This window comes from Bradyrhizobium sp. 141 (assembly GCF_023074055.1).
GTDB lineage: Bacteria > Pseudomonadota > Alphaproteobacteria > Rhizobiales > Xanthobacteraceae > Bradyrhizobium.
Window position 1 is genome coordinate 1 of record NZ_JADPKR010000062.1, and the last position, 115,343, is coordinate 115,343.

General features: G+C 61.3%; 106 protein-coding genes, 1 tRNA gene and 2 pseudogenes (1 of these 109 running past the window's edge). 50 read left to right on the plus strand and 59 right to left on the minus strand.

Annotation, left to right across the window (positions count from 1 at the left end; translation table 11 throughout):
* Positions 1–409: 409 nt before the first annotated feature.
* Genes IVA81_RS17510 through IVA81_RS17520 form a run of 3 tightly spaced genes read right to left on the minus strand, consistent with a single transcriptional unit; the run spans position 410 to position 3,344 of the window.
* The gene (locus tag IVA81_RS17510) at positions 410–1,255 is read right to left on the minus strand and encodes a hypothetical protein (RefSeq protein WP_247320240.1); all 846 of its coding nucleotides are present in this window, start codon (positions 1,253–1,255) and stop codon (positions 410–412) included.
* 11 nt (positions 1,256–1,266) lie between these two features.
* A complete protein-coding gene (locus IVA81_RS17515; protein WP_247320242.1) occupies positions 1,267–2,682 on the minus strand; it encodes an ATP-binding protein in 1,416 nt (471 codons plus the stop codon).
* Positions 2,679–3,344, minus strand: coding sequence for a response regulator (locus IVA81_RS17520; RefSeq protein ID WP_247320244.1), 666 nt, complete (start codon positions 3,342–3,344; stop codon positions 2,679–2,681). The genes IVA81_RS17515 and IVA81_RS17520 overlap by 4 nt, the downstream gene beginning before the upstream one ends.
* 103 nt (positions 3,345–3,447) lie before the next feature.
* On the opposite strand from IVA81_RS17520, the gene dsbD reads away from it, so the two are divergent.
* From dsbD to IVA81_RS17555, 7 genes are all read left to right on the plus strand, one after another.
* Complete coding sequence (dsbD, locus tag IVA81_RS17525; RefSeq protein ID WP_247320246.1) at positions 3,448–5,283, plus strand: protein-disulfide reductase DsbD; 1,836 nt, start codon at positions 3,448–3,450, stop codon at positions 5,281–5,283.
* 25 nt (positions 5,284–5,308) lie between these two features.
* Positions 5,309–5,956 carry a DsbA family protein gene (locus IVA81_RS17530; RefSeq protein ID WP_247320248.1) on the plus strand — a complete coding sequence of 216 codons (648 nt, stop codon included), beginning with the start codon at positions 5,309–5,311 and terminating at the stop codon, positions 5,954–5,956.
* 219 nt (positions 5,957–6,175) lie between these two features.
* Complete coding sequence (locus IVA81_RS17535) at positions 6,176–6,655, plus strand: L,D-transpeptidase (protein ID WP_346015873.1); 480 nt, start codon at positions 6,176–6,178, stop codon at positions 6,653–6,655.
* Positions 6,656–6,851: 196 nt separating this feature from the next.
* Positions 6,852–7,364 carry a DoxX family protein gene (locus IVA81_RS17540; RefSeq protein WP_247320250.1) on the plus strand — a complete coding sequence of 171 codons (513 nt, stop codon included), beginning with the start codon at positions 6,852–6,854 and terminating at the stop codon, positions 7,362–7,364.
* A 104-nt stretch (positions 7,365–7,468) separates the two neighbouring features.
* Positions 7,469–8,104, plus strand: coding sequence for an NrsF family protein (locus IVA81_RS17545; protein ID WP_247320252.1), 636 nt, complete (start codon positions 7,469–7,471; stop codon positions 8,102–8,104).
* 166 nt (positions 8,105–8,270) lie between these two features.
* On the plus strand, positions 8,271–8,426 hold the full coding sequence (locus IVA81_RS17550) for a hypothetical protein (RefSeq protein ID WP_247320253.1): 156 nt from the start codon (positions 8,271–8,273) through the stop codon (positions 8,424–8,426).
* A gap of 688 nt (positions 8,427–9,114) precedes the next feature.
* Positions 9,115–9,660, plus strand: a complete 546-nt coding sequence (locus IVA81_RS17555) for a DoxX family protein (protein WP_247320255.1) — start codon at positions 9,115–9,117, stop codon at positions 9,658–9,660.
* Positions 9,661–9,764: 104 nt separating this feature from the next.
* Here IVA81_RS17555 and IVA81_RS17560 read toward each other — a convergent pair whose 3' ends face one another.
* The 9 genes from IVA81_RS17560 to IVA81_RS17600 form a co-directional block, all read right to left on the minus strand.
* Positions 9,765–10,238 carry a protein-disulfide reductase DsbD domain-containing protein gene (locus IVA81_RS17560; RefSeq protein WP_247320257.1) on the minus strand — a complete coding sequence of 158 codons (474 nt, stop codon included), beginning with the start codon at positions 10,236–10,238 and terminating at the stop codon, positions 9,765–9,767.
* Between the two features lie 348 nt (positions 10,239–10,586).
* Positions 10,587–11,354 (minus strand): PHB depolymerase family esterase, encoded by a 768-nt coding sequence (locus IVA81_RS17565; RefSeq protein ID WP_346659397.1) that lies wholly within the window; start codon positions 11,352–11,354, stop codon positions 10,587–10,589.
* An 86-nt stretch (positions 11,355–11,440) separates the two neighbouring features.
* Positions 11,441–12,034 carry a DoxX family protein gene (locus tag IVA81_RS17570; RefSeq protein ID WP_247320261.1) on the minus strand — a complete coding sequence of 198 codons (594 nt, stop codon included), beginning with the start codon at positions 12,032–12,034 and terminating at the stop codon, positions 11,441–11,443.
* Between the two features lie 145 nt (positions 12,035–12,179).
* Complete coding sequence (locus tag IVA81_RS17575) at positions 12,180–13,568, minus strand: tetratricopeptide repeat protein (protein ID WP_247320264.1); 1,389 nt, start codon at positions 13,566–13,568, stop codon at positions 12,180–12,182.
* Between the two features lie 40 nt (positions 13,569–13,608).
* The gene (locus IVA81_RS17580) at positions 13,609–14,838 is read right to left on the minus strand and encodes an OpgC domain-containing protein (RefSeq protein WP_247320266.1); all 1,230 of its coding nucleotides are present in this window, start codon (positions 14,836–14,838) and stop codon (positions 13,609–13,611) included.
* A 695-nt stretch (positions 14,839–15,533) separates the two neighbouring features.
* A complete protein-coding gene (locus IVA81_RS17585; RefSeq protein WP_247320267.1) occupies positions 15,534–16,145 on the minus strand; it encodes a transglutaminase-like cysteine peptidase in 612 nt (203 codons plus the stop codon).
* Between the two features lie 60 nt (positions 16,146–16,205).
* Positions 16,206–17,432, minus strand: a complete 1,227-nt coding sequence (locus tag IVA81_RS17590) for a DsbA family protein (protein ID WP_247320269.1) — start codon at positions 17,430–17,432, stop codon at positions 16,206–16,208.
* 242 nt (positions 17,433–17,674) lie between these two features.
* On the minus strand, positions 17,675–18,238 hold the full coding sequence (locus IVA81_RS17595) for a sigma-70 family RNA polymerase sigma factor (protein ID WP_247320271.1): 564 nt from the start codon (positions 18,236–18,238) through the stop codon (positions 17,675–17,677).
* Positions 18,239–18,550: 312 nt separating this feature from the next.
* A complete protein-coding gene (locus IVA81_RS17600; protein WP_247320273.1) occupies positions 18,551–19,165 on the minus strand; it encodes a TetR/AcrR family transcriptional regulator in 615 nt (204 codons plus the stop codon).
* Positions 19,166–19,229: 64 nt separating this feature from the next.
* On the opposite strand from IVA81_RS17600, the gene IVA81_RS17605 reads away from it, so the two are divergent.
* From IVA81_RS17605 to IVA81_RS17630, 6 genes are all read left to right on the plus strand, one after another.
* On the plus strand, positions 19,230–20,303 hold the full coding sequence (locus tag IVA81_RS17605; RefSeq protein WP_247320275.1) for an alpha/beta fold hydrolase: 1,074 nt from the start codon (positions 19,230–19,232) through the stop codon (positions 20,301–20,303).
* Entirely contained in the window at positions 20,300–20,701 is a 402-nt protein-coding gene (locus tag IVA81_RS17610; RefSeq protein WP_247320277.1) for a hypothetical protein, read from the plus strand. Before IVA81_RS17605 ends, IVA81_RS17610 begins: the two co-directional genes overlap by 4 nt.
* A 259-nt stretch (positions 20,702–20,960) precedes the next feature.
* The gene (locus tag IVA81_RS17615) at positions 20,961–21,959 is read left to right on the plus strand and encodes a DMT family transporter (protein ID WP_247320279.1); all 999 of its coding nucleotides are present in this window, start codon (positions 20,961–20,963) and stop codon (positions 21,957–21,959) included.
* Entirely contained in the window at positions 21,901–22,617 is a 717-nt protein-coding gene (locus IVA81_RS17620; protein ID WP_247320282.1) for a glutathione S-transferase C-terminal domain-containing protein, read from the plus strand. The genes IVA81_RS17615 and IVA81_RS17620 overlap by 59 nt, the downstream gene beginning before the upstream one ends.
* A 20-nt stretch (positions 22,618–22,637) precedes the next feature.
* On the plus strand, positions 22,638–23,441 hold the full coding sequence (locus tag IVA81_RS17625) for an SDR family oxidoreductase (RefSeq protein ID WP_247320284.1): 804 nt from the start codon (positions 22,638–22,640) through the stop codon (positions 23,439–23,441).
* Between the two features lie 54 nt (positions 23,442–23,495).
* Positions 23,496–24,116: a glutathione S-transferase gene (locus tag IVA81_RS17630; RefSeq protein ID WP_247320286.1), complete on the plus strand. Its 621-nt coding sequence runs from the start codon at positions 23,496–23,498 to the stop codon at positions 24,114–24,116.
* A gap of 14 nt (positions 24,117–24,130) precedes the next feature.
* Here the strand turns inward: IVA81_RS17630 and IVA81_RS17635 are convergent, their stop codons facing one another.
* From IVA81_RS17635 to IVA81_RS17665, 7 genes are all read right to left on the minus strand, one after another.
* Positions 24,131–24,883 (minus strand): fumarylacetoacetate hydrolase family protein, encoded by a 753-nt coding sequence (locus IVA81_RS17635; RefSeq protein ID WP_247320288.1) that lies wholly within the window; start codon positions 24,881–24,883, stop codon positions 24,131–24,133.
* A 19-nt stretch (positions 24,884–24,902) separates the two neighbouring features.
* The gene (locus tag IVA81_RS17640) at positions 24,903–25,940 is read right to left on the minus strand and encodes an enolase C-terminal domain-like protein (RefSeq protein ID WP_256469347.1); all 1,038 of its coding nucleotides are present in this window, start codon (positions 25,938–25,940) and stop codon (positions 24,903–24,905) included.
* Between the two features lie 227 nt (positions 25,941–26,167).
* Positions 26,168–26,431, minus strand: coding sequence for a pentapeptide MXKDX repeat protein (locus IVA81_RS17645; RefSeq protein WP_247320293.1), 264 nt, complete (start codon positions 26,429–26,431; stop codon positions 26,168–26,170).
* A gap of 107 nt (positions 26,432–26,538) precedes the next feature.
* Positions 26,539–27,237 carry a DUF1223 domain-containing protein gene (locus tag IVA81_RS17650; protein WP_247320295.1) on the minus strand — a complete coding sequence of 233 codons (699 nt, stop codon included), beginning with the start codon at positions 27,235–27,237 and terminating at the stop codon, positions 26,539–26,541.
* Positions 27,238–27,516: 279 nt separating this feature from the next.
* On the minus strand, positions 27,517–28,248 hold the full coding sequence (locus IVA81_RS17655) for a haloacid dehalogenase type II (protein ID WP_247320297.1): 732 nt from the start codon (positions 28,246–28,248) through the stop codon (positions 27,517–27,519).
* A 23-nt stretch (positions 28,249–28,271) separates the two neighbouring features.
* On the minus strand, positions 28,272–29,795 hold the full coding sequence (locus IVA81_RS17660; protein ID WP_247320299.1) for a cation acetate symporter: 1,524 nt from the start codon (positions 29,793–29,795) through the stop codon (positions 28,272–28,274).
* Positions 29,792–30,103 carry a DUF485 domain-containing protein gene (locus IVA81_RS17665; protein WP_247320301.1) on the minus strand — a complete coding sequence of 104 codons (312 nt, stop codon included), beginning with the start codon at positions 30,101–30,103 and terminating at the stop codon, positions 29,792–29,794. Before IVA81_RS17665 ends, IVA81_RS17660 begins: the two co-directional genes overlap by 4 nt.
* A gap of 158 nt (positions 30,104–30,261) precedes the next feature.
* Between IVA81_RS17665 and IVA81_RS17670 the strand changes: the two genes are divergently transcribed.
* A complete protein-coding gene (locus IVA81_RS17670; RefSeq protein WP_247320303.1) occupies positions 30,262–31,143 on the plus strand; it encodes a LysR substrate-binding domain-containing protein in 882 nt (293 codons plus the stop codon).
* A gap of 48 nt (positions 31,144–31,191) precedes the next feature.
* On the opposite strand, the gene IVA81_RS17675 is transcribed toward IVA81_RS17670, so the two are convergent.
* Positions 31,192–32,103 (minus strand): LysR family transcriptional regulator, encoded by a 912-nt coding sequence (locus IVA81_RS17675; RefSeq protein ID WP_247320305.1) that lies wholly within the window; start codon positions 32,101–32,103, stop codon positions 31,192–31,194.
* Between the two features lie 91 nt (positions 32,104–32,194).
* Here IVA81_RS17675 and IVA81_RS17680 point away from each other — a divergent pair, with 91 nt between their 5' ends.
* The 9 genes from IVA81_RS17680 to IVA81_RS17720 all read left to right on the plus strand — a co-directional run bounded on the left by IVA81_RS17680 (position 32,195) and on the right by IVA81_RS17720 (position 40,295).
* Positions 32,195–32,878: a glutathione S-transferase family protein gene (locus tag IVA81_RS17680; RefSeq protein ID WP_247320307.1), complete on the plus strand. Its 684-nt coding sequence runs from the start codon at positions 32,195–32,197 to the stop codon at positions 32,876–32,878.
* Positions 32,879–32,918: 40 nt separating this feature from the next.
* Positions 32,919–34,112 carry an aminotransferase class V-fold PLP-dependent enzyme gene (locus IVA81_RS17685; RefSeq protein WP_247320309.1) on the plus strand — a complete coding sequence of 398 codons (1,194 nt, stop codon included), beginning with the start codon at positions 32,919–32,921 and terminating at the stop codon, positions 34,110–34,112.
* A gap of 61 nt (positions 34,113–34,173) precedes the next feature.
* The gene (locus IVA81_RS17690) at positions 34,174–35,520 is read left to right on the plus strand and encodes an MFS transporter (RefSeq protein WP_247320311.1); all 1,347 of its coding nucleotides are present in this window, start codon (positions 34,174–34,176) and stop codon (positions 35,518–35,520) included.
* Positions 35,521–35,540: 20 nt separating this feature from the next.
* On the plus strand, positions 35,541–36,611 hold the full coding sequence (locus IVA81_RS17695) for a hypothetical protein (RefSeq protein WP_247320313.1): 1,071 nt from the start codon (positions 35,541–35,543) through the stop codon (positions 36,609–36,611).
* 19 nt (positions 36,612–36,630) lie between these two features.
* Positions 36,631–36,870 carry a DUF2798 domain-containing protein gene (locus IVA81_RS17700; RefSeq protein ID WP_247320478.1) on the plus strand — a complete coding sequence of 80 codons (240 nt, stop codon included), beginning with the start codon at positions 36,631–36,633 and terminating at the stop codon, positions 36,868–36,870.
* 457 nt (positions 36,871–37,327) lie between these two features.
* Positions 37,328–37,705: a hypothetical protein gene (locus IVA81_RS17705; RefSeq protein WP_247320315.1), complete on the plus strand. Its 378-nt coding sequence runs from the start codon at positions 37,328–37,330 to the stop codon at positions 37,703–37,705.
* Positions 37,705–38,898: an acyltransferase family protein gene (locus IVA81_RS17710; protein ID WP_247320317.1), complete on the plus strand. Its 1,194-nt coding sequence runs from the start codon at positions 37,705–37,707 to the stop codon at positions 38,896–38,898. The genes IVA81_RS17705 and IVA81_RS17710 overlap by 1 nt, the downstream gene beginning before the upstream one ends.
* Positions 38,899–39,078: 180 nt before the next feature.
* The gene (locus tag IVA81_RS17715; RefSeq protein ID WP_247320318.1) at positions 39,079–39,792 is read left to right on the plus strand and encodes a L,D-transpeptidase; all 714 of its coding nucleotides are present in this window, start codon (positions 39,079–39,081) and stop codon (positions 39,790–39,792) included.
* Positions 39,792–40,295 carry a thioredoxin family protein gene (locus IVA81_RS17720; RefSeq protein WP_247320319.1) on the plus strand — a complete coding sequence of 168 codons (504 nt, stop codon included), beginning with the start codon at positions 39,792–39,794 and terminating at the stop codon, positions 40,293–40,295. Before IVA81_RS17715 ends, IVA81_RS17720 begins: the two co-directional genes overlap by 1 nt.
* A 101-nt stretch (positions 40,296–40,396) precedes the next feature.
* Here IVA81_RS17720 and IVA81_RS17725 read toward each other — a convergent pair whose 3' ends face one another.
* Complete coding sequence (locus tag IVA81_RS17725) at positions 40,397–41,191, minus strand: TlpA disulfide reductase family protein (protein WP_247320320.1); 795 nt, start codon at positions 41,189–41,191, stop codon at positions 40,397–40,399.
* Positions 41,192–41,322: 131 nt separating this feature from the next.
* Positions 41,323–42,012 (minus strand): alpha/beta hydrolase, encoded by a 690-nt coding sequence (locus IVA81_RS17730; protein WP_247320321.1) that lies wholly within the window; start codon positions 42,010–42,012, stop codon positions 41,323–41,325.
* A 373-nt stretch (positions 42,013–42,385) separates the two neighbouring features.
* Between IVA81_RS17730 and msrP the strand changes: the two genes are divergently transcribed.
* Both msrP and msrQ read left to right on the plus strand, forming a co-directional pair.
* Positions 42,386–43,330: a protein-methionine-sulfoxide reductase catalytic subunit MsrP gene (gene msrP / locus IVA81_RS17735; protein ID WP_247320322.1), complete on the plus strand. Its 945-nt coding sequence runs from the start codon at positions 42,386–42,388 to the stop codon at positions 43,328–43,330.
* Positions 43,327–43,965, plus strand: a complete 639-nt coding sequence (msrQ, locus tag IVA81_RS17740) for a protein-methionine-sulfoxide reductase heme-binding subunit MsrQ (protein ID WP_247320323.1) — start codon at positions 43,327–43,329, stop codon at positions 43,963–43,965. Before msrP ends, msrQ begins: the two co-directional genes overlap by 4 nt.
* A gap of 652 nt (positions 43,966–44,617) precedes the next feature.
* On the opposite strand, the gene IVA81_RS17745 is transcribed toward msrQ, so the two are convergent.
* From IVA81_RS17745 to IVA81_RS17755, 3 genes are all read right to left on the minus strand, one after another.
* Positions 44,618–44,962 (minus strand): hypothetical protein, encoded by a 345-nt coding sequence (locus IVA81_RS17745; protein WP_247320324.1) that lies wholly within the window; start codon positions 44,960–44,962, stop codon positions 44,618–44,620.
* A gap of 210 nt (positions 44,963–45,172) precedes the next feature.
* On the minus strand, positions 45,173–46,201 hold the full coding sequence (locus IVA81_RS17750) for a zinc-binding alcohol dehydrogenase family protein (RefSeq protein WP_247320326.1): 1,029 nt from the start codon (positions 46,199–46,201) through the stop codon (positions 45,173–45,175).
* 4 nt (positions 46,202–46,205) lie between these two features.
* Complete coding sequence (locus IVA81_RS17755) at positions 46,206–47,066, minus strand: alpha/beta hydrolase (protein ID WP_247320328.1); 861 nt, start codon at positions 47,064–47,066, stop codon at positions 46,206–46,208.
* Positions 47,067–47,734: 668 nt separating this feature from the next.
* Here IVA81_RS17755 and IVA81_RS17760 point away from each other — a divergent pair.
* The 3 genes from IVA81_RS17760 to IVA81_RS17770 are packed head-to-tail and all read left to right on the plus strand — an operon-like array spanning position 47,735 to position 50,868.
* Entirely contained in the window at positions 47,735–48,574 is an 840-nt protein-coding gene (locus IVA81_RS17760; RefSeq protein WP_346015877.1) for a DUF427 domain-containing protein, read from the plus strand.
* A 31-nt stretch (positions 48,575–48,605) separates the two neighbouring features.
* On the plus strand, positions 48,606–50,366 hold the full coding sequence (locus IVA81_RS17765; protein WP_247320332.1) for an MOSC and FAD-binding oxidoreductase domain-containing protein: 1,761 nt from the start codon (positions 48,606–48,608) through the stop codon (positions 50,364–50,366).
* A gap of 46 nt (positions 50,367–50,412) precedes the next feature.
* Positions 50,413–50,868, plus strand: coding sequence for a VOC family protein (locus tag IVA81_RS17770; protein ID WP_247320334.1), 456 nt, complete (start codon positions 50,413–50,415; stop codon positions 50,866–50,868).
* A gap of 253 nt (positions 50,869–51,121) precedes the next feature.
* Here the strand turns inward: IVA81_RS17770 and IVA81_RS17775 are convergent, their stop codons facing one another.
* The 7 genes from IVA81_RS17775 to IVA81_RS17805 all read right to left on the minus strand — a co-directional run bounded on the left by IVA81_RS17775 (position 51,122) and on the right by IVA81_RS17805 (position 57,483).
* Positions 51,122–51,775, minus strand: coding sequence for a TMEM175 family protein (locus IVA81_RS17775; RefSeq protein ID WP_247320341.1), 654 nt, complete (start codon positions 51,773–51,775; stop codon positions 51,122–51,124).
* Positions 51,776–52,140: 365 nt separating this feature from the next.
* Complete coding sequence (egtD, locus tag IVA81_RS17780) at positions 52,141–53,121, minus strand: L-histidine N(alpha)-methyltransferase (RefSeq protein ID WP_247320343.1); 981 nt, start codon at positions 53,119–53,121, stop codon at positions 52,141–52,143.
* A gap of 8 nt (positions 53,122–53,129) precedes the next feature.
* A complete protein-coding gene (locus tag IVA81_RS17785; RefSeq protein WP_247320344.1) occupies positions 53,130–53,699 on the minus strand; it encodes a sigma-70 family RNA polymerase sigma factor in 570 nt (189 codons plus the stop codon).
* Between the two features lie 173 nt (positions 53,700–53,872).
* Positions 53,873–54,238: a response regulator gene (locus tag IVA81_RS17790; protein ID WP_346015876.1), complete on the minus strand. Its 366-nt coding sequence runs from the start codon at positions 54,236–54,238 to the stop codon at positions 53,873–53,875.
* A gap of 145 nt (positions 54,239–54,383) precedes the next feature.
* Positions 54,384–55,013, minus strand: coding sequence for a response regulator (locus IVA81_RS17795; protein WP_247320347.1), 630 nt, complete (start codon positions 55,011–55,013; stop codon positions 54,384–54,386).
* Between the two features lie 8 nt (positions 55,014–55,021).
* Positions 55,022–56,665 carry an ATP-binding protein gene (locus IVA81_RS17800; RefSeq protein ID WP_247320349.1) on the minus strand — a complete coding sequence of 548 codons (1,644 nt, stop codon included), beginning with the start codon at positions 56,663–56,665 and terminating at the stop codon, positions 55,022–55,024.
* A 62-nt stretch (positions 56,666–56,727) separates the two neighbouring features.
* Positions 56,728–57,483 carry a GntR family transcriptional regulator gene (locus IVA81_RS17805; RefSeq protein WP_247320351.1) on the minus strand — a complete coding sequence of 252 codons (756 nt, stop codon included), beginning with the start codon at positions 57,481–57,483 and terminating at the stop codon, positions 56,728–56,730.
* A gap of 366 nt (positions 57,484–57,849) precedes the next feature.
* Here IVA81_RS17805 and IVA81_RS17810 point away from each other — a divergent pair, with 366 nt between their 5' ends.
* Both IVA81_RS17810 and IVA81_RS17815 read left to right on the plus strand, forming a co-directional pair.
* The gene (locus IVA81_RS17810) at positions 57,850–58,038 is read left to right on the plus strand and encodes a hypothetical protein (RefSeq protein WP_247320353.1); all 189 of its coding nucleotides are present in this window, start codon (positions 57,850–57,852) and stop codon (positions 58,036–58,038) included.
* A gap of 267 nt (positions 58,039–58,305) precedes the next feature.
* Positions 58,306–60,003, plus strand: a complete 1,698-nt coding sequence (locus tag IVA81_RS17815) for a recombinase family protein (protein ID WP_247320481.1) — start codon at positions 58,306–58,308, stop codon at positions 60,001–60,003.
* Here IVA81_RS17815 and IVA81_RS17820 read toward each other — a convergent pair.
* Positions 59,960–60,036 (minus strand) — tRNA-Met (locus tag IVA81_RS17820). The genes IVA81_RS17815 and IVA81_RS17820 overlap by 44 nt on opposite strands.
* 312 nt (positions 60,037–60,348) lie before the next feature.
* Between IVA81_RS17820 and IVA81_RS17825 the strand changes: the two genes are divergently transcribed.
* Together IVA81_RS17825 and IVA81_RS17830 are read left to right on the plus strand one after the other, a co-directional pair.
* Positions 60,349–61,782, plus strand: a complete 1,434-nt coding sequence (locus tag IVA81_RS17825) for a coniferyl aldehyde dehydrogenase (protein WP_247320356.1) — start codon at positions 60,349–60,351, stop codon at positions 61,780–61,782.
* Positions 61,783–61,900: 118 nt separating this feature from the next.
* Positions 61,901–63,491: pseudogene (locus IVA81_RS17830) on the plus strand (GMC family oxidoreductase N-terminal domain-containing protein).
* A 127-nt stretch (positions 63,492–63,618) separates the two neighbouring features.
* Here IVA81_RS17830 and IVA81_RS17835 read toward each other — a convergent pair.
* A pseudogene (locus IVA81_RS17835) lies at positions 63,619–63,705 on the minus strand (2-deoxy-D-gluconate 3-dehydrogenase); the annotation flags it as partial.
* 190 nt (positions 63,706–63,895) lie between these two features.
* Between IVA81_RS17835 and IVA81_RS17840 the strand changes: the two are divergent.
* Positions 63,896–64,408: a CvpA family protein gene (locus IVA81_RS17840; protein WP_247320358.1), complete on the plus strand. Its 513-nt coding sequence runs from the start codon at positions 63,896–63,898 to the stop codon at positions 64,406–64,408.
* Between the two features lie 247 nt (positions 64,409–64,655).
* Positions 64,656–65,438, plus strand: coding sequence for an SDR family oxidoreductase (locus tag IVA81_RS17845; protein ID WP_247320360.1), 783 nt, complete (start codon positions 64,656–64,658; stop codon positions 65,436–65,438).
* A gap of 167 nt (positions 65,439–65,605) precedes the next feature.
* Here the strand turns inward: IVA81_RS17845 and IVA81_RS17850 are convergent, their stop codons facing one another.
* Positions 65,606–66,082 carry a DUF3775 domain-containing protein gene (locus IVA81_RS17850; RefSeq protein WP_247320362.1) on the minus strand — a complete coding sequence of 159 codons (477 nt, stop codon included), beginning with the start codon at positions 66,080–66,082 and terminating at the stop codon, positions 65,606–65,608.
* Between the two features lie 112 nt (positions 66,083–66,194).
* On the opposite strand from IVA81_RS17850, the gene IVA81_RS17855 reads away from it, so the two are divergent.
* The 8 genes from IVA81_RS17855 (at position 66,195) to IVA81_RS17890 (ending at position 74,317) form a co-directional block, all read left to right on the plus strand.
* Positions 66,195–67,043 (plus strand): MBL fold metallo-hydrolase, encoded by an 849-nt coding sequence (locus IVA81_RS17855; RefSeq protein WP_247320364.1) that lies wholly within the window; start codon positions 66,195–66,197, stop codon positions 67,041–67,043.
* Between the two features lie 246 nt (positions 67,044–67,289).
* Positions 67,290–68,132 carry a fumarylacetoacetate hydrolase family protein gene (locus tag IVA81_RS17860; RefSeq protein ID WP_247320366.1) on the plus strand — a complete coding sequence of 281 codons (843 nt, stop codon included), beginning with the start codon at positions 67,290–67,292 and terminating at the stop codon, positions 68,130–68,132.
* Positions 68,133–68,290: 158 nt separating this feature from the next.
* On the plus strand, positions 68,291–68,902 hold the full coding sequence (locus IVA81_RS17865; protein ID WP_247320368.1) for a glutathione S-transferase family protein: 612 nt from the start codon (positions 68,291–68,293) through the stop codon (positions 68,900–68,902).
* Between the two features lie 12 nt (positions 68,903–68,914).
* The gene (locus IVA81_RS17870; protein ID WP_247320370.1) at positions 68,915–69,784 is read left to right on the plus strand and encodes an MBL fold metallo-hydrolase; all 870 of its coding nucleotides are present in this window, start codon (positions 68,915–68,917) and stop codon (positions 69,782–69,784) included.
* Positions 69,785–70,006: 222 nt separating this feature from the next.
* A complete protein-coding gene (locus IVA81_RS17875; protein WP_247320372.1) occupies positions 70,007–71,185 on the plus strand; it encodes an alpha/beta hydrolase in 1,179 nt (392 codons plus the stop codon).
* Between the two features lie 36 nt (positions 71,186–71,221).
* Positions 71,222–72,193, plus strand: coding sequence for an iron exporter MbfA (mbfA, locus tag IVA81_RS17880; RefSeq protein ID WP_246923252.1), 972 nt, complete (start codon positions 71,222–71,224; stop codon positions 72,191–72,193).
* A 99-nt stretch (positions 72,194–72,292) separates the two neighbouring features.
* Positions 72,293–73,765 (plus strand): amidase, encoded by a 1,473-nt coding sequence (locus IVA81_RS17885; RefSeq protein ID WP_247320374.1) that lies wholly within the window; start codon positions 72,293–72,295, stop codon positions 73,763–73,765.
* 198 nt (positions 73,766–73,963) lie between these two features.
* Complete coding sequence (locus IVA81_RS17890) at positions 73,964–74,317, plus strand: nuclear transport factor 2 family protein (protein WP_247320376.1); 354 nt, start codon at positions 73,964–73,966, stop codon at positions 74,315–74,317.
* Between the two features lie 227 nt (positions 74,318–74,544).
* Here the strand turns inward: IVA81_RS17890 and IVA81_RS17895 are convergent, their stop codons facing one another.
* Positions 74,545–75,633: a Zn-dependent alcohol dehydrogenase gene (locus IVA81_RS17895; protein WP_247320378.1), complete on the minus strand. Its 1,089-nt coding sequence runs from the start codon at positions 75,631–75,633 to the stop codon at positions 74,545–74,547.
* Positions 75,634–75,676: 43 nt separating this feature from the next.
* Positions 75,677–77,461 carry an acyl-CoA dehydrogenase family protein gene (locus IVA81_RS17900; protein ID WP_247320380.1) on the minus strand — a complete coding sequence of 595 codons (1,785 nt, stop codon included), beginning with the start codon at positions 77,459–77,461 and terminating at the stop codon, positions 75,677–75,679.
* A 229-nt stretch (positions 77,462–77,690) separates the two neighbouring features.
* Here IVA81_RS17900 and IVA81_RS17905 point away from each other — a divergent pair, with 229 nt between their 5' ends.
* A complete protein-coding gene (locus IVA81_RS17905; RefSeq protein ID WP_247320381.1) occupies positions 77,691–78,392 on the plus strand; it encodes an SDR family oxidoreductase in 702 nt (233 codons plus the stop codon).
* Positions 78,393–78,500: 108 nt separating this feature from the next.
* Complete coding sequence (locus IVA81_RS17910) at positions 78,501–79,331, plus strand: enoyl-CoA hydratase (protein ID WP_247320383.1); 831 nt, start codon at positions 78,501–78,503, stop codon at positions 79,329–79,331.
* Positions 79,332–79,564: 233 nt separating this feature from the next.
* Here the strand turns inward: IVA81_RS17910 and IVA81_RS17915 are convergent, their stop codons facing one another.
* Together IVA81_RS17915 and IVA81_RS17920 are read right to left on the minus strand one after the other, a co-directional pair.
* Positions 79,565–80,188 carry a GNAT family N-acetyltransferase gene (locus IVA81_RS17915; RefSeq protein ID WP_247320389.1) on the minus strand — a complete coding sequence of 208 codons (624 nt, stop codon included), beginning with the start codon at positions 80,186–80,188 and terminating at the stop codon, positions 79,565–79,567.
* Positions 80,189–80,255: 67 nt separating this feature from the next.
* The gene (locus tag IVA81_RS17920) at positions 80,256–80,459 is read right to left on the minus strand and encodes a DUF1127 domain-containing protein (RefSeq protein WP_247320390.1); all 204 of its coding nucleotides are present in this window, start codon (positions 80,457–80,459) and stop codon (positions 80,256–80,258) included.
* A gap of 110 nt (positions 80,460–80,569) precedes the next feature.
* Here IVA81_RS17920 and IVA81_RS17925 point away from each other — a divergent pair, with 110 nt between their 5' ends.
* Together IVA81_RS17925 and IVA81_RS17930 are read left to right on the plus strand one after the other, a co-directional pair.
* On the plus strand, positions 80,570–81,469 hold the full coding sequence (locus IVA81_RS17925; RefSeq protein WP_247320391.1) for a transcriptional regulator GcvA: 900 nt from the start codon (positions 80,570–80,572) through the stop codon (positions 81,467–81,469).
* Positions 81,470–81,612: 143 nt separating this feature from the next.
* The gene (locus IVA81_RS17930; protein WP_247320393.1) at positions 81,613–82,944 is read left to right on the plus strand and encodes an MFS transporter; all 1,332 of its coding nucleotides are present in this window, start codon (positions 81,613–81,615) and stop codon (positions 82,942–82,944) included.
* Between the two features lie 136 nt (positions 82,945–83,080).
* On the opposite strand, the gene IVA81_RS17935 is transcribed toward IVA81_RS17930, so the two are convergent.
* From IVA81_RS17935 to IVA81_RS17945, 3 genes are read right to left on the minus strand one after another with little or no spacing between them, the layout of a single operon-like run.
* Complete coding sequence (locus IVA81_RS17935) at positions 83,081–83,494, minus strand: Rieske (2Fe-2S) protein (RefSeq protein WP_091955851.1); 414 nt, start codon at positions 83,492–83,494, stop codon at positions 83,081–83,083.
* Entirely contained in the window at positions 83,494–84,603 is a 1,110-nt protein-coding gene (locus IVA81_RS17940) for an amidohydrolase family protein (RefSeq protein WP_247320395.1), read from the minus strand. Before IVA81_RS17940 ends, IVA81_RS17935 begins: the two co-directional genes overlap by 1 nt.
* A 24-nt stretch (positions 84,604–84,627) precedes the next feature.
* Entirely contained in the window at positions 84,628–85,686 is a 1,059-nt protein-coding gene (locus tag IVA81_RS17945) for an amidohydrolase family protein (RefSeq protein ID WP_247320397.1), read from the minus strand.
* Between the two features lie 143 nt (positions 85,687–85,829).
* Between IVA81_RS17945 and IVA81_RS17950 the strand changes: the two genes are divergently transcribed.
* On the plus strand, positions 85,830–86,312 hold the full coding sequence (locus IVA81_RS17950; protein ID WP_247320399.1) for a CinA family protein: 483 nt from the start codon (positions 85,830–85,832) through the stop codon (positions 86,310–86,312).
* Between the two features lie 203 nt (positions 86,313–86,515).
* Here IVA81_RS17950 and IVA81_RS17955 read toward each other — a convergent pair whose 3' ends face one another.
* From IVA81_RS17955 to IVA81_RS18015, 13 genes are all read right to left on the minus strand, one after another.
* Positions 86,516–86,791 carry a DUF1488 family protein gene (locus tag IVA81_RS17955; protein WP_247320401.1) on the minus strand — a complete coding sequence of 92 codons (276 nt, stop codon included), beginning with the start codon at positions 86,789–86,791 and terminating at the stop codon, positions 86,516–86,518.
* Between the two features lie 135 nt (positions 86,792–86,926).
* Positions 86,927–87,538, minus strand: a complete 612-nt coding sequence (locus IVA81_RS17960) for a tetratricopeptide repeat protein (RefSeq protein ID WP_247320403.1) — start codon at positions 87,536–87,538, stop codon at positions 86,927–86,929.
* A 119-nt stretch (positions 87,539–87,657) separates the two neighbouring features.
* Complete coding sequence (locus tag IVA81_RS17965; protein WP_247320405.1) at positions 87,658–89,127, minus strand: AMP nucleosidase; 1,470 nt, start codon at positions 89,125–89,127, stop codon at positions 87,658–87,660.
* 215 nt (positions 89,128–89,342) lie between these two features.
* A complete protein-coding gene (locus tag IVA81_RS17970) occupies positions 89,343–90,677 on the minus strand; it encodes an HlyD family type I secretion periplasmic adaptor subunit (RefSeq protein WP_247320407.1) in 1,335 nt (444 codons plus the stop codon).
* Positions 90,674–92,422: a type I secretion system permease/ATPase gene (locus tag IVA81_RS17975; protein ID WP_247320409.1), complete on the minus strand. Its 1,749-nt coding sequence runs from the start codon at positions 92,420–92,422 to the stop codon at positions 90,674–90,676. The genes IVA81_RS17970 and IVA81_RS17975 overlap by 4 nt, the downstream gene beginning before the upstream one ends.
* Before the next feature lie 256 nt (positions 92,423–92,678).
* A complete protein-coding gene (locus IVA81_RS17980) occupies positions 92,679–92,948 on the minus strand; it encodes a GlsB/YeaQ/YmgE family stress response membrane protein (RefSeq protein WP_018321362.1) in 270 nt (89 codons plus the stop codon).
* 167 nt (positions 92,949–93,115) lie between these two features.
* Positions 93,116–94,093 carry an ABC transporter ATP-binding protein gene (locus tag IVA81_RS17985; RefSeq protein ID WP_247320410.1) on the minus strand — a complete coding sequence of 326 codons (978 nt, stop codon included), beginning with the start codon at positions 94,091–94,093 and terminating at the stop codon, positions 93,116–93,118.
* The gene (locus IVA81_RS17990) at positions 94,090–95,505 is read right to left on the minus strand and encodes an amidase (RefSeq protein WP_247320412.1); all 1,416 of its coding nucleotides are present in this window, start codon (positions 95,503–95,505) and stop codon (positions 94,090–94,092) included. Before IVA81_RS17990 ends, IVA81_RS17985 begins: the two co-directional genes overlap by 4 nt.
* On the minus strand, positions 95,502–95,699 hold the full coding sequence (locus IVA81_RS17995) for a hypothetical protein (RefSeq protein ID WP_247320414.1): 198 nt from the start codon (positions 95,697–95,699) through the stop codon (positions 95,502–95,504). The genes IVA81_RS17990 and IVA81_RS17995 overlap by 4 nt, the downstream gene beginning before the upstream one ends.
* A complete protein-coding gene (locus IVA81_RS18000; protein WP_247320416.1) occupies positions 95,696–96,757 on the minus strand; it encodes an oligopeptide/dipeptide ABC transporter ATP-binding protein in 1,062 nt (353 codons plus the stop codon). Before IVA81_RS18000 ends, IVA81_RS17995 begins: the two co-directional genes overlap by 4 nt.
* A gap of 3 nt (positions 96,758–96,760) precedes the next feature.
* A complete protein-coding gene (locus IVA81_RS18005; RefSeq protein ID WP_247320418.1) occupies positions 96,761–97,663 on the minus strand; it encodes an ABC transporter permease in 903 nt (300 codons plus the stop codon).
* A gap of 4 nt (positions 97,664–97,667) precedes the next feature.
* Positions 97,668–98,621, minus strand: a complete 954-nt coding sequence (locus IVA81_RS18010; protein WP_247320420.1) for an ABC transporter permease — start codon at positions 98,619–98,621, stop codon at positions 97,668–97,670.
* A gap of 194 nt (positions 98,622–98,815) precedes the next feature.
* Positions 98,816–100,474 (minus strand): ABC transporter substrate-binding protein, encoded by a 1,659-nt coding sequence (locus IVA81_RS18015; RefSeq protein WP_247320422.1) that lies wholly within the window; start codon positions 100,472–100,474, stop codon positions 98,816–98,818.
* Positions 100,475–100,674: 200 nt separating this feature from the next.
* On the opposite strand from IVA81_RS18015, the gene IVA81_RS18020 reads away from it, so the two are divergent.
* Positions 100,675–102,270 carry an ABC transporter substrate-binding protein gene (locus IVA81_RS18020; RefSeq protein WP_247320424.1) on the plus strand — a complete coding sequence of 532 codons (1,596 nt, stop codon included), beginning with the start codon at positions 100,675–100,677 and terminating at the stop codon, positions 102,268–102,270.
* A gap of 155 nt (positions 102,271–102,425) precedes the next feature.
* Here the strand turns inward: IVA81_RS18020 and IVA81_RS18025 are convergent, their stop codons facing one another.
* Both IVA81_RS18025 and IVA81_RS18030 read right to left on the minus strand, forming a co-directional pair.
* Entirely contained in the window at positions 102,426–104,657 is a 2,232-nt protein-coding gene (locus tag IVA81_RS18025) for an adenylate/guanylate cyclase domain-containing protein (protein ID WP_247320426.1), read from the minus strand.
* 77 nt (positions 104,658–104,734) lie between these two features.
* Positions 104,735–110,800, minus strand: coding sequence for a VCBS domain-containing protein (locus tag IVA81_RS18030; RefSeq protein WP_247320429.1), 6,066 nt, complete (start codon positions 110,798–110,800; stop codon positions 104,735–104,737).
* Positions 110,801–111,531: 731 nt separating this feature from the next.
* Here IVA81_RS18030 and IVA81_RS18035 point away from each other — a divergent pair.
* Both IVA81_RS18035 and IVA81_RS18040 read left to right on the plus strand, forming a co-directional pair.
* Complete coding sequence (locus IVA81_RS18035) at positions 111,532–112,263, plus strand: transglutaminase-like cysteine peptidase (RefSeq protein ID WP_247320431.1); 732 nt, start codon at positions 111,532–111,534, stop codon at positions 112,261–112,263.
* A 169-nt stretch (positions 112,264–112,432) separates the two neighbouring features.
* Positions 112,433–113,557, plus strand: coding sequence for a lysozyme inhibitor LprI family protein (locus tag IVA81_RS18040; RefSeq protein ID WP_247320433.1), 1,125 nt, complete (start codon positions 112,433–112,435; stop codon positions 113,555–113,557).
* A 212-nt stretch (positions 113,558–113,769) separates the two neighbouring features.
* On the opposite strand, the gene IVA81_RS18045 is transcribed toward IVA81_RS18040, so the two are convergent.
* On the minus strand, positions 113,770–114,969 hold the full coding sequence (locus IVA81_RS18045; RefSeq protein ID WP_247320435.1) for an ABC transporter substrate-binding protein: 1,200 nt from the start codon (positions 114,967–114,969) through the stop codon (positions 113,770–113,772).
* A 141-nt stretch (positions 114,970–115,110) separates the two neighbouring features.
* Positions 115,111–115,343, minus strand: the 3' end of a protein-coding gene (locus tag IVA81_RS18050; protein WP_247320437.1) for an AMP-dependent synthetase/ligase. It continues 1,606 nt past the right edge of the window; 233 of the gene's 1,839 nt are visible here — the last part of the coding sequence; its start codon lies beyond the right edge, outside the window; its stop codon occupies positions 115,111–115,113.

Consider the following 115,343-nt stretch of genomic DNA (forward strand, 5'->3'; position numbering starts at 1 on the left):
TTGTTACGAAGCAGGCAGCGCAACAGACCAATCTGTAGGGGGTCAATTTTGGACGCCGATCCCCCGGCTCAGGGGGTCAATATTGCAGGCCGAATGACAGTCAATTCCGCCAGCGCCTCCGAGGGCGCGATATCGCGGGGCATCACATCGCCGGTAACCGGGTCCTCGGCGTCTTCCGCAATGATTTTGCCCGTCGCCTGCTAGCCGCCAGCGTCCCGGCGAGCATCGAAGCTCCGATCCGGCCCTATTTGACGGAGAACGCCGAAGGCGCCGCAACGCTGTCGTATCGTACGCCTACCTCGATCTTCGCACCATACAAGGCGGGGGCCGGCGCCGCTCTCCTGACGCTCGCAACCGAGCTGGACGCTGTGTTCAAGCCATCGCGCGGGACGCGGCCGGGTCAGGCTAGCTAGGTCGGCGTTGCGTGGCGAATAAGCGAACAAATGCCGGTCATGCGAGCGATGGGATGACGGACAAAGCGCCGAACAGCTGTCAGAGCCGGCTCGATCGGTTGCCGTGACATCAACGTTGGAATTGCGCCTGCCGCCTGCGCGCCGGCTTGGTCTCCCAGCCGCCGCGTGGCGGCTACAAGGGATGCAAGTTCACCGGATTCATGGAGCGGAGCGAGAATTGTCCTGACCATCACAAGATAGGCTGGCCAGTGCGCAAGATGCCGATACATACTGGCGGTGAGAGCTGGATCTTTATCTTCGCCAAATCCGTTTAATTCATGAACAAGACTAGCGAGCGCGCCAGGCATCTCGGCCAAGGGAATGAGCTGTGGTAGCGCGGCGCGCCCCGGAGCCATGTATGCGCTCACGCTTTCAGTCAGTCGCTCGCCCGTCTCCAGCGGTGGCATAGCCCGATCGAACCGCGCCAGAAAAGCTGAAAGGCAAACGAGCGCCAGCGCGTTGGTGTGTTGATAGCTGTCCAAGACCTCGCCGATCGCCGTAAGGGCCCCGTTGTCGATACCGGCCGCGCGCAGCGCGTCGCGCGAAATGGCAGGAACGGGGGGAAGAGGGAGGTGCGTGCGAATGTACGCCGCAGGGCCGACGGCGGCGCCCTGGTAGAGCGGTTTTAGCGATGTCCAGACCCACTCAAGTCCGCCGGGTATCGTCGCGAGGTGGCGCCAGATCAGGTTCACGACCTCAACGTCGAGCGTCTGACGGATATCTTCAAAGATTTCCGCGATCTTCCCTGTCGCAGAGTGTTCGGTGGCAGCGGCGACCGGGTCGCTATGAAACGAATAAGCCATCGCGCGTTGCCTCAGGCCGGCAAAGGATTGGAGGCGGAAAGCGGAGTATAGGCATGCGACCCCTCCCCTCCAGTAGATGCAGAAGGGCGTGACCGCGACGGCCAAAGGATTTCCGCGCGCAGGCCAGGTCCATCGGAGCGGTTCTTTAAGCGGAGCTGCGCGCCCCCTGCCCGCAGCGCCAGTGTGACAATGGAGAGGCCAAGACCGCTGCCAAGCGCCGTCTTATTGCGCCCGCGGAAGAAGCGGTTGGTGACCAGCCCAAGCTCGTCTTCCGCGATCCCGGGACCGGTGTCCTCGACATAGAGCACCGTGCCGTCGGCGGTGCGTTCCGATGACCAGCGGATGGTCCCGCGTTGTGGCATATGTCGAACGGCGTTTTCATGCAAGTTGCGGACCGCCAGAAGGAGAGCGTCACGGCTTGTCGTGGCGACGGTCAATTGCAATTCCGGATCGATTACGACGTCCGCCTCTCGGTCCGCGGCCGGCAGCGCCGCCAGCATTTCGTCCAGGACATCGCCGAGGCGCACGGGCGTGAGAGGTACACCACGCTCAGAATCGAGCCTGGCGATCGTGAGCAGCTGGCGGACCAGCCGTGTCGTCCGGTCAACGGAGAACATGATTTGACGAAGGGCCGCATCACGGACGCCCGGTTCAGTGGCAGACATCGCGATCTGGGTTTGCGTGCGCAAACCCGCAAGCGGGGTACGGAGTTCGTGCGCCGCAAACGCCGTGATATCACGTTCGTGACGTAGCGCGTCGTCTACGCGCCCAAACAGATTGTTGAGTGAGGTGACCATCGGCTGAATTTCGGTCGGAACGCCGGGCGTCCGGAGTGGGGTCATGTCATCGGCGTCACGTCTCTTGAGGTCCTCTGCCAAAATTTGTAGCGGCCTGAGACCCCGATTGAGACTCACCCAGATCAGCAACGCCAGAAGGGGAATGGTCAGCAGCATGGGCGCCGCCAGACCTTTGATAATGTCGGTTACAAACGCCTCTCGCAAACCCAGTCGATCACCGACCAGAACCCGCACATTTTTGGCGGGATCTTCAGCTGTGAAGACGCGCCACGTCTCGCCCTTGATTGTGCGCTCGGAGAACCCTGTCCGCGTGTCACTCAGCTTTTCACTGGGTGTACCGCTGGACCGTGCCACGAGACGGCCATCGAGCGACCAGATCTGGCATGAGAGCTGGCGCTCATAGCTGAGAAGATCGCCAGCATGGCTGGCATCGGCATCCTTCTGAAATGAGCCGGCGCCATTGGTTGATGCCAGAGAGAGGACCATTCGGGCCGCTTCCTGCAGACGGGAGTCGAGCACATTTTCAACCTCCCGTGTCGTTCCGATATAGACCCAGCACGTGGCGGCGAGCCAGATGAGGCCGGTTGCGGTAACTAGGATGAAAAACAGCCTGCGCCTGAGTGAGTTCATGCTGCGTCCGACCTCATGCGATATCCGATGCCGCGAATAGTTTCGATCCGGGACCGCCCGATCTTTGCACGCAGCTTGTGGACGTGCACTTCAACGGTGTTGCTCTCGATCTCCTCTTGCCAGCCGTAGAGCCTGGCCTCGAGATCGCTCTTGGAAAAAACCACGCCCGGGCGATCCATGAGCGCCGAAAGGATCGCAAACTCGCGACGCGACAAGGCGATGTCTGCCCCATCCACCGACGCCGTCAAGCGCGCGAGGTCGAGCGTTAGGCCATTGTGCGATACCGAGGAGACTGCCCGTCCTTCCTGGCGGCGGCTGATTGCCCGGACCCGCGCGGCAAGCTCATTCAGATCAAAGGGCTTACCCAAATAGTCGTCGGCGCCCGAATCCAATCCCTTGATGCGGTCCGAGACTTCATCAAGTGCCGTCAGGAGAAGAACGGGGATTCGATCGCCCTTGGCACGTAAAGACGCCAGGAGGTCAAGTCCTGATCCATCTGGGAGCATGACATCGAGAACCACCGCATCAAACGTATCGACGGCAAGGGCGGCCTGTCCATCGGCACAGCTCGAAACGACGTCGAGGGTAGCGCCCTGCAGGCCGAGACCGACCTTTAGACCATTGGCGAGAACCATGTCGTCCTCGACCACGAGAATCCGCATCTGCGCCCGCTCCTGTCGTTGCAGCTCCTCTCGGCGGCCAACCTTAAGGCTGGCTTAAGGTAGCCGCGTCACGGGACCCTCCGTTCGTCACGGAAGGGTCTTCATGGCATACGTCCGCAATCTCGGATTTGTTACACTGGTCCTCGGCTTTATCGCGGGTATCCTGCCTGCTGCCGCTGGGGGAATTACGCCGCCGGATCAGGCCTTCCGGTTCCACGCGGAAGCGACGGACAATGGGGACGTGCGTGTAGACTGGTCGATCCTACCCGGGCACTACCTTTATCGGGACCGGATCCAAGCCTCGGTAGACGGGCAGCCGGTTGCGATTGACACCGCTCCAGGGGAGCCCAAGGACGACCCCAATTTTGGCCCGACCGAAGTCTATCACGGGTCAACGACGGCAACGGTGCCTGCTGGCGTCCTGAACAAGAAAACCACGCTTACGGTGACCTATCAGGGATGCGCCGAGAACGTCATCTGTTACCCGCCCATCTCCAAGGCAATTGATCTTCCAACGCTGTTGGTCAGCGATGCGGCGGATGCACCGGCAGCGGTCGCCCAGGGCGATCAGAGCGCGGATCAGGCGCAAGCCGTCGGGACGGCGGAGGCGGTAAGCGGAGCGGAGGACGAAACAGCGGCGCTCCGCGGCCGCAGCCTGATCTCGACGATGTTTGCTTTTCTTGGCTTCGGCATATTGCTGTCGTTGACGCCTTGCGTGTTTCCGATGATCCCGATCATGTCGGGCATGCTGGCACGCACGGAAGGCCAGCTGTCGCTCGGGCGAAGCTTTGTGCTTTCGTCGGCCTATGTCCTGGCGATGGCCGCGGCCTACGGCACCCTTGGCATCTTTGCGGCATGGTCAGGAGAAAACCTACAGGCCGTCTTGCAGACGCCTGCAGCGATCTTCGTAATGAGCCTCGTATTTGTGGCGCTCGCGTTGTCCATGTTTGGCCTGTTCGAGCTCCAACTTCCGCAATCATGGACGGCAAGGCTGGCGCAATCTGCCGGAAACAAGGGCTCGGTCGGGGGTGCAGCTGCGCTCGGTTTTGGCTCCGCGCTGATCGTCGGCCCCTGTGTCACGCCGCCGCTCGCAGCCGCTTTGATCTATGTGGGGCAGACCGGACAAGTGCTGCATGGATCGCTTGCCCTGTTCGCGCTCGGTCTTGGCATGGGCCTTCCGCTCGTCGCATTCGGCGTCCTTGGCGCCAAGGTGCTTCCTCGTTCCGGTGCCTGGTTGATGCGCACCAAGCACATCTTCGGCTTCGTATTCCTGGCGCTCGCCGTTTGGATGTTGTCGCGCGTCCTGCCGGTCCGCCTGATGGCGGCGGTGTGGGGTGCGTTGTTTCTCGCCATCGGAGGCTACTTCCTCGCCGCTTGGATACGCGCAAGGCCGCGCAACAACGTCCATGTTGCGGCAGCCGTGGTTGGCGCGCTGAGTCTTGCTTATGGCTGCGCGCTCGCTGGGGGCGCGGGGATGGCGATCTACGAACCACTCCAGCCGTTAGCTGCAGCCGGCCTCGTCACGGCTCCTGCAAATGCGACGGGGGCCTCCGACGGACTGCATCTGGCGACCAATAACTTTCGAACCGTTACGAACGTGGCGGATCTCGACGATGCCGTCGAACTTGCCCGGAAGCAGGGACGGACGATTATGGTCGATTTCTCTGCAGAGTGGTGCACCGAGTGCAAGCTCATGGAGCGCAACGTCTTCTCGCAGGAGCCCGTGAGGCAAGCATTTCGCAACTTCCTGCTGGTGCGGGCTGACCTCACGCATTTCGATCGCGACAGCAAGGACCTGATGAAGCGGTTCGGGGTGGTTGGCCCGCCGACCATCGTCTTTATCAGTCCGGAAGGCCGCGAGATCCAAGAAGCAAGGATCGTCGGCGACGTCGGCATCTCGGCATTTCTAAGCAAGCTGGCGAAAGCCGTTCGGGCCTAACCGCTCGTCTCAAAGGAGGTTTTCCTTGACCAACATCGTTTCGCGCTCACAATTTCTGCGGCTCGCGGCTCTTTCATCGAGCATTCTCGTCATGCCGTCGGCGGCTCTTGCTGATGAGAACGAAATCACGCGGGACATGATCTTCAACGATCCGGAAACGCCGACGGGCGGCAATCCAAATGGTGACCTGACGATCGTCGACTTTTTTGACTACAATTGTCCCTATTGCAAAGGGGCGGCGAAGCCACTCGAGAAGGTCGTCAAGGCCGACGGCAATATTCGGTTGGTATACAAGGATTGGCCGATCCTGCACCCGACATCCATCATCGGCGCACGTCTCGCCCTGGGAGCGAAGTATCAAGGGAAGTACCTCCCCGTTCATCATGCCCTCATGAACATTGATGGATACGGGGTCGAGCAGGAAAAGATGATTGAGGCGACCCACAACGCGGGGGTCGACGTCGCGCAGCTCGATTCCGACATGGCTACACATGCAGACGATATTGCACGCCTGGTTAAGCGCAATCTGAACATTGCCGAAGCGATCGGCCTCCAAGGAACGCCTGGATTTCTCGTGGGTCCCTTCAAAGTGAACCAGGCCTTGAATGAACAGGGGTTCGTGCGGGTGGTGGCCGACGCCCGCGCGCGCCAAAAAAGCCAAAAAACGAAGTAACCACTCACATTGTTTGAAAGCATCACATTTATGCAGAGGTTTTCCGTTTGTCGTCGCATGCGTCTGGTCGTATCCGCGTGCGCGTTGTCTGCTGTGCTGGCTGGCTGCTCGGTGACCGGAGGGCCGGTTGCGAGCTCATCGTTCCTGCCAACGGCGTCCGGAGCGTCTGCCCAGTACGCGAGCCTCCGATCGGAAACATTTCCAGTCGATGAGATCGACGTGTCCCACATCGATCCTCAGTTTCTGAGACAGACGGTTGCCTATCGTTCACCTTATCCGGCTGGTACAATTGTCGTCGACCCGCACAAGCGCTTTCTCTATCTTGTCCAGAAAGATGGTCAGGCGACGCGCTACGGCGTAGGCGTTGGACGTGAGGGACTGGCGTTCTCCGGCACGGGGATCGTGCAAGATAAGCGCGAATGGCCCCATTGGACGCCAACCAGCGCCATGATCGCGCGCCAGCCCGAACGGTACGCGAAGTGGGCGAAAGGGATGGAGGGCGGCGCGGGTAATCCACTTGGCGCGCGGGCCCTCTATCTCTTCAAAGACGGCAAGGACACGCGTTACCGAATTCATGGCACGACCGAGCCGGACAGCATCGGCAAGGCCGTATCCTCGGGCTGCATCCGCATGATGAATCAGGATGTTATCGACCTCTATTCGCGCATACCGCTCGGGACGAAAGTGGTCGTGCTATAGCCAACGGGGCTAGCCGAGGTCCTTGTAGGCGCTTGCAGCTCGCTGGACTGGCCGGCTCAAGGTCGTTGCGCCGTTGCCTGGGGCGACCTCGGCATCACAAGCTCGTTCACGAAAGCGACCCGTAGGGGCTTCTTCAGCTGCGCTTAAGGTGCCTCGTCCCTCTGGAGAGATCGCAACCTTCGTTAGGATCCCCCTCATGCGCTCTCTGACGCAATTCACGGAACCGCTTCGCGACTGGGCGCCTCTGCCCATCCGCTTGATCGTCGGCTACGGCTTCATGGCTCACGGCTTTGCCAAACTAACGCGCGGACCGGACACATTTGCCGTCGTCCTGCATACCCTGGGCGTTCCCATGCCAGAAGTCGCGGCGTGGGTCACAACGGCTGTCGAGATATTAGGTGGCGCATCGGTCTTCGCAGGCCTCCTGATCCCAATTGCCAGCATTCCTTTGGCCGTCGTGCTGCTAACGGCTCTCTTCACCATCCATCTCCCTTACGGGTTCTTCTCGGTGAAGCTGGTGCAAGTGACGGAATCCGGCACGAAATTCGGGCCAGTCGGTTACGAGATTCTTCTACTGTATCTCGGTGGCTTGGCCACCCTGACCTTCGGCGGTGCCGGGCGGCTGTCGCTTGATCGCTGGATCGAGAAAGCGCGCTTGCGAGCAATGCAGCTTTCTCCTGGGAGCGGGGTAAGCCCCCGCACCTTGTAACAATGCTCCTCATGTTGCGAATAGCAAGGTGAGGCCTTCGCGTTCAGACGAATGAGCACGAAGCGGAGCAGAACTCGCACCGCCAAACAAGGGAAAACCCTGCCGTGACGACCGAGGAGCTCATTAGGGGACTGGCTGCCGATCGTATGATCGGGCCCCGCGCCGGCTGGCTTCTGGCGGCCGCTTTGCTCCTCGGTACGTCACTTGTGGCTCTGATATTCTTTTCGGCTATCGGATTTCGCCAGGACATCGCATGGGCTTTGGGCACCGTGCGCTTTGTCTTGAAGTTCGTGATTGTCGTTCCAGTCGCAGTTCTTGCCGTAGGAGGGACTTTCCGGAATACAACGCCATTATCGTCACCAGCACGGTGGGGACGGCTGCTCCTTGCGCCCGCGCTACTGTTGGTCTTAAGCGCCCTAGTCGAACTCGTCGTCGTGCCGAGCTCTGAGTGGCTGACAAAGGCCATCGGATCGAATTCAGTCAACTGCATGACCATCATCCCGACCCTCGGCTCCGTGCCTTTGGTCCTGTTTATCCGCGCCTTGCGGCGGGGCGCACCGGCTAATCCAGGGCTTAGTGGTGCACTCGCGGGCCTTGCCGCCAGCGGAATTGCAGCGACCTTCTATGCCACCAATTGCTTTGATGACAGCCCGCTCTTTGTGATCACCTGGTATCCCCTCGCAACAGGAATTCTGGTTCTGTCGGGTTACCTCGCCGGCTTGCGTTATCTTCGGTGGTAGATGCTGAGCCAAATCGCGCGCAGCATGACGGCACTTACGATCGTTTCGATGCTGCGGGATCGCGCACGCTGGCCACTGCACTACGAAAACCGTCGTAAGAAAGACTATTGTAGACAATATCACTATTTTAAAAGGTGGGCGTTCCCTCGAACAGGAGCAGGCACGTTTGAAGAACGGCCGCCAGCATCTGTTCTCTGATGCTTTCACCGCCGGGAGTTGCCATCATCGCGCTATGTACCGCGACGTATCGGCCTTGATACTTTGCGGCGAGAGCGAGCCGCGCGCCATCGACGCCAAGCTCAGGATTGGTCAATCCTTGTAGACCAACCGGATGTTTCCATCGTCCTTGACGAGCTTATCGAGATTGCGTTTGTTCACTTTGTAGAAAGGACAATGGTAATCGGAGAAGGCCGCAATTGTGACATCGCCTTGGGGATTGCCTGCATTCGGCAGGTCCGGTCGCGGGCGATGGCATCCATCTCCGTCCCCTTTGGAACGGCCCAGCCTGATTGGATCGAAACGAAGCGGGGCAACAGCGCCATACCGGGGGCGAGTGCCAAGAAGACCCTACGCTTCATACAAAAACCTCTCCCGGCAAGGACGCGCCCGTTTGGCGGTGATGAGCTTAGCTTAAGCCAAGCTTGAGGCGCGATGGTCAGATCTCCCCGGTGCAATCGCCGCCGCGCGCGTCAACGTCGGTGCGGCGCAACAGAAATCGGCGGCTCGCCGTTGAATTGGAGGGTCGCGTTGGCCACTGTTGAACTCACGGTTGATGGCAGCATGCTTGTGCTTTCTCGCTGCTCTCGCAACGACCAAAATCCCTATACTGGCCATTCAAGAAATGCCTGAGGATCATATCGAACGCCTCACCCGGTTTTGAAAGCATGCAAGACGCTCGAATCACACTCTCGACGTTTGTGTCGAATAGCGTGCCGTTGATCGCGCAGACTCTCTCTTATAGACGCAGAAATCGAGTCGGCGATCTACCTTCATTACAAAGTGAGCCATACATGCCCAGGTCGAACGCCCCCTATCCCAATCACAGCATTCTCGAGATGATCGCCAAAGGACAGACTTTCATCTCGTTATCGGTTGCGCGTTGGGCTCCCGTACCTCTTCGTCTTATCGTCGGATACGGCTTTGCGGAACACGGCTTTGCCAAGCTCTTACGAGGTCCCGACAATTTCACGGGAATTCTGCATGCGATGGGCTTACCTGCTGCCAAGACGCTCGCGTTGCTCACGATCTGGACGGAAATAATCGGAGGTGCTTGTGTTGCGATCGGCGCACTCGTGCCGCTCGTCAGCATTCCGATGGCCATTGTGCTGCTGGTCGCGATCTTCACCGTGCACCTTCAATACGGCTTTTCTTCCATAAAGCTGCAAGCAATCGAAGCGACGGGGGCGCGCTTTGGCCAACCCGGCTATGAAACGGATCTGCTCTACCTTGCCTGCCTCATGGCGCTCGTCGTGGGCGGGAGCGGACCGCTCTCAGTCGATCGGTGGCTGGCGCGCCGAGTGAAGCGGCGTGTCCAACATGATGGTCGCGACGATTAAATCAACAAAGGAGGTCATCGCTGCCTCCGCGGTAGGGACGCGGAGGCAGCGCATCGGGCCGATTGGCATGCGCGAAGCAAAGAAACAGCGCCTGGAGGGTCTTTCTATTCCTGTAGGCGGCGCGAAGCGTCATCCACGGAGCCGGCGGCATCAGCAAGACTTTCGCTTTGCGGCGGAACGATCGACAGTGTTGATAAGTCGATTGCCTTACGAATCGGCGGATAGCAGAACGTGTCCTGGCCGCAGCCCTTGTACGTGACAATCAACACTCCCCTCTCTGGCAGTTGTTCACCCACCGTGTCAGCCAATGCGAGGCCTCGATACACCTCGCGTATTCCTGAAATGCGGTATGGACCGAAACCTTCGAATTGTCCTTTCGAAGTCGCCAGCTTGATCATGCGTCCGTCGAGCGTGGCGCTAATCTCGTCGCGATACAGATAATAACCCGGGGCAATCGTCCATGTGAGTTCGAGCCCGACTTCTTCCTCATCCCGCTGGACGTTCATTACGAAAGCCTCGTCCGGCTGGCGCGGCAGGAAGGCGGCGCCGGCCCCCACCGCGATCGGTGATGCTGCCAAGACAACCGCGAACAAAGCCCTTCTATGGGACATCGAAACTCCCTCAAGTTTCCTGGGGCGGTGTGTGGTTGCTTCGGCTTAAGGCAGCCTTAAGCGCTATCGGCTTGTAGCTAAGGCCGCGGCGTGGAGCGGCGGCGCCTGGCGAGCATAGGGAACACGCCCTCTCGGCGATCGACCGAGGCATCTATTCTCGACGACGCTCCCCTCAATTCGGGATCGCGCGCCAGGCGTGTTCGACCCATCCGGCAATCGGAAAATGACCGCCGGCATGCAGGCAGAGCTCCAAGACGCCACCGTCGGCTCGCCGAGCCGAGCGTTGGCATACCAAATGAAGGTCTTCGCTTCCGGTTAGGTGTGCTGGCTCTGCAGCATGGAGGACTGCAGTCTTTCCCAGGATAGAGAAGCTGTCGCGCACACTATCTTGCCGAATGCCTGGCTCCACTTCTCGTCCCTCGACCGGAACAGTCTTGTCGGCCAGTCCATGCAGATGGAGAAGAACCGGGAGAGGTGCCGCACATTGATTTGGCGCAGGCGCCAGAAGGCACCGGACATCGGCGCGAATGCCGCAAACAGGCGAGGTTCCCGGCAGGCCAAATACCACATCATGGACGCGCCCTGCGAAAATCCTGCGCCAAGCAGACGCTTCCGGTCGATTGGAAAGTGCTCGACGAGGTCGTCAACAACGGCGTGGACGTACTCAAAATCGTCGCGGTGATGCGTTGGCGACGAAGGAAACGACCATGTCTTCTGTTCACCGTTGAGCGCCACGAGAGCGATTCCGAGACGCTCCGCCGTGGCCGCCAGGGACGCATCGCTCATGACGTCTTCGGCGGCCTGTTGCCATCCGTGAAAGTAGATAACGGCTCCAAGCTGGCGGCCAGACGCGTTCGTCGGGAGCCGAATCCGATAGCTGCCCTCGGTTACGAGGCAATCGCTTGTAGCGCCGCATCCGAAGCTCGCTCTCCATGGAAGTGACGCGAGCAGGACGATCAATCCTGCACAGAGCCGTCTCATCGTGCCTGCCGCCCGCCGGGCAACGCGGGCACTGTCTACGCCCGCGTTCCGGGGTCGATGATGTTCCGTGCCCTCGCCAAAGCGGCGCCTTCCCATACTCATCCTCGCGAAGGTGAGGAGATCGACGAGCGAGAGATAAACCGAGTCACGTTCTGGCTCTCAGCAATGAACGAGCCACTCAGTCCTGTTCAGGCCGAAAGCGGAATTCCAATGGATCGCGCCAACGCGGCGATCTGCCGCCATTGCCAGCAGACGATAATCGCGGCGCACGTCCAGACCGAGCATGCTTGCTTGAACAAGACGCCGCCATCGCCGTAGGGATCAACTCCCAGCGGGGTCGCGAGATGGAAGAAAATCGCGCCTGTCATAAGCAGCAACGCCCCGACCGCTCCCAATCCTTGAAGCGCCGGCGTTAAGATGAGTATTGAAGCCAGGATCTCGCAAAGACCGACACCGATGCGCATCACGCTTTCATGGCCCTTAAAACCAAGCCAGTCGGTCAGGGTTATGAAGAGCTGCACACTGCCTTCGTCTCCAAAAAGCTTGTATTGCTCATACCACAGAAAGATGAAGGCGACGTAAGCTGCTCCGATCCAGCGAATTCCAACGGTCAAGGGCAGCGTGCGCGATTTGGAAGACAAAACGGCCACAAGCAGGACGAGAGGTAACACGATTCCCGCTATGCCAAACTGTGTAATGGCCGGGTTGCCGGTTGCGACAGCTGCGCCAATGAGAAACGTTCCCAAGATGTCTCGGTCGTTGCTTGAGCCGGCGATCATCATATTCCCCTAGTACAACCGCAATTTCTATCCGTTGAAGGACGCAGGACGTGAGCTGTCGAGCTTAAGGCAGTCTAAAGAGGAGCAGCCTCCAGTGGGCTGCCCCATGTTTTGCTGCGCTTTGCTGGCAGTATTCAACCTTCCTGCTTCAGTGGAGAGTTGATTTTGTTGATGCCGCTGTGAGCGCCGCAAGTGCGCCCAGCCGTACCGAGGTTTGCTGCAGCCGATTCAGCCGGCTGACGGCAAACCGGTTCTTCCCCATCCGCGCTGCCAGCCGATGCGTGAGAAGGGTTGCGGCTTGTTCTTCGTCACCACTGCGAAGGAGACTCTCGATATAGACTTGCTCGAATAGATCGCGTTGAGCATTGCTGCCACCGATATCGGTCATGGTCGAACGGGCGGACGAGAGCCATTTCGCAGCTGCGATATAATCTCCATCCTGGAAGGAGAGGAGGCCACACGCGACCGTGCCACCACACCTGGCGGCGACCCGTCGCTCGTCGCTTGAGTTGGCAAAGGAGTCGTCTACGACACGGCGTGCGAGTTCGTCGGCGCTCTTCACCCGACCAGCACCGAGCAATGCCAAAACATAGTGCACGTCAGCGAATACGAGGCGCCCGTCGAATGCGCGCCTTTCGGCTCGGTCGGCTATAGCGTCCCAACGGTTTCCGACGTCGATTCCCTCATATTCGAGCCGGGCGAGTAGCGATGCACAGCTCGCGATATCGCGATAGTCGTCCGAGCAGTTGCCCGCCATGCTTTCATCGTAAAGAGCCGTCGCCTCGGCGAACTGACCAGCCTCCAGTTTGAACAAGGCGTGATGCCACGTTAGATGGAGACTGAAATTGTTCGCATGCGACCATTTCCCCCGATCCGACAACCATGCCATGCCTTCGTCAGCTCGCCCGGTCATTTCGAGGACATGTGCCACCGCATGTCGTCCCCAGACGTCTCGCGGCGCGAGATCGACAGCTAGCCGCCCGGCATGCTCCGCCTCGGTGTACAGATGCCGCTCCTCGAGCGCGAAGGCCAGGCATCCTTGCGCATATCCGGAGTAGGGATGATGCCGCCCGAATGCGGGCACCACCCGCTGCAAGATGGCCAGCATCTGTGCCTGATCGCCCAGCGCAAAACGCAGCATATGCGCGAGTTTGATTGCCAATATGTCACAAGGATATTCCGTAAGGACGCGCTCCAGAATGGTTGCGGACTTCCGAGGCGCGTCAAGAATCCACTGCTCAAGGGCCTGCAAAAACAGGCCCTCGCGCGTGTTGATGCCCCGGTTCGATTGCGCGCGCCAAGCCTCATCCATGCAAACCACCGCGGCGGGAACGAGATCGGCTCGAGCCAAGGACAGAAGCATCAATCCGTTTACGGCGTGCGCAAGCGCAAAGTCCGGGTCCAGAACGAGAATCCGCGCGATCCGGTCGGCTGCCGACGCATCATGAGACAAGATCGCTTCGACGGTCTCATTCCATGCTTCCCGTACTTCGTCACGTGTGACCGAAACAGCGTATCCAGATAGATCATTATACATCGGGCGTCATCCAGCAGAGAGTAGGAGAATAACATCGGCTTTAATTGGCATTGCGCATGAGCATGCATCCCGGGCAATCGAGGGCAGACGCTTGCGTTGGCGCTCTCCAAGGCGATTGCTTGAACCATCGGACCAGCCGAGCCACTGCATAGAGCGCCGCGAATGCGATAAAATTGATTGCAGCCACGGCGAACTCCGAGCCTCCCGCAAGTTCTGCGAGGGTCGCGCCGAAGCGGGCCAGTACAACGCTGGCAAGAAAAGTGGCGAGGGATTGCTGGCCGATCAGAGTGACCATCCGGCCCACTCCCTTGCCGAGCTTTGTCCGCCAAGGGTCAATAAGGCTAACCACAACATACGCTAGTGCCAAGAAGTGTAAGATGCGGAGAGGATGAAGATCCGTCTTCTCTTGAGAGTTAAGCAAGAGATCGCGCACATTGTCCAACTCGGGCCACCGTTCGAGAATGACCCAAAAAGACAAGGGAACGGATGCGGCGACAAAGATCGCGCATGCAAGGAAGAGCTTTGGTTCTGCAAGGCGCGGTACCGCAAGCCACTCCATCTTAATGGCGAAGCCGATAAAAAAGATCGCTTGCCACGCGAACGGATTGAGGAACCATCCGCTCCCGGTCCAAGGGTTACCCGGGAGGTTCAGCCCCGTTGACCACACAGCCGCATACAACAAGAAGCTAATGGCAAATGGCAGCAGCGGATGGATGCGGCGTGCCCCGATCATGACCGGCACCATTGCTAGGATCGCGATATACATCGGCAGGATGTCGAGAAGATCAGGTTGCCAGGTCAGCGTTACGATGCCAAGGAGCGCCCGTCCCGGCTCCGTCAAAAGCGGACCGAATTGGGCGCGCAGAATGTCGAGACCGAAGATCGCATCGGAGGCCGCCGCGAGCGTAATCAACGCAAGGACGAGGCATAGCTCGGCCCAATAGACTTGCCAAATGCGATGGATGATGCGCGCTGTGCCGATTGACATGCCGCTCCGCATAAACGTTCCACCGAACGCAATCGCGCTAGCAAAGCCTGAACAGAACACGAATAGCTCGGCGCCCGACGAAAAACCGAAACGGGCTGGAATGAAGCCGTTCCAGCTGTTGCCCGGCATATGAGCGAGGAAGATGATGAACATCGTGATGCCACGGAAGAAATCGAGCCGCTCATCCCTTGAGCGCGTCTGCAGCACGCGCAGCTTGCTGTCATCCACCGCTGGCGGTGAAGCGACTGGCGTGGCGGTAAACTGGACTCTTCTGTCAGACATCTCACGCTCCCTCTGGGTGAGGGGCGTTTGCGAGCGTCAGCTTAAGGCAGGCTTAAGGCCAGTTCCCGAAGTCGTTGAACCGTGGCGAGTACGGAGACGTGGAGCTGCGCGACGGGCGTTCAGGACGTTATCGGCTTAGAGAATCGCCGTGCGGGCGAAAGCTCCTTGCAATCCCTTTACGAAGGCACCAGGGGATGTTCAAGGCAGTTAAAGGCGATCGCCTATGGAGATCTCAGTGAATGACGGGCGGAGCTACTGGTAGGAGCACGGCGCACGAAACGTTACCGAGCTCCGAGCAACTTTCCCATATGCGCGCCGAACAGGCGAACGGGGTCGACCGCGGCAGGACGTATTTAATCATGAAGGCAGCAAACGTGTTTGCTGCCTCCGGGACTACGAGACCCTTCCGGCCGAGGCATCGAGGCCGATTCGGGCAACTTCTTCGGTATTCATCTGGCGGACACTCGATAAATTATAGCCCGCATTCTGTGATCCTTCGATCTTCATGCCACCAGGAGCCAGAACGATCACATCTTACGCCCGCGGGTTTCAATTCGGCATGCAAGACCGTGCCCAGCGATGTGACGCATTTCCTTCCATCGTTGACTTGAAACGGCGTGCAGAAAGTCGCTTGTGGCCTTTCATCTCTCATCTGGGGCCGCAAATTCACGACATCTGGCTCGCCGCGGGGCTGATCATCGTGCTGTCGCGGTCGCAGCCGGGGAAGCCGGCACACCGATGGCCACCCACTTATTCAAATCCGTTTGGGATTGCCGCTTGATATAGCGGTAACCAGTCTCGTACCAGGGAACGACAGCCGTGATTTCATTGTCGAGCACGAACTCGCCTTTGTCCGTTGTCACCGTCAAGACGGCGTGTCCCTCATCGTTCTTGTCGCGGACCACGGTGACGAGCAGAGACTCTTGCGGCCACCCCGCATCGATCAGAATCTTCCGCTTCTGAAGAACATAGTCCTCGCAGTCGCCATAGCCGTCTGATGGATAGGACCACTTTTCGATGGCGCCCCAATGGTCGCTATCGGTGATTGGCTTGACCGTGTCGTTGACGTATTTGTTTACGCGTCCGAGGTCTGCCCACACCTTTTGCGTCATGACGATGTCGCGCGCCGACGTTGTCTTCGGCGCGCAATCGGACGGGTTATCCGCACAAAACTGCACCCAACCCATCGGGGACGAAACGACAGAGCCAATCGCGACGCGACGGCTCGCCTCATCGGCATTGGCGGCTACGATCAGGAAAAGGAATGCGATGCTCGTGATCAGGATATTGGCGGTCTTGTAGACCATGATGCTCTCCTCGGCGTCTTGAGAGCATGAATGGCACAGAGGCTTTGAGAGGCTGATACGTTATTGCCTCAAATTTGAGCTATTGCCGGCGACGGCCGAGAGTGCGGCCTGCATTCGGTCTACGCCCACCGCGCCGACAATGACCTGGTCGCCGATTACAAACGCAGGTGTTCCGTTCACCCCGAGGGCTTCAGCCGTTACGAAGTTCTCGCGCAAAATGGCGTCAATGTCGGGATCCTTCAAATCGTGCCTGAGCTTCGTGGTGTCGATGCCCATGCCCGCTGCGGCTGAAAGCGCTAGATCGCCAGTCATTGATCCTTTGGCTTTCATTAAGGATGCGTAGTAGCGGCCTCGCAGCGCGAGGTCGTTGGTTTCGCGGGCCACAGCGAGCGCCAACCGGCTGGTATCGGTCGAGTCTTTCCCCAGAATTGGGAATTCACGAAGAACTACGCGCAGGTCAGGATTGGTGTCGACCAACCTCTGGATGTCGCCGACCGAATTGCGACAGAACGGGCAGTTGTAATCGAAGAAGGCAACCAGACTTACCTTTCCGTTTGGATTGCCGATGATTGTGCTCCCCCGTGAGGACAGCAGCTGCTCCCTGTACTTCGCAAGCACTCTTGCTTGATCGGCTTTCTGAAGCTGTTCGGATCGTCTCTCCAGCTCCAAACTAGCATCCCGCAGGACTTCCGGGTTTTGAAGCAGATACTCTTTGACGACTTCGCCGACGGCCTGTCGTTGCTCGGGACTTAAGGGCAAAGTCAGCTGTTCCGAATGGGCAGACGCACTCAGAAGCGCCAACGTGGCAAATAACATGATCGAAAGCGCTGTCCGCGGAATGATCGCCCGCACCTTGAGCCCAGGTTCTGTCGCTCGACTATTCATGTCACTCCATGTCCTTGCGGATGGGCTTGCAGGCGGCTCATACCGCAACCGGCGAATGAGCGCACGAAGCCGGGCCACCATTTCATGGAAATCGAAGGGCTTTACGAGGCAAGCGTCTACGCCCGCCTCGAACCAGCGAACCCGTTCCTCGGCGCCATCGACCGTGGTCAAGAGGAGAATCGGAATGCGATCGCCGGCTGCCCTGCAGTCAGCAAGAAATCCTGCGCCTGATGCATCGAAGCGCATCCAATCCAGGACGATTGCATCGTAGTTCGAGGTGATGAGATACGTCTTTGGATCCAGACCGATCTGAACCTCGTCGACCTTAAACCCCAGACGGCTCAATCCGGACGTGAGGCCCGCGCGCGACGAAGGGCCGTCTCCTACAAGGAGGATACGCATGAGAAAGGCTCCTGTTCTCCCTTCCCTCAATTGCGAAGCTTAACGCAAACTTAAGCCAGTAACTTTCTCAGGTCTCACGACTGACCGCCCGTCCCACACGAGAAGTGTTGGAGATCGCCGAGGATTTCGGTTGCATGGCGCCAATCGTGGGGCGGCTCTCAGATCAGTTGTTCAACGCTTTTTTAACATAGTTCGTTAGGCGCAGCCGCCCCTGCGGCAACCGGAGTAGGCCAGCCGATCGATCAATCCTCGTAAGCGCCTGCGCGATAAAGCGCAGCAAGCGCTTTCAGGGCCCGATGAAGGCTTACCCGTACCGCTCCTTCCGACATACGTAAACGAGCGGCCGTATCACGAATGCTTTGGCCATTGATCGAGATCGACTGAACGATCTCGCTTTGCGACGTCTTAAGCTGCCCGATCATTACTTCGATTGCACGAGTCGAGATATCGTTTTTTGGCTCTTCGGTCCTCAACACATTTGTGACCTCCTCGATCGGCACGTTCAAGCGTCCGCCGCGGCGTCGGAACGCATCGATGATCTTGTTTCGGATTATGGCGTGGATCCAAGGCCCGATCGATCGTGACGGATCCCAGGTACCGCGTTTGAGGTGAATGGCCAGCAACACTTCCTGCACGATATCCTCGGCTTCTTCGTCGGCGGCAGCCATGCCGGTGTTGCGCTTGCGGGCCACGGCGCGGATATAGGGCGTCACCGAAAGGAGGAGTTGGCGGTAAGCGTCAGCGTCGCCTGCCAATGCCGCGCGCATCAACTTCGTCCATTCGGCATCCCGGGACGATGCGGTCATTCAACCTCTCTAAGTTGGCGCTTCTCGCTGCTCGGCCTCGCCGTACGATGCTCGAGACATTTCGTCCCCCGCGGGACATTCCGGCACGGTGAGAACCGAAAGCGCTCGATTCTAGAGCACTTGCTATATAAATGTGATTGGCCGAGCTTCGCAATGCATGCCCCAATTGGGCCGCCGGCTCTTGGGGGCGCTTCGCACCGCCGATGAGCTTGTGGCCCGCGGTCGAGGCCGCAAGGACAGGATCGGTGAAGTCGCGAGCTCAGTTGGGTTCAGTTCAACGGGCGATCCGGACGCTCAGACCCAAAAAGTTCGTCATCGAGAAAGGGAACCACGCGGACCTCTTGCGTCATCGAGCATGGCCAAAACAGGGCGCAAGAGGCCTTCGAGCAAGGCACGTTCGGGGCGAACGCGCGCCAGCACGCGGATGCCGAGTAGGATACCGAGCAGCGACTTCGAAAGATCTGACGCGGAATGAGCGCGCGTGACGACACCATCTTTTTGGCCCTTGCTCACACAACGCAAGAAGAAGGCTTCGACCTCATCCAAAAAGATCGCAACGATACTGAGGAAACCTGGATCAAAGGGGGCGCTTTCGATGGCTGAGTTCACCAACATGCACCCGCGACGTTGCTTATCGCTGAGCGAACGCTTGATGATTTCCTTGAAAAAGACCTCGATGGCTTCTCGCGGGGGCATAGCCGGCTCGATGCGGCGGATGCGCTCTCGAAACGTCTGATCCAGATATCGATTCAGCGCCTTTGCGTACAAACCACGCTTGTCGCCAAAGGCGTTGTAGAGGCTTGCTCCCGCGATTTGCATTTCATCGGCCAGATCGCGAACGGATGTAGCCTCGTAGCCGCGCAACCAGAAGCGTTCGATCGCTGCATCAAGAACGGCACCCTCATCAAATTCCCGCGGCCGTGCCATCTACCGTCCGTTCTCCTCGTCAAGATTGCCGATCCGGTGGACGTCATCCCTTACCATCGGATGCATGACATTGACAATCATGCCGGCTGTCTGGCGTCAGTATTTTGTTTACCTGCTGGCCAATCTAGATCGATCGTTCTATAACAACCGCCCTCAGCCGAGGCAAAAAGGGCCTCCCACGTCTGCTCAAAAGGAGCATTTTGTGACCCTCTTCGCTCGAAATCCGCTACCAGACGCCGCTCGCGCGCAATGGCCGTATACCCCGCGCTTCACATCCGTAAATGGCTGGCGCATGCATTATGTGGATGAAGGACAAGGGGATCCGATAGTCCTTTTACATGGCAATCCGACATGGGGCTTTCTCTATCGCGACATGATCAGACCGTTGGTGCGTTCGGGGCGGCGCGTCATCGTCCCCGACATGATTGGCTTTGGCTTGTCCGAAAAGCCGACTACGGAGCACGCGCATTCGCTTGACGGACATGCCGCCAATCTGACCGCATTGATGCGGCAGCTCGACCTTACCAGGATCGCACTTGTATGCCACGATTGGGGAGGTCCGACCGGGCTATCGTTCGCGATGAGCAATCCAGGCCGGGTCCGGGCTCTGACCATCATGAGCACATGGGCCTGGCCGCTCCCTCCCGCCGAATTTCACACGCGTATCTTTCCGTGGCGCATGATGCATGCGCCCCTTGTTGGCCCCTACCTCTTGGGCAAGCATCGAGCGTTGGCGGGGCGAGGCGTCTATCTTTCCGTCGTGGACCGCGAGAAGTTCGCACGCACTGCGCAGGCCGCCTATGAAGAGGCCCTACCCGATTCAATGTCGCGCCTTCTAACCTGGGTATGGCCGCGTTGGATTCCATTGGACGAAACTGCTCGGGCGCTGGAGCGCTTTCAATGGCTCGAGCGCGAATTGTCACAGTCCAAGCTGCCGACCCTGATCATCTGGGGACGCGAGGACGAAGTTTTCGACGCAGCCACTTTTTCCAAGCGATTCAAGCAACTACTCCCGCACGCTGAAGGCCCACTTCTGGTCACGGGGCGTCACTTTCTGCAGGAGGATTCTGGTCCAGAAATCGCTGACCTGATCAAACACTTCCTTAATCGTCTCGATACGAAGGAAAACTCGCAGTGACTGATGTCAACGTTGTCGAGAAGCCGGATCTGCGCGGGAAACGCCTGTCATTTGCGCTGGCCGAAGATCGCGTGGGGCACTATCCGGAGTTTCGCGAGTTCTTCGCCCGGACATTCGATCTGGATCGCCGGGGCCTGACGGAGCCAGGATTTCTTCGCGCTCCCTCCGGGCTTACCTACGCCCTGATCTTCATTGGACGCAGTGGCGAGGCCTTTCCTTCCGGTGTCGAGCTGCATGCGATCGTGGATGCGCTCGAGCCCATCGCGGAGGAAACCCTGGATCGCGACCTATGGGCGATCCTTCGCTGGATGATTGGGGGCGTCGGCAATCCTTGGACGGTCGAGGACTTCGATCGCACCGGGCGCCTGTACCGCTTACCGGGGGCGCCCGCCGCCTGAGGCAGTCAGGAGGGCCCAAGAGGGCCGAGATAATCGCTCTTTCCTACATCCACGCCGTTGTGGCGCAATGTCGTGCGCGGTCGTGAAATGGAGGGCCTCGCCGTGAAGTGCAACGAACCCGCATTCTAATGAAGATCTGGCTGAAGTGGTAGCTCGCCGTTCTGAATGACGTCTATCTCGCATTCTCATAGGTGCCGGCCCGAACCAGCGTCGCATCTCGGCTTGATTGATTTTAGATCATGTGATCTAAAATCAATCCATGAGTTCGCATCCCTTGTTTGAGCAGGCGGCCGTACAGGCGGACAAACGCCGGATCGCGCGCGGAGTGATGTGGGCGGGGCTCGCGGTCGCGATCTTGTCGGGATGGTTTGTCGTAACGCGCCTCGGCTTGCGCCACGAAATGCGGATTTGGGACGTTGTCGCGCTGCGTTTTGGCGAGGGAGCGCTGTTCCTCACACCGGTTTTGCTCGTCGGACCCACGCGCTTGCCACCCCGTGCCTGGCTGCAAGGAGCTCTGCTCGCCCTGCTTTGGGGCGCCCCATTCATTCTGTTGGTCGCTATTGGCCTTCAGTTAACAACCGCTTCGCTGACGTCAACGGTGACGCCAACGTTGATGCCGGTATTTGCCGGCTTGATCGGCTGGGCGCTGATTGGAGAGACGCCGTCGGTACGGGGGCTGGCGGGCTACGCCTTGATCGTATGCGGCCTGTTTGCGCTCGTTTATGGCCACGCGGTTCGCATTGGCCCGATTGACGCCGGCGGGACCACCGCGCTCGTCGGCGCGGCCTTCTTGTGGGCACTCTATACGCTGCGCCTACGCCAAACATCGCTTAAGCCGCTCCAAGCAGCAGCGTTGATTTGCTTTTGGTCGGCGGCCATCTACCTCCCCGTCTACGCTGGCCTCGACCTTTCGAACCTCGCGAAAGCGTCCGCCGCCGAGTTGGCGTTCCAATCGCTTTATCAAGGCATCTTCATGAGCGTGGTTGCCATCTATGCTTTCAACCGCGCCGTAGCCTCACTCGGAACTCGTGCGGCCTCCGCCATCATTGCGCTTGTACCCGTTACGTCGACCGCATTGGCCATTCCCGTTCTTGGCGAATGGCCTCCGCTGATATCCGCCGGCGCCATCTGTGTGATCGCGCTTGGCGTGATCTTCGCCGCCGGCGTCGGCGCTTCCACCTCGCTGAAAGGAGAAAACTATGATCCGCTTCTATTACCACCCCACGCCAAACCCGGCCAAAATTGCACTGATGCTTGAGGAAACCGGGCTGGCTTATGAGTTTTGCCCGATCGATACCAGCAAGGGCGAGCAGCATACGGCCGCATTCCGTACCATCAATCCGAACGGCAAGGTGCCTGCAATTGTCGATACCGATGGGGCCAGCGGCAAGGAAACGAGGGTCTTCGATTCCAGCGCCATACTGCTGTATCTCGCGGAAAAGACGGGGCAGCTGCTCGGCGCACCGGAGGATAGGGGCGAACTGTTGTCGTGGCTCTTCTTTATCGCCACCGGCGTCGGGCCGTTCTCCGGCCAAGCGGTTCATTTTCAACACGCCGCTCCCGAAAAGCTGGACTACGCCATTAACCGCTATCGCCGCGAAGTCGAGCGACACTACGAAGTGCTCGACACGCATCTGAAGGACCGCGAATTCATCGTCGGCAACAGCTTCTCCATAGCGGATATTTCCGCTTGGGGATGGCTGGACCGGGCACCCCGAATTTTGCCAGGAGATGACGCGCCGCTGGCACCTTTCCCAAACCTCTCGCGCTGGTTCAAAGCCATTGACGCTCGGCCGGCTGTTGCGAACGCGCGCGCCATCGGTAGAGGGCATGCCTTCAAAAAGGAAATGGATGAAGAGACGCGCCGCGCGTTGTTTCCGTCCAATTACCCAAAAGCGGCTCGTAAGCAGGCATAACACAAACCGTGGGAGAGAACATGGATCTGCAAGGAAAACGGGTGCTCGTCACCGGAGGCTCCAGCGGCATTGGCTACGCCATTGCTGAAGCGATGCTCAAACGGGGCGCGCGCGTCGTCATCACGGGCCGCCGGCCGGGTGCTCTTCACGAAGCCGCCGGAAAACTTCGGGAGTTTGGTGCTGTAGAGACCGTGGCGGCGGATGTCGGCACGGAAGAGGGACGCAAGGTCACGCTGGCATCTGCGCTCAAGGCGCTGGGCGGTCTCGACATCCTCGTCAACAACGCAGGCGGGGTACGAGCCGGCCGCCTTGAGGACACGAGCGAAGCGGAAATACGCGCCATGATCGAAGTCGATCTTGTCGCGCCGATCCTGTTGACCCGGGCTGCCCTTCCGGCCCTCCGCTTGGGCGGAGATAGCCTTGTCGTCAACATTACGTCTGGTATCGCCCTGGTTGCAGCCCCTTTCTACGCCACTTATGCCGGGGTGAAAGCAGGGCTCGCCAAATTTGGTGAATCCCTCCGTCGAGAGCTGAAAGGCGAAGGCGTGCATGTTATGACGGTTTATCCTGGCGCAACTGACACCCCAATGATGCGATCGTCGCGGGCGGGTCCTGAGCTTGGGTTCGTCAGGGAGCCACCAGGTGCTGTGTCGGATGCGGTCATGGATGGCGTCGATAAGCTCGCCTTCGAAGTCGTTCGTGGCGGTGAAGCGCGCGCCAAAATGATTGCGTTGAACCGAGAGGACCCGGCTGCTCTCGACAAACGTTTCCTCGACCTCAAACCAGCTTTGGCGGAAGCGGTGCGGGACCATTCCGCGCTTTAGCTTACCGAAGTACGAAATGCGCGGACCTCAGTGACGGCAGGGTGAGAGCAACACATGCTGAAGATCTGGGGCCGCACCAATTCGATGAATGTCCAAAAAGTGCTCCGGTGCTGCGGAGAACTTGACCTCGAGTACGACAGGAATGACGCGGGTAACGAATTTGGCGTGACGGGGAGCCCGAGCTATCGGGCCCTCAATCCCCACGGGCTTGTCTCCACGATCGAGGAGGGCGACTTTTATTTTTGGGAATCCAACGTGGTTGTCCGCTACCTCGCCCACAAAGACGAGAAAGGACGCCTCTGTCCGTTTGATATCCATGCGCGGTTCGATGCAGAAAGGTGGATGGATTGGCAGGCGACGGTGTTCTGGCCCGCGCTCCGCCCATTGTTCATCCAGCTTATTCGGACGCCCCTCGAACACCGCGACACAGCCGTAATTGCTCGGGCCGAGCAACTTTCCTTTGCAGCCGTCCAGATTCTCGATACGCATCTGGCAGGCCGTCGGTTTTTAACGGGCGGCGACTTTACCGTGGGCAACATACCCGCCGCTGTCGCGGTCCATCGATGGTATGAGCTGGAAACGCACCATCCCGAGCTGCCGAACGTACGGCGATGGTATGAGATTCTGCGTCAGCGGAGACCGTTCCGGCAGGCAGTCATGATCCCACTCAGCTGATGGAGCCAATTCTCCTAGGTTATGAAGCAATCGACATGGGCCTCACCGTCAACTTTCACGACGACATGATCATCAGGTTTGACCGGATATAGGCCCAGTGGCGTACCGGTCAGCACGAGATCGCCGGATGCAAGGGCCCGATCTTGAAGGCTCAGACTACTTCTCAGCCACGCGACGGATTCTTCCGGCCCCCCGGGGAAAGGCCACAAAGCGCCGGAATCTACAGTACGTCCATTGATATCCACCGACAGCTTACGAGCATCAACCCAGCGTGAGTTCGGTGTCTCGGTAAGATGATGCGGGACAACGACCCCGGCATTTATACCGTTGTTCGCGACAAGCTCGGCAAGCGTCTTCCGGGCGGCCCGGAAGACGAAATTGTGTAATTCGATGACAGGAAACGCTGCAGCAACCGCACCGCCGGCGCCGATGCGAATGGCCATCTCACCCTCGATCGCAAGGTTGACATGGTCTTCATACCGGATCTCGGCTCCCGACGCCCGGAGCTCACTCCTGAACAGCAAGGCGCGGATCGGTCCGGCCATGCCAAACTGCTCGACGACACCAGCGCCGATACAGCCGACCTTATAGCCTGCGATAGCATCTCCTGCTGCGCAACGAAGGCGTGCCACTTCCGCTTGAACGCCATAAGCTTCCGAAAGCGTTAGGGCTAATCCTGGCTCGGCAAAGGCAATGCCCGGTCGGCCGCTTCGGTAGTCGCGCCACTGTCGTTCGGCAAGCGACTTAAGCCGCGAATCTGCATCCATTCTACGTTCCGGGTGCCGCTCAGGTAAGCCGATATCTCGCGACGGCTTCCCTATCCCAAGCCAAACCGTTGCCAGGACGGTCCGGAACCACAGCCATGCCGTCCTTGATCAGAAGCGGTTCCTGCAAAATTGGGTTCGCCCAGTCGACATATTCAAGCCAATGATAGCTTGGCGTCGCCGCCATCAGGTGCACGCTAACCTCTGGGAAGAGATGCGAGGAGACTGACCGATTATAGGCAGCTGCGAGACCTACCGCGCGCTGCCAGCCTGTCACGCCACCAATGCGATCAAGATCCAGCATGACGTAATCGGAAGCACCCGCCTCCAATGCAGCCGCCATAGGTGGGAGGCCGGTGAAGTTTTCTCCAATCTGGATTGGAGTAACCGCCGCTTGGGCGATTTGCGCCATGCGACGGTAATCGTCATGCCTCGTCGGCTCCTCGATCCAATAAATGCCCTCTTGATCCAGAGCCAGCGCGTAATGCATAGCATCAGAGAAGGTCAGCGCTTGATTGAAATCCACCATAAGACGAACCCCATCTGGCAACCTCTTTCGAACGGCGCGAACGGTCGCAAGGTCGTGCGCGAAGTGGCTGCGGCCTAGGCGCAGCTTTACGCCTTTAAAGCCACCTTCAAGGAGTGCTTCCGCTTCATCGGCCGCCGCCTCGGGCGACATCAGGCCGAGCCCGTTGCTGTTGTAAGCGGGTACTGAGGCGGGTGCGGCGCCGAGATAGGCGGCAAGCGGCATGTTTGCCGCCTTTGCCAAAGCATCCCAAACAGCCGCGTCGATCGACGAAGCGACCATCGTGATAGGACCGGCGACGCCTGGAAGGCGGAAATATCGACCAATTGTTCGGGTCATGTCTATAGGGTGCAGAGGCTGCCCCGCGAGCTGTTCGTTGAGTTCTGCGATGATCGGCACCAAAGACCGCGCGATCGACGGCTGATAGCAGAACGCATAGGCGTGGCCGGCAATGCCGTCATGGGTAGTGACATCGACGAGCAGCAAGTTGGCCTCGTCAATGCTCTTGGCACTGGTCCCAAGAGGCCGCCGCATGGGCAACCTGACCGCGGTCGCTGACAACGAGCGAAGCCGTTGCGGTTCAAATGCAGTCAACGGCCCTCTCCGACGTCACGGGAATATTTTTAACCATTCGTTCTATAATGCTTCAACGGCGCCTGAGGTCAATATGAACGGCCCGCGGGTGAGTAAGATAATTGCACGAGGACACGCCGTGACCCGGGGCTGGTCACGGCGTGAAGGAGGCAGACCGACCGAAGGGATCAGTGCTTCTTCATCCCGTCGTCTTTCTTCATGCCATCCTTCGCCATGCTGTCTTTGGACATAGAGTCCTTCGACATCGTGTCCTTCGACATCGTGTCCTTCGACATCGAGTCCTTCTTCATGCTGTCTTTGGACATGGAATCCTTCTTCATGCCGTCATCTTTGCCCATTTTGTCCTGGGCAAGGGCGGCCGGCGCAAAGGCGAGGCTCAGAGAGACAGCGGCAGCGGAAATGCTGAAAGCGAGGCGAGAGCGAATGGTCATCGAGCGTCATCCTTAGTGAGCGTGAACTGAAGCGGCGGATGCCGCTCAATTTCCATACGCGCGCTTTTCGCCATTGTTACGCGTCCAGATGCGATTTTCGGTACGCCTCAGGTCAAACCGCCCGTCAGACGGGCAGCACCGACAATTGTGCCGTCCGGTGCTTCGATTACGACTGCGACATCATCGCCCAGCGGAAAGCGTTCGGTAATCGATGTTGCCTCGCCGGACCACTCTGCAACGGAGCGGATCGACCGAACGACGTTGGCTTCGGTCAGGGTCCGCCCCCCGTTCTCGCCGCGGCCGATCTGGGTTGTATGCTCATGATCAAAGCCGATAAGCAGGACTCTTCCGCTTCCCCGGCCGGAGCCTACGTGGATCCTGACGTTTCCGTTTTCTTTACTGACGCGAACGGCGGCTACCGTTTGTTGACCGCGTTTGGCGTGGTCGATCGCGGCGTTGACTTCGTCACGACGCGAACCCACGAGCCCGACCCCTCCGTCGACGACCATCTCCGGCGTGTAAGAGCCGTCACCGAAGCGGCGCCCATAGCGATCCTGACGAGAAGTGGCGGCCTCCAGGGAGAATGGGTCCTTCCAGCCGAGGCGATCCCAGTAGGTAACGTGAAAGGCAAGCGGCAGGATATCCGAACGGCCTTTCGTCATTTCATTGAGAAAGGCGTTGGCTGGGGGACAGGATGAGCATCCTTGCGATGTGAAGAGTTCAACGACGACAGGTCGCTCCTCAGCAGCTGCCATGGCTGGCAGGCAAAGGATCGAACCGGCTAGCAAAAATGCGCGTAGTGTCATGGCATCCTCCGGGTTGGTGCTCCCCGAATTCGCTTCCCCGAACGCTTCGTTACAGCGTCATGACACACACAACTTAGTGATTATTGCCGATATGATCAGGACGCCTGATGGGCGTCCGACGAATACCATCGATGGCGACCGGCTTGATCAAGATGCAGGTCGGCCGCCTGGGGCGGTACGAGCGCCTGAACGCTAGCAAAGCACTCCTTTCATGAGTTCTCCCGGCGACACCAAACGCTTGAACAGGATCACGAGCGATTGATGCTTACTCGAAGACACTCAGGCGATCTGGTTGAGCCCTGAAAGACCGTTGATTGTATAGTCTGGCGCGAGGTCCAGCTCATCCATCTGCATGCGGAGAGCTTTGAACATGGTCACAGGTGCAACCAAATCGGCCCTGGAGCAAGCTTGCGCCATGGCTTGAAGCGTTACGCGTTCGATCCAGGCTACTTTCAGACCCGCGGCTTTCGCGCCAATAGCGTCCCATGGATTAGACGATACGAACAGCACCTCGGCCCGACTCACGTTCAAACGCGGCTCGATCAAGGAATATGCCTCCGGGCTCGGCTTGAAAATTCGCTTGGTGTCAATGCTGATCGTGGCATCCAGGACGCTGTCGAGGCCGGTGTTTCGGACCAGAGTCGTCAGCATCTCTGAACTACCGTTCGATAGGATCGCGAGTTTGTGCTTCTTCAGCGACTGCAGCGTCGCTCTCGCATCGGGGTAGAGGTCGAGATGGACATACTTATCCATGATCTGCTCAAAAAGACTTTCGTCATAGTTCAGCCCCAGTATTCTCAAGGTGTATGACAGGGAATTCCTGGTGACGACAGAGAAATCTTCATAGCGGCGCATCAACGTCCGCAACCAAGTATATTCCAGCTGCTTGATACGCCAGATCTGAGTGATGAGATCGCCATACCCCGGAAAGGCTCGATCGGTGATCGCGGCCACTGATTGAATGTCGTAGAGCGTTCCGTACGCGTCGAACACAATTGCTTTAACCGTCACGAGATGGCTTCCTTTACCTTCTTTTATTCAGGCGCACGGCCTGTGTGCACTTGCAGCAGAAACGCGTCGAATCTCTTTTCGTTTTCGAGATCGCGTGCTGCGATGAGCGAACCGAGCGCGGCGCCAAGAAACCCGATCGGCAGAGACACGATGGTTGGATTAACCAGCGGCCAGAGCGCGTCGCTGCCGCGCATCGCCGGTCCAATCATGGCAAGCGCGACAGAGCTTACGAGGCCCGCGGTCATGCCACCGATGACGCCGCCGGTATTGAAGCGACGCCAGAACAGCGACAGGACGAGCACGGGAAAGTTTGCGCTCGCAGCAACGCAGATGGCGAGAATAACGAGGACCGCGACGTTAACGCCTTGGGCAAGGATTCCAAGCGCGATGGCGAGAACGCCGATGATGACGGCCGCCAGACGTGCGATCCAGACCTCCTGTCGCCCCTCGACTTGCCCGCCTTTCAACCAGTTGACGTAGAAGTCATGAGCGATGCTGCTGGAGGTCGACAACGTCAGCGCCGAAACCACAGCCAGGATGGTTGCCACCGCGACCGCGGCAACGAACCCAAGCATAAGTTCTCCCCCGACGCTGCCTTTCCCTCCGCCGAGATGTTGAGCGAGCAAGGGCAGCGCCAGATTACCCCCTTTATCAGCGGCTCGGATTGCGTCTTGCCCGACGAAATCAGCAGCGGCCAATCCGAACAAGGTTGTCCCGGCGAAGAACGCGCCCGCCAAGAACATGACCCAGACCACCGATCGGCGCGCCGTTTTGGCGTCGGGAACTGTATAAAATCGGGTCATGACGTGAGGCAGACCCGCTAGGCCAAGAACATACCCCAATCCCAGTGAAATCTGATCGAAGGGGTTCTTTAGGTAGTTGCCCGGCAGGAGATAGCCTGCACCGTATTTTGCTTCGGTGTCCGCGAAAAGAGTCAGCGGATTAAAGTGCACAAGCGAAAGCGCCATAACCAAAACAATCGCGCCCGCGCCAAGCATCAAGACAGCTTTCACAATTTGCACCCAGGTGGTCGCCAACATGCCGCCGAACGCGACGTAGACGATCATGCTGACGCCAACAAAGATCACGGCCCAATCGTACGAGATCCCCGTCAGAAGACGAACGAGCACGCCGGCGCCGGCCATCTGGGGCATCAGATAGGCGAAATTCACGACGATCGTACCGGCAATCGCCGCAAGCAGGGACGAGCGCGTCTGCATCCGGCTGCGGATGACGTCGCCAAGTGTATATTTGCCTGAGTTGCGAAGCGGCTCCGCGATCAGGAACAGGACGGTACAGAAGGCTACGAGGGGGCCGAGCGCGTAGAACGCGCCATCCATGCCGTAAAGCGCCGTCAACCCGCTGAAGCCCAGAAATGCAGCTGCGCTGCACCAATCGCCTGCAAGCGCGAAGCCGTTTTGGGCGGCCGTCAACTGGCTGTCGGCCGCATAAAAGTCGCTGGCGGTCTTTGTGCGCTGTGCAGCCCAATAGGTGATTCCAAGCGTGACAATGAGGATAAGAAGGAAAATGAGAAGAGTTATGCTCACCGAACGGCTCCCCGGACTGACTCTGCTGCAGCGGCCGAAAGCGGATCAAAAACGCGATTGGCGACACGTTCGTAAATAAGGGCCAGAGCCCATGACAGAAGGTAATTCAGCGCAATGAGCGCAAAGCCAATGTTGAGCGGGCCAACGATCTTGATGGCCATCACGTCCTTGGCAAAGCCAGCGACGACCGTCAGCCCGACATAACCGACGATATAAATGATCGTCATCGGCAAAAGGAATCGGATTTTTGCCGCTACCAATGCACGCACGGCCGCGTGCGCCGCCTCGACGCGCCTGTCACCCCGCACCTTGTATCCTCCCGTTATCCCGCCTTTGTGCGGGTTCGCCTCGGGCCTCTCCAGCCGGAGTTACCGTAGCGGCCTTTGGTCTTTACGAGGATGAGCGCAAGTGACAAAATGAATAATCGTGATCGTCATCATCGGGTTTTGCGATTTGGGAGGCGAACGTGAATCTCGACATCGACTGCCTGCGGTCGTTCTTGGTTGTGGCGGACGCCATGAGCTTCTCCCGCGCGGCGGAGACGGTTGGTCGTTCGCAGTCGACGATCAGTCAGCAGATTGCAAAGCTGGAGACGCAGACCGGCCGGCCGCTACTGTCGCGTCGGAAGGGACGCGTGCTGCAGCTGACGTCGGAAGGAGAACGCCTGATGCAGTATGCCCGGCGGATCCTGCAACTCAACGACGAGGCTTGCGCGTCCATGTCGGACGACCTCCTGACCGGTTTCGTGCGTCTCGGCGTCCCCCTCGATTTTTTTGGTCGCGATTTCACGGTTTGGCTTGCTCGATTCAAGGCCACGCATCCCATGGTCGGCCTCGAGGTGGAGGCCAACCAATCCGAGAACCTGCAAAAGCGGAGTGCGCGCGGGGATTTCGACTTGACGTTCTTCAAACAGGAGTCGGGTGCGAGACTGGGCACAGTGGCGCAGCGTGAGCAGCTGGTCTGGGTCAGCGGACCAAAATTGGCTGCTGAAGATCTGGACTCAACGCCTCTCGTGCTATTTCCGGAGGGATGTACGTATCGAAGCTGCGCAATTAGGTCCCTGAAGGAACAGCGACGTCCGTGGCACGTGAGCTTTGTCAGCCCGAGCTTTGAATGCTTGAAGACGGCGACGGTCGAAGGGATGGGGATCACGGTCCTTGCGCGCGCGCTGGTCTCACCGCCCTTGAGGATCATACGGCACGGCAAACACCTGCCGCAACTTCCCGCGGTTGAGCTCGCGTATTCGAGCGGGCGGCGTGGCAACTCTCGGGTCGTAAGCGAACTGGCCAACTATTTGGCGGACCACCTGGCAATGGCGGGATCACACCAGACGGCAGCCATGGCCTGACCGACAATATCGGCCGCGGCATCCTTCAAGCCGTTCAAGGGCCTCGTCTCACGCCTTAAGGCGGCGCTCCGCCGAACCAAATAGCTCAAGCAGCGCAGTCCAAACCGCCGATGCAGCTGGCGAAAGCGACCGGTCGCGCCGTCGAACCAAAAAGATGGTACGGCTGACCGATGGCCTTATGAGCCTCCGGGTGGTCAGTTCTGGGTGACTTTTGATCGGGGCCACCAGGGTCGGGATCACAGCAATGCCGAGCCCGGCTTCGACCATGGCAAGAACCGAACTGGGTTGCGCTAGCTCGAGCGCAATTTGCACCCGCACGCCCGCATTGGCGAGTGTATTGAGGATCTGCGGCCGGCTTCCGGACGTGTTGTTCAACATCACCAAACGATGGTCGGATAGTTTTGCCCAAGCGACGGCTTTCGACCTCGCTAATGCGTTATCGCGGCGGCATGCCAAAACAAACGGGTCTTGGGTCAGGCTCTCAATGTGCAGTTCGGTCGCTTCGATTTCTCCTCCCGAAAGACCGAACTCGACATCGCCCCGTGTCACCCGCGCAACGACCTCCTTTGCCGCAATATCCTCGATTGAAAATGAGATCTCGGGCCATTTTTTCGTGCAATGCGCAACGCATGCCGGCATTAATCCCCGAGCCACCGACGGCACGCAAGCCAATGTAACCTTGCCTCGGCGTCTTTCCCCGGTGTCCTTGAGTTCCCGCAGCAGCGCGTCCAACTCTCCAAGCAGCCGCGTACCGCTCGCCGCTAGGACCTCGCCAACAGCCGTCAGCCGAACTTGACGAGTTGTGCGGTCGAGCAAGCGCAGCTCCAGCTCTCTTTCCAGTTGCTGCACTGAAAAACTCACGGCGCTTTGCGAGACGGAAACCTCCTTCGCCGCACGGCTAAAACTCCCGTGCTTGGCGACCGCGAGAAAGGCTCTGAGCTGGCGGAGACCGACATTCATTTGATTGTCTCATGAATGTATCGAATATTTGAATTTTACTTCCAAATCGCGCGCCTGTTCAATCCTCGAAATCTTTAGGGAGAGAACATCAATGACGGACGTGTTGGCGCAGGCGCGAGATGCCGCAGCAAAGCCTCCGGATCTTCTTCGGATTCTAGGACGAGCGAACTCGTTCAATGTGCGGAAAGTACTCTGGGTCTGCGACGAAATCGGGATCGCTTATACGCGCGAGGATTTTGGCCGAGGCTTCACACCGACAGATACACCTGAGTTTCTGCGGCTGAACCCAACCGGCCAAGTACCCGTCGTGGTCATTGGCAACCGCGTCATGCGCGAATCCAACACCATCGTGCGATATCTCGCAGCCAAGCACGGGGCAACGGACCTCTACCCGGAGGACGCAGAAGGGCGACAGGCCATCGAGCAATGGATGGACTGGGTCGCCTACGACATTACGCACGCGCTGCGCGGCGCTTTTCTCGGCGGGCAGCTGAAGGAAGCGCCGTACGACCACCCTTGGTACGTAGCGCAGGGCCAGAATGAGCTCATCCATGTCATGGGCTTGCTCAACAAGCACCTCGCGGAGTCCGGTCCGTACGTTATGGGGGACCGGTTTACGATTGCTGACATTCCGGTCGGCCTCGTCGTCAATCGTTGGTTCAGCCTGACCCATCCCGGCCTTGTCCGGCCGAACTACACTGCTCTGTCGGATTACTATGAGCTGATGACAGAACGCCCCGCTTTCAGGCGGCATGGCCGGAACGGCCTGCCGTAGTCCCAATCGTTGAACCTAAAAAGCTCACGCGAGGAGCCCAATGAATAGCTCGACAGGTCGTCACTTTCTTCAAATTCCCGGTCCGACGAATAGTCCGCTGCCTGTCCTGGCAGCAATTGCAATACCGACCATCGATCACCGAAGCGCTGAGTTCAGCGCGCTGGGTCTAAACGTCCTCAAGCGCATCCGCTCGGCATTTTCCACCAAAGAGCCAGTCGTCATTTATCCGACCTCAGGCACTGGTGCTTGGGAAGCCGCTCTTGTCAACACGCTGTCACCCGGCGATCACGTACTCATGTTTGAGACCGGGTGGTTTGCGACGTTGTGGAGCAAGATGGCCGCGGCGCTCGATCTGAAGCCCGAGATTATCGCGGGAGACTGGCGATCCGGCGTGAATGCCGAGCGGCTTGCCGAAAAGCTTCGTGCGGACAAAATGCACAAATACAAGGCCGTCGCCGTTGTTCATAACGAAACATCGACCGGTGTGACGTCGAACGTCGCCGCCGTCAGGCGGGCGATCGATGAAGCGGGGCACCCGGCACTGTTGCTCGTCGACACTATTTCCTCACTTGGATCGATCGACTATCGTCATGATGCGTGGGGAGTTGACGTCACAGTTGGAGGCTCGCAGAAGGGGCTGATGCTGCCTCCCGGGCTCGGCTTCAACGCTGTATCCTCCAAAGCGATCGAAGTGTCGAAAGAGGCTCGCATGCCGCGCAGCTTTCTTCGCTGGGAGGAGATGCTTACGGCGAACGAACACGGCTTTTTCCCCTACACGCCGTCGACAAACCTGCTGCAGGGGCTGAAAGTCGCGCTTGACCTCATCGAGGCCGAGGGGCTGGCCAACGTCTTCGCACGCCATGACCGCGCAGCCCTCGCGACACGGCGGGCTGTCGAAACTTGGGGACTGGAGATCCAGTGCCGCAACGGGTCAGAATATTCGTCGTCACTGACTGCGGTTCGGCTTCCCGACGGACACTCGGCCGATGCCCTGCGGCGGCAGATTCTGGACGACGCAAACATGTCACTCGGCAACGGTCTCGGCCCGCTCGCCGACCGCGTATTCCGGATTGGCCATCTCGGCGACTTCAACAATGCGTCGGTGCTTGGAACACTGGCCGCGGTCGAAATGGGGCTGAAGGCGCGCGGGATCCCGTTCGGGTGGGGAGCGATCGAAGCGGCAGCCGACGCCTTGTCCAAAGACCACTCAGTTCGAAAACAGGCCGCCGAGTGAAAATGTGCAGCAGTCCGCCGAAAGAGCGACGCTGACGCTTAAACATACCAGGGAGAGAAACGTGGCCCTCGCGCAGGAAGCGGACGAGATCTCGTCCAAGCCAGCCCCCGTACGCCGTTTCCTTGATGCGCACAGCATGGTAACGACGCTGTTGTGCGTCCTGTTCGCAATCATGTACCTCGACCGCGTCAATATCTCTGCAGCAGCGGCGTCGTTAAAGACGAGCTTCGCGCTGACAAATACCGAGATGGGTTTGATATTCAGCGCGTTCTCTTGGGCCTATCTCGGCTCGGTTATTTTTGGCGGATGGGGTGCAAGGAAATACGGCTCGAAACTCACGCTAATCGTCTGCGTGATGATTGTCGGCATGGGCACGATCGCCACCGGGCTGGCTGGCGGATTGGTCTCTCTATTTGTCGCCCGCCTTGCCGTCGGCATGGGAGAAGGGCCGGCCTTTCCGGCTGCCACGCAGGCGATGCGCAATTGGTATCCGCCGCACCGGTTTGGATACATCCAGGGCATCACGCACAGTGCGTCTCGATTGGGAGCAGCCCTGACGCCTCCCATCGTTGCGGCCGTCGTTCTTTGGTCCGGCTGGCGCTCTGCATTCATTGTCTGCGGCGCTGCGGCGCTGTTGTGGTGCATAGCGTGGTGGTTTTCTTTTAGAGACGACCCCCGCGAGCATCCAGGCGTCACCGCCGGCAAGATCGCAGACTTGAGCGTCTCCATGCCCGACCGGCGTGCACGGATTCCCTTTTGGTTGATTACACGACGTATGGCTTCCGTGACTGTCGTGATGTTCGCGTACGGCTGGACATATTGGGTCTTCGTGTCGTGGTTGCCGCTCTATTTCGTCAATCAACACCACACGGATCTGAAGAGTTCGGCGCTACTCACGAGTGCGTTGTTTTTTGCCGGGCTGGTGGGCAACACCGTTGGTGGGGCCGTGTCGGACCGAATCCTCAAATCAACGGGCCGCAACCGGAAAGCGCGCTGTAGCGTCATTCTTGTGTCCTTGCTCGGAGCCGCAAGCCTGATTACGCCGACCATGCTCTTCGACGATCTGCGACTTGTCGTGCCCCTCCTTGCGGGTGCCATGTTCTTCTTGGAGCTTACGATCGCGCCGATGTACGCGATCCCTATGGACATCTCGAAAGAGTACGCTGGTATCGGGAGCGCTTACGTCATCATGGGCGTTGGCTTGTCTGGCATTGTCTCGCCCGTTGTCTTTGGTTGGCTCATTGACCTGACCGGCAACTGGAATGTGCCGTTTGCCACGGGTGTTGGCATTCTGCTCGCGGGCGCCGCGGCAATCCCCTGGCTTCGCCCTGACGTACCGTTGTCCATTCCGGCTGACCAATCCGCGATCGCCACGACGACGCGACAGACGACAACTGGCACACGCTAACCGCCATTGGAGCTAACAACATGCAAAAGTACAATATTCTGATCCTCGGGGCGTCCTACGGCTCATTGCTGGCGTCGAAGATCATGTTTGGCGGCCACACGGTGAAGCTGGTATGCCTCCCGGAAGAGGCAAACCTTATCAATGCGGAAGGCTTTCGTGTTCGCATGCGGGTCCGCGGGCAACGCGAGCCGGTCGAGATCGATTCACGCAGTCTGCCAGGCAGGGTGACCGCGTCTTCAGCGGCTGATGTCAATCCCCGGGAATACGATCTCATCGGCTTGGCTATGCAGGAGCCGCAATATGGCTCGGCGGGCGTAAGGGAGCTGCTGCAAGCGATCGCAGCGTCTGGGCTCCCCTGCATGTCGATCATGAACATGCCGCCCTTGGCGTATATGCGGAGGATACCCACGCTCGACGCCACAACGCTGAAACCGGCCTACACCGCTCCTGAAGTCTGGGAGCGTTTCGATACCAACGCGATTACGCTTTGTAGCCCGGACCCGCAGGCGATACGCCCCCCCGGCGAGAAGCCAAACGTGCTGCAAGTAACTTTGCCGACGAACTTCAAAGTAGCTCGATTTGGCCAGGAACGCGGCAACGAGATCGTACGTACGCTTGAACAACAGATCGACGCCGCGCGCTGGAAGTCCTCCGACCGCGATCTGGAGCTCCCCGTCAAACTGCGTTTTCACGATTCGGTGTTCGTGCCGCTGGCGAAGTGGGCGATGCTCATGGCTGGGAACTATCGGTGCATCACCGAAGACGGAATGCGCACGGCGCAGGAAGCTGTCCATTCCGACCTAGCCGCCTCGCAATCAATCTATGATTTTGTCGTGGAGGTGTGCGTCCAGATCGGGGCATCACGCGATGATCTAGTCCCATTTCAAAAGTATGCAGCTGCCGCCAAAGACCTGTCACGGCCAGCCTCCGCCGCTCGGGCACTTAACAACGGCGCACTCAACATCGAGAGGGCCGACAAGCTGGTGCAACTCGTCGCGCGCCAGCGCGATATGAAACACCCCTTGCTCGATCAAATCGTCGCTCTTGTTGACCACAGGCTTGACGTTAATCGAAAAGCAAAAAGCGCGTAATTCTGGCGAACCTGCTCCCATGCTGCCGCAGCGATACGCGCACTTCCTGTTTGCACTGATACAGTCCGGGCTAACCACGGCCATTGCCGCCGCCATAACGATCTGGCGAATGGGTGCCGACGGTGCACTGCTAAATTGGGTCAGCTCCTGGCTCACCGCTTGGGTAACAATGGTGCCCGTCGTCATTTTGGCCGCGCCGGCAATAAGGTGGTTGAGTCACTATCTTACGACGGGTAAATCCGGCCATCGCGCGCCCTAGAGTGGGCGATCTTTGCGGCCAGGGGCGGCAGACCCTGAAAACACGACAACGTCGCCTTGCCGGCGGAGGCTGCGGCACCTTGGGCACCATGGGGCTTACGACGCAACATTTTCATCACGCGTCTCGTCGCCAAGTACCGATTAATTGACGCCGCCGTGTTCAGCCGATTAACCATCTATTATCCGCGCTCTGCGGCGGCGTGAGGAGCGCCCCTGGATTACCCGGGCCTTAAGCCTGGCTTAAGGCTCGCTGTCCCTGTCGGGGCATGAAACACGCCACTCCCCCCCGACCTGAAGACACGCTCTCTGCGTGGTATGGGCAGGTTCTCGGATCAACCGGGCCAGACGCTCTACCGTTGGCTCGAAAGCGAAGCCGTGCAATTCAAGATCTTCTGCTGGCCGGTTGCACGGCCTTCGGCGTCTGGACCATATGGGCTAACGGACCAACCGGCCTTGTTGTGAGCAATCCACTCGAGCAAGCTCAACTCATCCGCCAGCTGTTTGCCTACATTTTTGATGCCGATGTTTCATCCGTCCAGGCGAATGCCCTTCACTGCGTCATCGGCACAATCATGTACCCGCTCGGCTATTGGCTCCTGCTGGGAAGCGGATGGTATCGGCCCCCATTTGATGGATGGCTCTGGGGACTGGCCGCGTTTGTGATCCCGATGGGAGCCTTTGCGTTGATATCTGAGCGGCCGTTCCTGCTCGTTGGCGATAACGCGCGGCTCAGCCTGATGATCTTGATAGGACACGTCCTCTACGGGGTCGTCCTATCGCGCACCTATCATGCGCTGCGAGCCTCACGCGGGAGCACAACGGTCCGGAACCAGTGATGTCTCCTCAATACACTCCCACCAACAGCGCAATGCATCAATCGAATGCTGTTCACCGAACAGAAGGTACGCAGATTATGCCAACTACCATAGGCCTCGAAACGCCGCGTGTCGCTTGGGTCGATTATGCGAAGGGCCTGTGCATCATCATGGTGGTCATGATGCATTCGACCCTCGGCGTCGAACTCGCCGCGGAGCGGCAAGGTTTCATGCATTACGTCGTCGAGTTTGCCCGGCCGTTTAGAATGCCGGACTTCTTTCTCATCTCAGGACTGTTTGTATCGCTGGTTATCGACCGGCCGTGGCGCCTTTACCTCGACCGGAAGGTTGCGCACTTCGCCTATTTCTACGTTTTATGGACCGCGATCCAATTTGTGTTCAAGGCTCCCGGGATCGCGAGCGAACATGGTTGGCCGTATGTTGGCTTCATGTACCTTCAATCGTTTATCGAGCCCTTTGGCACTCTTTGGTTTATCTACCTGCTTCCCATCTTCTTCCTCGTGACCCGGATCACGCGCCAGGTGCCGTCGACGCTGATCTGGATAATTGCAGCAGCGCTCGAGATGTCACACATTTCGACCGGCTGGACCGTGATCGACGAATTCGCCTCCCGTTTCTACTTTTTTCTACGCGGGCTTCCGGTGCGCGTCCACTATCTTCGCGGTCGCCGCAAACGCCGAAGCCCATCCCCGATTGGCTGCCGCCGGCCTGATCGTCTGGGCTGTGGTCAACGGCACGGTCGTGGCATCTGGCGCCGCGGAGATGCCGGGCATTTCCCTCGGCCTAGGCCTTGCGGGCGCACTCGCCATTGTGGTGTCCGGTGTGTTGTTGGCGCGAAAGAGCCGGCTCCGCGCTTTGCGTTTCGCGGGGCAGCAATCGATCATTGTCTACTTGGCATTCTTCCTTCCCATGGCATTCACGCGCACCGTCCTCATCAAGAGTGGGTTAATCGCCTCCGTGGGGGCGATGTCAATCATCGTGACCGCGATGGGAGTTCTCGTTCCCTTTGCGATGTGGCAAGTGGCGATCCGGACGGGGATGCATTTTCTGTTCGAGCGTCCCAAGCAATTCTGGCTTTCGTCACCGCCTCGCATGACTGCGCCGCGCGCCGCAGCCTGATCAATTCGCAGAAAATGAATGGGTGGCTGCGCCTCCCGCGTCTTAAGGCTGACTTAAGGTCGCTACGTTCTTGAGACCTCATGATTATCATGGGGTGGCAAATGCGGTTTCTCCGGTTGCTAAAGCTGATTGATGTTGCGGCACCAGGTGATGAGTGCCGACTAAACGTCGCGCTCGCTAACAGGATTGGACGGCGCGCGGTTTTGGGGTTGGGGGCGATAACCCTTTCCGGGTGCGTTACCGAGAGAAGCTCCATGGCGCCATTGATTCAGAGCAGCGACATGGACAGTGAACCAGCAAGCCCGGCAATGTATCGTGGATTGTCCGACGGCGGATTTCAAATTCCGGAGGTTGATCTCGACCAGCTTGACGCGCGCTTCTGGCGACGGGACGTAGATTATAAGTCGGACGAGAAGATCGGAACGCTGATCGTCGACACCCCCGCCAAGTATCTCTATCACGTGATTTCGCCCAATAGGGCGACGCGGTACGGAATAGGTGTCGGTCGGGAAGGCTTCGAATGGTCCGGTCGCGCGAAGGTCGCGTATTCGCGACGTTGGCCGCGATGGGTGCCACCTGACTCGATGATTGCAAGACAGCCCGAGCTTGGGAAGTACAGCGCCGCGGCTGGGGGCATGGCGCCCGGGCTCGCCAATCCGCTGGGAGCACGCGCGTTGTACATTTTTGAGAATGGGCGTGACACGCTGTACCGGCTTCACGGCACGAACGAGCCGGATTCGATCGGCAAGGCGGTTTCATCCGGCTGCATAAGGCTGTTGAATCAGGACATCATTCACCTCTTTGATCACGCGAAGCCGGGCAGCCAAATCGTCGTCATTCCTGACGCGCGGATGGTGAACGAACCTGACGGTAAGCACGTGTCTACAACGGCACAGTCCAACGGACCACGCCGCCTGGCTGGTGATTCAACCGCCGTGTTCCCTCGAGGTCATTCTCGGATGGAATAATGATGCAGATCTCGCGAGCGCCGCATAGCGCGTACTCTCGACGCGACGTTTTAAGGGGCGGCAGTGCGCTGCTCGCGTCTTGGCTCGACGCACCGGGCGCAGCAGCACGTATCCGCGCCGCCGTGACGAAGATCGGTCCGGTTCGGTCAATCGACGAGTTCGTCCGAGCTCGGCAACAGGCATCGCTCAGTCACCGCGTGACGGTCGTCGACGTTGGCGCCGATTGGTGTGAGTTCTGCGAAACGCTCGATCGGACGATTTTTCCGGATCCTACCGTCAGTCGGTTGATGAATTCATTGGCGCTTATCAAGGTCGATGTGACGGCGATGGACGACGCCAACCGGGAGCTCTTGGGATATCTGTCCGTTGATGGCCCACCGACCGTCTTTGTCATGGACATCGAGAGTGGCCGGGAGATGCCCGCGACGCGTTCAGTCGGAGCGTTTGAGGCGGCCGATTTGGCCCGGCGGTTGCAGCCCTTTTCCAGCGTGTCCGCCCCTTGATCGAACATCGCCTTGTCCAGCGACCGAACCACAGCGGGCTCCGAATGCCCGCCCGCGCAAGATCGTTTAGTCGCCATAAGCGGACAAACGTCGGTGGGCGGTCAATTCAGTTCGGCCACTGCGTTGCTTAGGTTTTCCTTCGATAGCTCTCCAATATTGACGGATTTGACGTTGCCATCCGTATTGATGAAGAGTGTCGTTGGCAATCCGCGGATTTGATAGTTCTGTGCCATCGACCCGTATTTATCGAGCAGGACGGTATCGAGGACAATCCCGCGCGCCTGAAGAAAGGATTGAATTGCGCTTATATCTTCACCTTGATTGGCAAACAGGAATTCCGCCGAGTGATCGGCATGCGCAAATTCGGCCATCATTGGAAGCTCATTGCGGCACGGTGGACACCAACTCGCCCATAGATTGATGACCAGCTTGCGTCCCTTGAGGGATTGCGGCACGACGACGCGACCATCAGCTGTCTCGAAGGCATCACCAGGCAGAGGAGCGGACGGAAGCCCTGCCAGGAGATAGACGGTCATTGCGGCAGCAGCCGCGGCGCTGCCGAGCGGGATCGCCGACCAAGCGATCGCCCGCGGATGCCGCAGGACCACGACATTCACGATGATGGCAGCAGCAACGCCGACCGGCCAATAAAAACCGCCCTGCCAGAACGCAAAGACGCGGCTGAGCTCGGCGGCAAAAGAGGGCCAGTGCGCGACGACATGCCCCAGGCGCGCGCCGAGCACAAATGCGCAGATGACACGAACCGGCATGGGATGAAGGCGCGCATCAACCTTTTCAGCCAGGTACCACCCCAGGGATAGGACAAGGACGGCCGCCAGGATGGCCGCAAAATACTCGACTGGAAAGACAAACGGACCAAACGCGACGGCGCCCATGAGAGAACCTCAACCGGCCTCAAGCTCGCACGTCAATCACCTGCGGCTTCGCCGAGAAGGCACCCTGTTGGCAGCTACCTTAAACCAAGCTTAAGCCAGCGGCCCGGCCCCGGCGTCGACGCCAAGCTGGGCTAGCTTGGAGGTAGAGGCAGTGCATCAAGAAATAAGAGGACGTGGGCCCAGTTTTCCGCGGCTCCCTTGGGATTGCGGGTTTCGATCAGCGTGGACGAGCCATGCACGCCATATTTCGGCACGAACTGGGTTTTTATGCGTGCTGATGAGGCGGAAAGAATTGTCCGCGCAGCTCCGACTTCGTCGGCGCTGGACGATGACGTGACATAGATGGGGACGTGGACTTGCGCCGCCGCCCGAGCGACCTCGCTCGAGGTCCCGAGATACTCACCAGGAGAGAAGGCGAGCAAGGCGCTGACTTGAGCCTCATGGTCTGCCGCGACCTCGAAGATCAGGGCCGCCGAGTAGCTGCTTCCCCACAGAATGATGGGAAGATGCCGCTTCGCAGCCCAGTCCAGGGCCGCGATAAGATCGGCCTTTGCTTCGGCATAAGAGGCCGACTTCGAAAGGCGCGCAACGGTATCATTGGGTCCGAATAATGTCCCACCGGAACGTTGATCAATCGCCAGGGACGTATAAGCGGAGCTGGCAAGTTTTGGCGCGATCGTCGTGTACTCCGCCTTGCTGGAGCCCGCCTGGTGAAAGAGCAGGATGATGGCCTTTGGTTTTGTAGCTTCATAGGCCACCGCAGAGATGGATACGTCGTCAGCCGTCTGCAGCTTTACTGCTTCAGCATCGGCGTTCGCCATCGCTCGCAGTCCGAACACCAGGGCAACCGCGATTATCGTTCTCGTCAGCGATTTTCGAGGCACACTTGATCTCCTTGCATTCGAGCCCGATGGCTGCACCGATTGTGTGTTCGAAGCTGGCCATCAGTTGTTACACGGGGACCTCGTCAATTTCTCTTGTCGCGATGCGCTCTCGGAAGTACTGGCGCCGCTATCGATCTCCTCTAATATTAGCGTGTCGGATGTGCTCGTCTCGCAAGGCGCAAGACTGGCGACTGGAGCCGCCAGGTGTTCATGCCACACGTGATCGTGCTTGTGCGACCAGGGTTCTCATCCCTTATATTTTCGCAGTCCGATTTCGCGCCTTTCGCAGACGCCAGGCCAGGAGCTTCGTATGACCTTTAAGCCGCCCAAGATTTCGTCCTCGGAGATAACGCCGGTTCGAGACTGGCTGCGGCGAAGAGAATTCCTGACAATGAGCGCGGCGTTCGCCTTCGCCGCGGGCCTCCCGCGCGAGGGGCACACAGCACCGCTGGCAGCGTCGAGCAGCGACTATACGGTTCCGGACAAGTTAACGCCGAAGAAGGACGTCACGAGTTACAACAATTTTTACGAGTTTGGATTGAGCAAGGACGATCCCGCAAACAAGTCCGATGACTTCAAACCTGCGCCCTGGAGCATCAGGGTCGATGGCATGGTCGCCAAGCCGACCACATTCGCCGTTGAGAACCTATTGAAGCTATTTCCTCCTCAGGAGCGGGTCTATCGGATGCGGTGTGTCGAAGCATGGTCGATGGTCATTCCCTGGGATGGCTTCCCGCTCACGGCGATCCTGGACCGGGTCGAGCCGCTCGGCAGCGCCAAATACGTTGCCTTTGAGAGCGTCGTTCGGCCCGATGAGATGCCCGGTCAGCGCGGCGTGTTTCAGTCGTTGTCTTGGCCATACGTCGAGGCCTTGCGGCTCGACGAAGCGCGCCATCCTCTGACCCTGCTTGCTGTCGGCGTGTACGGTGAGACGCTTCCCAGTCAGAATGGAGCCCCGATCCGGCTGATCGTGCCGTGGAAGTATGGGTTCAAGGGCCTTAAGTCCATCGTTCGCATCACCCTAACCGCCAAGCAACCCAAGAATACCTGGAGCGTGGCCGCGCCAAGCGAGTACGGCTTCTATGCCAACGTTAACCCCAGCGTCCCTCATCCGCGCTGGAGCCAAGCGACCGAACGCCGCATCGGCGCCGGCGGCCTTTTCGGCTCGAGCCGTGTGCCAACCTTGATGTTTAATGGCTACAGCGATCAGGTTGCAGGCCTGTATAGCGGAATGGATTTGCAGACGAGTTTTTGATGAAGAGCGCGATGACAGTCGGCCGGGCCTGGAAGAATGCCAGCATCTGGCTGCTCTATTTTGTCGCGCTGCTTCCTGCCGGCTGGGAATTCTATCTCGGTGCGACCGACAACCTTGGCGCCGATCCCGTCAAAACATTCGAACGCTTCCTCGGTCTCTGGGCCGTCCGATTGTTGATTTTGACGCTGGCAATCTCGCCAGTTCGAGATGTCGTCAGGGTCAATCTCATCCGTTACCGTCGGGCGCTCGGACTGACATGTTTCTACTATGCCCTGATGCATTTTTCCGCTTACGTTTTTCTCGACCAGGAGCTGGAGGTACACGCGATCATCGCAGATTTCGTGAAACGTCCCTTTATCATGCTGGGTATGACTGGCCTCGTCTTGCTTATTCCACTCGCTGTCACGTCAAACGCGATTTCGATACGACGGCTGGGCAAGAACTGGCTTCAGTTGCATCGACTGATTTACGCCATTGCCATTTGCGGGGCGATTCACCTTTCTCTCGCAACTAAGATCATATCGATTGAACACTGGCTTTACTTAGCCTTACTAACGATGTTGATCCTGTACAGGTGCGGTCGCCCGCTTCTCAAGCGTCAACGCACAGTGGATATTCTTCCCGCGAAAGGATAATGGCGCTGCAGTTCAAGTCTGGGAATGGCGCGGCGCGTGAGCCACAATTGACACGGCGCTAGTGTCAAAAAGTCCGTCGCTCGCCCGACGCTGCCGCTCGTGGCGGCGGGAGGCCCCGAAGCTATGCGGGATCGTCTGCCCTAAGTGTCCTACGCGGTGCACGCGCGCACTCCTTGTATTCAAGCAAGTGAGGCAAGTTAGCTTTAAGACCTTAAGGCCGTGGACAATGTCCCATCGGCAAAACGCGTCTTTCATTTGCGGATCACCGAATCCGAAAGCGGTTGCGAGGCAACCGGACTAGGCCCGCGACAATGAGAGGGGATTGGCAGTCAAGGCCGCCGCTTGCGGCACTCGTCTTGGCCTTGACGGCCGGAGGCCGCAGGCCCGGTCTAAGCGTACACTTTTCACGGCGCTACTAGGTGTTCGTGTGCTACCCTTAGGGACCTTTCGATCAGCTACGACTGACCAACTGGCGGCCTGTTTTCTCAACAGCCGCGTTCCGCAAATAGCGAGCACGCTGCTAAACAGCCCAACGCAGGAAGCGCGCCCAGACTTTTGGCGAACAGCGCTCGCACGCATCCGTCGCGCGGATCGGGAAAGTCCGCACTTTCGGAACGCGGATCATTGTCGACCAACGATCGTTCTCGACTTGTCATGGCAGGCGCGGCGCGCCACCCGCTGGCTTGCTAACTGCCTCCAAAGGCAGAGGGAAGTCATCGATGGCTGACACGCAATGAAGTCGCGCGATTGCTTGGCGCAGCCATTTTGGCAAAGCGATTTCGTAGTGGGAGACAAGGTCGCTACTGAAGCTGTCCCCTGCCACATACATACGGCCGGAAAGCTGCGCATCCAGCATCCGCACGGCCGCCAATGACAGTTCCTCGGCTCGCGCGATGACCGAGGGAGATGTGCGGGCAAGCTGCGTGAACAGTGGGCGCAAGGCTGGCCAGAACACGGTTGCCTGCCAGTCCATCCACTGTTCTGCGTCAAAACGCATTTGCACATCGGACGGGCAAGACGCGCATCCGGATCCTTGTGCGCAAGATAGCGCACGGATTGGTCGCGTAGCAGATGGCATTCTCCGCGCAGCCCTGATAGGTGACAACCAACGTGCCTTTGTCCGGCAATTGGTCGGCGGCTGCGGTCGTGCCGATGCCGAAGCCTGAGTGCTCTCGATTGAGACTTCCTTCGGTGCGAAGTTCCCACCCTAGGTGTGAACAACCACCATCTTCCCCCTGGCCTCGTTCGCCTCCATGACGCGATGCGCCTCACGAATCTCCTCGAAACGGAAGACTCGCATTGGCTTCACGTCGAGCCGTCCCGCGGCGGCGTCGGCGGCAATCTGCCGAAGCGGCACGTCCGAGAGCGGAAAGCCCGGAGTGCCGAACACGAAGCTACCGAAGAAGGTCAGATAGACGCCGCTGGCCATTTGCAAAAGCGGGTTGAAATCGGGGATGGGATCAAGACCGCCGAGCCAGCCGGCCAAACAGGAGCGGCCTCCGCGCCGAAGCATGGCGAGGGAATCGAGCATGACCGTGTTGCCCACGAGGTCAAGCACGGCGTCGATCTGCTTGGCCTCGGGTATGAGCTTCGACAAATCACGGCGCTCAAGTTCGCAACGCTCGGCGCCGAGTTTTTCAAGCATGGCAAAGCGATCGCGGTTGCGAGTTGTCGCGATTACACGGGCTCCGACGTTGACAGCCATCTTGAGCGCGGCCTGACCGAACGAGGAGGTCGCACCACGAATGAGGAGCAATTGTCCCTTCTCGATTTCGAGATTGCGGAACAGGCAGGTCCATGCCGTAGCATAGGTTTCTGGGATCGCCGCGAGCTCGGCCCAAGGTAGATCCGATTCGATCAGCGCAACATTCGACACGGGTGCGCGAGTATATTCGGCGTAGCTGCCATTGATCGTACGCCCGAGCCCACCCATCAGCGCAGCTACCTTGGCACCGATCGGAAACTCCCCACCGGGACAAGATTTTACGAGGCCGACGCACTCGATGCCGCTGACCGGAGCGGCTTCTGCCCATTCGCCCCGGCGCATATGCATCTCGGCATGATTGATGCCGAACGCCTTTATCTGGATAACGACATATCCTGCTTTCGGTTCAGGCTCCGGGATCTCCTTGATCACCAGGCTGTCGAGGCCTCCAAATTTTTCGAGAACGATTGCACGCATCAGACCACTCGCTGGAAGGGATGACTTGAAATCAGCAAACTTGCGATCCTCCATTGATTCACTTTAGTCGCAAAAGAAACTCGCGTATCGCCGCTGCGATTTCGTCGCAATGCGTCTCAAGTGCAAAATGACCAGTATCGAAGAAACGGACTTCCGCATTCGGAATGTCACGCTTGAACGCCTTCGCGCCCATTGGCAGAAAGAAGGGATCGTTCTTGCCCCAAACTGCCAGAAAGGGAGGCTTGTGCTTGCGGAAATATTGTTGAAAGATCGGGTAAAGCGCAACGTTGCTCTTGTAATCGCCAAACAGGTCCAGCTGTACCTCGTCTGCTCCGGACCGGGCCAAATAGAAGTTGTCGAGTGAGTAGCCGTCTGGAGACACACGGGCCGTCTCGGGCACACCGTGAGTGTATTGCCAAATTGTCGTCTTGGGCGCGAGGAAGGATCGGAGCGAGTTCCGATTGGCCTCAGAGGGTCGCTCCCAATAGGCACGAATCGGATTCCATCCATCGCTGAGCCCCTCCTCATAAGCATTGCCGTTCTGCGAAATGATTGCGGTGATGCGCTCGGGGTGTCGAGCAGCTAGTCGAAAGCCGATCGGTGCACCGTAGTCGAAGACGTAGAGCGCAAAGTGAGCGAGTCCGATGATTTCGGTGAAGCGTCCGATGACTTCCGCCAGTTGATCGAAGGTGTAGGAAAACTTGTCGCGAGATGGCATTTCGGACTGACCGAACCCAGGTAGGTCTGGTGCTACGACACGAAACTGATCCGCCAATGCTGGAATGAGCTCACGGAACATGTGGCCCGCAGACGGAAATCCGTGTAGTAGCAGCAGAGCAGGCGCATCGGCCCGCCCTGCCTCGCGGTAGAACACCTCGAGTCCGTTCACATCAGCGTTCCGGTAATGAACTTTGGTCATGAGCGGCGCTCCTCAGGGCCAGTCGAAAACACATCAAAGATGTGACCTGACTATTTTCGTGGGCCAACTCGATCTGGTTACAGGCTCGCAAAAAAGTTATTCACTTGCAGCAACGTGTGCGGACGTGCCAAAAGCGCCGGCCGAAACGGCTTGCGCAAGTTCCTCAGCACTTGAATCTTAGATCGGGTCCGGGGCTAATTGGATCGCGTCCGGAGCCTGGAGAGTGCACTTCCCCAAGGAAACTGAGCCCTGACTACATCCTGGCGCCAAGTATTTGCACAGATAAGACCCGAAGGCGCCATCCGGGTCTCTCGAAAATGATCTTTCCGGCTGCTGGCCAGCACGAAGTTTACCTGAGCCAAACTCTCGACGACGCCATTGCCTCTCCACCCTTGGGCCGTCTCAGCGTTAGTATCGAAGTCTCTCTCGCAGCACTCACGGAGTCCTAATTTCTTCGAGAACCAGGCTGCGCCCCTGTAACCAAACCTGGAGGATCCACGAATATAATCATGTCGGATTGCGCAAGCGAAGCTACACGCAGACCGATGGGATCCGGGGGCGCCGAACTCGGAGATCGCCGATCTCGATTATCGAGTTTATAGGAGAGAGCAGTGGGATTATCCTGGCAACAAGGTCCGCTCTCAGCGGGAGCAATCGGCCGGTTCCTCGTGCCCGAGCCGCTGCCCAAAAGGTTGTTGTACGTGGAACGGTTGCGCCGGCGCATGCGCGTACGCTTCGGTGGAATATGGATCGCCGATAGCGAGCATACCATGCTTCTGTTCGAACCGGGTCGTTATCCGGTAGCCTATTTCCCGGAGAGCGACGTGTCTCCACACGTCCTGGAACCCTCCGAGCATGTGACGCAACATCCCGATTTCGGACTAACGTCTTGGTACGCGGTCCGGGCAGGCGAGCAACATGTCGTGCCGCGAGGCGCGTGGCAGCACACGAACCTGCCAGCCCACGCAACCGACCTGCAGGCACGAGTCGCCTTTGCCTGGCGGGCCATGGATGCCTTCTACGAAGAGGATGAACGAGTCCTGGGTCATGCCGCCGACCCCTACCACCGCATTGACATTCGCCAGGCCTCCCGCCACCTCGTGGTCCGTCATCGCGAGCGGATCATCGCCGACACCAAGCGGCCGGTGGTCCTCTATGAGTCCGGCTTCGCGCCGCGCTGGTACGTCGCACGGGCGGACATCGACGAGTCTGCACTCACGCCCGTGAAACTACAAACCTTCTGCCCCTATAAGGGGCTCTGCAGCTATTACTCTATCGATGACGCACGCCAGGCGGCATGGTCGTATCCTGAGGCCTATCCCGAGGTTCGTCGCATCTCCAACCTGGTCTCGTTCGAGCCGGATATCGTCACCGTGCATCTCGATGGCACCCAGCTCCATCTCGAGCCGGGCCAGACGGTGGTCCCGCACGGCCCCGATCGCAACCTCGATGTCGCCGAGCTGGAGCGAGCACCGAGTGGCGGGCCGGAAGCGGCCGCCAGCGGCTAGAGCTCCCGGCTCTCATCAAAGCGGAGGGGACATGGCGCGACTGCTATCGGTGAATGTCGGACTTCCGCGCGATGTCGAGTGGAGGGGTCACACTGTGCACACCGGGATCTGGAAAAATCCCGTGCTTGGCCGCTGTCGAGTCGGTCGGCTGAACCTGGACGGAGACGGCCAAGGCGACCTCGCCGGTCACGGCGGTGAGCAGCGAGCCGCCTTCGTCTATCAGATCGAATCATATCGCTACTGGCAGGAGCAGTTGAAGCGGACCAACTTCGTCTTCGGACAGTTCGGCGAGAACTTCACGATCGAAGGATTGCCCGACGATGCCGTTTGCATTGGCGACCGTTATCAAATCGGCGGCGGACTGTTTGAGGTCACTCAACCTCGCGTGACCTGCTATCGCGTTGGCATTCGAACGAACGAGCCGCGGATGCCGGCATTGCTCACGTCGAGCGGACGTCCGGGCTTCTACTTCCGCGTCCTGCAGGAAGGCGAGGTGGGCGCCGGTGACGAAATCGTGAAGGTGGGAGAGGCGAACGAGCAAATGACTGTCGCGGAGATCAACGCGCTTCTCTATTCGCCCGATCATGCACGCGATCGATTGGAGCGCGCCTTGCGGATCGAGGCGCTTTCGTCCGGGTGGCGCGCATCGTTTGAGGCGTTATTGCAAAGCCAAACGACTGTCGCGGGAGGCGGCAATGCGGGGCTCGCGCCGGCAGCGGCCGCGCACCCAGCTGCACCGGGATTTCAGCCGCTGGCGGTGGCTGCAATTGATCAGGAGTCCGAGGATGTCCTCTCGCTGTTGATGCGGCATCCGGACGATCTTCCGCTGGCCCCGGCTCTGCCCGGTCAATACGTCGTCTTGCGTCTTCCACAGAACGGTGGCCCACCGCTCTTTCGCAGTTACTCGCTTTCGGGTCCCGTCTCGACAGAACGTTATCGGATCAGCGTAAAGCTCGAGCCGAACGGAGTTGCCGGAACTTATCTGCGGGACCATGTCCGAGTGGGCGACGTTCTCGACGTCAGCTTGCCGCGAGGAAGCTTCATCCTGCAATCGGGGCAGCGGCCTGTGGTGCTGCTCAGCGCGGGAATCGGAGCCACACCTGTTTTGTCAATGTTGCACGTACTGGCGGCGGCCCGCTCGACACGGCAGGTCTTGTGGCTGCACGCGGCTCGCGACGGACAGCATCATCCGTTTGCCACCGAAGTCCACCGCCTCATGCCCGCGCTCCCCCACGGCCGCAGCTATGTTTGCTACAGCAGGCCGGGCTCGCACGACAGGGTGGGCGAAGATTTCGACGCGACCGGTCATCTGTCGCAATCCGTATTCGAGGAGGTCGATTTCCCGCGAGAGGCGGATGTCTATCTCTGCGGCCCGACCAGATTCATGGCGGACATGAAAGCGGCGCTCGGGGCCTTTGGCGTGCCGCCAGAGCAGATTCGTGTCGAACTCTTTAACGGCAGTGAGTCCTTAACTCCCGGTGTCGTTGGCGCAGCGATGCGCGCTCCGCACCTTCCCGAGCACGACCCCAACACTGGTCCACTGGTATCGTTCGCACGAAGTGGTATCGCCGCCCACTGGAACGCGTCAGCCTACCGAAGTATCTTGGAGCTGGCTGAGGCGTGCGATGTCCCGGTCCGTTGGTCATGCCGGACCGGTGTTTGTCACAACTGTGAGAGTGGTTTGGTCTCGGGTGCGGTTGTTTATGGCCCTGAGCCACTCGAGAAGCCTGCCGACGGCAACCTTCTCATTTGCTGCTCACAACCAGCTCTCGACGTCGTCATCGATTTGTGAATCCCGAGGGCGGCGCATTTCAAGCGGAAGATGGAGGCGCGGCGCAATGAACACAAGCAGCACAACGGTCGTGACTCTTTCACTTGAGGTGATCACGTTGCCGGTGAGCGATGTCGATCGGGCGCTTCGGTTCTATGCCCATCAGGTTGGCTTCACGCTCGACGTCGACTATTCGCCGAACGACGCGTTCCGCGTCGTGCAGCTCACTCCGCCGGGCTCCAAATGCTCGATCCAGATCGGTCGCGGACTCATCGATTCGCCGACGGGACCGCTTCGCAACGTCTATCTTGTTGTCACCGACCTTCAGGATACGCGGAGCCGCTTGCTCGAGCGTGGCGTTGAAGTCAGTGAGATCCGGTACAAGATACCCGTTGATGCTTGGGACGGAGGCTTCGCACCTGGGCTCGATCCCGCGCGCAGGGACTACGCCAGCTTCGCCGAATTCTCGGACCCGGATGGTAACAGCTGGGTGCTACAGGAGCGGGGTTACCGCAAACACTGATGTATTTTCGAGCTCAGTATCAAGCATCGTTGCGCTGCTCACGATTTTGCTCGCGGTGTCTTTTCGCTCAATGGATGGATCGTCGTCGCCTCTTTGGAGCGCGTGGCTAAGTAGCGCCTCCTCTGTAAGAGCGTCGCACCGGCAGTTCTAGCATGGCTATGCCCCAAGCGGGGCGAGCAGTTCGTTGGGGTAAGCATTTGCCGCCGCCGAGTGCGCCTTCGGTTCGGAGTCAGGATCGAGGAACGGTAGGCTGCTAAGCGATTGGCGGTCCGATAACATCTGCCGGCGATCGATCGCCTCGGTCTACATCCGAATGATCACGGCTTGATATGACGGTGCGTACCTCTGGACGAAGATAGACGATCAGGCAGACACAAATCAGGACCATGCCGCCGACCGGATATTCAAGTGCTACAATGCCAGCCGACGCAAAGAGCCCGAGGGTTATAAATGAGCGCACCCGCATCGTCCTACGGGCATCGGCCGGCACTTCCTCCTTTTGAGGCCGGTCGATGGCTTCCATGCACAAGAGGATGTACGTCGCGTTCACGAAGACGAGAACGCCTGCGTAAAATGAAACAGGAATTGCAGCAAGCTCGGTTTGCGCGATCCAGGCAGTTGAGAACGGCATAAGCGAGACCGAGAATAAATGGGCGAAATTTACCCAAATCAGGCGACCTGTCGCGATCTGCGCGTAACGCAACAGATGGTGATGATTGACCCAAACGATCGCGATGAAGAAATAGCTCACTGCGTAACTCACCGCGCTTGGCCACAATGAGACAAGAGCTTTCAGTGTCCAATCGTGAGGCGCTCTCAATTCGAGCACAAGAATCGTAATAATGACCGCAAACACTGCGTCTGAAAACGCGTTCAGCCGGTCCGGCTTCGGCTCTCGCGCGATCATCTCTTGCTCCTCGGTATAGTCTCATTCTCGGGCTTCGGATCTAACGAGCTCCAGGACCCGATTAGTCCATAGACAGGCGATAGTCGCCCCTTCCGGTCAATGGGAAGGAGCATGGAAAGTACGGCCCAAGCGGGACTAGCGATGGCAGCGCCATCACAGCGCGGCACCAGTTCCGCAGTCTCGTATTTCACGGCAACAAGAGCGTCATTGAAAATCGGCGTCAATTTGCTCGCCCCATCGCAAGTCGCGAGAGCCACCCGTTCGAGACAATCTCTACCATAAAATCGATCAGCACGCTTCCCGATGTTCACCTGAGACGAGGTTGCGATCTCTCTCTGGTCCGCGATTTCTCTCGTAGATCGCCTTCACGGTGCCGACAATGCGGGCTCTTGCTTCGCCAGAATCAGAGAGAAGAATTCATCCTGATCGGCCCACTCTGCGATCGGGGTCCAGCCGCCGGCCCGCAGCAGCACGAACGCATCTCTCAAACCGTATTTGAGGCTATTCTCGGTATGGATTGTCTCGCCCTTAGCAATAGAGAACGCCCACCCATCGATTTCAAATTGGACGTCTTGACGGGCTTCGAGATGCATTTCGATGCGCGCCTCGGCATCATTCCACCGCACTAGATGACGAAAGTCCTCCACAGGCAACGAACCTCCAAGCTCTCGGTTGATTCGATGCAAGAGATTGAGATTGAATGCCGCGGTTACACCATTTGGATCGTTGTAAGCAGGCAGGAGAATCTCTTGTTCTTTGACGCGGTCGATGCCTATCAGCAGCATCGATCCGGCACCCAAGCTCGTTGATATCAGCCGAAGCAAGTCCACTGCAGCAGGCACCACCAGGTTTCCGATTGTCGATCCTGGGAAGAAGCCGAGCCGCGGCGCACCATTAATGGCATCGGGCAGAGCAAATCCGCGCGTGAAGTCGGCTATCACCGGATAAATTGGCAACTTGGGGAATTTGTCCGATAGGACCGCCGCCGAATCTCTGAGAAACTCTCCGGAAATATCTATCGGAACATAGGCAACGGGGCTTACCTGGGACAGCAAGATCGGAGTCTTGGCGGAGGAGCCCGATCCAAACTCTATAACTGCACGATTTGGCCCAGTTAGCGCAGCGATCTCGCCTATGGCAGAGCTTAGGATCGAGCGCTCGATGCGGGTTGGATAGTACTCAGGTAGCGCAGTAATCGCTTCGAAGAGCTCAGAGCCACGCGCATCGTAGAGCCATCGGGCGGGTACTGCCCGTGGTTCAGCACTAAGCCCTTGGAGCACGTCGTCCCTAAACGCTGGGTCGACATCCTGAAGGTGTAACTGTCTGTTATTCTGGCAGCGAAGCATTACTCGTCTCAAAACTTTTCTGTTTGGTTGATTGTTGGTGTCGAGCGACGCTTTTCCAGCACATTGATGGGGGTTCTTGCCGCAACGACTTCGCAGGAGGCCAATGCAGCCAGTTTCTTTAACCCTCGATGGAGGTTGATCTTGACAAGCGCTGCGGACTGGCCGGTTGCACCAGATGCGCTTGCGATACTCAGACCCTTCAGCTTCACAAGACGAATTACGCTGGCCTGTGCGGGCTTCAGTCGGCCAAGCAGATCATCCACCGCGGCGGCGCTGATCGCGCTTGCACCGTGATCCGCGATCGGTATTTCGTCGTCGAGCGGTACTGCGGCAAATCGAGACGCATCGCGAATGCGATCAATCCACTTATAACGTGCAATCGCCATGACCCACGCACCGAACGATCTTGACGGTGCGTATGTATGTCGACTGGCATGGATTGCGAGAAGAGCATCTTGCGTCGCATCTTCGGCTGCGGGGTGGGGAAGTCGCCGCGCGTAATAGCGACGCAGCCAGACGTCTAACTCTCTGAGCAGATGCTCGTAGGCTTGGCAATCACCACCTTGCGCAGCTGCCATTAATCCGGTCCATCGCCTGAAGCACTCACCAGAGTTTTCAGTCTGCGAAGCTGCTTTCGCCCTTTTCGGCGGCTCAACTTGGAAACCAGGTGACAAGGAACCTTGTGCGGCTCTGCGAAGGCATTGCGGCGGGGAGGTTTTCGAGGAAACGATTATCCTGCCGGGTAGGGCGTTCATTTGGATAGGCTCCTCTCGACGCATTCAAGAAGGGCATTGGCATCGAATGGCTTTCTGAAAAGACGTTGGGCGCCGACTGAGATGGCTTCGTCGTCCAAATGCTTTTCAGAGAGCGCCGTGATGAGAATCACCGGCGTCAGAATGTTTTGTTCGCGGAGCTTTCGGGTGAGCATAAGTCCACTCATTCCGAGCATATTAATGTCAGCGACGATACAGTCTGAGCTCGACGATGTGGGTGATCTCAGGAATGACTCTGCTGACGCGAACGGTTCGGCGCGATAGCCGATCGAGCGTATCAGATCCACGAGGGATGAGCAGAGCGCTTCGTCATCGTCTATGATCGCGACGAGAGGGCTTGGCACCGAGAGCAGCCTTTCTTGCTGAATAGCAGCAGGGACCTCAGCATGCGTTTACGCATCCGCCGTCACAATCTCTCGGTTGTGATGGATAAGTACATACCTTGGTATGGGTCAGTACAGCGGCAGTCAGCCCTGCAATGGCAGCGAGTCAACGCGCTGCTCGACTACTCCACGTCTGGATCTCGAGGGCGCCGGCCATCCTAGCGAGCATCGCCACAGATTTGCAGCCCATCTTTCGCATTACGCTCCCGCGATGCATCTTGACGGTGGCTTCACTGATTGAAAGTTCGTTCGCAATGTGCTTGTTCATCAGGCCAGACGCCACGAGTGCCATGACCTCCCGCTCTCGAGCCGTCAGAAGCGCAAACCGTTCCCGCAGTTGATCATTCTTCGAGCTTTCTCTGCGTCGCTCTTGGTCCAGTCGAACCGCTGCACCGACGGCATCAATCAAATCCTGATCTCTAATCGGTTTGGTGAGGAAGTCGATCGCGCCTGCCTTCATGCCTTTGACGGACATCGGAACGTCGCCAAAGCCCGTCATCAAAATCATGGGCACCCGGATATTGGCGCGTGTGAGATACTCCTGTAGCTCCAAGCCGCTGGTGCCGGGTAACCGTACGTCCACCAGCAAGCATGCAGGCGCATCAGGCAACTCGGCGCCGAGAAACTCCGAGGCAGATCCGTGGAGGGTTACCTGGTAACCAATGGACCGGAGGAGATCCCCAATTGATTCCCGAACGGCCTTGTCGTCGTCAACGATGTGAACGAAACCCGACAATGACGCGCTCAGTGGTTTGCTGATATCGAACCCGATTGATGAAGCGGGAGAGTGAACGTGAACGTCGCTCCATTCGGTGTGTTTTCCTCCACCCATAGTCGTCCTCCGTGGACAGCGATGATTTTGCGGCATATAGACAGGCCAAGACCCAGGCCATCACGCTTCGTCGTGTAGAGCGCATCGAAAAGCCGATCCCTGCTCGCGGGCGCAATACCGATACCCGTATCCGCGATAACAACAGCGACACCTGCACCGCCAACCTTGGTGGAGAGGCTTAGAACGCGCCGCTTTCCGGTCACGCTGGCCATTGCGTCAATGGCGTTGCGTACAAGATTGAGGACGACTTGCTGAAGCTGTACTCGATCGCCTTCGATTGTTGGTATCGACTTGTCGAGAGCCGTGTTGAGGGTAACGCCGGCGCGCTCCAGATCCCTCTTCAAGAGAAGAAGAATCTCTTCGATGGCGTCGTTGATCTGAACATCGGCGAACCGGAGCTGCGCGCCACGTACCAAAGTTCTCAGGCCAGCGACGACATCGCCCGCCCGACGTCCCTGCTCGATGACGCGCAGCGCGGATCTGCGGGCTTCAGCGGGTTCAATAGGGCTTCGCTCGAGCCACCGGAGGCAAGCTTCCGCGCTCATAATGATTCCGGTCAACGGCTGATTGATTTCATGAATAATGGAGCCTGCAAGCTCACCCAGTGATGCCAGGCGTATGGCACGCGCAAGCTCTGTTCGCGCGTCCGTGAGTGCTTGTTCCGCAGCCTTTCGGTCGGTGATATCGGAAATAATTCCTTCCAACTCGACATCCCCGGTCGGACCGACATCGAATTGCCCTACAGCAGCCACGTGCAGCGTCGTGCCGTCTCGGTGGACGACCCGGTACTCGTGACTAAACGGAGACTTGGTACCCACAGCCTCCGCAAGCGCTTCCTCCAGAGCAGGAATGTCATCAGGGTGGACGCGGCTCTTGAATACCTCGAACGGCACAGGATTGACGTCAAAATCAATATCGAACAAGCGGTAGCATTCGCGTGACGCTCGCGAGAGCAGAGTTCGCGTATTCCATCGGTAGCTGCCCATGCGACCGATTTGCTGACCTTTGACCATCCACAGGTTGGTCTCACGAAGCGCCTCGAACAACTGCACCGATTCAAACGAAACAGCAGCCTGCGAGGCTAGCATCGAAACTACAGACACATATCTTGGCCCAAACGTCTCCTTACGTTCTGATTCGAGGTACAGGACACCGACTGTTTGATCTCGATGAATCAGAGGTAAGCATAGCTGCACTATCGGTCCTCGACGGCACCGGGCGGAATCAATCAGTGCGGACCCTTCCCAGCCATCGTCCCTAAGAACGATTTCTCGGCGTGTAAGCACCCTTTCACTGAGGTCTACTGGCAGCCGAAATTCGCTGGCCGGAGGTTGCGAGGCAAGAAACTTAGGCCTCTCGCGAGGAAAGCTCGCATCGGCTCTGGTAAGTAGCTCGCCGCTTTCGCTCAGCAACACAGCGCCTCGGCCGGCATCCGAGTAATCGAGCGCGGCTTTGAGAAGAGCCTTAGCCAAGCCTTCGTAGCTGGTCTCTTTCGAGATTGCCTGAAATGCTTTGCCGATCCGCTCCAATTCTGATGTTTCTACCTCAAGCCTCATCGCGCGACGCTCTTACTGACGGCAGCGACAAAAACTTACCTGGTAGTCGCTATTTCCAAACTCTATCGCTCCACTACACTCGTGCCCCGGGAACGCCGAGACAGCCGAGTAACGAACTTGATCAGGTCCCCACGGTAATGGAGCTTCTCGTAATCGATCGGTCTGAGCCCTTCGGTATACGAAGTGCGCTCGATGAGGAAGATGGCACTGCCGACCGGTGTGCCCAGCGCGCTCGCGACCTGCTCCTCAGCGGTTACAGCCTCCAGCTGGTATTCGGCGTTAATCAAAGGGATACCGTACTTGCCCTCGAGCAAGGCAAAGATTGGTTCGGCTTCCAAGTCGTTCTTGACGATCTTTTTTCCGATCTCCAGCGGCAAATACGTTTCATCAAATGACATGGCCACGCCGTCGGCGATCCGAACGCGCTTGATCCGATAAACTTTAGTACCTGGCGCAAGGCCGAGGTGCTGAGCGACCGTATTGTCAGCAGCGACAGGCCGCTGGTCGAGTAGACGAGCTGTCGGCTTGCGGCCGAGTGCGACCATATCCTCCACGAAGCCGCTCAGCTCTGTAAGCTCTTGTCTAATTTTGGGGTCGCTGACGAACGTACCAATGCCACGTCGGATTTCGACCAGCCCACGAGCCATAAGGTGCTCCACGGCTTTCCGCACTGTCGCCCGGCTGACGCCGAACCGATCAATCAGCCCCTCCTCCGAGGGAAGCTGTGTGCCAGCCGTCAAGGAGCCGCCAGCGATGTCGGAGGCGAGCGCCGAAGCGACTTGCGCATAGAGAGGCATACTGTCCATGCCGAAGGTCATGCGGACATCATGATGTCCGGACGTCCAGGGTGTCAAGGTCGTAGCGAGTTCCGCGGGTTGTGGGTCGAAAAATTTGTTTAAATTCAGCTACTTATTCGATTAGACGATTGCGGGCCAGGGAGGCGCACGCGCACAGACATTAAGTCACCTATCATCCGGCTGATTAAGTTGCCCAGTTTCAATCCTTGGCAACCTCGTGAGATCGTCTGCGCATGACTGCTGGCCTCCGGAGGCAATGGTCGCCGTCGGCTCCGATAGGATCAAGCGGCCCACTTATACGAAGATGTATCCGAAAACCGCCTCGACGTCCTTGCGCACTTTCAAGTCCACGGAAGCTTTGTTTTGACTGTGCCCAGCGGAGGCACAGTGTTGAAAATCAAGAGAATCGAAAATTCAAGAATTTCAACCAAAGCGGAAGCAGTCAATCAGGCGAAGCCTTCCGAGCAGTCAATCCTTCGCCTCGCCCGCCTTATCGGACGACAAATGGCCCGTGACGATATCAAGGATCGTCGATCTGCTTGTGCCTCGCCCGATAAAGAAACCACCCCAATCTAGCCGCGGCTTAGTCGACGCTCATCGCAATCGCCATTGTGTAGATGGAGCTCTCGAGTACGCAGCAAATGGGATATGAGCAAAGGCGGACACAGCGCCGCAGCGTCGTCTAGTTCACTCCAGAGCTCTTCTTGATGTTGATAGGCGATAGCCTTTCCTTGCATCAAACGCATATCCGGGTGTGCACGGCATATAAATGCCGCGTTCATTCGATAGTTTTTGCTTCACGGCGCCATGTGCCGGCGCAAGCGGAATGCAAGGGACAAGTCAATGACGCGAGTTGCGCTATATGCCCGATACTCGTCTGACAACCAACGTGACGCCTCGATCGAAGACCAATTTCGTATTTGCAAAGAGCGCGCAATGCGCGAAAAGTGGACGATCGTCGATTCTTACAAGGATGCCGGAATTTCTGGTGCGAGCATGATCCTTCGTCCGGGCATCCAAGCATTGTTGCAGGATGCTCAAAACCGTGCGTTCGATATCGTGCTCGCTGAGGCGCTCGATCGCATCAGCCGCGACCAAGCGGACGTGGCAACCCTGTTCAAGCAACTGCGCTTTGCCGGCGTTCCGATCGTCACCTTGGCCGAAGGGGAAATCACCGAGCTTCACGTCGGTCTAAAGGGGACTATGAACGCTCTATTTCTGAAAGACCTCGCTGCGAAGACGCACCGTGGCTTGCGAGGTCGGGTAGAGGGTGGAAAGTCCGGTGGCGGGCTTTGCTACGGATACCGCGTTATCAAACGACTGGACGAGCGCGGAGATCGCATCCGAGGAGACCGAGAGATCGATCCGGCCCAGGCCGGCGTAATCCGGCGCATCTTTCGGGACTTCGCCGCTGGCATCAGCCCGCGAGCGATCGCCGTGAAGCTCAACGCCGAAGGCATAGCGGGCCCTGAGACCAAGCTGTGGAACGACACGACGATCCGAGGCCATATCAAGCGCGGCACCGGGATCATCAATAACGAGCTTTACGTGGGGCGCCTCGTTTGGAATCGGCTGCATTACATTAAGAATCCTTCGACGGGGAAACGCATCTCGCGTCTCAATCCTGAGTCCGAATGGATCGTCACCGAAGTGCCAGAGCTTCGCATCATCGAGGACGAACTCTGGGATCTGGTGAAAGCCAAGCAAAGTGAGATCGCCGAGAAATTTATCAATGTGACAGTAGCTGTCCGCGAGCACCATTCGAACAAACGACTGAACAGTGCTCGCCGCCCAAAGTCGTTGTTCTCGGGACTTGTGCTCTGCGGCTTATGCGATGGCCCCTGTTCGCTCCGCGGCGCCGATCGCTTCGTCTGCTCGGCACATGTCAGCAACGGGTCCTGTTCGAACGGCCGTACCTTGGCGCGGAGCGAACTCGAACAACGCGTGTTGGGCGGGCTGAAGGACCGGTTGCTGGCGCCAGACGTCATCGCAGAAGCAATGCGCGCCTATGCCGAGGAGATGAACCGGCTGAACCGCGAGCGGCGAGCCCGCGACGATGCCTGGCGCGCTGAACTGGTGAAAGTAGAAAAGCAAATCCACGGAATGGTCGAAGCGATCAAGGAGGGCATGTTCCAGCAGTCGATGATCGCGGCGATGGACGCGCTGGAGGCTCGCAAAGCCGAGCTTTCTGCCCTGCTCGCCGAAGCCCCTGCGGATACCCCAGACATTCTCCCGAGCGCCTCGCAACTCTACGCCAAGAAGGTCGCCCACCTCACCGAGGCTTTGAACCGTCCGGAAGACCGGGCCGAGGCCGCCCAGGCTCTTCGTGGCCTGATCGAACGCATCGTTCTCCGCCCGGGTGCCAAGCGCGGCCAAATCGACGCCACCCTCCATGGTGATTTGGGCACAATCCTGAGCTGGACTGCTACGCGTAACGCGGAAAAGGCAGCACAAACGAAAACTCCCGCAGCCTCGGCTACGGGAGTGTCGGTATCAGTGGTTGCGGGGATAGGATTTGAACCTATGACCTTCAGGTTATGAGCCTGACGAGCTACCGGGCTGCTCCACCCCGCGTTAACACTTGCACGCCTTCAGTTAGATCCTGGGGACGGTCGGTTGAGGCCGGCGCTGTTCGCGTGGCTTTCCTCTTCCGTCCCAAAGGCTTCCTTGGAAGGCAACCCCGGGGCAAAGCCCGTCGGGTGCGGGGCGTATGTACCAACCCAAGCTGCCTTTGGAAAGGGCTGCGGGAACGTTTTTTTCGACTTTATGACAGGCGGATGGACCGATTTTGGCGGCGTTCCGCGCGCTCTTGCCAGAAGTTCCACAAAGGGCCAGCTTGCGGCAACAAGATTAAGGCCGGAACGCGCCCTTGAGGGAGGAACGCCCGTGGACAAATCCCTGTCGAGCGCCCCGCTGCGGGCGTTGGAGGAGGCCTTCCACGCCATGGTCGCGCGATCGCGGGACGAGCCGGCGCGTGGCCTTGCCGAGCGGCTCGACCGGCTGGCGCGGCTGCGCAGTGTGGTCGCCGACAATGAAGAGCGTTTCCGGCAGGCGATCTCGGCCGATTTCGGCCACCGCTCGGCAGTCGAGACCACCATCGCCGAGACGATGCTGCTGTTCTCCGAGATCCGGCATGCCACCAAGCACCTCAAGAGCTGGATGGCGCCGCAGCGGGTCGCCACCGCGCTGCAATTCCTCCCCGCGCGCAACCGGCTGATGCCGCAGCCGCTCGGCGTCGTCGGCATCATCGCGCCCTGGAATTATCCGCTCCAGCTCACCCTCGCGCCCGCGATCGGTGCGCTCGCCGCCGGCAACCGTGTCCTCATCAAGCCGAGCGAGCTCACGCCGCACTTCGCAGGCCTGCTGAAGGAGACGGTCGCCGCAAGGTTCGATGCCACGGACGTGCTGGTCACCGGTGTCGAAGAGGAGATCGCGCAGGCCTTTGCGCGGCTGCCGTTCGATCACCTCGTGTTCACCGGCTCGACCCGGGTCGGGCGACTGGTCGCGGAGGCCGCGGGGCGCAATCTGACGCCCGTCACGCTCGAGCTCGGCGGCAAGTCCCCGGCGATCATCGACGCCTCGGCCGATCTCGAGGAAGCGGCCGAGCGCATTGCCTACGGCAAGCTGCTCAATGCCGGGCAGACCTGCATTGCGCCTGATTACGTGCTGGTGCCGGAGCGCTCGCTGCAGGCCTTCGCCGAAAAAGTGCGAGCCCAGATGCGGCGGATGTTCGGCACCGATCCCGCCAACAAGGACTACACCTCGATCGTCTCGGACCGGCACTATGCGCGGCTCGAAGGCCTCGTCGCGGATGCGGTGCAGCGCGGCGCAAAGATCCTGCAACCGGCGAAGGCCGACGATCCCAACTGGAAGGCGCACCGCAAATTCCCGCCGACGCTGATCGTCGGCGCCACCGAAGCGATGGCGGCGATGCAGGAGGAGATCTTTGGCCCGGTGCTGCCGCTGCTCGGCGTTCGCGATCCGCCCGAGGCCATCGCCTTCATCAACCACCGCGATCGGCCGCTGGCGCTGTACTGGTTCGGCAAGGACGGCGCCGCGCGCGACGAGGTGCTGGCGCGCACCATCTCCGGCGGCGTCACAATCAACGACTGCCTGTTTCACTTCACGCAAATCAACCAGCCGATGGGCGGCGTCGGCGCATCCGGCACCGGCGCCTATCACGGCGAATGGGGCTTTCGCACCTTCAGCAAGCTGAAGCCGGTGTTCTATCGCTCCAAGTTCAATCGCCTCGCCGACCTCTATCCGCCCTATGGCGGCAAGATCGCGCGGCTGGAGAAGTTGATGCGGTTCATGTCGTAGATCGTCGAACACCGTCATTGCGAGCGCAGCGAAGCAATCCAGACTGTCACCGCGGACGGATTCTGGATTGCTTCGCTGCGCTCGCAATGACGAAAAGAAAATGCAGGGGGAAACACCATTGACTGACACATTCGATTTCGTCGTGGTAGGCGCAGGCTCCGGCGGCTGCACCGTCGCGGGACGGTTATCGGAGGATGCGGCGACGTCGGTCGCGCTGCTCGATGCGGGCGGACGGAACGACAGTTGGCGGATCACCACGCCGTTCGGGCTCGCTCTACCATACAGCGCGGCCAACTGGGGCTTCGATACGGTGCCGCAGAAGGGATTGAACGGCCGCATCGGCTATCAGCCGCGCGGCAAGGGTCTCGGCGGCTCCTCCGCGATCAACGCCATGGTCTACATCCGCGGCAACAAATGGGACTACGATCACTGGGCTGCGCTCGGCAACACCGGCTGGTCGTATGCGGACGTGCTGCCCTATTTCAAGGCTTCCGAGAACAACACCGATTTCGACGGCCCGCATCATGGCAAGGGCGGCCCCCTGCATGTCAACAAGCTGCGCTCGGACAATCCGATCCATGACGTCTTCCATCAGGCCGCGCGCGAGGCGCAGTTCCGCATCCGCGAGGACTTCAACGAGGAGGACCACGAAGGCCTCGGCAGCTACCAGGTGACGCAGCACAATGGCGAGCGCTGGAGCGCGGCGCGCGCCTATGTGCATCCCCACTTGAACAAGCGTCCCAATCTGCGCGTCGAGACGGAAGCACAGGCCACGAAGATCCTGTTCGAAGCCGGCCGCGCGGTCGGCATCGAATATGTGCAGGGGAAGCAGACAAAGCAGCTGCGCGCCAGAGGCGAGGTGATCCTCGCCGCCGGCGCCTTCCAGTCACCGCAACTGCTGATGCTGTCGGGCATAGGCGAAGGCGATGCGCTTCGTTCGCACGGCATTGGCGTCATGCATCACCTGCCGGGCGTCGGGCACAATCTGCAGGATCATCCTGATTTCGTTTTCGTCTACGCCTCCGACTATCCCCACTTGGTGCACTCGTCGATCCGTCGGCTGCCGTCCCTGCTCCGCGCCATGCAGCGGTACCGCCGCGAGCGTCGCGGCCTGATGACTCAATTTCGCCGAATGTGGCGGCTTCCTGAAGACGCAGGCCGACCTCGATGTGCCCGATATCCAGTTGCACTTCGTCATCGCGATGCTCGACGACCATGGCCGCAAGAAGCACAAGGAGGCAGGGTTCTCATGCCATGTCTGCCTGCTCCGACCGAAGAGCCGCGGCAGCGTCTGGCTGAAAAGCGCCGATCCGCTCGCAGCGCCGATGATCGATCCGAACTTTCTGGGCGAGGAGGAGGATCTGGAGACCCTGGTCGCGGGCTTCAAGACCACGCGCCGGCTGATGGAGACGCCTGCGCTACGCGCGTTGCAAAAGAAGGACATGTTCACGGCCAACGTGAAAACCGACGACGACATCCGCGCCATCCTGCGCAGTCGCGTCGACACCGTCTATCACCCGGTCGGCACCTGCAAGATGGGGACGGATGCGATGGCCGTGGTCGATCCCGCACTGAAGGTGTACGGGGTCGAGGGCCTGCGCGTCGTCGATGCCTCGATCATGCCCACCCTGATCGGCGGCAACACCAATGCGCCGACCATCATGATCGGGGAGAAGGCGGCGGATATCATCAGGGCGGAGATGCGGTAGGGTCGCGCTGCCCCGTCATTCTCGCTGTCGTCCCCGCGAACGCGGGGCCCCATAACCACAGGAATGCGCTGCGCTTGTCCGGGACGACAGCGGAGTGGAGTTCACTTGCCGAGCAATACGGCGGCGCTCAATTCAGCAGGAAGCCACCATCGACGGTGATGACGCTCGTCGTCGTGTAACGCGACGCCTTCGAGGCCAGCAGCAGGATCGCGCCGGTGGCGAGGATGGATGGTTTCTTTACTGACGTCGAATAGGTCTGACATCACGGTTTCCTTGACGATTTCCTTCGCGATTCCTGGGCGCAACCCTGAGCTTTTGGAGGCACCGATACAGACGATTTTATCGATCTGAAACCGAATGATCGGTCCGGCGTTCATTCGTTCCATCGAGGCAGGGCTTTGCTGATGAACAGTTTCGATCTCGCCGTCTATGCCGCGCTCGCCATCGCGGTCGGCTTCGGTTTCAGGACCGGTCTGCTGCGCAGCGCCATGACCATCCTCGCCTATCTTCTCGCCGCACCGATCGCGGTTGCGCTGATGCCGCTGATTGCGCCGCAAATTGCAGGCAACCCGAATTCACCGCAGCTGCAAAACTGGATCTGGTTCTTCGGCATCTTCGTCGTGGTCGGCATGCTGTTCGGGCATATCGGCCGCATCGCGCTGAACGACACTATCGGCGAGGCCGGCATCGGCGACCGGCTCGGCGGCGCCGCGCTCGGCGCCATCAGGGTCGGGCTCGTCGCCACCACGCTGGTGCTGGTCTTCGACCAGATCGTGCCGAACAATCGCCAGCCTCCGTTTCTCGCCGGCTCGCATCTGCGCCCGCTGTTCTCGACGGCAGGGCAAATGGGTTTCAAGTCGCTGCCGCCGGAAGCGGCCTCCGCGATCGACCGCCTCAAGCAGGAACGGCGGATCTGAAGCGCGATAAGGTCGCGCCGTTTTGTTTGGGCATGATCTCCGCGCAAACGCGTTCCGCGTTTGTCGCGAGGGAAAACCGCCGCACACTTTTCGCTAACGCGCCCTTCGGGTCCGGATCATGCCTGCGCATTTGCATCGCTAGCGCCCGGCGCATGCATTTTGGTGCGAGCCCGTCCCTTATCAGCGGCGCCACGATTGGCTAGAGTGCCGCTGTCCAAAACCTGCCTGACATTACGGGAGTGAAACTGTGGATCTTGGGATCAAAGGTCGCCGCGCCATCGTCTGCGCATCCAGCAAGGGCCTCGGCCGTGCCTGCGCCATCTCGCTTGCTGACGCCGGCGTCCACGTCACGCTGACCGCGCGCGGCGCTGAAGCGCTGAAGAAGACGGCCGACGAGATCCGGAAAACCTATCCCGGCGTGACGGTCACCGAGATCGTCGGTGACATCACGACGCCGGCGGGCCGCGAAGCCGTGCTGAAGGCATGTCCCGAGCCCGACATCCTGATCAACAATGCCGGCGGCCCGCCGCCCGGCGATTTCCGCAACTGGACCCGCGACGACTGGATCAAGGCGATCGACGCCAACATGCTCACCCCGATCGAGCTGATCAAGGCGACCGTGGACGGCATGATGGCGCGCAAGTTCGGCCGCATCGTCAACATCACGTCGGCCGCGGTGAAGGCGCCGATCGACATCCTCGGCCTCTCCAACGGCGCGCGGGCCGGCCTCACCGGTTTCATCGCCGGCCTGTCGCGCAAGACAGTGATCAACAACGTCACCATCAACGGCCTGCTGCCGGGTCCGTTCGAGACCGATCGTCTCACCGGCACCGCCAAGGCCGAGGCCGACAAGCGCGGCGTCTCAGCGGAGCAGATCCTGACTGAACGCGCCAAGCTCAACCCCGCCGGCCGTTTCGGCCAGCCCGACGAGTTCGGCTATGCCTGCGCCTTCCTGTGCGGCGCCAAGGCCGGCTTCATCACCGGGCAGAACATTCTGCTCGATGGCGGTGCGTTCCCGGGCACGCTGTAGTCGCAGTTGCGGGGCGCCCAATCTTCCGCATCGTCATGGCCGGGCTTGTCCCGGCCATCCACGACTTGCCGCGGCGCACGAAGAACTTGGATGCCCGGGACAGGCCCGGGCATGACGACCTTTGGCAGACAGCTTGTTCGCTCGTACTGCGCGCAACGCGTTGAAGATCACCGCTGCTTCGTCGGCTCGTCTTCGTCCTGCTGGCTCGGAGCGGAGGAATCGGCCGTCGTGCGCTCGTCGGTCCAGTCGATGCCGAATTCGTCGAGCCCATCCGCGAGCAGATCGCCCAGCATCGGCTCGCCGAGCAGGTAGTGCACCGTTTCGCGGCGCGGGCTGCGATACTCGGTGCGCGCCTCGGCCGCACGCGCGCGCAAATCGTCCCAATCATCGATCGTGCCGTCGCCGCGACCGAGCCAGGTCAGCGTGACGAGATCGATCTGCTCGTCCTCGTTCAGGGCGATCATGAAGCTTCCGAGCTCGTTGACGACAGGATCGGAGCCGTCATCGGCGAGGACGTCAATCGCATCGTCATCGGACGGGTTCGAGCCGGAATCCGGATCGGAAGCCGCCTCCTTGACGTCGAATTCGCGCGCCTTCTCGATGATGAAGGCAACCTTTTCAGCGGAAATCGTAAGCTCTGGCATGGCTCTCTCCAGGGTTCCCGCGATAACGCCGCATCGCGCCAGATGATCCATTGCGCTTGACGGCGGAAAACCGCATGTTTCGGCACGAAAAAAGAAAATGGGAAGGTGCCTGATGCAGTGGAAGGTGGGCAGGGTCAAAATCACCAAAGTGGTGGAATTGGAGACGGTCGGCTCGACCCGTTTCATCCTGCCGCTCGCGAACAATGATGAAATTCGCAAGCTGCCCTGGCTGATCCCGCATTTCGCCACCGAGGAGGGCCGACTGAAAATGTCGATCCATTCGCTGGTGGTAGAGTCGCCCTCGCAACGCATCGTGGTCGACACCGGCCTTGGCAACGACAAGCAGGGCCGCAACGTTCCGACCTGGAACAACCGCACCACACCGTTCCTGGCGACGATGATGGCGGCAGGCTTTGCGCCCGACAGCATCGACACGGTGCTGTGCACGCATCTTCATGTCGACCATGTCGGCTGGAATACGAAGCTGGTCGACGGCCAATGGGTGCCGACATTTCCCAAGGCACGCTACGTCTTCGGCAGGACCGAATACGAGCACTGGCTGGAGCATTCGACCGAGCCGGACAAGCGGGCCGTGTTTGACGATTCCGTCAAGCCGACCGTCGATGCCGGCAGGGCCGATCTGATCCCGAGCGACCACCGGCTCTGCGAGGAGATCAGCATGATCCCGACCCCGGGCCACAGTCCGGGCCATATGAGCATTCTCATCAAGTCTGACGGCGAACAGGGCCTGCTCACCGGAGACGTCGCCCATCACCCCTGCCAGATGGCGCATCTCGACTGGTCCTCGACGGCGGATTCCGACCAAGCCCAGTCGGCCGCAACGCGGGCAGCGCTGTTCGGCCGCTTTGCCGACACTCCGACGCTGGTGATCGGCGGGCATTTCTCAGCCGGGCATATCAGGCGGGATGGGAACGCATTCAGGTTCGTGGCGCTGGGGTGATCCCGTGTCCCGGACGCGGTGCAGCGTGTAACGCTGCTCCGCGGAGCCGGGACCCAGAATGCCGCGGCATGGGCCCCGGCTCAGCGGCGCACCGCTTCGCGCTGCGCAGCGTCCCGGGCACGAGACCGCCGTTCCCATCGAATTCGGAGGCCTGCATTGCACCCCTCTTTGAGCGGTTGAATTTCCTGCCGCCCTGTTCCATGAAGCTATTCAACCGATCGGTCCATTCTCAGGGAGAAACGAAAAATGAAGCTTGTTCGCTATGGCGAGAAGGGTGCGGAAAAGCCCGGCCTGATCGACAAATCCGGCCAGTTGCGCGATCTGTCGGCGCATCTGAAGGACCTCACCGGCGAGGCCTATTCGCCTGAGAGCCTGAAGAAGCTGGCGGCACTCGATCCCGCCTCGCTGCCTGCGGTTTCCGGCAAGCCGCGGTTTGGCGCCCCCGTCACCGGCATCTCGAAATTCGTCGCGATCGGCCTCAACTACTCTGACCACGCCAAGGAGACCGGCGCCGATATCCCGAGCGAGCCGATCATTTTCATGAAGGCCAACACGTCGCTATCAGGGCCGAACGACGCGGTCGAAAAGCCGCGCGGCTCGACGAAGCTCGACTGGGAGGTCGAGATCGCCGCGATCATCGGAAGCCGTGCGAAATATGTTTCGGAAGCCGACGCGCTGAACCACGTCGCCGGCTACTGCGTCTGCAACGACGTCTCCGAGCGCGCCTTCCAGATCGAGCGTCTGGGACAGTGGACCAAGGGCAAGTCGCATGACACGTTCGGCCCGCTCGGGCCGTGGCTCGCCACCAAGGACGAGATCAAGGACGTGCAGAACCTGTCGATGTGGCTGGATGTCAACGGCCAGCGCCGCCAGACCGGTTCGACCAAGACCATGATCTTCTCCATGGCCAAGTGCATTTCCTATGTCTCTCAGTTCATGACGCTGCTGCCCGGCGACGTGATCACGACAGGCACCCCGCCCGGTGTCGGCCTTGGCATGAAACCGCCGACCTTCCTCAACGTCGGCGACGTCATCACGCTCGGCATCGAAGGTCTCGGCGAGCAGCGCCAGGAGATCGTGGCGGCGTAAGCTGCACGCGCATCATGCTCCATCGTCATGCCCGGGCTTGTCCCGGGCATCCACGTCTCACAGTCTGACCGCGTGGAAACACGTGGATGGCCGGGTCAAGCCCGGCCATGACGGAGGAGACACCGTTCGCACAAGATCGAATGCAGGGAATGGTCCCCATGAAACTCACCTTCTCTCCCGCCTCGCCCTTTGCCCGCAAGGTGCGCATCGCCGCGATCGAGCTCGGGCTGATCGACAAGATCGAGCTGACGCCGGCGACCGTCGCGCCGGGCACGGCCAATGAGGACTATTCGAAGATCACGCCGCTGAAGAAGCTGCCGGTGCTGATCACCAATGATGGCGACGTCATTTTGGACTCCTATGTCATCGTCGAATATCTGAACGAGATGGCCGGCGGCAGTCTGATCCCGGATTACGGCCCGCGGCGCTGGAAGGCCAAGACCAATCACTCCCTGATCAACGGCATGCTCGATTCCATGCTGCTCTGCCGCTACGAGAAGATGGTGCGGCCGCAGGGCCTGCAATGGCAGGCCTGGTCGGACGACCACTGGAATCGGGCCTGGACCGGCATGGCGCGCTTCGAGAACATGCCTGACGTCCTGAACGGCCCGTTCGACATCTCGCAGATCGGCCTCGTTTGCGTGCTCGGCTATGCCGACTTCCGCTTCGCCGATTGTGGATGGCGCAAGGCCTATCCGAAGCTCGACGCCTTCCATCAGAAGATGCTGGAGCGGCCCTCGGTCAAGATCTCGGTGCCGCCGGCCGCATAAGCGGGAGTTCTCATGAGCCTGAAATACGCAGTCGGCGATCTCACCATCCATCGCGTCATCGAGCAGGAAACCTCGTTCGTCCCGGCGCTGGAGATGCTGCCGGAATTGACCAACGAGGTGCTGGCCGAGAACCGCGCATGGATGCGCGAAGCGAAGGCGCTGGACGAGCAGGATGTGCTGCTGCTGTGCTTTCAGTCCTATGTGGTGAAGACGCCGCACCACACCATCTTGATTGACAGCTGCATCGGGAACGACAAGCCGCGGCCGCAGCGGCCGAAATGGAACATGAAGACGGACGACACCTATCTGCGTGCTCTCGGTGCCGCCGGTTTCTCGGTCAACGACATCGACGTCGTGATGTGCACGCATCTGCATGTCGACCACGTCGGCTGGAACACGCGGCTGGAGAACGGCCGCTGGGTGCCGACCTTCCCCAAGGCGCGCTACGTCTTCGCCCGGCAGGAATTCGACCATTGGTCGGAGCAGAATGCAAAGGCGGAGATTCCGCCCTTTGCCGACAGCGTGCTCCCGGTGGTCGAAGCAAAACGACACGAGCTCGTCGGCAATGATCATCAGATCGGCGACCACGTCCGCATCCTGCCGACGCCCGGCCACACGCCAGGCCATATCGCCATCACGATGGGCCGCGGCAAGGACGACGCGGTGTTCTCGGGCGACCTGATGCACTCGCCGTTGCAGACGCTCTATCCGGAGCTGTCGATCAAGTTCGACGTCGATCCAGCTGCGGCGGCGACGACGCGCCGCAGCTTCCTGGAGCGCTATTGCGACACCGACACGCTGTGCTGCACCGCGCATTTCCCCACGCCGTCAGTCGGAAAGATCAGGCGCAAGGGCAGCGGCTTTGTCTGCGCGATGGTGTAGCGAGATGCCGTAGGGTGGGCAAAGCGAGCGTGCCCACCATGCCAAGCACCTTGCGAAAGATGGTGGGCACGGCGCGCGAAGTGCGCGCCTTTGCCCACCCTACGATTTCCATCCCATTCGCGCCGTCATGCCCGGTCTTGTCCCGGGCATCCACGTTCTTACAATCAACAGTAACAAGAACGTGGATGGCCGGGACAAGCTCGGCCATGACGAGGAAACAACATGACCGATCTCCCCGACATTCCCCTGCCCACCGGAATCCGTTCGCGCTATGTCGACGGCATCAACGGCTTGCGCATGCATGTGCTCGAAGCCGGCTTCGAGACCAGGGGCCGTCCCTGCATTCTGCTGCTGCACGGCTTTCCCGAACTCGCCTTCTCCTGGCGCAAGGTGATGCCCACGCTCGCCGCGGCCGGTTACCACGTGATCGCACCGGATCAGCGCGGCTATGGCCGCACCACGGGATGGACCGCGGACTATGACGGCGATCTCGCGCCGTTCTCGCTCTTCAGCCTGGTGCGCGATGCGCTCACTTTGGTCTCGGCATTCGGTTACAGGCACGTCGACGTGATCGGGCATGATTTCGGCAGCCCGGTTGCGGCTTGGTGCGCCTTGATACGGCCTGACGTGTTTCGTTCGGTGACGATGATGAGCGCGCCGTTCGGCGGACCGCCGCCGCTGCCGTTTGGCACGGTCGACACGCCGGCAAAGCCCGCCGCCGAAGACCCCGTGCATCGCGAGCTCGCCGCGCTGCCGCGGCCGCGAAAACACTACCAATGGTACTACTCGACGCGTGCGGCGAATGCCGACATACACCGCGCGCCGCAGGGCGTGCATGATTTCCTGCGCGCCTATTATCATCACAAAAGCGCGGACTGGACCGACAACAAGCCCACTCCGCTGGCATCGTGGTCGGCGAATGAGCTGGCAAAGCTGCCGACCTACTATGTGATGGACCTGAATGAAACGATGGCGCAGACGGTCGCCAAGGAAATGCCGTCGCCGGCCGCGATCGCGGCCAACCAATGGCTGCCGGACCGCGAGCTCGCTTACTACAGCGCCGAATATGGCCGCACGGGATTCCAGGGCGGCCTGCAATGGTATCGCTGCGGCACGTCAGGCGCTTTCAACGCCGAACTGCAATTGTTCGCCGGCCGCAGCATCGACGTGCCCTCATGCTTCATCTCGGGCTTGCAGGATTGGGGCACTTATCAGCGCCCGGGCGTGTTCGAGACGATGCAGGAGCGCGCATGCCCGCAGATGCTCGGCCGCCATCTCATCGACGGCGCCGGCCATTGGGTCCAGCAGGAGCAACCCGCGGAGGTGAGCCGACGCCTGTTGGATTTCCTCGCCAAGACTCGCACGTCTGATTTGACCCGGGAACCTCGGCCCCTTATATAGTTTAGAATAGTTCTAAACTATCGAAATAGGGCCGCCGTGAAGAATTTTGCCGATCTGACCGAGCGCGAGGTGCTTGCGGTCGCGATCTCCTCCGAAGAGGAGGACAGCCGTATCTACATGACCTTCGCCGAGGACTTGAAGGAACGCTATCCGGACTCGGCCAAGCTGTTCGAGCAGATGGCCGAGGAGGAGCGCGGCCACCGGCACATGTTGCTGGAATTGTATGAGCAGCGCTTCGGCCCGCATCTGCCGCCGATCCGCCGCGAGGACGTCAAGGGATTCCTGCGCCGCCGCCCCGTCTGGCTCACCAAGAACCTGTCGCTCGATGCCATCCGCAGGGAAGTCGAGACCATGGAGATGCAGGCGGAGCGCTTCTACGTGAAGGCCGCCGAACAGGCCGAGGACGTCGGCGTGCGCCGCCTGCTCGGCGATCTCGCCGAAGCCGAGAAAGGTCACGAAGAGACCGCCGCAAAGCTGACGGGCGAGATCCTGAATTCCGACGTCCGCGCCGAGGAGGATCGCACCAACCGCCGCATGTTCGTGCTGCAATATGTGCAGCCGGGCCTCGCAGGCCTGATGGACGGCTCGGTCTCGACGCTGGCGCCGCTGTTTGCGGCGGCCTTCGCCACCCACCAGAACTGGCAGACGTTCCTCGTCGGCCTTGCCGCCTCGATCGGCGCCGGCATCAGCATGGGCTTTGCGGAAGCTCTGTCCGACGACGGTTCGCTCACCGGACGCGGCTCGCCCTGGCTGCGCGGCGTCACCTGCGGCGCGATGACAACGCTCGGCGGGCTCGGCCACACCGCGCCCTATCTCGTGCCGGATAGCTGGGCCAATGCGTTCTGGATCGCAACGGCCATCGCCTGCGTCGTGGTGTTCTTCGAATTGTGGGCGATCGCCTTCATCCGCTCGCGCTACATGGACACGCCGTTCCTCCAGGCGGTGTTCCAGATCGTGCTCGGCGGCGCGATCGTGCTCGCGGTGGGCGTATTGATCGGGGCGGCGTAGGAGCTTCGCCCTCGGGGGCATGGCAATCGCGATCAAACAATTGTTGCAGGGCTCGGCCAAACTGCGCATCATCGTCACAACCAGAGCGGGAGGCGCACCGTGGCCAAATCGGAATGGAGTTTCAGGAGCGCGGTCGAGCAATCGGCCGCATTGAGCGCGAAGAAGGTCTCGGCGGTCGAGCTCACGCATGACGCGATCGCCCGTATCGAGCGTCACGACGGCAAGATCAACGCGATCTGCGTCCGGGACTTCGATCGCGCGCTCGGCGCCGCGCGCGAGGCGGACGCCGCATTGGCCCGCGGCGAGCGCAAGCCGCTGCTCGGCCTGCCCTTGACGATCAAGGAGTCCTTCAACATTGCCGGCCTGCCGACGACCTGGGGATTCGTGCCGCAGAAGGATTTCAAGCCTGCCGAGGACGCGCTGCCGGTGGCACGCATCAAACAGGCAGGCGGGGTGATCCTCGGCAAGACCAACGTGCCGGTAGGCCTCAGCGACTGGCAGAGCTACAACGACATCTACGGCACCACGAACAACCCCTATGACCTCGGCCGCACACCGGGTGGATCCTCCGGAGGATCGTCGGCGGCCCTCGCCGCGGGCTATTGCGCGCTCGCGACCGGCTCCGACATCGGAGGCTCCCTGCGTGTGCCGGCCTTTCATTGCGGCATCTTCGCCCACAAGCCGACCCTCAATCTCTGCCCGGCGCGCGGCGAGACCCCGCCGCCGTTTCCGGCCATTCCGCGCGAGGGCGACCTCGCCGTCATCGGTCCGATGGCACGCACGGCAGCAGATCTTTCCTTGTTGCTCGACGTCATGGCCGGACCGGATCCGCTGGACGCCGGTGTCGCCTACAAACTCGACTTGCCCGTTGCACGGCATCAATCGTTGCGGGACTTTCGCGTCCTGGTGATCGACAGCCATCCGCTGCTGCCGACTGACCGGGACGTCCGCGGCGCGATCGACAGGCTCGCCACCGATCTGTCGAAGGCCGGCGTGACGATCGCCCGCGAGAGCCGCCAGTTCCCGGACTTCGCGGAGACGTCGCGGCTCTACATGCGCATGCTGCTGGGCTTTCTCGGCGCATTCTTCCCGCCGGAGGAGTTTGCGGATGCGCAAGCCGGGGCGAGCCAGCTTTCGCCCGAGAATCGCAACCTCGGCGCGGAGCGATTGCGCGGCATCACCGGGAGCCACCGCGCCTGGGTGCTCGACGCCGGCGCCCGCGCCGGCCTGCGTGCGCAATGGCGCGCGCTGTTCAAGAGCTTCGACGCGGTGATCTGCCCAATCATGCCGACGCCGGCCTTTCCGCATGACCATTCGCCGGACCAGAGCCTGCGGCGTATCAGCATCGACGGCAAGGACTATCCCTATTCCGATCAGCTCGCCTGGCCGGGCATTGCGACGTTGCCAGGCCTGCCTGCGACGGCCGTCCCGCTCGGCCTGTCGAAAGACGGCCTGCCGGTCGGCGTGCAAATCGTCGGCCCATGGCTGGAGGATCGCACGCCGCTCAAGCTCGCCGAGCTGATCGAGCGCGAGTTCGGCGGGTTCGTGCCGCCGAAGATGTTTGACGATTAGCGTTCACCGCGCGTCATTGCGAGCGCAGCGACTTGTCCGCCGAAGCTTTAGCGAAGGCGGAAGCAATCCAGACTGTCACCGCGGAACGATTCTGGATTGCCTCGTCGCAAGGGCTCCTCGCAATGACGGAGCAAAACAATTTCGAGATTCCGGGCCCCCGCTCCGCGCGGCCCGGAATGACGGAAAGAAGGGAACACCATGGGCAACGATCTCGATCAACTCACCGCGCTCAACCGCGACTACGTTGCCTCCGTGCAGAACTGCGACGTCAAGCGTTTCGACGAGATCCTGGCGCCGGAGTTCTACTGCTCCAATCCCGACAAGACGTTGGTCGACCGCGCAGCCTTCCTGGAGCAAACGGCGCGGCCGATCGCGATCCGCAATTTACATGAGCACGACGTCATCATCCGCATCATGGGCGACTTCGCGATCATTCATGCCGCGACGAGCTACACCACCGCCGACGGCCAGCAGGCGACAGGGCGGTATACCGACTGCTGGGCGAAGCAGAATGGCAGGTGGCTGGCGGTGTCCGCGCACGTGTCGCGGTGAGATTTTTACCTCTCCCCGCAATGCGGGGAGAGGTCGACGCCGGAGCGTAGCGGAGGCGGCGGGTGAGGGGCATGGCACTCTGCCGGCCTCTAACTCGCTATTGCCGGACCAATCAATCGAGGAGTCGGAGAGCCTTATTGCATGGCATCGCCCTGCACAGCCCCTCACCCGGATCGCCTGGGGCGATCCGACCTCTCCCCGCAAAGAGCGGGGAGAGGTGAAAGCGCTCAGCTATCAAACATGATCACGCTGCGCAGCGTCTTGCCGGCTTTCATGTTGGCAAAGCCCTCATTGATCTCGCTTAGCTTCAGCTTGGCCGAGATCCAGTCTTCCAGGTGCAGCCGTCCCCGCAGGTAGAAATCGACCAGCCGCGGCATGTCGACGCGAAAGTGGTTCGAGCCCATCGAGGAGCCCTGGATCTTGCGCTCGCGCAGGAAGTCGAAGCCGTGCAGCTCGATCTTCTGGCCGAACGGAATCATGCCGACGATGGTGGCGGTGCCGCCGGAGGCGAGCATGCCGAACGCCTGCTCTGCGGTCTCCTTGCGGCCGAGCACCTCGAAGGAATGATGCACGCCGCCATTGGTGAGGTCGCGCACCTGCTTCACGACATCGCCATCGGCGGGGTTGATGATGTCGGTGGCACCCAGCTTGGTCGCGAGCTGGAGCTTTGCGGGATTGGTGTCGATGGCGATGATGCGGCCGGCGCCGGCGATCTGCGCGCCGTTGATCGCGGCCATGCCGACGCCGCCGCAGCCGATCACGGCAACGGTCTCGCCCGCCGTCACTTTCGCCGTGTTCACCACCGCGCCGTAGCCCGTGATGACGCCGCAGCCGATCAGCGCGGCGAGATCGAGCGGCATTTCTTTCCGGATTTTGACGATCGCGTTCTCGTGCACCAGCATCTGCTCGGCGAAGGACGAAAGATTGAGGAACTGGTGCAGTTTCTCCGGCTTCGACCATTGCATCCGGTTGGAGGCGCCCGGCAGCAACTTCACCGTGGTGTCGGTGCAGAGCACGGTGCGGCCCGTGGTGCAGTTGTCGCAGGTGCCGCAGAACACCGACAGACAAGTGACGACGTGGTCGCCTGGCTTGACGTAAGTGACGTCGGAGCCGACCTGCTCGACGATGCCGGCGGACTCGTGGCCGAGCACCGCGGGCAGCGGATGCGGATAGAGGCCTTCCATGAAGTGCAGGTCGGAATGACAGAGCCCGGCGACCGCCGTGCGGATCAGCACCTCGCGCGGCCCCGGCTTCGGCAGGCTGACATCCTCGATGACCAGCGGCTGATTGACTTCATAGAGGACGGCGGCCTTCATCGAGCACTCCCTGGCGCATTTCTTGTTGAGCGTGGAGTGCAGCCTACGCCGCCAGAACCAGTTCGCCAACCTCGCTCATGGCGGCTGCGCTGCCGCCGAGCAGCAGCGCTGCGATCTTGGCTTGCGTCGCATTTTCCGTGAGCCGGAACGGATCGATCGGTGACACCCGGTGATCGATCACGAGCCGCGACAACAGCAGCCGGCGCGCATCGCCGCGCATCTCGTGGATGCGGTGCGCCTCCCAGGCGAGCGCGACCGCGCTTGCGACATGATAGAGCAGGCTCGTGGCGCGCCGCGCATCGGATTCGTTTTCGGCCTTGCCCGCCACTTCGCGTGCGAAGCCGACAGCGCGATCGACGAGACCGTGCAAACGGTCGCGCCAGGCCTGCGGCACGGAGGCGCTGTCGTCGAGGCGGGCGTGCAGATCGGCGGCGAGCGCGGATTCGGCGCCGTGGCGACCGACTGCGCGCCTGAGCGTATCGATCGCCACGATGTTGCCCGTGCCTTCCCAGACCGAGCCGAGATGGGCATCGCGCAGCAGGCGAGCGGTGGCGAACTCCTCGATATAACCGATGCCGCCGCGTATCTCGAGCGCATCGCCGCAGACCTTTCGCGCATCGCGGGTGGCGCGGAATTTCAGCGTCGGGGTGAGGATGCGCAACAGCGCCGCCGCATCCTGGCTGCCGGCCTCGGCACGGTCGAGTGCGTCCGCGGTGAGAAAACTCATCGACAGCGCCTGCTCGACCGGCAGCATGATTTTCAGCATCTGCCGCCGGCCGAGCGGCAGGTCGATGATGCGCTGGCCGAACACGACACGATTTGTCGCGACCGTCATCGCATCATGATAGGCGCGGCGCATCAGTGCGGTGGACTTGACGCCGTTGGAGAGCCGCGACGAGTTCACCATCTCGGCCATCTGCACGAAGCCGCGATCGAGCTTGCCGACCGCATAGGCGATCGCGCCTTCGAGCTTGATCTCACCTGATGCCATCGAGCGGGTGCCGAGCTTGTCCTTGAGACGCACGATCCGGTAATGGTTCTGCGAGCCGTCGTCGAGGAAACGCGGCATCAGGAACAGGCCAACGCCGCGCGTGCCGGGGCCGGCGCCTTCGGGGCGCGCCAGCAGCATCACCACCTTGGCGTCGGCATTCGAGCAGAACCATTTTTCGCCGTGAAGCCGCCAATGGTCGCCCTCCTGTACCGCGCGCGTGGTCAGCGTGCCGACATCGGAGCCGCCCTCCTTCTCAGTCATGAACTGGCCGCCCTGAGTCAGCTTGCTCATGTCGGTCGAGGTCAGACCGTCGAGATATTTCGCCTTGAGCGCCTCGCTGCCGAAATTCGCCAGCAGCTTGGCACAGCCGTCGGTGACGTTGATCGGACAGCCCATGCCGAATTCGGTCTGGTTGAACAGGAAGGTGAAGGCGTGCTTGGCAACGACTGGATATTTGTCCGGCCAGCCCATGATGCCTTTGCGGATCGAGAGCGCGTGGATGCCGAACTCCCCGAACGCTGCATTCTCCAGCTCGCGATAGGCCGGGTGATACTCGATCCACTGCACGTCGCGGCCGAACTTGTCGCGCTGGTGCAGCAGCGGCGTGTGCCGGTCGGCGAGACGCGCGCACTCGTCGAGACGGCCACCGGCGAGTTCACCGAGACGGTCGAGATGCGGCTCGATGTGACGGAACAGCGTGTCCGGCAGATGGATGCGCAGGAGGTCGGTGAGCGCGGGATCGGCGCGGTAGAAATTCATGCCAGATGTATCGGGCGCCAGCAGGCCGGGTTGCTCGGCCGCGGCGTTTTTCGGCTGTGCTGTGACCGACTTGTGCATGATCGTCCTCTATCGTTTCCGCCATCCGGACATTTTGCGCTGATTTGGCGCTTGCCGCTTTGGATGATGTCGATCATGCTCCAGCCGCGGATCGCGATAAAGCCGCGAATTGTCAGGGCGGCATGATCGCCGTGAGGGAGCAATTCGCCCTGCGGAATTGCGACCGCCGGCTGGTTGTTCGCGCGGCCCATGCATAGATCAACCTCTTCCTGTCCTAAGAGATCACGCCATGGAACATCCGAAATACAAGATCGCTCTCATCGTCGGTGCCGGCGAAGGATTGAGCGCCTCGCTGGCGCGCTTGCTCGCCGCGCAAGGCATTCGCGTTGCGCTGGCAGCCAGAAAGATCGAGAAGCTCGGCGCGCTCTGCAGCGAGACCGGCGCGAAAGCCTATGCCTGCAACGCGACGGAGCCCGAGGAGGTCGAACGCCTGTTCGGCCTCGTCGAGCGCGAGATCGGTACGCCCGATCTCGTCGTCTACAATGCCAGCGGTCGCGCCCGCGGGCCGATCGTGGATCTCGTTCCGGCCGAGGTGGCGCAGGCCATCGCGGTCAGCGCCTATGGCGGCTTCCTGGTGGCGCAGCAGGCGGCCAAGCGCATGCTACCGAACAAGCACGGCGCGATCCTGTTCACCGGTGCCTCCGCCAGCGTCAAGGGCTACACGCAATCGGCCTCGTTCGCGATGGGCAAGTTCGCGTTGCGTGGGCTCGCGCAGAGCCTGGCGCGCGAACTGTCGCCGCAAGGCATCCATGTCGCGCATTTCGTAATCGACGGCGGCATCAAGAGCGCGGCGCGGAGCGAGCCGGATGACAAGCCGGACTCGATGCTCGATCCCGACGCGATCGCGGAGAGCTATTGGAACGTGCTGCAGCAGCCGCGCAGTGCCTGGAGCTGGGAGCTCGAGCTGCGACCCTGGGTGGAGAAGTTTTGATGCCGTAGGGTGGGCAAAGGGCGCGTAGCGCCGTGCCCACCATCTCGGACGGAGAAAGAAATGGTGGGACGCTTCGCTTTGCCCACCCTATGAGAGCAGGGAGGAATCATGAGCAGCGAAACCACCATCGACACCGGCACCGATGAACTCCTCTGCGTCATCCGCGACCGTGTCGCCGTCATCACGCTGAACCGGCCGGAGGCGCGCAATTCGCTGTCGGACGCACTGACCCCGGCGCTGCGCACGATGATCCGGACATGCGGGGAGAATCCCGATGTCGGCGCGCTGCTGCTGACCGGCGCGGGCGAAGCGTTCTGCGCCGGCGGCAACGTCAAGGGCATGGGCGCGCATCGCGACAAGGCGAAGCTCGAGATGCCCTTTGACGACAAAGTCGCCGACCTCCAGGAGCGGCAGCGGCTGCTGACCGGCGCGCTGGTGTCGGTGCGCAAACCGACCATCGCCGCACTGCCCGGCCCCGCGGCCGGCGCCGGGCTCGCCATCGCCATCGCCTGCGACATCCGCATTGCCGCGCAATCGGCTTTCGTCGCCACCGGCTATGCCCGCATCGCGCTCAGCGGCGATTACGGCATCGCCTGGCTGTTGACGCGGCTGGTCGGCACCGCGCGGGCGCGCGAATTGATGTTCACCGGCGACCGGGTCGATGCTGTCAGGTGCGAGGCCATCGGCCTCGTCAATCGCGTCGTGCCTGACGACAAATTGCAGGCCGAGGCGTTCGCCCTGGCCAAATCGCTCGCTGAAGGCCCGCGCCTGGCGCTGCGCTACATGAAGGACAATCTCGACGAGGCCGTGCTGTTCGACTTCGAGACGGCCAGGGATCACGAAGCCGAACGGTTGATCCGCCTCACAACGACCGCCGATCACAAGGAGGCGGTGCAGGCGTTCATCGAGAAGCGCAAAGCGGTGTTCACGGGGAAGTAGCCGGCTCGACAATCACCGCCCGTCACCCTGACGTGGCCGCTTCTTCAGCGGCCCTCGAAGGGCGACGGCCCGACTGTTGCCGCGAGGAAATAGACGCAGAGAACCAGACGGGCCGTTCATCCTTCGAGCTCGCACTGCGGTGCAGACGCACCGCACTGGTCGCACCTCAGGATGACGGGTTTGGACAAAAAAAAGCCCGGCGCTGTTTCACCAGAGCCGGGCTTGCAGTGGTGTCAGGCCGAGGCTGAGGGGCTATCGGCCTGACGGGAAAGGGCGGCGAGACGCCAGCTCGCGCAGGGAATGTCTTTCGGTGCGGCCGCGATCTCCTTGTCGAAGCGCACCAGCTTCCAGTCGTCTGGGTGATTGACGAAGGCGAAACTGGATTTACGGGCGAGCGAGAGCATGGTTTCGTTGGAGCGCAGCGTATCGCCGAAGATATGCTCGGCGCCCAGCGCGGCGGCGCGGCATTCGAGGTTCTTCAGCAGCGCCGTGGCGATGCCGTGGCCCTGCCAGCGATCATCGACCGACAGACCAAATTCGAGCGTCGCGGTTTCAGCATTCAGCGCGTATCGCGCCTCGGCCACGATGGTCTCGAAGCCGTCGACCATCATGGTCGCGACCACCGTAAAACGTTCGCGCTCACCGACCTCAAGGAAGTCGTGCAGCAGCCCGTTCGGCAGCTCGCTGATCGCACCGAAGAAGCGGTTGTAGCGGGAGCGGGTCGAGAGCGAGCGGAAATAGTGCTGGAGCTCGTCGGCGTCGCGCGGCTCGACGAAGCGAACGTTGAGCTCCTCGCCATGCCGGGTGCGCAGCGTATCCGAATATTGCTTCAGGTCTGCGAGGCGAATGATGCTCATGACACATGCCCTACGGAAAGGGACCGCCGGCGCCCCTGTCTTCAGGCGGCGCCGGCCTGGCGGCCAATCAGGCCCGCCAGAAGGGTTTGTCGGCCTCGGAGGCGATATCGCTCCAGGACAGTCCGACGTCCTGGAGATCGCGCGCCGTCCATTGGGTGAGCTCGCGCCTGTTGCGATAGCGCTCGTGCCAGACGTGGAGGGTCTCACTGACCTGCCGGATCAGGCCTGGCGCATGATGATTTGTCATCGAGTTGTGGGTCAAACTAGACATTTTCAGCTCCTGGAGCTAACTTGACCGCTAATATCTGCTTCCTGTTGCGCCGCGACAAACGACAATTTGTACCTTTTCGCATGAAATAACGTCATGTATCCTGCTGCCAAATGACTGCCAGATTGCCATCCCTGAACGGATTGCGGGCGTTCGAGGCCGCCGCGCGCCATCTCAGCTTCACGCTGGCGGCCACCGAATTGAACGTGACGCAGACCGCGATCAGCCATCAGATCCGAAGGCTCGAGGAGGAGCTCGGCATCCGCCTGTTCATCAGGCAGAACCGCTCGCTGGCGCTGACGCCGGAAGCGCGCGACTATTTGCCGGGTGTCCGCGCCGCCTTCAACGACCTCCGGCTTGCGACCGACCGGTTGCTGCGCAAGGACGATGACAAGGTGCTGACGGTCTCGACCCTGGCTTCGCTCGCCGCAAAATGGCTGCTGCCGCGGCTGACCGATTTCCAGGAGCAGCATCCGGGCATCGATGTCCGCATCACCACCTCGGCCAACCTGGTCGATTTCCAGCGCGACACTGTCGATGCCGCGATCCGCTACGGCCGCGGCCAGTGGTCCGGCCTGCGCGCCGATTGGCTGATGGCGGATGAGTTGTTTCCGGTGTGCAGCCCGTCGCTGCTGCGCGGCGACAAGCCGCTGCGCCGGCCTGAAGACCTCCGGCACCATCCGCTGCTGCACACCTCGAACACGAATAGCGACGATTGGCGGCTGTGGCTGACGGCGGCGGCCCTGCCGGCCGACATCGCCAGGCATCCTGGCATCACCTTCGACATGATCTTCATGACCATCCAGGCTGCGATCGACGGCATCGGCGTGGCGATGGGGCGGACGTCCTACGTCCAGGACGACATCGCCAAGGGCCGCCTCGTGGTCCCCTTCAAGATCGCGCTGCCGGCGGATGCCGGCTTCTACCTGGTCTCGCCCGAGGGCCGCCGCGAGGCGCCGAAACTGGTCGCATTCCGGGACTGGATGCTCGCTGCAACGCAAAATAAAGCCTGAAGAATCATCGGCTTCCGCGGCAAAAGCGGTTGACTTGCGTCGCCCCGCGCGGGAAGGGATGAGACAGATTGTCGCAGCTGCAATCTGCCGTCTTGCCGTGAAATCATTTCCGGTCCGGCCACGTCTTGAAGGGGAGCAACGCCATGGCTGGACCAGCCACCTCAACCAATTCGCCCGAGATCAAATCGCGCATCGGCGCGATCCTGCGCGCCACGTCAGGCAATTTCCTCGAGCAGTTCGACTTCTTCCTGTTCGGCTTCTATGCGGCCGCGATCGGCAAGGCGTTCTTCCCCTCCTCCAACGAGACGGCGTCGCTGCTCAACACCTTCGGCGTGTTCTGGCTCGGCGCGTTGATGCGGCCGGTCGGCGCGATCGTGCTAGGCGCCTATATCGACCGCATCGGCCGCCGCCAGGGCCTGATCGTCACGCTCGGCATCATGGCCTTCGGCACCGTGGTGATCGCATTCTGCCCGAGCTATGCGACCATCGGCATCGCCGCGCCCGTGATCGTGCTGATCGGACGTTTGCTCCAGGGCTTCTCCGCCGGCGTCGAGCTCGGCGGTGTGTCGGTGTACCTCGCGGAAATCGCAACGCCCGGCAATCGCGGCTTCTACACCTCGTTCCAATCGTCGAGCCAGCAGGTCGCGATCTTCGTGGCATCGATCCTCGGCTACATCCTGTCCGAAGTGATGCCCGCCGACACGGTCGCCGCCTGGGGCTGGCGCATTCCCTTCTTCGTCGGCTGCCTGATCATTCCCCTGATCTTCGTCCTGCGGCGGACGCTGGAGGAGACGCCGGCCTTCCTCGCGATGAAGAAGCACCCCACGGCCAGCGAGGTGTTCGCCTCCGCACTCGCCAATTGGCGCATCGTCATCCTCGGCATGATGATCGCGATCCTGACCACGACGACGTTCTATTTCGTCACCGTTTACACGCCGACCTTCGGCAAGACGGTGCTGAAGCTGTCGACGCAGGACGCGCTGCTCGTGACCCTGCTGGTCGCGGTGAGCAACTTCATCTGGAATCCGGTCGGCGGCGCGCTGTCCGATCGCATCGGCCGCAAGCCGGTGCTGCTCGCCATCGCCGGCCTCTCGCTGGTCACCGCCTATCCCGCGCTGCATTGGCTGGTGGCCGCGCCGAGCTTCGGCAAGCTGCTCGCGGTGGAGATGATGTTCTCGTTCTATTTCGGGGTCTACAGCGGCACCATGCTCGGTGCGCTGGTCGAGATCGTGCCGGCGCATGTGCGCACCACCTGCTTCTCGCTTGCGTTCGCGCTCGCCGCCGCGCTGTTCGGCACCTTCACGCCGCTCGCCTCGACCTGGCTGATCGAGCGGACCGGCGACAAGGCCTCGCCGGGCTTCTGGCTGATGCTCGCCGCGCTGCTTGGCATCATCGCAGCGTCCACGGTGTATCGCGACGGTGGCAAGGCGGCGCCGGCGTATGATGCGGTGCCGGAGCCGGTCGCGGGGCGTTAGAGCGGTGTCACTGCGGCGGCGCGTAGCGCGAACCCTGATGCGCCATTGCGCATCAGAGAATCCATTTCTCCCAGCGCCTGTTGCACGATGGATTCCGAGTTCGGTCCTGCGGACCGCCCCGGAATGACAGCGGGCGCTACAGCTCCACCACCACGTAATCGCTCTCGACCTTCACCGTAACAGTCTCGGCGACATACGGCCCCTTCACCACGCTTGCGCCCGGCTCGACATGGGCGGGATACGCCTTCACGCGGAAGCGGCGGGGGTCGCAATAGGATTGGCCGGTGCGGATGTCGAACTCCCAGCCGTGCCAGGGGCAGCGGATGATCTCGCCGAGCTTGGTGTATTCGATCTCGCCGGGTTCCTTTGACTGCGCGAGCCCGATCAGCGGGCCCTCGCACAGCGCCGCGCCCTGATGCGGGCAACGGTTCATCAGGCCGAAATATTCACCCTTGATGTTGAAGACCGCGATCGGCCGCCCGTCGATCTCCAGAAATTTTCGCGTGCCCGGCGGAAGCTCGTCGACCGGCGCGATCACATGCCGCGCCATCAACCAATCCCGTATAGGGCGCGCGCATTGCCGAGATAGAACGCGTCGCGATTGGCCTCGCTGACGCCCGCCGGCAGCACGCGCGAGGGCTCGTCATAATCCCAATGCGGATAGTCGGTCGCGAACAAGAGCCGGTCCCAGCCGATCCAGTTGATGACGTCGAACAGGTCTTCGCGCCGCTCCGGGTCTTCCATCGGCTGCGTGGTCCACCATACCTGCTCGCGGATATATTCCGACGGCGGACGCTTCACATGCGGCACCTCGCTGCGCAGGCGCTGCCAGGCCTTGTCGAGCCGCCACGCCAGCGACGGCGCCCAGCCGAAGCCGGCCTCGATCATCACCATCTTCAGTTTCGGGAAGCGCTCGAACACGCCCTCCAAAACAAGACTGGCCAGCGCCGATTGCTGGCACTGCGAATGGCCCACCATTTCCTCGATGTAATAGGAGGGCCAGCCCGACGGCGTGATCGGATTGCCGCCGAAGCCGAAGGCGTGGACGCCGACGGGCAGCCCCGCTTCTTCCGCGGCCTGATAAATCGGCCAGTAGCGGCGCTGGCCGAGCGGCTCGACATTGCGACTGAGCAACAGCACTTGCACGAAATTCTTGTCGCCGGCGCGCTCGCGGATTTCGGCGGCGGCCGACAAACCGTCCTCGTTACCCACGACGATCGACGCCTTCAGCCGCTTGTCCCTGCTGGTCCATTTGTCGATCTGCCAGTCGTTGATCGCCGAGCACAAGGCGGCCGCGAGCTCGTGATTGCGGATGCCCTGCCCGGTGTTGAGCGGATTGAGCACGCCCAGCTGCACATTATTGGGATCGAGCAGCTGCTCCTGCATGAAGGAGAGCGAGGAGCCCTGCGGCCCGCCTTCGGGCGGATAGGCATCGCGGCGCGAGGCGTTGGGCTGGGCTTTCGGATAGGGCGGGCCTTCCATCATGCCCTGATAGGCATGAACGCCGTAGACTTCGAGATGATGCTGCCAACGTTTGGCGAGATAGGGATAGAGCTCGGTGCGGGTGGCGCGGGCCGGATGGATGTCGCAATCCGCGATCGCGGTTTTCGTAGTCAGTGGGGAAGCAGCTTCGGAGCTCTCGCGGAACTGGATATTCATCGCCTTGCCTCCTTTGGCAGCGGGCTAAGTCAGGCGGGGATAGGTCGCATGCGGATTTTCGATCATGATCTTGCGCACGAGATCGGGGGTGAGACCTTCGGGCAGCGCGTCCTGGCCGTCGAACTGCCAGTGCGGATAGTCCGTGGAGAATAGGACCAATTCGTCCGACTGCATATGATCAAACAGGCGAATTAATGTCGCGTTGTCTGGCGGTGCATCAAATGGCTGCAACGAGAAGCGGATGTTGCTGCGCACAATATCCAGCGGCGCACGATCGACCCACGGCGTCTCCATCCGTACCCCGCGCCAGAACTTGTGCAGGCGCCAGAGATAGGGGGAGATCCAGGAGACGCCGGACTCCAGCATCACCATTTTCAGGCGCGGATATTTGGCAAACACGCCTTCGACGATCAGGCTGGTGAGCTGGGTCTGGAACGCCTGGGCCTGACCGACATAATCCTCGATGTGATAGGAACCCCATCCCACCGCGGTCGGCGGATTGTGGTAAGCGGAACCGGCGTGGATGCCGACCGGGAGTTCCAACCGTTCCGCGGCTTCATAGATCGGCCACAGCGCGCGCTTGCCGAGGGGCGTGTCGCCCATGACCAGCATCAGCACCTGCACGAAGCGCTTGTCCTGCGCGCAGCGCTCGATCTCGGCAACGGCCTTCTCGACGCTTTGCGTCGGGATCACGATCGAGCCGCGCAGCCGGGAATCGCAATCGAGCCATTCCTTGGCGAGCCAATCGTTCAGCGCGCGGCAGAAGGCGGCCTGCAAATCTTCCGAAAACACCATCTGCACGCCGTAGAGCGGATTGCAGATGGCGTATTCGAGCTTGAAAGCGTCGAACACGTGGCGCTGCATGTCCTCCAGGCTCTCGCCTGGCTTGCCGCTCTCGGGCCGCCAATCGGGGCGCGCCACGATCGGTGACCTCTCAGGATAAGATTGCGAGACGAGATCGACCATGCCGCGCGTCATCACCTGATCGCGCCAGTAATCGTTCAGATACGGCAGCAGGCTGGTCAGATGCGGCACGGCAGGATGCACATCGCAATCCACCCCGCCCGCGATCAGGGACGCCATGACGTCTCCTTCACGTTTCCTCGTCGCTTTTGTCTCGTGCCCTCCATTCAAGCAGGCCTGCCCGCCGCCCGCAACTCGGCCAGGGCAGCCGGCATATGCTAGGAAGGCGCAGCTCGGTTGCGGGGAAATGGGAGGTTCAGGAAATGAAAGAGCTCGTCGGCATCGCGGAACAGATCGCCGCCAAACTGATCGCGCGCAAACAGACCATCGCTGTGGCGGAATCCTCGGCCGGCGGCCTGCTCGCGGCTAGCCTGCTCGCGGTGCCCGGTGCGTCCGCCTATTTCCTCGGCGGCGCGGTGGTCTACACCCGCGATGCCAGGCGCGTGCTGATGAATATTTCGGATGAAGGAATGAAGGGCTTTCGCTCCTCGTCGGAGCCCTACGCGCAACTGCTGGCCGAGCAGATGCGAACGCGCTTCAACAGCGACTGGGGCCTGTCCGAGACCGGCGCAGCCGGCCCCACCGGCAACCGCTATGGCGACGCCGCGGGTCATAGCTGCATGGCGGTGAGCGGGCCGGCGGCGGAGGTGATGACGCTGGAGACGGGCAGCAATGACCGGTTCGCGAACATGCAGGTGTTCGCGGCAACGGCGCTCAAATTGCTGCTAAGGAAGCTGGAGGGATGACGATGGTATCGCTCGCAGCGATTACGCTTTCAGTTCCGTCATCCTGAGGTGCGAGACGCGTGGCGCAACGCGCCACGTGTGGAGCCTCGAAGGATGGACGGCCGAGAAGCAGCCGGGCCGTCGCCCTTCGAGGCTCGTCCTGCGTCGCAGGACGAGCACCTCAGGATGACGGCGATAGATTTGTGTCGAGGCGGCGACCGACATCATCGCCCCAGATGCCGCATGAAAATCCGCACCACATAGCCCTGGAATCGCGGTGCTTCGTCGTACAGTACTGACGCGATCCGCTCGATGGTCTCGCGCAGCGACAGGAACTGCGCCTGCCGCGCGCTGCTTTCGGTGCCCTGCATGCCCGCGAGCTCATCCATCGCGGCGTCGCTGATCTGGCACTGCACGACCTCGTCGTCGTTCAGCATGGTGAAGCGAAAGGCCAGCCGTTGGAGGTCATGGCCGATGATCTTGTCGCGCGTCAGCGGCATCCAATTGTCCCGTTCGCACCCCCGAACGGGACAATGCTGAAAATCTGCCGCGTTGTCACCATCCGCGCCGAAAGACATGGCCGTCATCCGGCGCCCGTCATCAGGAGGGATCGGTGAACCGGCTGCTCGTCAGCTTCAATAGGTGAGCGCTGTGCCGGTCGGCCTGTCGAGCGCCGCGGATAGCGATCGATATTCCTCGCAATTCGTCCCGCAAATCGACGCAATGCGGCCAAGGTGATAGATAGCCTGCTCGCGATTGCCGCGCTCGAGCTGCCACAGCCCGTAATATTGCCACGTCAGCACGTGGTTCGGGTCCGCCTTCAATGCGCGTTCGTACCAGACCTGCGACTGCTCGTAGTCACCAAGCTTGCGATAGGAGTAGCCGATGAGGTTGGCGACGTTCGGATGGTCGTCATGGCCAAGCGACCTCAATTGCGCGATCGCGGCCGCATAGTCGTTGCGCTCGTAGATGGTGTGATAGGCCATGCGATAGCCAGGCGCGAATGCGGGATCGTCGATGCTGGACTGGTTGTTCGGCTTCTTGCCCTTCTGGGTCGCCTTGGCACCCGGGCGCTTCGGATAGGTCGGCTGCGGCCTTTGATCCGAATAGGCCCCGGCATACGGATCCGTGGAACTAACGCCGCCCCCGCCTCCGCCCCCGCCTCCACCCGCGGCGAATGCCGGCGAGCTCAACAGGGCTGCCGCGAATGTACCCAACGCGACGCACCTGATCATCGCTGCGATCATGTCTGTCTCCCGTACAGTTTCAAGCGGCCCCGGAAGACGTGATAACCCTGCCTTGACAACAATATTCCGGGGCGCTGCTCTCACGGAGACGTCAGCGTTCGTACGACAGGTCTGGTGACTTACTGGAAGGCCACCTCAGCGAAACTGCGGAGCTTTCGCGAATGCAGCCGCTCCGATTCCTGCTGCTTGAGCCGCTCCAGTGCCTTCAGGCCGATCTCGAGATGCTGGCCGACGCGGCGGCGGTAAAATTCGCTGGCCATGCCGGCGAGCTTGATCTCGCCGTGCAGCGGCTTGTCGGAGACGCAGAGCAGCGTGCCGTAGGGCACGCGGAAGCGGTAGCCGTTGGCGGCGATCGCGGCCGATTCCATGTCGAGCGCAACTGCGCGCGACTGCGACAGGCGGCGGATCACCTCAGGCCCGGAGATCTCCCAATTGCGGTTGTCGACACTGGCGACGGTGCCGGTGCGCATCAGGCGCTTGAGCTCAAAACCTTCGAGCCCGGTGACGTCCTCGACCGCCTCCTCGAGCGCGACCTGCATCTCGGCCAGCGCCGGGATCGGCACCCATAGCGGCAGCTCGCGGTCGAGCACATGGTCCTCGCGCACATAGCCGTGCGCGAGCACGTAATCGCCGAGCCGCTGCGTGTTGCGCAGGCCCGCGCAGTGGCCGAGCATCAGCCAGGCATGCGGGCGCAGCACCGCGACGTGGTCGGTGACGTTCCGCGCATTCGACGGACCGGTGCCGATGTTGATCAGGGTGATGCCGCGATAGCCGGGCGCGACCAGGTGGAAGGCCGGCATCTGCGGCATGCGCGCGGGCGCGTCCCCGCTGGTCGCGCCGCCGCTGCGCGTGATGACATTGCCGGGCGCGACGAAGGCTTCGAGGCCGGCCTCGCCGGACTGGAGCCGCTGCTGGCAGGCTTGCACGAATGCATCGACATAGAACTGGTAGTTGGTGAAGATCACAAAGTTCTGGAAATATTCGGGGTCGGTGCCGGTGTAATGATAAAGCCGGCGCAACGAGTAATCGACACGGGCGGCCCGAAACAGCGACAGCGGCTCGGGCACGCCCGGCTGGAGCTCAAACGTGCCGTCGGCGATGGAATCGTCCATGGTGGCGAGATCCGGCACGTCGAACGCGTCGCGCAGCGACCGCGTCACAAGCGAATTCTCGCTCGTCGTGATGGCGGCTTCGATGTTGATGTCACGGCGGTAGGCGAAGTGGATCGGGATCGGCTCGGCCGATTCCCCGATCTCGACGGGCACGCCATGGTTCTGGATCAGCAGCCCGATCTGTTCGACGAGATAGCTGCGGAACAGATCCGGCCGCGTGACGCTGGTCTCGTGCACGCCGGGGCCGGCGACGAAGCCATAGGCCAGGCGCGAATCCAGCCGCGCATGCGTTGCGGTGGTGACGCGGACGAAGGGATAGTAGGCCCGCACCCGCGTCGTGATCGCCTCGCCGTTGACATAGGCCTCGAACCGGTCGCGCAGAAACTTCGTGTTGCGCTCGTAGATCTCTTCCAGGCGGGCAACGGCGAGGGACGCGTCGGAGAAGGATTCGGTGGCGATGGAGGGGAGAGATTGCATGGGTCGACCGCCGGGTTGCTGAGGCTCGAGTCGAACTATAGCAAAGAAGGCGGTGCCGTAGGGTGGGCAAAGCGAAGCGTGCCCACCATCTTGATTGCGTGCAAAGAATGGTGGGCACGGCGCTTCGCGCCTTTGCCCACCCTACGAGACCGAATGTGCCGCGCGAGATCCCGGATGCGCGCTAGGCGCGCTCCGGGATGACGCGCTTTTGCGCGTCACTTTTCGCGGAACGCGCGCATCAGCTGGTCGTGCAGCGGCTTCATCAGATAGGACAGCATGGTGCGGTCGCCGGTCTGGACGAAGGCTTCCACGGGCATGCCGGGAATCATCTTGACGTCGCCCAGGCGGGCGATCTCTTCGGCCGGCATCGAGACGCGGATGGTGTAGTAGCTCTGACCGGTGCGCTGGTCGGTGGTGACGTCGGGCGAGACGCGGCTGACGAGGCCGTTGAGCTCCGGCGTGGTGCGCTGGTTGAAGGCGGAGAGGCGCAGCAGCGTCTTCTGGCCGATCTGGAGCTTGTCGATGTCGACCGGATTGACCTTGGCCTCGACCTGGAGATCGTCGGCCTGCGGCACGATCAGCATCAGCGCATCACCGGCGGTGATGACGCCGCCGACGGTGTGCACCGTCGATTGCAGCACCATGCCGTCCTGCGGCGCGCGAATGTCGATGCGGCGAAGCTGGTCTTCGGCGGCGACCTTCCGCTCGATCAGTTCGCCGATCTTGTCGTTGGTCTCGCGCAGGTCCTTGGAGACTTCGCTCACCACGTCCTTGTCGACCTGGATGATCTGCAGCTCGGTCTCGGTGATCTTGCCCTTGGCCTGGGCGCGCGAGGCGATGTACTGCGCGCGCTCGCCGTTGAGGCGTGCCGAGTCGCGTTCGAGCTGGGTCAGGCGCGAGATCTGCACCAGACGCTTGTCGTAGAGCTCCCGCACGCCGGTGAGCTCGTTCTGCACCAGCGAGATCTCCTGGTCCTTGGCCTTCTCCTGGGCGCTGAGGCCCGAGATTTCCTCGTTGAGCTGCGTGATGCGCTCGCGGAGTTGCGCCTTCTGTCCGGTGCGGCCATTGACGCGGACGTCGAACAGCTTGGTTTCGGCGGAGAGCAGCAGCTTGACGTCAGGATCGATGGCGCGATCGAGCAGGGCCTGCGGAAATTCGATTCTGTCGACACCGCGCTGCTCGGCCTGCAATCGCGCCGCGCGCGCCTGCGCGGCGTCGAGATTCTTGGTGACGATGGCAAGGTTCGCTTTGGTGACGGTGTCGTCGAGCCGCACCACGATGTCGCCGGCCTTGACCAGGTCGCCGTCGCGGGCACGCACCTCGCCAACCACGCCGCCGGTCGGGTGCTGCACCTTCTTGACGTTGGATTCGACCACGATCTGCCCCGGCGCAATCAGCGCGCCCGAGATCAGCACGGTCGACGCCCAGCCGCCGAGACCGATGACCAGGACCAGCACGATCACGAGGCCGAGGATCAGGTGAAACTTGATGGATTCACGGACGGTCTTCTTCGCGGCAGGCTTCGGGCCGCCGATGGCCATCGTGCTCATGGCTTGGCCACTCCGCCTTCGCTGACGATCTTGATCGGTGCCGGCGGCGTCACGCGCGGCTGCAGCACCTGGGCGAGCACCTGCTCCTTCGGGCCGAACGCCTGCATGCGGCCGTCGCGCAGCACCAGGACCTGGTCGACCGCCTCGACGCCGATCGGGCGGTGCGCCACCACGACGACGATGGCGCCGCGCTCGCGCGCGGCACGGACGGCGCGGGTCAGCGCCTCATCGCCTTCGGTGTCGAGATTGGAGTTGGGCTCGTCGAGCACGATCAGGAAGGGATTGCCATAGAGCGCACGTGCCAGCGCCACGCGCTGCGCCTGGCCTGCGGAAAGCGCCGCGCCCTGCTCGCCGACTTGGGTGTTGTAGCCCTCGCGCATCTTGATGATCATCTCGTGCACGCCGGCTTCTTTTGCCGCCGCGATGATGCCGTCGGACGTCGCCTCGGGGTCGAACCGGCTGATGTTCTGCGCGATGGTGCCGCCGAACAATTCGACGTCCTGCGGCAGATAGCCGATGTGCCGGCCGAGCATGTCGGATGACCATTGATCGAGCGCCGCGCCGTCGAGCCGCACCTTGCCGCGCACCGGCTGCCAGACCCCGACCAGCGCGCGGATCAATGACGACTTGCCGGAGCCGCTCGGGCCGATCACGCCGAGGCCGTTGCCCGCGGCGAGCGCGAAGGTGATGTCCTGCACGATGAGGCGCTGGTCGCCGGGCGGCACCATGGCGACGCCTTCGACCGAGAGCCGGCTCGTGGGCGCCTGCAACTGGGTCGGCATCGTCTGCGCCGGCATCTGCTCCAACAGGCGGGTGAGGCGATGCCAGCTCTGGCGTGCTGCGACGAAGGATCTCCAGTGCGCAATGGCGAGATCGACGGGTGCAAGCGCGCGGGCGGAGAGGATCGAGCCGGCAATGATGATGCCGGCGGTCGCCTCCTGGTGGATGACGAGATAGGCGCCGACCGCGAGCACGGCCGATTGCAGCATCATGCGCAGCACCTTTGCGACCGCGCCGAGACCGCCGGCGACGTCGCTCGCACGCTGATTGCCAGCGAGATATTTTTCGTTGGTCTCGCTCCAGCGCTGGTTCATCCGACCGGCCATGCCCATCGAGACCATGACTTCGGCGTTGCGGCGGCTGGCCTGGGCGAGATCGTTGCGCTGGGCGGCAAGGCCCATCGCCTCGCGCGCCGGCTGGCGCGACATGAACTCGGTGACCAGCGTCAGGCCGACCAGGATGATGGCGCCGATCAGCGCGGTGACGCCGATCATGACGTGGAAGGCGAAGCAGATGGCGAGATAGAGCGGCAGCCAGGGCAGATCGAAGAACGCGCTCGGGCCCATGCCGCCGAGGAAGGAGCGGACGTTGTCGAGATCACGCAGCGGCTGGAGACCTTCGTTGCGGCTGCCGACCAGGAGCGGCAGGCGCACGATGGTGTCGAACACGCGCTTGTTGAGGGCTTCATCGAGCGCGGTGCCGACCCGCCCCAGGATCCGATTGCGGATCATGTCGAGCACGCCCTGCGCCATGTAGAGGAAGCTGGCGAGGATGATGAGGCCGACAAGGGTGGGAATGCTGCGGCTCGGCAGCACCCGGTCGTAGACCTCCAGCATGAAGATCGACCCGGTCAGATAGAGCAGGTTGATCATGCAGCTCATCAAGCCGACGCCGACGAACGCCGTGCGACAAGCGCGCAAGGCGTCACCGAGCTCTGAACGGCGGACGCCAGGGATGGCTGCCATCAGTCTGATCTCTTTCCGGTGAGAGGCAAAGCCCCTGATTTCAAAGGCAAAATCAGGAGTACTTGACCCGGATTAACATCGCGTTTTCCGCCCGTCCAACGCAGTCGACCTAATCCAGGCCTCCATGAGCCACATCTACCCCTGATAGCATTGTGCGCAAGTCCGGAATTTCACAGGCTTGCGGCTTTTTCTTGCGGGCTTTCAGGCTCTTCCCGGAAAAGCGAGAGCCCAAAAGTTCCGATCCGCCGAGCGCGGGCTAGAACCGGCCGCCGCCACGCACCAGCCGCACCACCAGCAGCAGGATGACCGCGCCGATGGCGGAATAGACGATCTCCGACACCAGGCCCGTGCCGAGACGAATGCCGAGCTTCGGAAACAGGAAGCTCGCCACCAGCGCGCCGGCGATGCCGACCACGATGTCGCCGATGATGCCGAACCCGGTCCCGCGCACCACCTTGCCGGCGAGCCAGCCGGCCACCAGGCCGACAAACAGGATGACAAGCAGGCCTTCGTTGGAAATGTACATAAGTGAGGTCCCTCTCCGTGAACGGAGCCATGGAACGGGAACCGGGATGAATGGGGTGTGAATGCTGTTCCCCGGCGGCTGGTGGCGGCTGGGAAGAGAAAAAGCCGAAAACAACCCCATGCACAGTAGCCAAGTCGGTGTTGTCGCAGAAAAATTTCAAGTGGGTGTTACGATACTGCGGCCGCCTGCTCCGCCAGCACGCATCGCGCCGCCCGGCCCGGCCCGACCTCCACGTTCGCAGGCAATTGCTCCAGGCAACGAGGCTGGGCCGCCGAACAGCGCGGGGCGAAGGAGCAGTTGTGGGGCTTTTCGCCCAGCGAGGGCGGCGTGCCGGGGATGGTTTCGAGGCGTTGCCCCCGCTTGGCGCCGTGGATGGTCGAGGCGAGCAGGCCCTTGGCGTAGGGATGCACCGGGCTGCGGACGATGTCGCGCAAGCTACCCTGCTCCACGATCTGGCCGGCATACATCACCGCCACGCGGTCGCAGATCTCGATGGCGACGCCGATGTCGTGGGTGACGAAGATGACGGACATGCCGAACTCGCGCTGCAACTCGCGCAGCAGCAACAGGATCTGGATCTGCACGGTGGCGTCGAGCGCCGTGGTCGGCTCGTCCGCCAGCAGGATTTTTGGCCGGCAGGCCAGCGCCAGCGCAATCATGGCGCGCTGCCGCATGCCGCCGGACATCTCGTGCGGATAGGCGTCCAGCCGCCGCTTGGCGGAGGGGATGCGCACGACCTCGAGCATCTCCAGCGCCCGCGCCCTGCCCTCCGCGTAACTCTTGCCTTCGTGGCGCACCACGCTTTCGGCGATCTGCGCCCCGATGGTGTAGACCGGATCGAGCGCCAATGCCGGCTCCTGGAAGATCATCGAGACGGTCTGGCCGCGGAATGACGACAATTCCTCATCGTTCATGGCGAGCACGTCGCGGCCCATCACGTTGACCTTGCCCGAAATCTGCGTGCGCTTCTTCGGCAATAGCCGCATCAAGGCACGCAGTGTCACGCTCTTGCCAGAGCCGGACTCGCCGAGCAGGCCCAGCACCTCGCTGGTCCCGAGCGAGAGGCTCAGATCGTTCACGGCATAGACCGTGCGCTCGCCGGTGAAGCGGATGTTAAGGCCTGAGATCTCGACGAGGTTGGTCATGACGGCAGTTTCGGCAATCGATCGTGATAGTCGGTGACGCGCTGGAAGGCGGCGCCGATGGTGAGCAGGGTCGCTTCATCGAAGGAGCGGCCGATCAGTTGCATGCCGACCGGCAGGCCGCTTTTGGTGAAGCCGGACGGTACGGTGAGCGACGGCAGGCCGAGATAGTTCACCGGGCGGGTGAACAGGGTCAGGCGCTGCACCATGGCCGGTGCATTCGGGCCGCCGCCGACATCGCTCTCCTCCATCGTCGGCGCCGGCACCGGCGAGGCCGGTGCGATCACCGCATCGACGCTTGCGGTCGCCGCGTTGTGGGCGGCGAGCGCCGGGCCGCGCCAGCGCATCGCCTCCAGATAGGTGATGGCGGGAACGGCGAGACCGTTCTGAAGCCGCATCAGCACTTGCGGGCCATAATCCTGCGGACGCTCGATCATCCACCGCTTGTGGAAGGCGGCAGCTTCGGCGGCGAGCACGAGCTGGCTCGCCGAGGACAATTGCCGCTGGTCCGGCAGCTCGACCTTGACGATGTCGGCGCCCTCGCGCTTGAGCAGCGCGATGGTCTCGTCCAGCACGCGCGCGACCTCGCCGTCGAGATCGTCGACATAAAAGGATGCGGGCACGCCGATCTTGAGGCCCTTCAGCGAGCCCTTGGTCGCAGCGACATAATCCGACAGCGGCTCGTGGCTGCAGGTCGAATCCGCGGGGTCGGCGCCGGCCATCAAGGCCAGCAGCAGCGCGCAATCCTCGGCAGTCCGTGCGAGGGGGCCGACCGTGTCGAGCGATTGCGACAGCGGCATCGCGCCGGCGCGGCTGACGCGCCCGACGGTGGTCTTGAGGCCGGTGACGCCGCAAAAATGCGCGGGCATGCGGATCGAGCCGCCTGTGTCGGAGCCGAGCGCCGCATAGGTCAGCCGCGCGGCAACCGCCGAACCGGAGCCGGATGAGGACCCGCCGGTGATATGGGCGACGTTCCAGGGATTGCGCACCGGGCCGTAATGGGCGTTGTGACCGGTCGGGCCGTAGGCGAATTCGGCGAGGTGCAGCGTGCCGAGGCGCACCTGTCCGGCATCCTTCAGCCGCTGCAGGGCGGTGGACGTGACGGTTGGCACGAAGTCGCGGCGGATCAGCGAGCCGCAGGTCGCGACGTGACCCGTGTCGTAATACATGTCCTTGTGCGCGAGCGGCACGCCATGCAGGGGTCCGCGGACATTGCCCTTGGCGAGCTCGGAATCGGCGGCTTCGGCCGCCTTCAATGCTGCCTCGGCCTCGACCGACATGAAGGCGTTGAGATGCGGCTGCCACTGCGCGATGCGGTGCAGCAGCGCGCGCGTGACCTCATGCGAGGACACCTGCTTCATCGCGATCGCGCGCGCGACCTCGGTGAGCGTCATCAATGCAGGCTCGGTGCTCATTTCGAGACCTTCTGCGTCTGCGCGATCGGATAAAGCGCGGGCTCGAGGTCGAACGGAAGCGTGCCGGCGATGGCCTCGAAGCCTTCGAAGGCAGGTCCGATGGAATTTGAGATGCGCGTCGCGATCTCGTCATCCACAGCGACGCCGGCGATTTGCGCGATCGGCTTGATCTCTTTCGGTGTCGGTCTCGTCATGCGGTCTTCTCCCTGGGCGCTCGGCTATGGCCTGAACCCGGTATCGCCATGTAGCACGCGGCCTCGTGGCCCATTCTATCGAGCGCGGTGAGCTTTGGTGTCGCATTTGCGCAGAGCGGCTCCGCAAACGGGCAACGGGTGTGGAAGCGGCAACCCGAGGGCGGATCGATCGGATTGGGCGGATCGCCCGTGATCGGCGGCGTCTCGGTGCGCCTGTCGGGGTCGGAGGACGGCATCGCAGCAAGAAGTGCGCGCGTGTAGGGATGCGCTGGACTATCCCAGACCTGGTCGACCGGACCCAGCTCGACGACCTCGCCGAGATACATCACCAGCACGCGATTCGAGATGTAGCGGACGACGTTGAGGTCGTGGCTGATGAACAGATAGGTCAGGCCGAACTCGCGCTTGAGATCGGCCAGGAGATTGAGCACCTGCGCCTCGACGGATTTGTCGAGCGCGGAGACGGCTTCATCCAGGATCACCAGCCTTGGCGACAACGCCAGTGCTCGCGCGATGTTGACCCGCTGGCGCTGACCGCCGGAGATCTCGTGCGGATAGCGGCTCGCGAAATTTTCCGGGCGAAGACCGACCTTGCCGAGCAGCTCGCGCGCGAGGGTGCGCGCCGCGCCGTCGGCCATGCCGTGGACCTTGGGGCCGAACGCGATCGATTCCTCGATCGTCAGGCGCGGATTGAGCGAGGCGTAGGAGTCCTGGAACACCATCTGCATGCCCCGGCGCAGCTCGCGCAGCGACAGCGACTGCCCCACGGTCATGCCGTCATAGATGATGTCGCCGGTATCGCGCGGCATCAGATGCATCAGCAGCCGCGCCGTGGTCGACTTGCCGCAGCCGGATTCGCCGACGATGCCGACGGTCTCGCCCTTGGCAACAGTGAAGGAGACACTGTCAACGGCGCGCACGGTTCGTTTGGCGGCGAACAGCCCGCCACGCACCGGAAAATGCTTGGTCAGCCCGTTGACCTGCAGCAGCGGCTGCGCGACGCCGCCGACGTCCTCGACCTGCTCCAGCATTTCGACGGATGTATTGTTCTCGCTCATGGCCTAGTTCCTGATGTCCATGGCGCTGCGCAGGCCGTCCGAGAGCAGATTGAAGCAGATCGAGACCGCGAAGATCATCGCGCCCGGCAATGCTGCGACCCAGGGATTGACGTAGATCGCGGTCCGCAAGGTGTTCAGCATCAACCCCCATTCCGGCTCCGGCGGCTTGGTGCCGAGACCGAGGAAGGAAAGACCGGCGGCCAGGATCATCGAGACTGAAATGAGACTGGTGGCATAGACGAAAATCGACCCCAGCACGTTGCCGAGAATGTGCACGCGCATGATGGTGAAGGGCCCGGCGCCGGAGGCACGCGCGGCCTCGACGAAATCCATGTTGCGCACGCCCGTCGTGACGCTCTCGGCGACGCGGGTGATCTGCGGCACGAACACCACCGTCAACGACACGATGGAATTGAGGATACCGGCCCCGAGTGCGCCGGAGATCGCGATCGCCAGCAGCACCGACGGGAAGGCATAGAACACGTCGATCGTGCGCATAATCGCCGTGTTGAGCTTGCCGCCGACATAGCCGGCAACGAGGCCGAGCGAGGTGCCGATGCAGAAGGCGAGGATCACGGGCAGGATGCCGATGACCAGCGACAGCCGTCCGCCATAGATCAGCCGCGCCAGCATGTCGCGGCCGAGCTCGTCGGTCCCGAGCGGGTAGCCCGCGGTGCCGATATGGCGCAGGCGGCGGATCATCGAGCCCTTGTAGGGATCCTCCAGACCCAGCCATGGCGCGAGGATCGCCGAGAGGAAGATCAGCAGCAGCACCAGCGCGCAGGCCATGCTGACCTTGTCGCGCGTGATGCGGCGGCCGACGGTCGCCCAATAACCGCGCGCCTTGGTCGCGGGCGCGGCCTGGAGCGCGGCGTCGCTGGTCGCAGACAATGGAAGCTCGCTCATCCCGCTAGCCCCGCTTGATACGCGGGTCGATCGCGGCTTGCGCGATGTCGACCAGGAGATTGAGGAAGACGAAGAACAGCGCCAGGATCAGGATCGTGCCCTGCAGCAGCGGCAGATCGCGCTGGAAGATCGCCGAGTTGAGCAGGAAGCCCGAGCCCGGCCAGGAGAACACAGTCTCGATCAGGATCGAGCCGCCGAGCATATAGCCGAGTTGAAGCCCCATCACGGCGAGTGCGGTGGGGGCGGCATTCTTGATGACGTGGCGGAATACGCCGCGCTCGTGCAGACCCTTGGCGCGCAAGGCCTCGACGAAGTCCTGGCTGAGGATATCACCGGTGAGCGCACGCACGGTGCGGGTGACGATGCCCATCGGAATCACCGACGTCGTAATCGCCGGCAATACGAGATATTTCAGGTGGTCCCAGTCCCAGGCCCAGGAGTTGGAGCCGTTCGGCCCGGCACCGACCGCGGGCAGCCAGTTCAGCTGCACCGAGAAGATGATGACGAGCACCATGCCGAGCCAGTAATGCGGCACGGAGACGCCGGCGATGGCAAAGGAGGTCGCGACCTTGTCGATCCAGGTCTCGCGGAAATAGCCGGCGATCAGGCCGAGCAGGATGCCCATGGTGAAGCCGATGATCGCGGCGGCGATCGCCAGCGTGACGGTGTTGCCGACCGCGCGCATGACTTCGGCAAGCACGGGGCGGCCGGTGGCGATGGAATTGCCGAGGTCGCCATGAAGGGCGCGGAGCAACCAAAGCCCGAACTGCACCGGCAGCGGGCGGTCGAAGCCATAGGCGGTACGCAGCTGCGCGGCAAGCTCCTGCGAGGCGTCGGCCGGCAGCACGGCGACCAGCGGATCGCCAGGCGTGATGTGCACGAGCAGGAAGCACACCAGCGCCACGCTGATGACGATCGGAATGACATAGACAATGCGTCTGGCGATATAGGCGAGCACGTTGTTTCTTTTTCTTCCCTTCTCCCCTTGTGGGAGAAGGTGGCGCGAAGCGCCGGATGAGGGGTTCTATCCGCGGAGATTATTGCATCGATGGAGGGGTCAGCTCCCGCGGAGAGAGACCCCTCACCCGGCTTCGCTGTCGCGAAGCCACCCTCTCCCACAGGGGGAGAGGGTGCACTGAGCAAGCCGATAGACTACTGCGCGATCGACACCAGCGAGAAGTCGATGAACCAGCTCTTCGGCTGTACGACGCCTGTCACCTTCGGGCTCATGGCGCGCGGGCCGACGTCGTGGGCGACGTAGAGGAAGGCCGCATCGTCGACCGAAGCCGCGTGCAGCTCGGCGAGCGCGGCGTCACGCGCGGCGGGGTCGAAGGTCTGGCGCGCCTTCTTCACCAGCTCGTCGAACTTGGGCTCGTTGATGAAACCCCAATTGTTCGAAACCGGCGCCGCCATGCCCGACTGCAGGAAGCGCACCAGCGCGAAGAACGGATCCATTGCCGCATAGGTGACGTTGGTCGCGTTGGCGCCGTTGGCGCTGGGGTCCTTGGCGCCGCGGCGCCAGTTGGTGAACAGCGTATTCCATTCGATGACATCGAGCTTCACATCGAAATAGCACTCGGCGAGGGCCTGCTGGAGATATTCGTTCATCGGCAAAGGCTGCATCTGGCCCGAGCCCGAGGCGGAGGTCTGCGTCTTTACCGTCAGCTTCTTGTTGGGGCCGAAACCGGCCTCCTGCATCAGCTTTTGCGCAGCTGCCTTGTCATACTTGATCTCGAAGGCTGGCTTGCCGCGCCAGGGATGGCCGGGCTCGAAGGTGCCGGTCGCGGGCACCATCAGGCCGGCGAGCAGGCCGTCCTTGAGGCCTTCGCGATCAATGCAGAGATTCGCTGCCTTGCGCACGCGGATGTCGTTCCAGGGCGAACCCTCGATGCGCGAGAACTGCCACGGCCAGACATGGGGCTGCTCATTGGCGTAGAGCTTGAAGCCGCGCTGCTTCAATTCGGGCAGCGCGTCCGGCGCAGGTGCCTCGACCCAATCGACCTGTCCGGAGAGCAGCGCCGCGGTGCGCGCGTTTGCCTCCGGCATCGGCAAGAGCACCATCTTGTCGACCTTGGGCACACGCGCCTTGTCCCAATAGCTCGCGTTCTTCACGAGCTCGAGCCGCTCGCGCGGCGTGAAGCTCGCCATTTTCCACGGACCGGTGCCCGCGGCGTCCTTGGCAAACGCAGTCCATGCGGCCTGCGATTTGGCCTTGGCATCAGCCCCTTCCGCCTTGTCATAGAAATGCTGCCACTTCCCCGGGCTCGCCATGAACAAATTGGTGAGGTTGATCGGCAGGAAGCTGTCGGGCTCCTTGGTGGTGAGCTCGACCGTCATATCGTCGATCTTCTTGGCGGAGGCCAGCGTCGGCATGCGCGAGGCCGTGACGCCGACCTGGCTGGCGTCGAATTGCGGCGCATCCTGCTTCAAGACCTTCTCGACGTTCCACACCACGGCGTCAGCATTGAACGGCGAGCCGTCGTGGAAAGTCACGCCGGGGCGTAGCTTGAAGACCCACTTGGTCTTGTCGACATCATCGACCTTCCACTCGGTGGCAAGGCCGGGAATGACCACGCTCGCCTTGTCGGCGGAGGACAGGTCCCAGCCGGTCAGCGCGTCATACATGGTGAGGCCGGTGAAGCGATTGCCTTCAAAACCCTGATCCGGCTGGCCCAGGGTGCGCGGAATATCGGCAGCGGTCATGCCGATGCGCAGCACGGTCTCCGCGCTGGCGACGCGCGGCCATGCAGCGGCAGTCGTTAGAGCGAGCACCGCGATCAATGCCGCGCGCGTGTTCTTCTTAGTAAGCATCGCCTCAATCCTTTTCCGGCTTCGATGACTATTTTTGATGCAATCGTATGCAATGGCTATGCCAAAGAGAAACTTATTCTGCCATTTGTCACTGCGACGACAAGTCCTTGTGGCCCGCGCGCGGGTAAGCGCATTGCGCTGCCTATTCTGGCATCAAGATTGCAGGTTCGGCTCCGAAATTCCGTTGGGAGCTTTGGGCCATGGGTCTTCGATTATCGACTTGTCTCGCCGTGCTTGCGCTGGCGTTGTCCGCAATCTCGGCGCGCGCCGAAACGGTGGTGCGCTACGGCATCTCGATGGCGGATATCCCGCTGACGACGGGGCAGCCCGATCGCGGCGCCGGCGCCTATCAGTTCACCGCGTACACGATCTACGATCCCTTGGTGGCCTGGGAGATGGACGTCGCCGACCGTCCCGGCAAGCTGGTGCCGGGTCTGGCGACCGAGTGGAAGGTCGACGATGCCGACAAGACCAAATGGCGCTTCACGCTTCGTAAGGGCGTCAAATTTCACGACGGCAGCGAGTTCAATGCCGATGCGGTGATCTGGAATCTGGACAAGGTGCTCAACGACAAGGCGCCGCAATTCGACAAGCGGCAGAGCGCGCAGGTGAAGACCCGCCTGCCATCGGTCGCAAGCTACGCCAAGATCGACGATTTCACGGTTGAGATCACCACCAAGACGGTCGATTCCTTCTTCCCCTATCAGATGCTGTGGTTCCTGGTGTCGAGCCCCGCGCAATACGACAAGCTCGGCAAGGATTGGGACAAGTTCGCCAGCCAGCCTTCCGGTACCGGCCCGTTCAAGTTGACAAAACTGGTGCCGCGCGAGCTCGCTGAGCTCTCCAAGAATCCGGACTATTGGAACAAGAAGCGCATTCCCAAGGCCGACAAGATCGTGCTGGTGCCGATGCCGGAAGCGCTGGCGCGCACCAATGCGCTGCTTGCGGGGCAAGTCGATCTGATCGAGACGCCGGCACCGGATGCCGTGCCGCAGCTCAAGGCCGCGGGCATGAAGCTCGTCGACAACGTCACGCCTCATGTCTGGAATTATCATCTCAGCGTGCTGCCGGGCTCGCCCTGGACCGATATCCGCCTGCGCAAAGCGCTGAATCTCGCGATCGACCGCGAAGCGGTGGTGGGCTTGATGAATGGCCTCGCGAAACCCGCCAAGGGCCAGGTCGACTCGTCAAGCCCATGGTTTGGCAAGCCGAGCTTCGAGCTGAAATACGATCTCGCTGCGGCGAAGAAGCTGGTCGAGGAGGCCGGCTATTCAAAAGCAAAACCGCTGAAGGCGACCTTCATCATCGCGCAGGGCGGCACCGGTCAGATGCTGTCGCTGCCGATGAACGAATTCTTGCAGCAGAGCTTCAAGGAGATCGGCATCGACATCGACTTCAAGGTGGTCGAGCTCGAGACGCTCTACACGCACTGGCGCAAGGGCGCGGCCGACGAGATCAACGCCGGCATCACCGCCAACAACATCGCCTATGTCACGTCGGATCCGCTTTACGCCATCGTCCGCTTCTTCCATTCAGGCCAGATCGCGCCCGTTGGCGTCAACTGGGGCGGCTACAAGAACCCTGAGGTCGACGCGCTGATCGACAAGGCCAAGCAAACCTTCGATGCCGCCAAACAGGACGAGCTGCTGGCACAGGCGCATGCGCTGATCGTGGACGATGCCGCGCTGGTCTGGGTCGTCCACGACACCAACCCGCACGCGCTGTCGCCGAAAGTGAAGCAGTTCGTGCAGGCGCAGCACTGGTTTCAGGATTTGACGACGATCGGGATGGAGTGAGGGGGGAGCGCCGGACACCGCTGCCGTAGGGTGGGCAAAGCGACTTGTCCGCCGTAGCTCGAAGAGCGAAGCCCACCATCAGAGCGCGATGAGAGAAATGGTGGGCACGGCGCTTTGCGCCTTTGCCCATCCTACGGGAGCGACGACGCGGCGCCCTACTTCGTCAGCAGCGCATACGCTCCGGTCCAGCCCTCGGCCGGTGGATTGAGTTGGAAATCCTTGATGCGGGCCTCATAGAGCTTGAACAGCTTTTCAAGCGTGTCGGCGTCTTCGCTGCGGCGGCCGCGTTCGATCGCATCCAGCGCGCCCTGCCAGTCGCGGCCCCGGTAGCAGCCGAGCATCTCGATGGTGATGTTGCGCAGGCGCTGGAAGGCGCCGGAATGCATCACGTCCTCACGGCCGGCGATGGCGTAGATCACCTCCGGCTCGGTCTTGCCCTTGACCATGATGAAGTCGAGCTCGAGGATCGCGAACTTGTCCTTGGCGGCGAGCGCGGTTCTGGATCCCACGATGATCGGAAAGCCGTATTCCTTCGACTGGCCTTCCAGGCGCGAGGCGAGGTTCACACTGTCGCCGAGCACCGAATAGTTCTTCTTCAGATCGGAGCCCATGTTGCCGACGACGCCGATGCCGGTGTTGAGGCCGATGCCGACATTGAGCGGAATATAGACATGGCCACCCTCGGCGGCCTCCTCCTCACGCTCCTTGTTGACTGCGTCGATCTGCTCCAGCATCTGGATCGCCGCCTCGCAGGCGTTGATCTCGTGCTCGGCATCGTCGAGCGGCGCGTTCCAGAACGCCATGATGGCGTCGCCCATGTATTTGTCGATATAGCCCTTGCGCTCGATGATCACGTCGGTCAGCGGCGTCAGAAAGCGGTTCATCAGCGCGATCAGGCCTTGAGGATCATGCTTGTAGCTCTCCGAGATCGTGGTGAAGCCGCGCACGTCCGAGAACATGATCGTCATCTCGCGCTCCTCGCCGCCGAGCACCAGCTTCTCCGGCGACTGGGCCAGCTGCTCGACCAGCACCGGCGACATATATTGCGCGAACTGCCCGCGGATCTGCACGCGCTGGCGCTGCTCGCGCACGAAGCTGGCGAAGATCAGCGTCAGATAGACCGCCGTGGTCGAAAGCAGCGGATAGGTGAAGTCGATGAGGTAGCGGTACTGCGCATAGAAGAACCAGGACACTCCGACCAGGATGGCGGCGAAGGTCGCACCCGCGAGCACCAGGCGCACCGGTCCGAGGTTCGGCGTGAAGATGATGACGAGCAGGCCGATGACGAGCGCGGCGAGCAATTCGACGCCCAGCGCGTAGTTCGGCTGAGAGATCACCGCGCCGCTCAGCACGCTCTCCAGCACCTGGGCATGGATCTCGACCCCCGGCATGGCCCGGGATACCGGCGTGGTCTTGATGTCGTTCAACCCGCCCGCGGAGGTGCCGACCAGCACCAGCTTACCGGCAAGCCTGGAAGCCGGCACGCTGTTGTCGAGCACGTCGACCGCGGAAACGTAGATCGAAGGATCCCGGCGCGCATAGTGCACCCAGAGCTGACCGTTCTTGTCGGTCGGAACTTCCACGCCTTTGAGGCGGATCGACCTGATGCCCGCCTTGTCCGTGCGGACCAGCAATGTCGGCGTGCCGGTGACGACGCGCAGGATCTCGAGGCTGAGCGAGGGCATGATGTTGCCCTGGGCGCGCATGATCATCGGCACGCGGCGGATCAATCCATCACGCTCGGTCCGGATCGAGAACAAGCCGCGGCCGGCGGCTGTCTTTTCGATGATCGGCACGTTGCGGAGCAGGCCGGGGAATTCGAACAGGAAGCGCTCGGCCCCCTCCTCCCCGACCGTCGCCACGCCCGTGAACGGAAGCGATTTATCGAGTTCTGACAAGACCTCTGGAAGCCCGGTCTCGCCCAGCACGACGCGCGAGCGCTTGATGGCGTCGGCGAGGACCTGGTCGTTGCTCGGCAGCTCACGCAGCTTGGCTCGGGTGGCATCGTCCAGATAGCGCATCTGGCTCGCAACCAGATCCGGGTTGAGCCGGTCGGGTTCGGAGAACACCACGTCGAAGCCGATCGCCACCGCGCCGCTGCCGGTGAGGTTCTGAATCAGATCGGCGATCCGCGTGCGCGGCCACGGCCACTGCCCGAGCCTCGCAAGGCTCTTGTCGTCGATGTCGACGATGACGACCGGCCGCGCCGCCTTGTGGCGCGGGTCGATCAGCTGGAACATATCGAAGGTGCGCAGCCGCAATTCCTGGATCGGCGGCGGATCCCAGAGGCGAGCGCCGGCAAACACGACCAGCAGCGCAAGGCACATCAGCCGCGCGAAGCCCAGCTTCCGGGCAAACCACCGCCGCAGGATCTTGAGACGCTTCATGCTGGTTGAATATCACGCTTTGACGGCGAGCGGCAGCTCCGATCCGGTGTACAGACGATCGGCCCCGCCCAAAAGCGTCAGGAATGAACGATGAAGTCGCTCGCGTGGAGATTGTTGGCGTTGACACCTTTCAGGAGAATGGTGTCAGCGGCATCGATCGTGATCAGGGTGTCCGCGGAATTTGCCGGCGAGGCCGCCACGTGCTGCGTGATCCATGCGGCGTCGATGTTGCTCGCCACGGCGGCCGACAGGCTGATGTGGTCCTCATCGGGCGTGAAATTCACGATCACATCGTGATTCGAATTGGCCTCGAACACGAACTGATCCTGATAGCCGGTCCCGAACAGCACATCCTTGCCGTCTGTGCTGGCGAGGGTCACCGGACCTTGCTCGGTCAGGTTGAAGATGAGGTTGACCGTATCGCTCGCACCGTGTCCGTCGGTCACCGTGACCACGACTTTGTCCGTCGCGGGCGCGCTCTGGCTCGGCTCGGTGTATGTCAACTCCTGGAGCGCGGAATTGACGTTGGCCAAGGTGTCGGACGTCGATGCGGGGTCCACATAGGTGCCCGAATCCGCGGTCGCAGCGAGCGTGAAGGTTTCATCGGCGGCAGCGTCGGCGTCGGTGGCGGACATGCCGTGGACGAAAACCTGGTCGCCTTCCTGCATGACGCTGATCTGGTCGACGTCGATCACGGGCGCGTCGTTCGTGCCGGTGACGTCCACTGTGAGCGTTGCCGTGCCGGCCGCACCATGCACGTCCGTCGTCTGGACCGTGAACGTGTCGCCATACGATCCGTCCGGCAGCGCGTTGATCGCAGCAGCGTTCGGAACGTAGCTGTAGCTGCCGTCGGAATTGACCGTCAGCGTCCCGTACAGTCCTGAGGCCGTCGTCACCGCATGGTGATCTGAATTGAGGACGGCATAGGTCAGCGTCGTCGTCTCGCAGCTGTCGGCATCGGTTCCGGACAATTGGCCGGTGAGATCGGAGAAGCTGTCGGCCGCGGCGGTGTCCGTGAGCGGACCGATGTGGAGATCGGACAGGGTCGGCGCGTCGTTGGTGCCGGCGATGTTGACGGTGACGACTGCACTCGTGCCAGCGCCATCAGCATCCGACGGAACGATGGTGTATTGCAGCGACAGCGTCTGGCCGGCGGAGAGGAAATCGAAGGCCTGGCTGCCCGAATTGAACTGCCACGTAAACTGAGCATGGGTAGCCGTGCCGTCGAGGATGTCGCCGGACGGAACGGAGAGATAGTTCAGCAGGTCCGCCTGCGACAGCCCGCCGACGCTGCCGGATTGCGGCACGCCGTCGAGAGTAACCTGCACCTGGCTGACCGACACCGTGACGTGATCGATCGCGTCGACGTCGGAGACCGCCAGCACGCCATGCGAGAGCTGGCCGACATTGGTTTCCAACAGATCGGCAACGGCGCCGCCCGGCCCGGAGGTGCCGCTCGCCCAATCCGCATCGCCCTCGATTGCGAGGCCCTTGGCGGGGTTGACCGTATTGGCGGCCGTGGTCCCGCTGCCATCGGCCAGCCGATAATACCCGGCCAGATTCGCCTCGTTGCCGGTGAGCGCGGTGAAATCGATCGACCGGATCTGCGCCTGCGTGAGCGCGGTGGTCCAGACGCTGACGTCGGCGATCGATCCGAAGAAGCCTTCCGCTCCAAAGCCCGCCGCGCCTGGCTCGCTCGCGGCGCCAATCATCATGTAGGACGCCGACGGATTCGACGGGCTGCCATCGATCGGGTTGGCGCCCCATGACTGCGAATATTCGAGGTTTCCGTCGAGATAGAGCGTGAAGGTGCCGCTGTCGTGGGTCAGCGCGATGTTGTGCCATTGCGAGGCGGTGAGCGCGATGCCGGTATCCTCGATGTCGACGCCGCCCGCGAGAATCTGCAGCTCCAGGGTACCATCGACGTTGACGGTGCCGAGCAGACCGAAGCCGGTGGTCGAGGTGTTGCCGTTGTAGAACAGGATCTGGCCGTGGCCGGGATCGGTGCCCCCGTTCCAGTTCACCCAGCCGTCCAGCGTCACGCCATCGGTGGCGACTGTCGGCACGTCGCCGACCGCGATGGTCTGGCCGTCGAAGTTCATGTAGTCCGAGGTGACATAGGAAACCGTCGGCGCATCGTTGGTGCCGGTGATCGTGACGGTCACGTCCTGCTTCACGGTCGCATTGTGGTCGTCGGTGAAGGTGACGGTGTAGACTTGGGTGATGGTCTGCCCTTCCGCCAGCGACTGCAGCACCGGATCGCTGTTGTCCAGCGTGAAGTGCCAGCCCAATGTCGCGCCATTATCCGTATCGCTGCCGGATTCGGACACCGTGTCGATCGTGAAGGTGCCGATATTCGTGCTGTCGTCCTCGAAACCCGGCAGAGCCGAGCTGACCGATGATGACTTGAACACCGCCTGCGCCGTGTGAGTGTCGATCAGGTCGAGGTCCTGAATCGCCAACGTGCCGCCAGTCGTCAGCGAAGAACCGTCATCCTCCGTGACCGCGCCCGTTGCCGCGTTAGCATCGCTTGTGATCGTCGGCGCGTCGTTGGCGCCGTTGATCGTGACGGTCACGTCCTTCGAGACGTACGCGCCGTGGTCGTCGGTGAAGGTGACGGTGTAGACCTGGGTGATGGTCTGGCCTTCGGCCAGCGACTGCAGCACCGCATCGTTGTTGTCGAGCGTGAAGTGCCAGCCCAGCGTCGCACCGTTGTCGGTGTCGGTATTGAACTCGGCGACAGCGGAGTCGATCGTGAAAGTGCCGAGCGGCGTGTCGTCGTCGAAGCCCGGCAGATGCGCGCTGGATGTCGACGATTTGAACACCGCCTCCGCCGTGTGGGTGTCGATCAGGTCGAGATCCTGGATCGCCAGCGTGCCGTCGATCGACAGCGTCGCGCAGGCATTCTCGGTCACCGCGCCGGCCACGTCCGCGGCGCTGCTGGTGATGGTCGGCGCGTCGTTGGCGCCGTTGATCGTGACGGTCACGTCCTGCGAGACGTACGCGCCGTGATCGTCGGTGAAGGTGACGGTGTAAACCTGGGTGATGGTCTGGCCCTGAGCCAGCGATTGCAGCACCGCATCGTTGTTGTCGAGGCTGAAATGCCAGCCCAGCGTCGCACCGTTGTCGGGATCGGTGCTGAATTCGTGCACCGACGGATCGATCGTGAACGTACCGAGCGGCGTGTCATCGGCAAAGCCCGGCAGATGCACGCTCGATGTCGACGATTTGAACACGGACTGCGCGGTGTGGGTGTCGATCAGATCGAGGTCTTGAATCGCCAGCGTGCCGTCGATCGACAGCGTCCCGCTGGCGTCCTCGGTCACTGCCCCAACGCCGTCCGCGGCACTGCTGGTCACCGTCGGCGCGTCATTGGTGCCGGTGATGGTGACCGTAACGTCCTGGAAAACCTGCGCACCGTGATCGTCGGTAAAGGTGACGGTATAAACCTGGGTGATGGTCTGGCCCTTGGCCAGCGACTGCAGCACCGGGTCGTTGTCGTCGAGCGTAAAATGCCAGCCCAGCGTCGCGCCGTTGTCGGTATCGCTGCTGGATTCCGTCACCGACGGATCGATCGTGAAGGTCCCGATATTGGTCGACCCCTCCACAAAGCCGGGCAAATGCGCGCTGGACGCCGACGACTTGAACACCGCCTCCGCCGTATGCGTGTCGATCAGGTCGAGATCCTGGATCGCCAGCGTGCCGCCGGTCGACAGCGTCGCCCCGGTATCCTCGGTGACGCCCCCCGCTGCCGCGTCTGCATCGCTCGTGATGGTCGGCGCGTCGTTGGTGCCGGTGATGGTGACCGTGACGTCCTGGGTGACCGTCCCGCCGTGATGATCGTCGACCTTGACGGTGTAAATCTGAGTGATGGTCTGGCCCTTGGCCAGCGACTGGAGCACCGGATCGTCATCGTCGAGCGTAAAGGTCCACTTCACCGATCCCCGAGAGCTGACGCCCGGACTTTCAATGACCGGATCAAGCGCGAACGTGCCGACATGCGACGTGCCGTCGCTGAAGCCGGGCAGATGCGCGCTCGAAATCGTCGACTTCAAGATGAAGTTCGCGGTGTGGGTGTCCGTGAGATCAGGGTCGTTGAAGGTAATGGTGCCGTTGGCGGCGAGCGTGGCCGCACTATCCTCGGTTACCGCACCTGTCGGGGTGGTGGAATCTTCGACGATTGTCGGCAGGTCGTTGGTGCCCTCGACGTTGACGTCCGCACCGTTGATGGACACGGTGATCGGCGTGCTGACGACGCCGCCGTGGCCGTCATCGACCTGCACCACATAGTTGAGGGTTAGAGTCTCGCCTTCGGCGAGGAAATCGAAGAGATGGTCGGGAACACTGTAGGTCCAGGTGGCCGAGCCGTTGTTGCCGTTTCCGGCGCCCTGCACCACGGTCAGCGGCACCTCGACGGCGGCGATCGCGGCGCGCTGCTCCGGCGTCAGCGTCGCGGTGATATCGTGGCCCTGCGCATCGAGATATTTGAACGGCTGGGTGGACGAGAGCGCCGCGCTCACGATCGGCCGGTCCGTCAGATCGACGTCGGTAAAGGCGACCGTGCCCGTGATGGTGTCCAGAGCCTCGTTGCCGGTCCCGACTTTCTCGATGACGGTGCCACCTGACGTCGCGACGGTGGGCTTGTCGTTCGTTCCCGTGATCGTGATGGTGATCGGGACGAACTTGCTCTCGGGGTTGACTGCGAAATTGGTGTCGACGCGGACCTTGTAGGTCAGCGTCAGCGTTTCGCCCGCGGCGAGGAAGTCGAAGACGTTGTCGGGGATCGTGTAGGTCCAGACCGCCGAGCCGTTGTTGTTGTTGGCGCTGTCGGCAACGACACTGATCTGGATCTGCGTCGCCGCGATGTCCTGCTTCTGGAGCGCGGAGAGCGAGCCGGTGACGTCCTGCTGGCCGGCGTTCTTGTAGACGTAGTTCGGCGCGTCGTCGAGGCTCACCGACACCGTCGGGCGGTCGCCGAGGTTTTGATCGACGAAGGTGATCCGGCCGGAGACCGTGTCGGTATGCGTCGTATCGCCCGTGGTGTCCGCGCGCTCGGTCAGCGCGAACGCCGTCTTCACATTGCCGCCGAGATCGAGGCTTTGCACCAGCGGCTGGCCGGGCATACGGGTGACGATCGGCGTGGAATTGCCGGGACTGTCCTGTCCCTGCGGATTGAGGTTGACGAATGTCGCGGTCACAACGGCGCCGGACCCCGACTTCAACACCACTTCCTGGAAGACCGGCGTGAGCGTGTCGGTGAAGTTCGTGGTCAGCTTGGTGTTGGTGTTGTTGTCGGTGAACTTCAGCGTGAACACGTCCGTGATCAGCTTCTGCACGTCCGGCGACATCAGCGCATTGGAGATCGAGACGTTGCCGCCGCTGATCTGGATCATCTGGCCGGCCTGGTTGACCGTCGCGATCGGCAGCAGCGTGACCTTGTCGAACAGGATGTAGGAGCCCGTCGTGCCATTCGGCTCGACCAGCACCTGGAAGCTCGCCTGCGGCTGTGGATCGCCGCCGCCGGCGGGAACGACGAAGTTGATCTGGGTCAGCACGGCGGTGCCGCGGATGCCCATGGTGGCGACCGGCGTGTCGATCTTCATGTCGCCGTGCTTGGCGGTCTCGCCGGCGACGAAGGTGATGGTGCCTGCGACGAGACTGAGCAGCGAGGAATTGCTCGACCCGTTGGGGTCGTAGACCATCTCGTTCAGCACCATCCGCGCGTTGGAGGACAGGCCGAACACGGTGCCGTCGATGAAGGTGATGCCGAGGGTCGAATCGGCGCCGGTCGAGACCACGTCACCCTTCTCGACGTTGTCGCCGTTGTTCAGGATGACCGAGACGCCGTTGCGGATCGCGGTCGCGCTGCCCACGAGCTTGGTGACGTGGCCGATGACCTGGGCCGCGGCCGCGCCGGGCGCGGCTTGCGCAACTTGGACGTGCCCCGTGAGCGCGTTGACGACGTCGCCGCTGAGGTGGGCGCCGTCGGGGGAGGCGAGCGCGGCACGTTTGTCGCCCCTGAAATAATCGTGAACGACGAACTCGTGACCCTCGTGGGACAGCACGAGATCGAGACCCGTGCGGTTGAACTCGCCGTTGAAGATCAGATTGGGGTCGGGAACAACGAACGCGCCCTCAGGCACATGACCATGCGCTTTCGCCGTAAAGGAATTGACATGGGCATCGGCAAGCGAACGGGAACCTTGGCCGTCAAAAGGAATCGCGGCGTCAAAAAATTGGCCAGCGTAATTCAACCGGGCACCGTAAAAAGGGTTAAAATTTAAGTAAGTATCGACCGCCTAAGCTTGCATAGCATTAGCAAGTCCTTAGCGATACCATCTATTGCTTGTGTGATTTCGCGTCACTTGGCCGTAGGAGCCCCGGCGGAGCGGCGCTCCCCTAGAGAACCAGAAGTAATATTTCAAATATTGTGAAGTCGAATCCGGCCTGTTTTCACACATTTCCAGTCATCCAGAGTAACCAGCCGTAGAGCCACGGAGCAGATACTTGCGTCATCTCTCCTTCGCGGGGTCCCGCAGCATCCTGCGGCAAATACGGAGTTAAATCTGTGACCTAACTAACAGAACCCCATGAAATAGGGGGCGTTAGCCATAGGACGCAGATTCGGCCCTCCCGCAACCTATGCCTGCAATTGGCTCCCTTTCGCGGCGACAGGACACCTCCTAGCCTCCGAATCGTAAAATTTTACGCAATTTGGGCAGGCCCGTTTCAGCCTGTTCCCGCTTTTGGGGAACCCCTGCCAGGCGCGTTAAGCAGAACAAAACGGCCCGTCTCGCACTATCTCGACGAAACAACAAAGCCCGGCACGTCGAGGTCGAGGGGGACCTGGCGAAGCCTGGGAAGGGGATGTCAGATGGAGATCGCTGCTCGCTCGCGCGCTTGGCGCACAATCCTTGTCCTGTGCGGATTGGTCCTGCTCGGATCGGCCGCCGAGCTTCGCGCCGGCACGCTGCTGTCGCCGGGAGCAGGCGTTCTCGTGCGCAAATCCGCCGAGCCGTTCGGCGTGTTCGCCTTCGCCATCTCGTCCGGCAGCCTGCAGCAGAAATGGTCCGCGCTGAAGAACAGGCTCGACGGCGACATGGTGCAGCTTGCGCTCTGCGATGGTGACCGGGACAATTGCGCATCGCCTGCGGCCCTGAAACTGCTCGCCATCGTCGACCAGGCCCGCGCCCGCGACGGCCGCGCCCGGCTCGGCGAGACCAACCGCGCCATCAACCTTGCCATCCGGGCCGCCAATGACGGCATCGACGACGTCTGGAGCTCGCCGCTTGCGACGTTCGCCCGCGGAGCCGGCGATTGCGAGGACTACGCCATCGCCAAGCTGGCCGCGCTGCGGCTGGCGGGCACTGCGCCTGAGGACCTCCGCATTGTCGTGGTGCGCGACGTCAGGGCCGGCGAAGAGCATGCGGTTGTCGCCGCGCGTCTCGACGGCCACTGGCTGATGCTCGACAACCGCCGCATGGCGATGGTCGAGGACGACGCTGCGCGGAGCTACCAACCGCTGTTCACACTCTACCAGTCGGCCGTGATGAAATATGTCGACGAACCTGCGCGGTTCTCGATGGTCGCCGCCGAGGCACATTGATCCGTCTTGTAGACCGGATGGAGCGCAGCGCAATCCGGGACGGTGCCGCCGTTACATGAATCCCGAATTACGCTGCGCTCCATCCGGGCTATGAGCCACCCACCACAAACTCATTCCACCGCGCGATCCAAACCGCTAGCATGGCGCCTTCCATGCGGGGGCGACTGGAATGCGGTTCATCGTGTCGACTGTGCTTGCGCTGCTGGTGTTGCCGGCGGCTCCGGGCTTCGCGCAATCCGAGCCAGCCGACCTTTCCGTCGCCGACCGGCTGCCGCTGTTTGCCAGGAACAACTGCCAGCAGATTCGCGACCCCGGCAATCAATTGTTCTGCGGTGATGCCACGCTTGCCGCCGCCGCCGAGAAGCTGAGCGCGGCGATCGAGGGGCGGCTCGCCCGCCTGCCCGATCGGCTGCCAGGGATCGAGGAAAATGCGATCTGGATCCGCCAGCGCAACCTCAGCTGCGGCATCGTCGGCCAGACCGCGATCCGCACCGACGATTTCGACCGGGTGAAGGCCTGCCTGCTCAAGGTGACCGAGGAGCGCGCCGCGATCGTGCGCGATCCTGATTTCGACTGCCTCGCAGCCAACACCGCAGCGGGCGCGCTGATCTGCGCGGACCCGTCGCTGGCGCTGGCCGAAACCGAGCTCAACGGCCAGGTGCTCGGCCTGATCGGCAAGCTGGACCCGACTGCGGCGCGCTTTGCCTTCGCCGAATATGGCAGGTGGACCCGCGAGCGCGATCGCAAATGCAATCTGGTCGGCAAGGAGAATGTGCCGCTTCAGGAGCTCGAAACCGCGGAGGAGTGTCTTGCGGATCATTTGAGGCGCAAGACCGACGAGATCCGTGCCGCGAAGGGCGACCCCAAGAAGTTGTTCGGCCGGCAGGTCGCGGCCCGCATCCCCGACACCGACGCGGTCGACTTCTGCGCGGCGCGCATCCATGCGGCCAATTCGTGCGGCAACTTCCTCCGCATCAACCGCGTCTACGCGCTCGACAGCCAGGTGACCGAGCAGGAGGCGCAGGTCACGGGCGAGATCGAAATGGCCGTGCTGGCGCCCTTCACCATGTGCAGCAAGGTCGCCTCCAACTGCACCGGCACCTGCTGGGACGCCAGGACGGGTCGTCCACAGCCGGGAGCTGGCAACAAGGAGCGCTCCGCGGAAGCCTTCAACGTCACGCGCCGCCTCCGGATCCAGCGGACGTTCGCCTTCGTGAAAGCCGCCGACGGCTGGCGTTGCCGCGAGGATGAGCTGGCGCCGGTGAATTCGGGGACTGCAAGTGGGGGATCGTAGGCCTTCTTCCTTCTCCCCTTGCGGAGAAGGTGGCATAGGCGGCCTTCGGCCGCCGTTCCTAAGAACGCTACGGCGCCGGATGAGGGTTCTCACCATTCGTGAGACCGTTCGTGAGGAAAGTTACCCCTCACCCGGCTCGCCGCTCTGCGGCGATCCACCCTCTCCCGCAAGGGGAGAGGGTGCACCGTTCGTGTCGCGAGAGCCGCCCTTCATCAAAACATCAGATTGTCCTTCACCAGCACCCAGCGGCCGTTCTTCACCTGCTGCACCTGGGTGACGGTCGTGGCGAGATGGTTGGTCTTCGAGAACACGGTCGGCGGCGAATTGAAGATATCCTGGAACTTGTCGCCGGACTCGAGCGCGTCGAGCATCTTCTGGCCAGTGAGATCCTTGCCAGCCTTGTTGGCATAATGCGCGAACGTCATCACCGCATTGTAGCCGATGATCGCCTGGGTGTTGGCGTCGGCGTTGAACATCTTCTTATAATTGACGAGCCAGTCCTTCACCTTTCCCTTCGCGGTGTCTTCGTAAGGAATTTCGAAGTTCGAAGCGGCATACAAGCCTTCCATCACTTCCTTGCCGAGCGCCGGCACTTCGAGCACGTTAACGGGCGTGGCACCGAGGAAGGTGACCTCCCAGCCGAGCTTCTTGGCCTCGGTCATGGTTCCGATAGGCTCACGGAGGACGGCGCCGAGCACGACGAGGTCGCAGCCGTCGGACTTCATCTTGGCGACCTGCGCCGAGAAGTCAGAGGCGCCGCGCTTGAAGCTCGTGATCGACGCCGGCTGCACCTTCATGGCGGCGAGCTGCTGGTTGAAGCCATCGAGCACGTTTTTTCCGTACTCGTCGTCCTGATGCATGATGCACGGCTTCTTGAAATTCTTTGCCTCAATCATGTATTTGAGCGCCGCGCGCGTGCTCTCGACATAGGGCAGCAAATTGTTGAACTTCAACCGTTCCTGCGGCTTGGCCGGATCGACCTTGAAGGTGAACTCGGCCGCCGTCAGCGGAAACAGCTGAAGCACGCCGGCATCAAGCAGGATGTCCTGTGCGGCGAGCACGGTCGGCGATCCCATCGGTCCCACCATCGCGAAGATCTTGTCGCGCTCGATCAGCTTCTGCGAAGCCAGCACGGCCTTCTTCGGATCGTAGCCGCTGTCCTCGACGACCAGCCGGATCTTGCGGCCGTTGACGCCGCCCGCCGCGTTGACCTCCTCCACCGCCATCTTCATGCCGTTGGAAACCGGGACGCCCCAGCCCTTGATCGGGCCCGACAGATCCTGATGGGTGCCGACGACGATCTCGCTCGCCGAGATGCCCTCGTTGGTGACCTTGGTTTGCGCCGCGGCCGGCAGACAGGTGAGCACCACGGCACCCACAGCAAGGCCGAATGCGCTGAACGATTTCGACATTGACGTCTCCTCTCCTAAAGGCCCGTGTTACGCTAAGGGCGGGGGCCATCGCTCCTTCGCTTTCCCAAATCGTGACTTGTCTTTTTGCGCATGCCCCTTCTCGGAAAACCGGTTCCCACTTTTCCGGGGCATGCGCATGCCTCACGCCACGGCGCGCTGGCGATACATCGCTTCAATCTCGGCGGCGTAGCGCTTGTTCACGAAACCGTGCTTCAGCTTCATGGTCGGAGTCAGTTCTTCGTCTTCCGGCGTGAGCTGGCGCTCGATCAGGTAGAACTTCTTGATGGTCTCGACGCGGGCAAAATTGCCGTTGACCTGCTCGATCTCGCGGCCGATCAGGTCCTGGATCTCCGTCGCCCGGCACAAGCTGGCAT

Bases quoted from the DNA above. Each gene is read 5' to 3' on its own strand.
- IVA81_RS17510 (WP_247320240.1), bottom strand. From the start codon at position 1,255: ATGGCTTATTCGTTTCATAGCGACCCGGTCGCCGCTGCCACCGAACAC.
- IVA81_RS17515 (WP_247320242.1), bottom strand. From the start codon at position 2,682: ATGAACTCACTCAGGCGCAGGCTGTTTTTCATCCTAGTTACCGCAACC.
- IVA81_RS17520 (WP_247320244.1), bottom strand. From the start codon at position 3,344: ATGCGGATTCTCGTGGTCGAGGACGACATGGTTCTCGCCAATGGTCTA.
- dsbD (WP_247320246.1), top strand. From the start codon at position 3,448: ATGGCATACGTCCGCAATCTCGGATTTGTTACACTGGTCCTCGGCTTT.
- IVA81_RS17540 (WP_247320250.1), top strand. From the start codon at position 6,852: ATGCGCTCTCTGACGCAATTCACGGAACCGCTTCGCGACTGGGCGCCT.
- IVA81_RS17555 (WP_247320255.1), top strand. From the start codon at position 9,115: ATGCCCAGGTCGAACGCCCCCTATCCCAATCACAGCATTCTCGAGATG.
- IVA81_RS17565 (WP_346659397.1), bottom strand. From the start codon at position 11,354: ATGAGTATGGGAAGGCGCCGCTTTGGCGAGGGCACGGAACATCATCGA.
- IVA81_RS17570 (WP_247320261.1), bottom strand. From the start codon at position 12,034: ATGATGATCGCCGGCTCAAGCAACGACCGAGACATCTTGGGAACGTTT.
- IVA81_RS17575 (WP_247320264.1), bottom strand. From the start codon at position 13,568: ATGTATAATGATCTATCTGGATACGCTGTTTCGGTCACACGTGACGAA.
- IVA81_RS17580 (WP_247320266.1), bottom strand. From the start codon at position 14,838: ATGTCTGACAGAAGAGTCCAGTTTACCGCCACGCCAGTCGCTTCACCG.
- IVA81_RS17585 (WP_247320267.1), bottom strand. From the start codon at position 16,145: ATGGTCTACAAGACCGCCAATATCCTGATCACGAGCATCGCATTCCTT.
- IVA81_RS17590 (WP_247320269.1), bottom strand. From the start codon at position 17,432: ATGCGTATCCTCCTTGTAGGAGACGGCCCTTCGTCGCGCGCGGGCCTC.
- IVA81_RS17595 (WP_247320271.1), bottom strand. From the start codon at position 18,238: ATGACCGCATCGTCCCGGGATGCCGAATGGACGAAGTTGATGCGCGCG.
- IVA81_RS17600 (WP_247320273.1), bottom strand. From the start codon at position 19,165: ATGGCACGGCCGCGGGAATTTGATGAGGGTGCCGTTCTTGATGCAGCG.
- IVA81_RS17605 (WP_247320275.1), top strand. From the start codon at position 19,230: ATGACATTGACAATCATGCCGGCTGTCTGGCGTCAGTATTTTGTTTAC.
- IVA81_RS17615 (WP_247320279.1), top strand. From the start codon at position 20,961: ATGAGTTCGCATCCCTTGTTTGAGCAGGCGGCCGTACAGGCGGACAAA.
- IVA81_RS17620 (WP_247320282.1), top strand. From the start codon at position 21,901: ATGATCCGCTTCTATTACCACCCCACGCCAAACCCGGCCAAAATTGCA.
- IVA81_RS17625 (WP_247320284.1), top strand. From the start codon at position 22,638: ATGGATCTGCAAGGAAAACGGGTGCTCGTCACCGGAGGCTCCAGCGGC.
- IVA81_RS17630 (WP_247320286.1), top strand. From the start codon at position 23,496: ATGCTGAAGATCTGGGGCCGCACCAATTCGATGAATGTCCAAAAAGTG.
- IVA81_RS17635 (WP_247320288.1), bottom strand. From the start codon at position 24,883: ATGGATGCAGATTCGCGGCTTAAGTCGCTTGCCGAACGACAGTGGCGC.
- IVA81_RS17640 (WP_256469347.1), bottom strand. From the start codon at position 25,940: ATGCGGCGGCCTCTTGGGACCAGTGCCAAGAGCATTGACGAGGCCAAC.
- IVA81_RS17645 (WP_247320293.1), bottom strand. From the start codon at position 26,431: ATGACCATTCGCTCTCGCCTCGCTTTCAGCATTTCCGCTGCCGCTGTC.
- IVA81_RS17650 (WP_247320295.1), bottom strand. From the start codon at position 27,237: ATGACACTACGCGCATTTTTGCTAGCCGGTTCGATCCTTTGCCTGCCA.
- IVA81_RS17675 (WP_247320305.1), bottom strand. From the start codon at position 32,103: ATGAATGTCGGTCTCCGCCAGCTCAGAGCCTTTCTCGCGGTCGCCAAG.
- IVA81_RS17680 (WP_247320307.1), top strand. From the start codon at position 32,195: ATGACGGACGTGTTGGCGCAGGCGCGAGATGCCGCAGCAAAGCCTCCG.
- IVA81_RS17685 (WP_247320309.1), top strand. From the start codon at position 32,919: ATGAATAGCTCGACAGGTCGTCACTTTCTTCAAATTCCCGGTCCGACG.
- IVA81_RS17695 (WP_247320313.1), top strand. From the start codon at position 35,541: ATGCAAAAGTACAATATTCTGATCCTCGGGGCGTCCTACGGCTCATTG.
- IVA81_RS17700 (WP_247320478.1), top strand. From the start codon at position 36,631: ATGCTGCCGCAGCGATACGCGCACTTCCTGTTTGCACTGATACAGTCC.
- IVA81_RS17710 (WP_247320317.1), top strand. From the start codon at position 37,705: ATGTCTCCTCAATACACTCCCACCAACAGCGCAATGCATCAATCGAAT.
- IVA81_RS17715 (WP_247320318.1), top strand. From the start codon at position 39,079: ATGGCGCCATTGATTCAGAGCAGCGACATGGACAGTGAACCAGCAAGC.
- IVA81_RS17720 (WP_247320319.1), top strand. From the start codon at position 39,792: ATGATGCAGATCTCGCGAGCGCCGCATAGCGCGTACTCTCGACGCGAC.
- IVA81_RS17725 (WP_247320320.1), bottom strand. From the start codon at position 41,191: ATGGGCGCCGTCGCGTTTGGTCCGTTTGTCTTTCCAGTCGAGTATTTT.
- IVA81_RS17730 (WP_247320321.1), bottom strand. From the start codon at position 42,012: ATGGCGAACGCCGATGCTGAAGCAGTAAAGCTGCAGACGGCTGACGAC.
- msrP (WP_247320322.1), top strand. From the start codon at position 42,386: ATGACCTTTAAGCCGCCCAAGATTTCGTCCTCGGAGATAACGCCGGTT.
- IVA81_RS17745 (WP_247320324.1), bottom strand. From the start codon at position 44,962: ATGCGTTTTGACGCAGAACAGTGGATGGACTGGCAGGCAACCGTGTTC.
- IVA81_RS17750 (WP_247320326.1), bottom strand. From the start codon at position 46,201: ATGGAGGATCGCAAGTTTGCTGATTTCAAGTCATCCCTTCCAGCGAGT.
- IVA81_RS17755 (WP_247320328.1), bottom strand. From the start codon at position 47,066: ATGACCAAAGTTCATTACCGGAACGCTGATGTGAACGGACTCGAGGTG.
- IVA81_RS17765 (WP_247320332.1), top strand. From the start codon at position 48,606: ATGGCGCGACTGCTATCGGTGAATGTCGGACTTCCGCGCGATGTCGAG.
- IVA81_RS17770 (WP_247320334.1), top strand. From the start codon at position 50,413: ATGAACACAAGCAGCACAACGGTCGTGACTCTTTCACTTGAGGTGATC.
- IVA81_RS17775 (WP_247320341.1), bottom strand. From the start codon at position 51,775: ATGATCGCGCGAGAGCCGAAGCCGGACCGGCTGAACGCGTTTTCAGAC.
- egtD (WP_247320343.1), bottom strand. From the start codon at position 53,121: ATGCTTCGCTGCCAGAATAACAGACAGTTACACCTTCAGGATGTCGAC.
- IVA81_RS17785 (WP_247320344.1), bottom strand. From the start codon at position 53,699: ATGGCAGCTGCGCAAGGTGGTGATTGCCAAGCCTACGAGCATCTGCTC.
- IVA81_RS17800 (WP_247320349.1), bottom strand. From the start codon at position 56,665: ATGAGGCTTGAGGTAGAAACATCAGAATTGGAGCGGATCGGCAAAGCA.
- IVA81_RS17805 (WP_247320351.1), bottom strand. From the start codon at position 57,483: ATGACCTTCGGCATGGACAGTATGCCTCTCTATGCGCAAGTCGCTTCG.
- IVA81_RS17815 (WP_247320481.1), top strand. From the start codon at position 58,306: ATGACGCGAGTTGCGCTATATGCCCGATACTCGTCTGACAACCAACGT.
- IVA81_RS17840 (WP_247320358.1), top strand. From the start codon at position 63,896: ATGAACAGTTTCGATCTCGCCGTCTATGCCGCGCTCGCCATCGCGGTC.
- IVA81_RS17850 (WP_247320362.1), bottom strand. From the start codon at position 66,082: ATGCCAGAGCTTACGATTTCCGCTGAAAAGGTTGCCTTCATCATCGAG.
- IVA81_RS17855 (WP_247320364.1), top strand. From the start codon at position 66,195: ATGCAGTGGAAGGTGGGCAGGGTCAAAATCACCAAAGTGGTGGAATTG.
- IVA81_RS17860 (WP_247320366.1), top strand. From the start codon at position 67,290: ATGAAGCTTGTTCGCTATGGCGAGAAGGGTGCGGAAAAGCCCGGCCTG.
- IVA81_RS17865 (WP_247320368.1), top strand. From the start codon at position 68,291: ATGAAACTCACCTTCTCTCCCGCCTCGCCCTTTGCCCGCAAGGTGCGC.
- IVA81_RS17870 (WP_247320370.1), top strand. From the start codon at position 68,915: ATGAGCCTGAAATACGCAGTCGGCGATCTCACCATCCATCGCGTCATC.
- IVA81_RS17875 (WP_247320372.1), top strand. From the start codon at position 70,007: ATGACCGATCTCCCCGACATTCCCCTGCCCACCGGAATCCGTTCGCGC.
- IVA81_RS17890 (WP_247320376.1), top strand. From the start codon at position 73,964: ATGGGCAACGATCTCGATCAACTCACCGCGCTCAACCGCGACTACGTT.
- IVA81_RS17895 (WP_247320378.1), bottom strand. From the start codon at position 75,633: ATGAAGGCCGCCGTCCTCTATGAAGTCAATCAGCCGCTGGTCATCGAG.
- IVA81_RS17900 (WP_247320380.1), bottom strand. From the start codon at position 77,461: ATGCACAAGTCGGTCACAGCACAGCCGAAAAACGCCGCGGCCGAGCAA.
- IVA81_RS17905 (WP_247320381.1), top strand. From the start codon at position 77,691: ATGGAACATCCGAAATACAAGATCGCTCTCATCGTCGGTGCCGGCGAA.
- IVA81_RS17910 (WP_247320383.1), top strand. From the start codon at position 78,501: ATGAGCAGCGAAACCACCATCGACACCGGCACCGATGAACTCCTCTGC.
- IVA81_RS17915 (WP_247320389.1), bottom strand. From the start codon at position 80,188: ATGAGCATCATTCGCCTCGCAGACCTGAAGCAATATTCGGATACGCTG.
- IVA81_RS17920 (WP_247320390.1), bottom strand. From the start codon at position 80,459: ATGTCTAGTTTGACCCACAACTCGATGACAAATCATCATGCGCCAGGC.
- IVA81_RS17925 (WP_247320391.1), top strand. From the start codon at position 80,570: ATGACTGCCAGATTGCCATCCCTGAACGGATTGCGGGCGTTCGAGGCC.
- IVA81_RS17930 (WP_247320393.1), top strand. From the start codon at position 81,613: ATGGCTGGACCAGCCACCTCAACCAATTCGCCCGAGATCAAATCGCGC.
- IVA81_RS17935 (WP_091955851.1), bottom strand. From the start codon at position 83,494: ATGGCGCGGCATGTGATCGCGCCGGTCGACGAGCTTCCGCCGGGCACG.
- IVA81_RS17940 (WP_247320395.1), bottom strand. From the start codon at position 84,603: ATGAATATCCAGTTCCGCGAGAGCTCCGAAGCTGCTTCCCCACTGACT.
- IVA81_RS17945 (WP_247320397.1), bottom strand. From the start codon at position 85,686: ATGGCGTCCCTGATCGCGGGCGGGGTGGATTGCGATGTGCATCCTGCC.
- IVA81_RS17950 (WP_247320399.1), top strand. From the start codon at position 85,830: ATGAAAGAGCTCGTCGGCATCGCGGAACAGATCGCCGCCAAACTGATC.
- IVA81_RS17955 (WP_247320401.1), bottom strand. From the start codon at position 86,791: ATGCCGCTGACGCGCGACAAGATCATCGGCCATGACCTCCAACGGCTG.
- IVA81_RS17960 (WP_247320403.1), bottom strand. From the start codon at position 87,538: ATGATCGCAGCGATGATCAGGTGCGTCGCGTTGGGTACATTCGCGGCA.
- IVA81_RS17965 (WP_247320405.1), bottom strand. From the start codon at position 89,127: ATGCAATCTCTCCCCTCCATCGCCACCGAATCCTTCTCCGACGCGTCC.
- IVA81_RS17970 (WP_247320407.1), bottom strand. From the start codon at position 90,677: ATGAGCACGATGGCCATCGGCGGCCCGAAGCCTGCCGCGAAGAAGACC.
- IVA81_RS17975 (WP_247320409.1), bottom strand. From the start codon at position 92,422: ATGGCAGCCATCCCTGGCGTCCGCCGTTCAGAGCTCGGTGACGCCTTG.
- IVA81_RS17980 (WP_018321362.1), bottom strand. From the start codon at position 92,948: ATGTACATTTCCAACGAAGGCCTGCTTGTCATCCTGTTTGTCGGCCTG.
- IVA81_RS17985 (WP_247320410.1), bottom strand. From the start codon at position 94,093: ATGACCAACCTCGTCGAGATCTCAGGCCTTAACATCCGCTTCACCGGC.
- IVA81_RS17990 (WP_247320412.1), bottom strand. From the start codon at position 95,505: ATGAGCACCGAGCCTGCATTGATGACGCTCACCGAGGTCGCGCGCGCG.
- IVA81_RS17995 (WP_247320414.1), bottom strand. From the start codon at position 95,699: ATGACGAGACCGACACCGAAAGAGATCAAGCCGATCGCGCAAATCGCC.
- IVA81_RS18000 (WP_247320416.1), bottom strand. From the start codon at position 96,757: ATGAGCGAGAACAATACATCCGTCGAAATGCTGGAGCAGGTCGAGGAC.
- IVA81_RS18005 (WP_247320418.1), bottom strand. From the start codon at position 97,663: ATGAGCGAGCTTCCATTGTCTGCGACCAGCGACGCCGCGCTCCAGGCC.
- IVA81_RS18015 (WP_247320422.1), bottom strand. From the start codon at position 100,474: ATGCTTACTAAGAAGAACACGCGCGCGGCATTGATCGCGGTGCTCGCT.
- IVA81_RS18020 (WP_247320424.1), top strand. From the start codon at position 100,675: ATGGGTCTTCGATTATCGACTTGTCTCGCCGTGCTTGCGCTGGCGTTG.
- IVA81_RS18025 (WP_247320426.1), bottom strand. From the start codon at position 104,657: ATGAAGCGTCTCAAGATCCTGCGGCGGTGGTTTGCCCGGAAGCTGGGC.
- IVA81_RS18035 (WP_247320431.1), top strand. From the start codon at position 111,532: ATGGAGATCGCTGCTCGCTCGCGCGCTTGGCGCACAATCCTTGTCCTG.
- IVA81_RS18040 (WP_247320433.1), top strand. From the start codon at position 112,433: ATGCGGTTCATCGTGTCGACTGTGCTTGCGCTGCTGGTGTTGCCGGCG.
- IVA81_RS18045 (WP_247320435.1), bottom strand. From the start codon at position 114,969: ATGTCGAAATCGTTCAGCGCATTCGGCCTTGCTGTGGGTGCCGTGGTG.